We start from the raw sequence: 110,032 nt of genomic DNA, 5'->3' as shown, positions 1-110,032 counted from the left end.
GCGCGCAGGGCGAATTCGCCGCCCTGGCTCCGCTGGATCTGCACGGCGGGAGCGGAGGCGGGCGATTCCGCTGGCCCGCGCAACATATGCGAAACCGTGTGCTTGGCGCGTGCGATCTGGTCGGGATCGCCATAGGCAACCACCGCGCCTGCGGTGGCGGCGAGCATCATCAGAACGAGCAGGAAGCGGATCATTTCGCGCCCCCAACGGCGCGCAAGACAATCAGGCGCGTTTCGGCGATCCCGCGACCGGCACGAGACCGGCGTCCGCCATCCGCGCCGGCAACAGCGCCATCAATGCGAGCCGTTCCGCGCTTTCCATTGCGTGCCAGCGCGCGATCTCCGGCAGGGTCCTTCCGCAGCCGAAGCATAGCTTGGTTTTGGGATCGATCATGCAGACGGCGACGCACGGCGTTTCTCTGTTCATCGGGACATAATGTGGGATGGTCGGGCATCTGTGCAAGCATCGCTAGGAGCCCGTGCCCGCGCTCATGATCGGCTTGTGGCGCGGCCTGCGCTTCTCGTCGGGCACAGAGGATCCCTCCGGCTGCAGCGGCGGCGCATCCTCCGAAAGCGGCGCCAGAGCGCTCATCACGCGCTCCGGCGGGAAGGTGACGATCACCTCGGTGCCGATGCGCAGCTTCGACTTCAGCGTGAACGTGCCGCCATGCAGGTCGATCAGGTTCTTGGCGATGGGCAGGCCGAGGCCTGCACCCTGTTCGGCCGATTTGATCGAGTTGGAGCCCTGGCCGAACGAGGCCAGCACGACCGGGATCTCGTCCTCGGGAATGCCCGAGCCGGAATCCTTCACCGAGAGATACTGCCCGCCCGAGGCGGTCCAGCCGGCCTTGAGCCAGATCTCGCCGCCTTGCGGAGTGAACTTGATCGAGTTGGAGAGCAGGTTGAGCACGACCTGGCGGATCGCGCGCTCGTCGGCCCAGAGCCGCGGCATGGCCTGCTCGAACACTTCGTGGATGGTGATGCCGCGGCTGGAGGCGCGCAGCTTCATTAGATGATGGCAGTCGGCGACGATCCCGACCAGCGACACGGCTTCCTCGTTGAGCTCGTAACGGCCCGCCTCGATCCGCGACAGATCGAGGATCTCGTTGATCAGATTAAGCAGATGTACGCCGGAATTGTGGATGTCGGCGGAATATTCCTTGTAGACCGGCACTGCGTGCGCGCCGAATATCTCGCTCTTCATCACCTCGGAGAAGCCGAGGATGGCATTGAGCGGCGTCCGCAGCTCGTGGCTCATCTGGGCGAGGAAGCGCGATTTGGCGACGTTGGCGGATTCGGCGCGGTGGCGCGCTTCGTCCGAGATCGCCTTGGCCTGTTCGAGCTCGCCGATCAGCGCGTCCTTCTCGGCGCGTGCCTCGAGCGTGGCGAAGGTCGAGGAGTGAAGGCGGTGCGCCAGCAGCGCGAAATAGCCTTCAGCCGCGAGGGCGAGGGCGGCGAGGATGTAGTTGTCGAGCGAACCGCTCATCGCAAAGCTCAAGGCCATGGCGACTGCGACCGGTGCGGTGGCGGCGAGCGCAGCGATCGGCAGGTTGGCAGCGAGCATGCTCGATACTGCGATCACCAGCAGCATCAGGAACATCATCAGCGTTTCCGTGACGGTGTCGAGCACGGGATGGATCAGGATCGCCATCCAGCACAGGCCGTAGAGCAGATCGAGCACGACAAAACGGGTCCGCCAGGCACGCGTCGCGCTGGGCGAGGCGGGTTCGGCGAGGAAGCGGCTGCAACTGCGGATCATCGCCGCATGGATGCAGATCATGCCGGCCGTCCAGGCTGCGGCCGGGATCGGCTGCATCCACAACCCGAACAGCAAGCCGGTCGCGACCACCAGCAGCATCACGACATAGGAGGCCGACAGCCGCGTCTGCGCATATTGGCGCAGCATCTCGGCGTCGAAGGCCGGCCGGGTTCCGCTGGTCGACGTTAACTTATCGCGTGCCTCGCGCACCCGCTGCGAGGCAGCCCGTCGGCTGCTCGCTGATGGAGCGCTGACCGGCGCGGCCGGAAGCTGCACGACCTCAGGCTTTTCAGCGGGGTTACTCATCAAGCAACAACGATTCCTGCCCGCGTCGGACGCGAGCCTTCTGCATTGTCTATCTCTGGCAAGAAATCCTTAAGAGGTGACTTAAGGAGCTAAAGAATTACGTTAACGGTGCGTTAATTTGGATCGGGCAGACGCCCCTTCAGTGCAGCCACGCATGCTGCGCGACATAGACCACGGCCCCGGCCAGATAACCCGCAAGTGCGACACCGGCGATGCGGCGGGCGTACCAGAGGAACTCGATCCGTTCGAGCCCCATGGCGGCAACGCCTGCGGCCGAGCCGATCACCAGGATCGAGCCACCGGTGCCGGCGCAATAGGCGATGAACTCCCAGAGGAAGCTGTCTGCCGGATAGTGGCCGAGGTCGTACATGCCCATGGTCGCTGCGACCAGCGGCACGTTGTCGACGATGGCACTGAGCAGGCCCAGCACGACGACGATGACGTCCTGGCGCCCGATGGTGGCCTCCAGCCATCTGGCCAGCATTGTCAGGAGGCCGGCATGCTCCAGGCAGGCGACCGCCAGCAGAATGCCGAGGAAGAACACGATCGAGCCCATGTCGATCCGGGTCAGCGCGTGCGCGAGCGAGAGGGGCCGGCGCACGTGCTCGTCCTTGTCGCGGTGAACGATCTCGCCGACCAGCCAGACGATGCCGAGGGCGAGCAGCACGCCCATGAAGGGCGGCAGATGCGTGAGCGTCTTGAAAGCCGGCACCGCAATCAGCACGCCGAGGCCGAGATAGAACATCAGGTTACGTTCGAACCCGTTGACGGTGAGCAATTCGTGGTCTCTTTGTGGCGCCGCGATGGTCTTGCCCCTGAGCGACAGGCTGATGAAAGCCAGCGGCACAAGCAAATTGACCAGCGAGGGTAGGAACAGGGCGCGCATGATCCTCAATGGCGTGATCTGGCCTCCGATCCACAGCATGGTGGTGGTGACGTCGCCGATCACGGTCCATGCGCCGCCGGCGTTCGCGGCGATGACGATGAGGGAGGCGAACAGCAAGCGGTCGTCGCGTCGGGCAATCAGCCGCTGGATCAGCGAGACCATGACGATGGTCGTCGTCAGATTGTCCAGGATCGCACTCAGGACGAATGATACGAAACCGACCAGCCACAACAGTGTGACCTGGCTCGTGGTGTTGATGCGCGAGGTAATGACCTCGAAGCCGTCATGGGCGTCGACCACCTCGACGATCGTCATCGCCCCGATCAGGAAGAACACGATTTGCGCGGTGGACGCGACGGATTCGTCGAGCTGATGGCTGATCAGCGCGTGATCGCTGATCGTGACCGCGTAGATCGTCCACAATAGCCCCGCGCCGAGAAGCGCGGTCGCGGTCTTGCTGATCCCAAGCGGGTGCTCGAGCGCGATCGCCGCATAGGTCAGGACGAAGAGTGCGGCAATCGCGGTCAGCAAGGCAGTATCGGGTCAGCGCTGCAGGCGGGCGAGCAGGCTCGACGTATCCCAGCGCTTGCCGCCCATCTTCTCGACCTCGGCGTAGAATTGGTCGACCAGGGCAGTGACCGGCAGGTTGGCGCCGTTGCGGCGGGCCTCAGCCAGCGCGATCGAGAGATCCTTGCGCATCCATTCGACCGCGAAGCCGAAATCGTACTTGCCTTCGTTCATGGTCTTGTAGCGGTTCTCCATCTGCCAGGACTGCGCCGCGCCCTTGGAGATGGTCTCGATCACGGCGGCGACGTCGAGCCCGCTCTTCTTGGCGAAGTGGATCCCTTCGGAGAGGCCCTGCACGAGGCCGGCGATGCAGATTTGGTTGACCATCTTGGTCAGCTGGCCGCTTCCGGCAGGCCCGAGCAGCTTGCACATCCGCGCATAGGAGCCCGTGATAACAGGCTCGGCGCCGGCATAGACATCCTGCGCGCCGCCGCACATCACTGTCAGCACGCCGTTCTCGGCGCCGGCCTGGCCGCCGGAAACCGGTGCGTCGATGAACCTGAAGCCGGCCTTGGTCGCGGCAGCGTCGAGCTCGCGGGCGGCTTCAGCGGAGGCTGTGGTGTGGTCGACGAAGGTCGCGCCCTTCTTCATGCCCGCGAAGGCGCCGTCGGCGCCGATCGTGACCGCGCGCAGATCGTTGTCGTTGCCGACGCAGCACATCACGAAGTCCTGGCCTTCGGCCGCAGCCTTCGGGGTCGCTGCGGTCTTGCCGCCGAACTTGTCCGCCCACTCCTTCGCCTTGGCCGCGGTGCGGTTGTAGACGGTGACCTCATGGCCCCCTTTTTTCACGAGGTGTCCGGCCATGGGGAAGCCCATCACGCCGAGACCGAGGAAAGCGACTTTAGCCATGTGTGTGTCCGTAGCTTGAGTTTTACGGTTGCAGCCGGGCGAGGCGCGCCAGCCGGGAGTCCTTGAGGTTCCGCCTGGGGGCGGGCCGGGCGCACCATAAACCCTTGAGGGCGGAGGGCAACGGCTTCGTTTGGCGGCCTCCTGTGCTAGGATGGCGGGACTCCAGGGACTTCAAAACAAGGGAGCGAAGGCAATGGGCGGCGTGAGCGTTGGCGTCCTCGATCATTTCAACATCCGGACCCGAAAACTGGCCGAGACGGTCCGCTTCTACGAGGACGTGCTGGGCCTCGAAAAAGGCGCCCGGCCGAATTTCGCCTTTCCGGGCGCCTGGATGTACAGCGAAGGCAAGGCGGTGGTGCACCTCGTCGATATTTCCCCGACCCCGGAGCCGCAAAAGCCGGATTCCGGCGTGGTCCACCACGTCGCCTTCGTCAGCCGCGGCTTCGATGGCATGAAGCAGCGCCTCGCCTCCAAGGGCATGACATTCGACTCCCGCCAGGTGCCGGGCGGCGACCTCTGGCAGATCTTCGTCCACGACCCCAACGGGGTCATGATCGAGCTCAACTATGAGGCCGCCCACGAGCAGGGGGCTGCTCCAACCGAGATGGCTGACGATATCGGCAGGCAGTAGCCTTTTGGCCGTTTCCGCTCTAATGGGGCATCCTGAACTTTAGGAGAGATGCGCTTTGAGCGTGACGCAGCAACAGGTCCTCGACAGCCTCGCCAAGATCAAGTCGCCCCGCGGGGTCGCGCTCACCAATGCCAATGTGCTGAGCGCGATCAGCGCGTCCGACGGCAAGGTGTTCTTCTCGATCAATGTCGATGCGGCCGAGGCGCGTGCCTGGGAATCCGTCCGTGCCGAGGCCGAGGCCGCCGTGCGCGGCATTCCCGGCGTCAGCACCGTAATGGTCGCGTTGACCGCCGAGCGAAAGGCCGGCGCAACACCTCCGCCGCCCCCGCAGCCGAGCCGTGGTACGCCGGGCGTGCAGCCGGTCCACGCCCACAAGCCGGCGCCGCAGGGCGGCGCCCAATCGCCGATGGCGCGGCAGTCCGAGATCCCGGGCGTCGCCGCCGTGATCGCGGTCGCCTCCGGCAAAGGGGGCGTCGGCAAATCGACCACCGCGCTCAATCTGGCGCTGGGCCTGCGCGACCTCGGCCTCAAGGTCGGGCTGCTCGATGCCGACATCTACGGCCCTTCGGTGCCGCGGTTGACCGGGCTGCACGCGAAGCCGGAGCTGGACGGCGAGCGCAAGATGATTCCGCTCCGGCGCTTCGGCCTTGCCATCATGTCGATCGGCTTCCTGGTCGAGGAAGAGACCGCGATGATCTGGCGCGGCCCGATGGTGATGTCGGCGGTGACGCAGATGCTGCGCGACGTCGCATGGGGCACGCTCGACGTGCTCGTCGTCGACATGCCGCCGGGCACCGGCGACGCGCAGTTGACGCTGGCGCAGAACGTGCCGCTGAAGGGCGCCGTGATCGTCTCGACCCCGCAGGATCTGTCCCTGATCGACGCGCGCCGGGGCCTTGCGATGTTCAAGAAGGTCAACGTGCCGGTGCTCGGCATCGTCGAGAACATGAGCTACTTCCAGTGCCCGCATTGCGGCACGAAATCCGACATCTTCGGCCATGGCGGCGCGCGCCACGAGGCCGAGAAGCTCCAGGTACCGTTCCTGGGCGAGATCCCGCTGCACATGGCGATTCGCGCGACCTCGGACGCCGGCAATCCCGTCGTGGACAGCGAGCCTGACGGACCCCATGCGGCGATCTACCGCGCCATTGCGGGACAGGTCCGGGATCAGCTCAAGGGCGTCATCGCAGTCACTTAAGCCCGACGTCAGGGGACATGCGACTTTCGTCGCCCCCCGTCATGCCAATGGCGCGTTCCGCGAAAGGTGCTTCCGTGTTAAACGCCACGGCAGCTAAGCCCCTTCGGTTCGACGCGGCGAAGACCGTGTCGCCAGAATGAGCGGCAGCAAAGAGGAAGTTCGGGGACACGCCCCAGCAAGGAGAGACTTGAAGATGAAGCGTCGTGATTTTCTGAAAGTGTCGGCCGCAGGCGCGGCGGCGACCGCCGCGGTAGCCTCGCCGGCGATTGCGCAGTCCTCGCCCGAGATCAAGTGGCGCATGACGTCGAGCTTCCCGAAGTCGCTCGACACCATCTATGGCGGCGGCGAGCAGGTGGCGAAGTACGTCGCCGAGATGACCGACAACAAGTTCCAGATCCAGGTGTTCGCGGCCGGCGAAATCGTCCCCGCTCTCCAGGCGCTCGATGCGACGTCGAACGGCACCGTCGAGATGTGCCACACCGTGTCGTACTACTATGTCGGCAAGGACCCGACCTGGGCGATCTATGCCTCGGTGCCGTTCGGCCTCAACGCGCGCCAGCAGAACTCCTGGTGGTATCAGGGCGGCGGCGAGCAGCTCGGCAACGAGTTCTTCAAGAAGTCGAACGTGATCGGCTTTCCCTGCGGCAACACCGGCACCCAGATGGGCGGCTGGTTCCGCAAGGAGATCAAGACCGTCGCTGATCTCTCCGGCCTGAAATTCCGCATCGGCGGCATCGCCGGCCAGGTCCTGCAGAAGGTCGGCGTGGTGCCGCAGCAGCTCGGCGGCGGCGACATCTACCCGGCGCTGGAAAAGGGCACCATCGACGCGGCCGAATGGGTCGGTCCGTACGATGACGAGAAGCTCGGCTTCGCCAAGGTCGCCAAGTACTACTACTATCCGGGCTTCTGGGAAGGCGGCCCGATGGTGCATTCCTTCGTCCACCTGGACAAATGGAATTCGCTGCCGAAGAACTACCAGGCGATCCTCACCAACGCGATGGCCAACGCCAATACCTGGATGGCCGCGCGTTACGACATGCAGAACCCGTCGGCGCTGAAGCGCCTGGTTGCCGGCGGCACCCAGCTGCGTCCGTTCACCAACGAAATCCTGGAAGCCTGCCTCAAGGCGACCAACGAGCTCTGGGCCGAGATCTCGGCCAAGAACGCCGACTTCAAGAAGTCGATCGACGCCATGCAGGCCTACCGCTCCGACCAGTATCTGTGGTGGCAGGTCGCCGAATACACCTTCGACAGCTTCATGATCAAATCGCGCACCCGCGGCTGATCCTCGCGCAAGTCGCAGGACGACAGAGCCCGGCCTCGTTCGCGAGGCCGGGCTTTTTCTTTGTCGCGATGGAGCGCGCGTTCAGAACCGGGAAAACAACCCCATGCACAGTAGACGCGGGGTGAGGGCAGGTCGCTCGGTGGATGTCGCTAATCGTCTGACACGTTGTGGCAAAATCGGAGGGATCGAGCAATCCATCATTGCGAGCGCAGCGAAGCAATGCAGAGGCCCTCCGCGGAAAGATTCTGGGTTGCTTCGCTGCGCTCGCACTGACGGGCGGATGAAGTTGCGCTTGACCCGTCGGGCAAAACAGTGGCATAAAGCGATAATCGAATAATCCGAAATGTCTGCCTCGCGAGTTCGCTCGAGAACCGTGAAGCTCATCCCGGCGGAGTCTGGAGCGAGCTGTGCCGAGCATGTCTTCGCGCTCTTTCTTCCCTCGCTGATCAGCGCAGGTCGTTCAGTAGCCCGGCGAGGGACACAACCAGCAAGATCAATGTCCAGGCCACCGGGTTATTCAGGAACGGCCACACCCGACCCTCCGAGTTCTGCGGGAAAATCCTTCAGCTTCGGCAGGCCGTCCTTCATCGGCAGCACTGTCTCCGCGTAATTGACATGCACGCCGGGAGCAAAATCGAGGCTGGCGAGCGTGGCGGCATAGACGTCGATCAGTCCGAGCGGAGGGTGCTCGGTCATGAGGTGGCCGCCGCAGGAGGTGCAGTATTGCCGATGGCTGAGATCGGTCTTGGCAAAGCTGCCGATCCGGTCCGCACCCTTCGTCACGCGCACGTTCTGCGGTTTCCAGAGCGTGAACGCGTTCACCGGCGCGGCCGACCAGGAGCGGCATGACCTGCAGTGGCAATAGCCCATGGCCTCCGGTTCGCCCGTCGCCTCGATTTCGACTGCGCCGCAAAAACAAGCGCCTTTGTAGGTGGTCATGATGTTGATCTCCGATGGAATTAGTGGGCAGGCGCATGCCGGACTTGATGCGGCCCGGCATGGCCGAGAGAAAAGCTTCGGCGCCTATTTCGAGAATCGCGTTCGGATCTCCGCAAGGCCGGCCTCGTAGACGCCGTTCAGGGCTTCGTCAGCGGCTTTCTCCTTTCCGTTTTCGGGCCGGTAGGATCCGCTCCAGGTGATCACCGACCATCCGTCGCTCTTCGCCATTACCTTGATTGTCGCCGTGTAGTCCGAGACCGGCAGCGGGCTCGCCAGGAACTTGTAGGAGTAGCTGTGCTCGGCATCGTTCCGCGCAGTCTCGGATTCCACGAAGGCGGCCTTGCCATCCTTGGTCACAAGGATGCGCGTCGGCGGAGCTTTCCCGTCCTCGATGCATTGGCCGACAGGCGGCAGCCAGTTCTTGATGGCGCAGAACGGTCCGATCAAGGACCACACGTCCGCCACCTGCGCCTTCACCTCCAGGCTGCGCGAAATCGTTGCGGCGAACGCTGGTGTCGTATCGAGCAGGACCAGGCCAAGCACCGCGGTGCACGCCGCCATTTGCCTCGGATAGAACGGAATCGTCGTCATTTTGGTTGCCTCGTCGTTTACGGTTGTTGGGACATCTCGCGCGGTCGCCGTCGGCAGGCGCGGTCGAGAGCGGTTCGTGTCCGCATGTCGGCGAGGTAGCCCGATGGTCCGTGGCATCGCCAGTTCAGGAACTGAATCTGCCCGGTACAGAAAATGAACTAGCTGAGGGCGCGGCTTCGGCGGTACGCTGCCAAGATTGACCGATGGAGCGAGGCATGGCCGCTGGCAGCTACAAGCAATTCTGTCCGGTCGCGATGGCCGCGGAGATCCTTTGCACGCGCTGGACGGTGGTTCTACTGCGCGAACTCATTGCCGGGTCGACGCGCTTCAACGATCTCAGGCGCGGCGTGCCGCGCATGTCGCCGGCGTTGCTGTCGCAGCGGCTCAAGGAGCTCGAAGCCGCCGGGATCGTCGCGCGCGAAGCATCGGCCACGGAGCCCGGCGTGTTCGAGTATCGATTGAGTCCGTCCGGTCAGGAGTTGGCTCCGATCGTCGAAGGTTTCGGGAAATGGGGCCAGCGCCGGATCTCGGCGACGTTGTCGCTGGAGCATCTCGATGTGCAGCTCCTGATGTGGGACATGCGCCGAAACCTCAACCCCACGCCGATGCCGCGGCGCCGGAGCATTATCCAGTTCGTCTATCCGGAGCTGACCTCGACGCAGAGACATTGGTGGCTGATCGTCGATCCGGTAGACGGCGTCGACCTTTGCTCGGTTGATCCCGGGTTCGACGTCGACCTCTACGTGTCGGTCGACCTGCGTACCATGACCGCGATCTGGATGGGGCTCGACACGGTACGGGCTGCCGACGGCAGCGGTCGGATGCTGCTGACCGGCGACCGGCAGATCGCGGCTTCGATGCAGATATGGCTCGGGCTCAGTCCGTTCGCCAAGGAGAAGAAGCTTGCCAGCTGAGGCCCTTGTTGACGCGGCTTGCGCGGTCGCTCGGCGGTGACTGCACCGAGTTCACCGGTGCCGCGTGTTCTTGACATTTACGGTCCCATGACCCGCGTGTTTCCGCCGCCGATGAAGAATTGCGATCTACGACTTAAGTCTGATGTCGTCATCTCTTCAGCCCGGCCTCGCGCGCGCGGCCCGTCTTTTTTCATGCCGCAGTGCGATCGCGATGGAATTCGGTCCAGCGCTGCGCCATGCTGCCCTCAAGCCTCGGCAAGAAGGCTCGCAATCATCATCCATCAGGGCAGGAAACCATGAAGAGAAGAGACTTCATCAAGGTCACAGGACTTGGTGCGGCCGGTGCCGCGACGCTTGCGGCTCCCGCGATTGCGCAGTCGATGCCTGAGATCAAATGGCGCATGCCGACGAGCTGGCCGAAATCGCTCGATACGCTCTATGGCGGCGCCGAGATGATGAGCAAGATGGTTGCGGAAGCGACCGACAACAAATTCCAGATTCAGACCTTTGCCGCCGGCGAGATCGTGCCGGGCCTCCAGGTGCTGGACGCCGTGCAGAACGCCACCTGCGAGATCGGCCACACCGCGTCGTACTATTATTTCGGCAAGGACCCGACCTTCACCTTCGGCTCGTCGGTGCCGTTCGGCCCGAACATGCGCGTCAACCAGGCCTGGTACATGCTCGGCGGCGGGCGTGAGATCCTCAACGACTTCTACAAGAGCTATAACGTCATCTCGCTGCTTGCGGGCAATACCGGGTGCCAGATGGGCGGCTGGTTCCGGAAAGAGGTCAACACGCCTGACGATCTCAGGGGCATGAAATTCCGCATCGGCGGCTTTGCCGGCCGCGTGTTGCAGAAGCTCGGCACGGTGCCGCAACAACTCGCCGGCGGCGACATTTATCCGGCGCTGGAGAAGGGCACGATCGACGCCGCCGAATGGGTCGGTCCCTACGACGACGAGAAGCTCGGCTTCTACAAGATTGCGCCGCACTATTACTATCCCGGCTGGTGGGAGGGCGGGCCGATGCTGCTCGTTTTCGTCAATCTCGACAAATGGAATGCGCTGCCGAAATATTATCAGAGCGTGCTCACGCAGGCCGGGCATTACGCCAACAACTACATGATGGCGCGCTATGACCAGGCCAATCCGCTGGCGCTCAAGAAACTGCTCGCCAACGGCACCAAGCTGCACGCCTTCCCGCCGCCGATCATGGACGCCTGCTACAAGGCGGCGAAGGAGCTGCACGACGAGGTCTCGGCGACCAATCCCAATTTCAAGAGGGTTTATGAATCCCTGACCAAATTCTCCAACGACAGCTACTCCTGGTTCCAGGTCGGCGAAGTCGGCTACGACATTTTCATGGCGCGTCACTCCCAGGGCTGAACGACGCTCTGCCTGACGCAAGCCCCGGAGCGCAAGCGCCGGGGCTTTCGCATGCCGTGCTCAGAAATGAAGTCGTCCAACTCTGGATGATCACCCGCGAAGTCGTGAACTTCCTTTGGCAGAGAGTCACGTACATTGCCCGACCCGCGCGCCGTCTTGCGCCTCGCCGGATGCGTTCACGCACCTGGTCATCGACTGCTTTGGTCAGCACCGAGCTGCGGTGCGCGACGAAATCCTAGTGAACCTTGCTCTCATCGAGGGGCAGGCGCAGCGCCGCAGCGCGCTCTTCGCGATCCTTCCTGCAGAATTCGATTTCGCTTCGCTCGAATTTAGCCAGCTCCTGCTGGGCTGCCTCCAGCAGGCGGTTGCGCCGCACGAGATCGCTGCGAACGGCTTCGGTCATGATCCAATCCCCGTCTCGGTCATCCCAAGGAGGGCCTCAGGATTGCGGATTTGTGACGTCACCGCAAGGCGCCGAGCCCGGCGGGGGCGGTTTCCAGCGCGTGCCTGATCTTCAATTTCGGCGGAAATAGAGTGTCGTTCACAATTCTTCCGCGAGTTCTGCGATCTGCTCGCGCAACCAGGCATGAGCGGGGTCGCGATCATAGGAGGCATACCTACACGTTCCGGCGCCGCGCGACGGCATGACCGACATTGATGTCGCCGTCGTGCGTGACGGCAAGAATCTCAAGGGCCGGATCCTCGGGCTCGTGCTTGGGACGATCGGCAGGCGCGTACTGGAAAGAGCATTCGCGAATTCCGCGCGGGGGATCGAGAGCCGGAGCGAGGTGTACGCGTTTCGACAAATTGGCCGTTTAGTCAAAGCGCCCGATCGAATTGCTCCGAGTTCAATGTAATTATTGTACTGAGATTTGCATCGGAGCATATTCCAGGCAATCAGCAAATTGACCCGGGTTCGCCTGGGAGCACGGAGTTACGACCATGCACCCCAGTTATTTCGAGCTGTTTCTCGCCTTCATCGGATTGACGTTCGGCGTTCCGTCGGCGCTGCCCCGCGTGTTCTTCCGAAACGAGGACACCTCGCGCCGGCGGGGGTCGTAGGGAAAAGCCGACGGGTGGTGCGAGCCACGTCGTGCTGGAGATGCCGATATGGAATTGACTGTGAGCACGATCCTCATCGCCTTCGCCGGCGTGTTTCTCATTTGCTTCATGAAGGGCGCATTCGGCGGAGGGTTCTCCATCGTCGGCATTCCGCTGCTGTCCTTTGTGATGGACCCGGTGACGGCAGGAGGCCTGCTCGCGCCGCTGTTCATCGCCATGGACCTGTTCGCGCTGCGCTACTGGAAGCCCTCGACCTGGTCGAAGCCCGACCTCGTGCTGCTGTTGCCCGGGCTCGTGACCGGCATCGGACTTGGCTATCTGCTGTTTCGCGTGCTCGACCATCGCGCCGTCGCGATCGTGATGGCGGTCGTGACCTTGATCTTCGTCGCCCTGTGGCTGTTCCGCGATCCCAAGGTGATCATTGCGCCGCGCTCGACGCCGAAGGCGGTCGCCGCCGGTCTCGCGTCCGGTGTCACGACCATGGTCGCGCATTCCGGCGGACCGCCGCTGGCGATGTATCTCCTGCCGCTCGGCCTCAGCAAGGAAGTCTATGCGGGAACGACCAGCCTGTTCTTCACCGTCGGCAATGCCACCAAGGCGGTGCCGTGGCTGCTGCTGACGCGGTCGTCCGGCAATGAATGGATCGTCATGGCGATCTGCCTGCTTGCGATTCCCACAGGTGTCTGGCTCGGCTGGCGCCTGCATGCGCGGCTCGACCAGCAGCAGGTGTTTCGCGCTTGTTACGGATTGCTGGTCGTGACCGCGCTGAAGCTGTTGTGGGACGGCGTGTCGGGTTATCTCGCGTGACAGGCGATGGCGGTGACAGGAGCGTGATGAAATCAAGTCCGGTCGGCAGTTCACCTCTCCCTACGGTAGAGGTAATCCGAGTCCGGGGCTCGCAGCGATTCAACCAATAGTCATCCCACTCTAGCTGGCGGCTATGCCTCAGCTCGAACCGCGCAGCGGCCGGAAGGCATCGCGAACTTCGCGGCTGAAGATTGCCGGCTGCTCCCATGCGGCGAAGTGACCGCCGGCCTCGGCCTGATGGAAGTAGATGAGCTTGTGATAGGCCCGCTCGGCCCAGCTCTTCGGCGCCACAAAGCTCTCGCCGGGAAACGCCGTCACAGCAGCCGGGATCGTGACATTAGCGGGCAGATAGAGATTGATCTTGTTCTCCCAGTACAGGCGAGCCGAGGAGATTGCCGAGTTGGTCAGCCAGTACAGCGAGATGTTGTCGAGCACGTCGTCGCGCGTGAGGGCGCCGGCGGAATGTCCGTTGACCGTATGCCCGGCGACGGCCGAGGCGATCGCCGAGGCCGGCTGGGCGTAGCCGTCGCCGTGATCGAGCAGCCAGGCGGCAAGACCGGCGGGAGAATCCGCAAGGCCTGACAGCGTCTGCGGCCGCGTGCCCATGATCTGCGCATAGGCGCGCCGCTTCGTGAACTGCAGCTTGAGCTGGGCGAAGACGTGCTTCTCTTCGTCGGTGAGGTCGGCCGGTGCAGGATCGCCCGAGGCCACCGCCTTGAGAATCCCGGGCGGCACCACGCCAGGCAAATTGACGTGAATGCCGATCAATTCCGGCGCGCCGAGCTTGGCCATTTCGTTCGTAACAGGCGAGCCCCAATCGCCGCCCTGTGCGACGAATTTGGTGTAGCCGAGGCGTTTCATCAGCACGACCCAGGCCCGCGCGATGCGCTGCGGATCCCAGCCCGTGGTGGTCGGCTTGCCCGAAAATCCGTAGCCGGGCATCGACGGGATGACGATATGGAAAGCGTCATCGGCGTTGCCAGCATTCGCGGTCGGATTGGTCAGGGGATCGACGATCTTGAGTTGCTCGATGACGGAGCCGGGCCAGCCATGCGTCACGATCATCGGCAGGGCATTCGGATGCTTCGAGCGGACGTGCAGGAAGTGGATATCGAGGCCGTCGATCTCCGTCAAAAACTGCGGCAGCGCGTTGAGCCGTGCCTCGACCTTGCGCCAGTCGTAATCGGTCTGCCAGTAGCGGACGAGCGCCTGTTGCGTCGCCTGCGGCACGCCTTGCGAGTCATCGTCGACGGTCTCCTTGTCCGGCCAGCGCGTCATGGCGAGCCGGTGACGCAGATCAGTGAGCGCCTTGTCGGGAATGTTGATCTTGAAGGGGCGGATCGCATCGCCGGTTGCGGCCGGCGCCGAGCTGGTCGGAAGCAGGGTCGCAACACCGGCGGCCACGATGCCCGTGGCGGCAGTGGTTACGAGCTTGCGCCTGTCATGATCGACGGTGTCGTGGGCCGACGATGCAGCTGCGCGGGCAGCATGCAGCCTGATATGCGATGTCATGGAACGTCTCCTGCGCTGCGCGTGAACCTGCCTCGCGATCTCGTCCCCGATCATCCCCCGGATGCGTGGGATGCGCCTGTTATGATTTGTGAGCCACCGTTAGCCGTTGTTGTATCGGCTTCAGTCAGGCGGCGAAGAAAGACGATATGGCTTGCCAAACACTCAGCTCGGCCGCTAGCGGCGGTTCCGCCGGTGCCGAAGCCTTACACGAAACTGACGGAGAGGCTTGCCGGAGGACAAAAAGGCGAACGAGAAACTGCCTTTTCGCTGGCCGAAACTGTGTGGATGGTGGAAGAGAGCAAAGACGCGGCGCGAGCCGTCTGGTGGACCGGAGTATCCCGGTAGGAATGGAATGCGTCTTCTGATCGTCGAGGACAATGCTGAGCTGTCGCGGCTCGTTGCCAATGGGCTGGCGGCGGCCGGCTATGAGAGCGATACCGTTGCCAGCACCGAGGAGGCGCGCGAGGCGCTGCACAATGTCAGCTATGCCGCGATGATCCTGGACCTCGGCCTGCCCGACGGCGACGGCCTGTCGGTGCTGCGCGAGCTGCGCCGGCAGATGGAGCCTCTGCCGGTGCTGGTGTTGACCGCGCGCGGCGGCCTGCAGGACCGCGTCAACGGCCTGCGCAGCGGCGCCGACGACTATCTCGTCAAGCCGTTCGCGATGGAGGAGCTGGTGGCGCGGCTGGAGGCGATCCTGCGCCGTCCCGGCCAGTTGCTCGGTCGTTCCCTGCGGCTTGCAAATCTCGTCTACGACACCGAGAGCCGCCAGATTTTCGTCGACGACAAGCCGCGGATCATCTCGTCGCGCGAGACCTCGGTGCTGGAGATCCTGCTGCGCCGGCAGGGCCGGGTGGTGCCGAAGAAGAACGTCGAAGATCACATCTTCGGTCTCGAGGGCGAGGTCGCCTCCAATGCGGTCGAGGTCTATGTCTCCCGGCTGCGCAAGCAACTCGCCGAACATGGTGCCAGGGTGGTGATCCACACCATCCGTGGCGTCGGCTACATGATGGCCGAGGAGAAATAGCGTGGCCTGGCGCGGATTCCAGCTCGGGTCCCTGTCTGGACCCTGGGTCCGGGCCCCGTCCTTCAAATCGCTGATCTCGCGCATCGTGTTCCTGCACATCATCGCAGTCGCGGTGGTGACGATCTTCCTGCCGCTGATTCTGTTCTGGCTGTTGAACTCCGAGATCGACCAGCTGCATCGGGCGGCGATGCGCGCCCAGGCCGAGACGCTGGCCGAGCGTATCGCTGTCCAGGGCGACGGCAAGGTGACGTTCAATCTGCCGGAGAGTCTGCGCGGTCTCTATTCGGAGGCCTATGGCCGCTATCAGTACGACATCCGCGATGACAACGGCCGCCTGCTGTTCTCGTCGCACAGAAAGACCGGCGATGCGAGGTCGGACACGATTTCGGGCGCCGATGTGGCGCAGACGATCGACGGCACCACCGTGCACATCAGGGTGGGGGAAGACCTGTCGCATCGCGACGTCATTACCGACGACATCGTCTCCAACTTCTTCCGCAGGGTCGGATGGATCACCATTCCCATTCTTCTGGCCCTGCTGGCCATCGACATCTTCATCTTCCGCCGCGCCATCGCACCGCTGTGGATGGCCTCGGAACAGGCCAGCAATATCGGCCCTGATCGGACCGACATACGCCTGCCGACGGAGCAGATTCCGCGCGAGATCGTGCCGCTCGTCACCGCGGTGAACCAAGCCCTGGATCGCCTCGAGGACGGCTTCCGCTTGCAGCGCCAGTTCACGGCGGACGCCGCCCATCAGCTGCGCACGCCGCTGGCGATCCTGCGCACGCGGATCGAGACACTTGACGACCGTGCGGTCAGGCAGCTCCTGCATGACGACATCGCGGGCATGAGCCGGATCGTCGCCCAGCTGCTGGAGATCGCCGAGCTCGACACGCTGGTGCTCGATCCCGGCGAGACCGCCGATCTGCGCGCCGTCTGCGCCGAGGTGGTCGGCGCGATCGCGCCGTTCGCGATTGCGCAGCACAAGGAGATCGCGCTCAAGGGGGCCGAGGCGCCCGTGCTGATCCACGGCAATTCCGATATGCTCCAGCGCGCGGTCTTCAACCTCGCCGAGAACGCCATCAAGTTCACCGCGAAGGAGACGTCCGTTGACGTCGAGGTCGGCGATGACGGCTCGGTGCGCGTGCGCGATTGCGGCCCCGGCGTTGCCGAAGAGGAGCGTGAGCTGATCTTCCAGCGCTTCTGGCGCAGGGATCGCCAGCGTAGCGACGGTGCGGGCCTCGGTCTTTCGATCGTGCGCGGCGTTGCCGACGATCACGCTGCAACGGTCGCGGTGGACAATCTCCCCGGCGGCGGCGCCGAGTTCACGCTGCGGTTCAGGCTGGCGGAGGAGCGAGGCTCCGCCCCTGGCCGAAGCTAACTGTCGCGGCGATCGCTATTTCACCTTGCCGGTCGACAGGTCCATGATCATGCGCATGGCCAGGTAGAGGCGGGGCACGATGGTGTCGAGCTTGACATATTCGGCGTCGTTGGAATGTGCGCCGAAGCCCGACAGGCCCATGCCTTCCACCACCGCGCCCTTGGTCTTGAGCGCGGCAAAGGCGGCATCGGTGCCGCCGCCGGTCGCTTTCTCGGCAACGTTGATGGACATTCCGAGCTCCTGATAGATCGCCTTGCCGTGGGTCGCCACGCGGCGCGAGATTTCGTTTGCCTCGAGCGGCGGGCGCCGCACCTCGAATTTCAGCTCGACCCTGGAGTCGGGCAGCAGATGGTTCTTGATCTTCTCCTGCAGCGTCTTCTCCAGTTCGTCGAAGTCCGACACCTTGAGCGCGCGCGCATCGGCTTGCGCCGTGGCTTCGGCCGGGATCACGTTGCGATTGGTCCCGGCCTTGGCGACGGTCCAGTTCAGCTTCAGGCCCTGTTCCGGCCTGGACAGGTCCTTCATCTGCAGCACCTGGTGCGCGAGCTCGTAGAATGCATTGATGCCGCCCTCGGGCCTTGAGCCCGCATGCGACGACTTGCCCGTCACCGCGAGATAGGCCGAGCCGACGCCGCTGGTGGCAAGTCGCAGCGTGCCGCTGGTGCCGCCGCCTTCGAACGAGAACACCGCATCCTGATCGGAGGCGAATTTGGTGATGGTGCTGCGCCAGCCGGGCGAGGAGATTTCCTCATCGCTATTGGTGAGCACGGTGAGCGTACCGTATTCACTGAAGTTCAGCTTCTGCAGCATCGCAACGGTATGGAGAATGAGCGCGACGCCCTGCTTGTCGTCGGCAATGCCGAGGCCGTAGGCCTTGTCGCCGTCGATGCGGAACGGCTGGTCCTTCAGCATGCCCTTCAGGTACACCGTGTCCATGTGGGCGATCAGCATGATCCTTGCGGTGCCGGTGCCCTTGAAGGTGGCGTGCACGGCCGGGCCGATCTTCTCGGGCGTGTCGTCGAGACGATAGATGTCGGTGGGCTGCAGAATCTCCACCTCGCCGCCGAGCTGCTTGAGCTGGTCGGCCACGCGGCCTGCGATCACGTTCAGGCCCTCGACATCCCCGCTGCCGGTCTCGATGTTGACGAGATCGCGCAGCGTGTCGAGCAGCGGCTGCTGCTCCTTCTGCGCCAACGCCTGGATTTCGGCGACCGGTTCGGCATGCGCGATTGTCGCGGCGCAGGCCAGCCACAGCGAGGCGATCAACGAGCCGGCGAGCGAAGAAGCAGGGTGCGATCGGAGCATGCGCAACGTTCCGTGAGTTTAGGGAACGTTTGGTATGCCCACGTTTGTTGCGCGTGTCACGTCCATCATGCTCCGCAAGGGCGGATCATGATGGAAACGGTGACGACCGCTACTTCGTCGGCGGGCCGAGATCCAGCGGCGGCAGATCGATCTGCGGCACGTCGATCCTGACCTTGTCGAGGTCGACATTGACAGGCTTGTCCAGCAGGCCCGTCACCGTGATCGGGAAGGCGATCACGATCAGCACCATGATCATCTGCAGGCCGATCCAGGGCATGGCGCCCCAGTAGATGTCCGAGCTCTTCACTTCCTTCGGCGCCACGCCGCGTAAGTAGAACAGCGCGAAACCGAACGGCGGATGCAGGAACGAGGTCTGCATGTTGACGCAGAGCATGACGCCGAACCAGATCAGCGCCGGTCCGTCGCCGACGACGGGGCCCAGGATCTTCTGCGCGATCGGCGCGATCATCGGCAGGATGATGAACGCGATCTCGAAGAAGTCGAGGAAGAACGCCAGGAAGAAAATGAAGAGGTTGATGAAGATCAGGAAGCCCCAGACGCCGCCGGGCAGCGAGGTCAGCATGTGCTCGAGCCAGACGCCGCCGGAGACGCCGAGGAACACCACCGAGAAGCAGGTCGATCCGATCAGGATGAAGGTGACCATGCAGGTGATGCGCATGGTGGTCTCGTAGCCCTGCTTGATCAGGTCGCGCAGGTCGGGGATGCGCGCGGCCTGGATGCAGATCCAGGCGACCGCCAGGTAAGTCACCGCGAAGGCGATCTTGAAGATCAAATTCTCCGTGAACAGCATCGCGATGATGGTGCCGATGCCGGCGGCGATCACGCCTGTTATCAGCACCTTGCGGTCGGTCGAGGTGAAATCCTTGTGGTGGATCGCGGCGAGCACGATGGCGCCGACCGCGCCCATCGCGCCGGCTTCGGTCGGCGTCGCAAGGCCCATCATCATGGTGCCGAGCACGACGAAGATCAGCACGGCGGAGGGGATGATGCCCATCAGGCACTTCTTCCACAGCGCCCAGCCGGTCAGCGTGCGCGCGTCCTTCGGCACCGGCGGCACGTGATCGGGCTTGATCAGGCCGAGGATGAAGGTGTAGCCGGCGAACAGCATGATCTGGAACACCGAGGGGCCCCAGGCGCCGAGATACATGTCACCCACCGACTTGCCGAGCTGGTCGGCGAGCACGATCAGCACCAGCGAGGGCGGCACCAGCTGTGTGATCGTCCCGGAGGCCGCCAGCACGCCGGTAATGTAGCGCATGTTGTAGCCGTAGCGGATCATCACCGGCATCGAGATCAGCGCCATGGCGATGACCTGCGCCGCCACCGTGCCGGTGATGGCGCCGAGGATGAAGCCGACGATGATGACGGAATAGCCGAGGCCGCCGCGGATCGGACCGAACAGCTGGCCCATCGAATCCAGCATGTCCTCTGCGAGGCCGCATCTCTCCAATATCGCGCCCATGAAGGTGAAGAACGGGATCGCGAGCAGCAGCTCGTTGGAGAGCACGCTGCCGAACACCCGGCCCGGGATCGCCTGCAGGAAGTTGAGATCGAAGAATCCGAGATGGATGGCGAGGAAGCCGAAGGAGAGACCGACAGCCGCCAGCGTGAACGCGACGGGGAAGCCGAGCAGCATCACCAGAACCAGGCCGCCGAACATCAGCGGCGGCATCATCTCCAGCGTGATCATTGAGTCGGCCTCTCGTACTTGGCGTCGATCGTCACATAGCCCTGGAGAGCCGCGATACGCTTGATGACTTCGGAAACTCCCTGCAGTGCCAGCATCACGAAGCCGGCGGGGATCACGAACTTGATGGGCCAGCGGAGCAGGCCGCCGGCATTGCCCGACATCTCGCCGACATTATAGGCCTGCATGAAGAACGGCCACGACAGATAGGCGAGCAGGAGGCAGGAGGGGATCAGGAAGAACAGCGTGCCGATCAGGTCGAGCCAGAGCTGGCCGCGCTCGGACAGCATCAGATACATGATCTCGACGCGGACGTGCTCGTTGCGCTTGAAGGTGTAGGACGCGCCGAACATCACCAGGATCGCGAACATGTACCATTGCAGCTCCAGCCACCCGTTCGACGAGTAGCTGAACGCGTAGCGGATCATGGCGTTGGCCGCGCTCACCAGACAGGCGAAGAGCACGAGCAGGTTACAGACGTACCCAATCTTTTCATTGAGGGCGTCGATGGCGTTGCTCACCGCCAGCAGTGGACGCATCTTACTATCTCTCCGTCGCGGTCGTGACTTCACGGGAGGCATCAGCGCACATCGCCTGGCCGGCGTGCAAAAGCACGCGGCCGCACGGATCGTTTTCCGAAAAGCGATTGCGGCGTCAGTCCTCCCCTCGTGCCTTGCCGTCTTGACCGCGACCGCCAGAGGGGCGGGCCGGCTTATGCTGCCGGGCAAGCAAAGGCGGTCGCACCAAACCAGCGGGCTTGTGCGCCGTCAATCGGAAAATGGGCAAATTGACGACCGGTCAAAAGGTTAGGTTGGCCGGCGGGCGGCGAATCCTCAGCCGCCGGTGACGCTCATGTGCCTCGAGACGCTCGGGCGATCGTGGCGGCGGTCGATGATGAAATCGTGGCCCTTGGGCTTGAGCCCGATGGCGTGGTCGATCGCGGCGGCAAGCAGCGTGTCGTCGCTGGATGCGCGCAGGGGTTTGCGCAAATCGGAGGCATCCTCATGGCCGAGGCAGGTGTGTAGCGTGCCGGTGCAGGTGATGCGCACCCGGTTGCAGGATTCGCAGAAATTGTGGGTCATCGGCGTGATGAAGCCGAGTTTGCCGCCGGTCTCCGCGACGCTGACATAGCGTGCCGGTCCGCCGGTGCTCTCGGCAAGATCCGTCAGCGTGAATTGCTGGGCGAGGCGCGCGCGCACCAGCGACAGCGGCAGATACTGGTCGATACGGCCCGAGCCGATCTCGCCCATCGGCATCACCTCGATCAGGGTCAGGCCCATGCCCTTGCCGTGGGCCCAGCGCATCAGATCAGGCAGCTCGTCTTCGTTGAGATTCTTCAGCGCCACCGCGTTGATCTTCACGGCGAGGCCTGCGGCGCGCGCGGCTTCGATGCCTTCCAGCACCTTGTCGATCTCGCCCCAGCGCGTGATCTCGCGAAATTTCCTGGGATCGAGCGTGTCGAGCGAGACGTTGATGCGTCGGACGCCGCAATCGGCAAGCTCCTGCGCATGTTTTGCCAGCTGCGTGCCGTTGGTGGTCAGCGTGAGCTCGCCCAGGGCGCCGCTCGTCAGATGGCGCGACAGCGAGCGCACCAGCGACATGACGTTGCGACGGACCAGCGGCTCGCCACCGGTGAGGCGCAACTTCTTCACGCCCTTGGCGATGAAGGCCGAGCACAGCCGGTCGAGTTCTTCCAGCGTCAGCAGGTCGGCCTTGGGCAGGAAGGTCATGTCTTCCGACATGCAATAGAAGCAGCGCAGATCGCAGCGGTCGGTGACGGAAACGCGCAAGTAAGAGATGGCCCGGCCGAACGGATCGGTCATCGCGCTCGATGGCGCGTCGCTCGGGCTCGCGATAGGTCCGTTCATACCAAATGCCTTGTCACTTACGGCGGGCGCACCTTTGCTGCAGCGGTGCTGTCGAGGCAATCTAAGCATCGGACGCGGCTGAGACAATCGGGTGGTCACCCAGATTGACAGCTGGATCAGCGTTTGCCCGCATTTGGATCGGGGAACGTACCGGCTGCGGGCGGCGCAGCATCGGCTGGCGCCGCTGTGGCAGGTTTAGGTGTCTTCGGCCGGTGCGGCTTCTTCTTCACAGGCTTGGGCGGCACGGCGGGCTGCAACTCCGCAAACACCGGGTTCGGATCGGTGGTCACCGTCGCAGGCGTGGTGAAATCGCCGGGATTCTTGATGATGTTCACCGGCACGGTGGTCGGCTGGTGCTTGGGCAGCGCGAACGTGACCGTGAACGGAGCTTCGGGGGCGGGAACCGAGACCGAGCAGGGGGTCTTGCAGCCCGGTCCGAGCGACGTCGCGGCGTCAGCCCCCGGCGGATTGGATTCGAGCCGGACCTGGGCGGTCGGCGGCGTCGATTTGAACATGTCCCATGACAATGAGGAGCAGCCACCAAGGCTTGTTGCTCCCAGGAGGCTCGCTCCGGCTAAGGCAATCGCGATGACACGACGCATGACCATCCACACTTCTACTGCGACGAACCGCCACATAACCCCGTCACGACCTTAGGAGCGTCATTCCGGGCGAGCAACCGGCAGGCGGCGCATAGTTAATAGATGGTTAACGCAGGGTTCGGCGGGATAGCCGAGCTATTACAGAGCCTTGCCTGACGCATGGATGGTCATGAGGCTATGGGCGGCAGCCGGCAGGTCCCGCATGTGATGGATCAGCCGGTCCGGCTTCAGCTCGGCGATCGGTACGTCCGTATAGCCGAAGCTGACCCCGATCACCGGCACCCCGGCGCGGCGGGCGACCCCGACGTCGGTTCCGGCATCGCCGACCATGATGCTGGCTTTGACCTCGCCGCCCGCCCGCGCCACGGTCTGCCTGAAAATGGTCGGATCGGGCTTCTGAACGCCAAAAGTGTCCGCGCCGCAGATTGCGGCGAACCGGCGGCTGAGGTCGAGCTGGTCCAAAAGCCGCTTTGACAGCCATTCCAGCTTGTTGGTGCAGACCGCAAGCCGATGGCCCTGCGCTGCGAACAGGTCGAGCGCGTCCAGCAGCCCCTCAAAGGGACGAGATTCGACCGCGATATGGTCGGCGTAATAGGCGATGAAATCCGCCGTCATCCGGTCCATGTCAGCAGGCGTGACTGTCCGCCCCTCGGCCTCCAGGCCCCGTTCGATCAGCTTGCGGGCGCCAGCGCCGATCATGTTCCGGGCCGAGGCCATCGGCACCGGCGGCAGGCCTTCGCGATCGAGCACGTAATTGAGCGCGGTGATCAGGTCGGGCGCCGTATCCACAAGCGTGCCGTCGAGATCGAAGACGAGGGTGTAGGGGGATTTCATGCAAAAAGCGCTATCGGTCCGGCCGGGCCAGCGCAAGGGGCGGGGCCATAAGATCGCCTGATAGGAGTGTTCCCGGACCTATTCGCGGGGGGAAAACGAGTCTACATAGGCCGCCGCGAGCTCTACCGGCGGCAATCCTGATTTCGAGAGGCGGGCGCAGACGTGGATATGGACCAGTTGAAGCGGCAGGCAGCGGCACGCGCCCTCGAGGAGGTGCGTGACGGCATGCAGCTGGGTCTCGGCACGGGCTCGACCGCCAAGCATTTCGTCGAGCTGCTGGGCGAGCGCGTCGCAGCCGGGCTCAACGTGATCGGTGTGCCGACCTCGGAGGCGACACGCGCCGACGCGATGCGCTGCGGCGTGCCGCTGACCACACTCGATGAGATCGATCATCTCGACATCACCATCGACGGTGCCGACGAGATCGACCCCCAGCTCAACCTGATCAAGGGCGGCGGCGGCGCATTGCTGCGCGAGAAGATCGTCGCGGCGGCCTCGGATCGCATGATCGTCATTGCCGACGAGACCAAATGGGTGCCGACTCTCGGCCGCTTTCCGCTGCCGGTCGAGGTGATCCCATTCGGGCTCGGGGCGACCCGGCGGGCGATCGAAAAGGCGTTTGCGGAATGCGGCGTTTCCGGGCAAATGGCGGTCCGCAGGGCCAAGGACGGCCACGCTTTCGTCACCGATGGCGGCCACTGGATCGTCGATGCCCAGCTCGGACGGATTGCGGATCCCGCAAGCCTCGCCAGGGCTTTGAGTGCGATCCCCGGCGTCGTCGAACATGGGTTGTTTATCGGCTTGGCCAGCTCGGCCGTTTTGGCGGGTGGCGAGGGAATCCGCGTGATTGAACGGCGATAAGCCGCCAAAAGGAGACCAGGAATGAAGAGCGTTTTGAAGATCGTGCCCGCAGCCTGCCTTGCCATCGCGTTGGCATTGGGGGCGGCGCCTGCGACCGCGCAGCAGCCGCCGGCCCAGCCGGCACCCACGCCCGGGGCGATTGCGGCGGCGAAGGAGATTCTGACGCTGAAGAATGCCAGCGCCATGTATGCCGGCGCCGTGCCCGGCATGGTGGAGAAGGTCAAGGCCACGCTGATCGGCCAGAATCTCAACTACCAGAAGGACCTCAACGAGGTCGCCCCGATCGTTGCCAAACAGCTGGCCGGCCGCGAGTCGGAGATCGGCGACGGCATGGTCGGCGTCTACGCCGGCGAGTTCACCGAGCAGGAACTGAAGGATCTCGTCGTGTTCTACAAGTCGCCGCTCGGCCAGAAGTTGCTCACCAACGAGCCCAAGGCGATCAACCTCAGCATGCAGGTGATGAATGCCTGGGCACAGAATTTCTCCGAGGTCGTCGCGAGCGCCTTCCGCGCCGAGATGAAGAAGCGTGGCAAGGAAATCTGACAGTACCTATCTGTCCGGATAATCCTTGAGCGGGGTCGGAGTGCACCATGGCCGAATTCGACGTCGATCTCTTTGTCATCGGTGGCGGTTCGGGCGGCGTGCGCGCCGCCCGCATCGCGGCCGGATACGGTGCCCGCGTGATGATCGCGGAAGAGTATCGCATGGGCGGCACCTGCGTGATCCGCGGCTGTGTGCCCAAGAAGCTGTTCGTGATCGGCTCGCACTTTCGTCACGAGTTCGAGGATGCCGCCGGTTTCGGCTGGACCGTTCCGCCCGCGACCTTCGACTGGCCGACCCTGATTGCCAACAAGGACAAGGAAATCGCGCGTCTGGAAGCGGCCTACACGACCAATGTCGAGAAGTCGGGCGCGCAAATCGTCAAGAGCCGCGCGGTGATCGAGGACAGGCACACCATTCGCCTGCTCGCCGACGACAGGAAGATCACCGCAAGATACATTTTGATCGCCACCGGCGGCGCGCCCAACCACGGCGCGGCGATTCCCGGCATCGAGCATGTGATCTCCTCCAACGAGGCGTTTCACCTGAAGAAGCTGCCGAAACGGATCGTGATCCAGGGCGGCGGCTACATCGCCCTGGAGTTCGCCGGGATCTTCGCCGGCTTCGGTTCCGACGTGACCGTGATCTATCGCGGCGACAACATCCTTCGCGGTTTTGACGAGGACGTTCGCGCTCACGTTCGCAGCGAGATGGAGAAGCAGGGCATCTCCATTCTCACCGGCTGCACGGTGAACAAGGTCGACCGCCATGGCGAGGAGTTCACCACGCATCTGTCGAACGGGTCGAGCATCGCGTCGGACCAGGTCATGTTTGCGATCGGCCGGCATCCCAACGTCGCCAATCTCGGCCTGGACAAGGCCGGCGTCGCCATCAACCCCAAGAACGGCGGCATCGCGGTCGACCATTTCTCGAAGAGCTCGGTCGACAGCATCTATGCGATCGGCGACGTCACCCATCGCCACAACCTCACGCCCGTCGCGATCCGCGAGGGCCATGCCTTCGCCGACACCGTGTTCGGCAAGCGTACGGTGCAGGTCGATCATTCGACCATTCCGACCGCGGTGTTCTCGCAGCCGGAGGTCGGCACGGTCGGCCTGACGGAAACCGAGGCGCGCGCGCAGTTCAGCCACGTCGACATCTACAAGGCGACGTTCCGCCCGATCAAGGCAACGATGTCCGGCCGCGACACCCGCGTGCTGATGAAACTGGTCGTCGATGGCTCGACCGACCGCGTGCTCGGCTGCCACATCGTCGGTGACGCCGCTGCCGAAATCACGCAGGTCGTCGCGATCGCGGTGAAGATGAAGGCGACCAAGGCCGATTTCGACGCGACCATTGCGCTGCATCCGACCGCGGCCGAAGAGCTGGTGACGATGCGCACGCCGACCGCGCGCCACGTGCGCCAGGCGGCGGAATAGGACGTCAAATCACGGGGAGCCGCGACCGGCTCCCCGATATTTTCCTTTCTGATCAGAAGTCAAACGTCATGCCGGTCGTGACCGCCTCGGTCTTGTTGCCGGCGACGACGTTGTTGTTGGCGTCGCGTCCGCAGACGCCGTAGCCGTGCCCGCTGACGCCGAGGCAGTAATGCGCGCCAGGTCCGTTGCGCAGATAGCTGCCGACCAGGTACCAGCTCACGAACGGGCTGAAGTGATACTTCACGCCGATCGCATACTGATCCGCACTCGAGTCCACCGTGTTGAGCGCGAAGTCGGCGGCACCGGCCGGAGCCGAGACCGCGACCCCCGGGACGGGATAGGCGTTCAGGACGCCCGTGCCCGGCGAACCCGGCGAGGCATTGGCGTGGGCCCATGACGCATTGATGTCCCATTTGTCGATCGTCTGGGTCGCGCTCAGGAAGTAGCCGTCGCGCGAGCGCTCGTTGAAGGCGGCGACCGTGTTCTGGCGGCGCATGATCTCGTAGATGCCGTACAGCTGGAGGCTGCCGATCATGTCGTTGAACTTGTAGCCCGCGCCGACCTTCGCAGCCCATTCATTGGCGATGCCGACCGCACCCGGCGGCACGGTCAGAACCGTGCCGTTGCTCAGCGCTGTCACGGCCTCGTCGCCGGTTCGGTTGGTGCCCTCGTGCAGTTCGTAGGCGGCAACGCCCGTAAACCCACCCTGATTGTAAGTCAGCGACGCGCTGTACAGATTGCCGTAGGAGCCGTCGGTGCAGCCCTCCGGCGCCGATGTGAGCGGGAAGCTCGAGCCGCTGCCGCGCGCCGAGGTGGCGGGGCAGTTGAAATCGCCGAGCGCGTAGTCGCTGTTGTCCTTCGCGGTGTTCTGTCCCGGCGAGATCATGAATGTGGCCTGGAAGCCGTTCCATACCGGAGATTCGTACCAGATCGCATGCGCGGCGCGCCAATCGAACTCGGCGCGGAGATCGCCGCCGGTGTTGCCCATGATCGAGTTGTAGTCGCCGAGCGTGGCCGAGAATGGATCGAACTTCGCCGTCGCCTTCTTGTAGGGCGTATCTGCCTTGCCGGCCTTGATCGTGCCCCAGGGGGTCTCCATGCCGAGGAAGCTGTCGCGCGTGCCGAATGCGGCGCGCTCGGTCGGAACGGCTGCGACCTCGACGAGCGACTCGAACTGCGCGACGGCGGCCCAGCCGGGATAGCCATAGGGATCCAGATTGTGCCGCGCACGAACGCCGAAATAGGTGAGATTGCTGGCGACGCCGAACTTCGTGCCCTGGTCGTAGACGCCGGCATTGAAGATATCGCCGGAGAGATCGACGTGGCCGTAGAGCGTCACCGTGGTGTTGTCGATGAAGGGATTGCTTCCGGGCGCCTTGCTGTAGAGCGGGGCACCGCCGATGCTGACGACGGTGTGCTCCGGTGCCGATGCTGGGGCCGGGGACGGCGCGACCGCCGCGTGCAGAACCGGATTGCCCTTGGGCGAGGCCGGCGCGACCGCGGTCGCCGCGGCTTTCGGCTCGGCCATGTGATTGACGCGTTCGCGGAGCTGGGCGTTCTCCTTTGCGAGCTTGGCATTGCTGCGCTCGAGCGCATCGAGGCGCGCGACCACGTCATCTATGGTTGCCGCTCTTAGCGGGCTGCTAATTATGGTTGTGCAAAGGGCCGCAAAGCCTGTGCTGAGCAGAAAGGCCTTCCTCATCTGGTTTCCCCTCTATCGCCGCGGACTCTCTGATGGGTCCGGGATAAAACGGAAGGTAATGTATGCCAGATGCCATATACAAATAGATTGGGACCGCGCCACTCGCTTTTCAGGCCGAGTGTGTCTGATCAGCAACTATTCCCAGCAAAGCGTGTCGCGCGGCGATCTGCCGCATCGCGGTGTGCCGGTCCGGTTCTTTGTCAAAAAAAGCAAGTTGAGTCTTTGGCTTAGCTTTGGTCCTACGTTGGGTCCGCTTCAATTGCCCCACGGCGGTTCGCTGCGTGCGAGACGGCCCGCAATGTCGGTCTGGAACAGAGGCGGTCCGAAAGCGAACCATTCATCGCCGATCTGGTAGACCAGAAGCCGCCTGTTCTCGGCGCAAAATTGGGTCAGCCAATCCAGCGCCTTCTTCCTTGGCGCCTCGCCGACCGGCACCACGACGTCGACCGGCAGCCCGCGCCAGAAGAAATTGGCGGCCAGCATGATCATGCTCGATTGGTCCGGTCGCATCCAGTCCGGCAGCGGGCTTGACGGGACCAGCCAGCCGCAGACGAATTCGCGGCAGGGATGCTGGGGGCGTTCCGGATAAATCGAGCATTGGTGCGCGACGCTGAACGGACACGGCTGCCCCTTGCGCACCTTGTGTCCGCGCACTTCGATCTGCAGCCAGCCATCGCAGCAGGCGGTGCAGCTTCCGCAGCTTCTGGTGACGTCACGGTTCACGGGCGAAGCTGGTGCTCCGGGCGCATTCGATCGCCCATGAACTACCAGTCCCGTTGGCCGAGGGGCAAGCGCTTCGGTCGACGAGGAGCGCAGGTCGACTTCACCCCTGAAACCGTGAGCTCGAGTCAGTGGTCATTTCGCTCGATGTCCGTGATCTTTCCCTTGCCTTGGCAGGCCTCACATTTGTTTGGATAGATTTTGCGGCCGGGATGCGCGGGCTGCTTCGATTTGGGAAAGCCGGTGCCGTTGCAGAGCGGGCAGGGATGCTCTCTGATCCTCGGGGTCATGCTGATCCGTTCCAACCGCCTTGCGGTTTGTAAAATCGGGAATGTCCTGGCAATCGGCGGCCCCATTCGAGTGGGGCCGCCTTCTCGAGCTTCGGTGCTGACCTAACCGCCAGCGGCGTCATCCTTGGCGAAGCTCTGCTCGATCGGGGCAGGCATTTTCGCAACCGACATCAACGAACGCGCGACCTGATTGAGCAGCTGATCCGCGTTCTCTTCTTCGGCCAGGTTCTTCGACAGCAGTGCGACGACGGCGCTGTGCCGCAGCTGCTGCGCGAGGTTGCGGGCCGTCGTGTAGCCGGCAATCTCGTAATGCTCGACACGCTGCGCCGCGCCGATCAGCGCGAGATCCGCAGCGGCATCGTCCTTCCTGGCGCTCTCCTTGATCACCTCGTCGCCTTCCTCGACAAGTCCCTGCATGCCCTTGCAGGGCTTGGCGCGCGGCTTCTTGCCGAGCAGTTCGAAACACTCGTCCAGACGTTCGATCTGGGCTTCGGTTTCGGCCAGATGAACGGTGAACAGCTCGCAGAGCTGGTCGTAGCGCGCAGCCTCGATCATCTGAGGAAGCGCCTTGGTCAGTTGCTTCTCGGCATGCAGAAGGTCGCGCAGCTGGTCGATCAGCAGATCGTCAAGGCCGATGGCCGGCTCCGACGGCGAACTCTCCGCAGCGATCGAAGACGCCGTGCCGGGCTCGCCGCTCTGGAGCGCCGGCGATTCCATGAACACCCAGTCTTCGCCCTCGTTCCACGGACCCCTGGTGTCGATTTCTCCGTTGTCGCCGACTCCCGTGGAGTCGTTGAAGAACTGGTCCACCAGACCAGGCGTCGGAGCGATGCGGCCGATGCTGAAGGCAGGCTTCTTCATGCTTTCCAGCGCGCGCGAGAACGCCTTCATGTGGGTGATTTCGCGTGTCATCAGGAACTGCAAGGCGTCCTTGGTGCCGGCATCGTCGCAGAAATTGATCAGGCGTTCATAGACGATCTTGGCGCGGGCTTCCGCGGCGATGTTGCTGCGGAGGTCGACGTCGAGCTCGCCGGTGATCTTAAGATAGTCGGCCGTCCAGGCGTTGCCCTGCGAATTGCAAAGGCTGACGCCGCCGCCGCCGGCGATCGCGATCAGCGGATCGGCTTCCGCCGCTTCGCGATCGAACTTCATGGGCTTCAAATGCAGCCGCGCGAGGGCGCCGACGACCTCCAGATGGCTCAGCTCCTCGGTGCCAATGTCCATCAGGAGATCCTTGCGGTCAGGGTCTTCGCAATTGAGCCCCTGAATGGAGTATTGCATGGCGGCCGCCAGCTCGCCGTTGGCGCCGCCGAACTGTTCCAGCAGCATGTTGCCGAACCGCGGATCCGGCTCGTCGACCCTGACCGTGAACATGAGCTTCTTGACGTGATGATACATGGAAAGACCTTCGATTGCAGGAGATACGGAGAGCCAACTGAGCGCTGTACGGGACGTTCCTAATTCGGACCGTACGCGATCGGATTTGCCCGACTTGAGCTTGGGTCTTAGTGCAGCGTTCCTGCCGCAGCCTCGTCAACGGCGGCCATGAGGTCAGCCGTGTCCGACTGCTGGATCATGTGACCGGCATTGGGGACGCGGCGCATCTTGCTGTGCTTGATCTCGTCATGCAGCCGGCCGGACTGTTCGTCGATGTCGATGAGGCGATCGTCTTCGCCGGCCAGGATGGTGACCGGCATGGCCAATTCTCCGTAGGTTTTCGCCGATAGCATCGCGGCCGGGACCATCAACGCTGCCTCGGCCGCGCCGGCACGAAGCTGCGACGGACGTACGGCCAGCGCTTTGGGGAAGCCGTCGAATTTTTGCGGGACGGATTTCGGTCCGAACAGCTGTCTTAGCATCGCCGGCCACATCAGGCGGCTGAGGATCGGTGAAATGGTGTGACTGAGGACATCGCCAAAACCCGGGATGGCCGGCCCGGCCATCGCCATCATTGCGTCGGTGCGCGCGGTCGGGAAATAATAGCCCGAAGCGAGGATCAGGGCCTCGACCATTGCGGGGTGTCTGCCTGCCAGCGCGACAGCGACTGACGCGCCCCAGGAATGGCCGAGCACGATCGCCTTTTCGACGCCGAGATGCGCAAGCGCATTCTTGAAGAGGTCGGCTTGGGCTGCAGGTGTCCACACGACATTGCGGGGCCTCTGGCTGTGGCCGAAGCCGGGACGGTCGAATACGATCACGCGATAGTCCGTGGCGGCGAGATCTATGAGGCCGCTCGACTCGAAATCCTGGATCATGCTGCCGTTGCCGTGGAGCAGGACCAGCGGGCGACCGGATCCGCGCTCGACGTAATGCAGACGAACGCCGTCGATGTCGATGAACCGACCCTGTGGCGGGTGATCGCGCTGTGCCTTGTCCGCAAGCCGCCGATTGACGATCGCAGCCGCGGTCATCAGGCCGACCGTTGCGACGACGGCCGAAGTCAATGGATGCTCCACGAAGGCACGAAGGGTCGAGGCCGTCAGCGAGGGCGAACGTTTTTTGAGGATGCGCATGTGACACTTTCGCTGACTGGAGCCAGCTATTTGAGAGCAGGAAAGGGAAGCTTCCCGTCGATCCGCAGGTCACCTTCGCAGTGCCGACGGAACGCACGCATGGTCAAATCGCCAATTCAGGGGACGGCATGCTCATTCACGGGCCATGTCGTGCAGACGCAACAGAGGGGCCGGACATATGTTCCTAAACCCAGATGCACGCCGGAAAATCAGAGTGGAGGCCGAGGAACGAAAGCTCCGATGAGGGCTTGGCTTACTCCTTACAGTCTGGAGACATTCATGAAACGTCCGTCACTCCTTGTTTGCATTTCCGTACTCGCGGCTGCCACGGCATTGGCGGCTCCGGCTTCGGCGCAAAATCCGCCGGCGCAATCAGGACCGAACAACAACGCCGTTAACAGCTCGGGGCAGAACAACTCCGACGCTCCCGTCGCGGGCCGCAACAGTTTCACCGAAGGACAAGCCAAGTCGAAGATCGAGGATGCCGGCTACGCCAACGTCACCGAGCTGAAGAAGGACGACAAGGGCGTTTGGCGGGGCCAGGCCAGCAAGGGTGGATCCGCCACCGCCGTCAGCGTCGACTTCCAAGGCAACGTCAATTCAACCAAGTAAGAAAGAATCAAAATGACTGTTACGATTTCCCGTCTTTACGACAAATACAGCGACGCCCAGCAGGCGGTTCAGCGGCTCGAGGCTGCCGGCGTGCCGCATTCTGACATCAGCATCGTCGCCAACAACTCCGACAGTTGGTTCAACGATGACAAGAAGGTCGATCGCGACCACAACGGCGTCGACGATCGCGCCGAAGGCGCCGGGAAGGGTGCTGGCATCGGTGCGGGCCTCGGTGGTACCGCCGGTCTTCTGGCCGGCCTTGGCTTGCTGGCGATCCCAGGGCTCGGACCTGTTGTCGCAGCGGGCTGGCTGGCGGCCACCGCGGTCGGTGCAGCCGCGGGAGCCGCGACCGGCGGTGTTGTCGGCGCGCTCACCGAGGCCGGCATTTCGCGGGAGGACGCAGATTCCTATGCCGAGGGTGTTCGTCGCGGAGGTACGCTGGTGTCGGCGCGGGTCGCGGATGCTGACCGTTCTCGGTTCGATTCGATCTTGAACGAGTCCGCCGTCAATCTGCGGGACCGAAGTGCCGTCTGGCAAAAGACCGGATGGAAGGCGTTCGATCCCGCCAGTCGGCCTTATGGTGCCGAAGAAGTCCGTAAGGAGCGGCAGCTGTACGGCGGGCCTTTGCGCTAATCGGGATTTTAACGGTCCGCTTCGGCGGGCCGTTTTTTTGTGCGGCTACGCGTACAGATATCCGACCGGCTTGCCTTCGGTGCGCAGCGGACGGATGTCCTTGTGCGTGATGATCTGGCCGGCGAGGCCATCGATCTCGTCGCGCTGGGTCGGCGTCCAGCTGCGAAGCTCGTTCATGCCCTTGAGCAGGCCGAGGCGCAGCACCTGGGTGTTTTCGCCGACGCCGATGAGGCTGATCGAATCCCTGCCCGCGGTGACCACATCGCCGGCGGAGAGTTCAAAGATCTCGCCCGCCTTTTTCTTGAATTCGGCCGTGCCGCGGATGACGCGATAGATCACGACCTCGCCCTTGGCAAAGCTCGTCGTGTCCGCGGCCGCGGACGTGCTTTTGGGCAACAGCCCATGCCCGCGCGGATCGGTTGCGATGATGTGGCCGGTCACGAGATGCCCGCTGGGAATCTCGATCCCGGTATCGCGCACGTAAACCTGCAGGGCCGATTTGACCGAGCCGTCGGCGAGCGGCTTGTAAAGCGCGTCCAGCGCGAGGGGATCCTGCAGCCAGAAGCCGGCATCGGCGGGACGATCGTGCAGCGGATGGCTCCAGGCGACGCGCGGCGTTTCGTCTTCGTTGATCTGATCCGGTCCGACGATGGTCGGGTTCGGGAAAGTGGTGGGATCGGTGATGAAAGCTTCGAGGAATTTGCCGGAGTAGCCCATCGAGATCGGGTCCGGCACCACGGTCTGCGGCGTCTTCAGGTTTTCTTCGGTCGACAGGCCCGACCAGGTGTAGAACAGCTGGCGGTGCACGATCGCGCTTTGCAGCATCACCGCGCCGGGGCCGACATTGTACCAGCGCCCGTCATAGTCGAAGGTGAACGCGCCCGAGGTGACCAGCACGAGCTGAAAGCCGCCCGGCGGAAGATGCAGATGGAAATCGGTGGGGCCGGTGTCGGGCCGGTAGATCGGCAAATTGGTCGCGACTTCGTGCAGGAGGAAGGTTTCGTTGTTGGCATGAAAGCCTTCGTTGGCGCGGTTGTAGAGCGCTTGCGGACGGTACGTCGCCTCGAACGTCGCATTCCTGTCGCGGTCGATCGCAACGAAGTCCTGGGTGTTGAGGCGGAGCGGCGCACCGTTCGGGTGGGTGAGGCCTGTGGTCTTGAGATCGCCCGCAGCATGCACGTTCATGACGTCTCTCCGCTCTGCGCCATTGCCAGCTTGCAGATTCATTGCGAATTTTGGGCCAGTTGGTTTGCGCAGCGGCTGAGCCGCTTGATGGCTCGGTGCGGTGAACCCGTTCGGCAAGAAATCCGTTGGCTGCACGGGAGGTTAGATCGCCCGCATGGTCCGATTGCGCGACGTTGCAGCAGAGCTTTTCGCGCCCGGGACTGCGAGGTGACTTGTCTAATTTGTCATCAAGTCGCTCGCGGGTGTGCAGCTGTGGCTCTTGCTGATCAGCGATGGCGTCGCAACTGGTCAAGGCGGCGATTGACAATTTGTTCATGTTTTGTTCTTATGCTGCGACCGAGATGGAGGCAGACATGGACAACCGCATCAACGAACTCCGCAGAACGATCAGAGCGCTCCGCGTCAGCATGCGCGAGGCCGAGGCAATCATGCATGAGCAGATCAATCGCGATGAGGACTGCAGTTTCGTGGCGCAGGAAGTCATGAAGATGCGCGCCGTGATGAGCCTGCTGGCGAAGGAGCGAACCGCGCTCGGCGATCAGGAGCCGATCCTCGTCAACAGCTTCTTCATCCCGCGGCGCCGGTCGGCACGAAGGCCGGCCGCTCTGTCTGCCCCGACCGTCGAGTCTGTGTTTCGTCCACGTCTGGTGGCCCGGGCATGAGGCGAAGGCCGCCTCAATCAAAGCGGTGAGGCGTGGCCCGCTTCGGCCTGCCCGCCGGGCTATCCTCCCACTTCGCCATCTCCATGGTGCGCGCGATCAGCGCTTGATCTGACGATACCGCAGGGCAGCGGGTGACAACATCCGCGTTTCATCAGCGTTTTCTGGCGCACCCTTAGACGTTCATTTACCCTTCAGAGCTGGAACCCGTAAATTAATACATCTCTTAATGCGGCACCGTTAGGTTGCGCACTGTCATTGAGTGCACAGCATGCTCCGCTTTATTGTTCTGACCTGCATGGCGTTCGTCACCACGTTCGTCGGCGTATTCTGGGCGATGCGAGGATTTCCCACGACGACCCCTTCGCTGGTTGCCCCATTGAGGCCGACGCTTTCGACCTCGTTTGGCGATGAGAGCTCCAAGGCCTACGAGCGCAAGGCGTGGGAAGCTGAGCATACGCTGCAGAGCGACAAGGACCCGAAGCTTGACGCGCTGCGAATGGATGCGCTGCAGGCAGGCACGGCCTACGCGATGTCGCCCTGCGACAAGACCATGAAGGCGAACCTGATCGCCGCTACGGCGGCTTATGCGCGTGGCTGGGCGAAGATCTACGACTGTCCAAATCCCGCCATGGGGATGTTCTGCAGCGAGCAGAAGCGCGATCAGGCAAACGCGGCGTATTCGACGCCGCTGGACGTTCGCGTAAAGGAGCAGCTGGCCGAAGCGTTCGAGCAAAAGGGCATCGTCAAGGAAGACTTCCCGGAAGATATCCGCGAAACCGTCCTCGCATTCACCGGTCCGGGCCTGTGGTTCGAGCCGTCCGCGGTGTGTCTGCCGCGGCAGCGCGCGAGCGCGAACGCCAGATGAACCGCCTCTGGTTCATCGTCTGGGCCCTGGTCATCTGGCAAGTCGGCGCATGGGCATTCGCTCCGCAGAAGGCGGCTCAGCAGCCGATGGCCCGGGCTATGGCTCCAACGAAGCGATCTTTGTCGAAGGACGCGCAAGCCAGCGTCGTGAGGCTGCCCTGGCGTTCGAGCGCCCCTACGGATCGCGTTGCGCGGGCGAGGGGAGAAAGCAATTCGTCAGCAACATCGACGCCTATTATTACCGTCGCCAGAACGACATGGAACGCTACCCTGAAACGTTCGGGAAGCCTGGCGCAGACTACATCGCCAAGCAGTGGTCGACCGGAGAAGACAAGCGGATCGAGCGCCTGACGCAGGAAGCCTTTGCTCTCGGCTTCCTTGCACCTTCGGATTTCGACGGCCTCGCGCGGAAGCTGGTCGACGCGGTCGTCAGAGGCGAGCGTGTCACCGCGCATTCCTGCGCAGGCTGATTCAGGTCGGCAGCGGGATTAGCGGCGCGACCTCGCGATCAGCGTGGTTCTCGCTCGCCGCAAGCCCAGCCGCGACGCCGAGTCGATCGGCCTCGGGACGGTTCTGGCTCATCTTGCGCTTGCCTTCGAACCGCGCCACGGGAATGCGCACGCCGACGATCCCGCGCAGCTGCGCGGCGATGAAGTCTGCCGGCGCGTCGCTGACGGCCCAGGGCTTTGCGCGCGATCCTTCGTGCTTCCTGGTCAGCCGCGTGACGACGTCGAGCAGGCGCTCCGGCTCCTGGAAGAAATCCACCGGGCCGTAGGCATGCACGGCGACGTAATTCCAGGTCGGGACGACCTTCTCCGTCTCGCGCTTGGTCGCATACCAGGATGGCGTGACATAGGCGTCGGGACCTGAGAAAATCGCGAGCGCATCGCCGATCGGCGGCAGCTGCCATTGCGGGTTGGCCTTCGCCACATGCCCGTACAGCACGCCATGCTCGCCTTCGCTCTCGTCGAGGAAGAGCGGCAATGGGGTTGCGACCGGGCCCTCAGTGGTGGCCGTGACGAGGCTCGCGAGGCCGGCGGCGCGAATGGTTGCGCGGATGCTCTCGATGTCGTCGTCTATGAAGGCCGGCGGGATATACATGGCGTGTCTCCGTTCAGCCACCGGAGTTAGCCGGAATCCGGTTTGATATAAACGACCGGTTTTCAATGATTTTGTCAGGCGGCGAGTTGCTCATAGGCGATTGTGACGGTCGAGCGCGCCACGCATTTCGGTGATCGGTTCGACCCATTGCCGCCGCGCCCATCTCGTGGAACGCTAGGATAGAGCAACACGCCCCGTCATCGCGAGTGCAGCGAAGCCACCCAGAGTCTCGCCGCGGAGGGATTCCGGATTGCTTCGCTGCGCTCGCAATGACGTGTTGATGTCGTGGGGCTCAAGCCCGCAGTGCGGCTTGATCAAACATGGCGACATGGAACTGCTCTGCGGCGGCGGGTCGCAGTCGTCTCGCCTTGATTCCGGCTCGCCCACCTTTATCTCTGGAGAGAACAAGAATCCGGGCCCCTCTGGCGAGGACGCTGAGCATCTCAGCAAACCTCGCGATGTCGGATCACCTGTCCCGCGCGAATGCGATGGATCGGCCGATCGTCGGGCCTTCTCGAGTTCCCTCCGACACCATCGTCCCCATCGCAAGCTCCGTGCGGCCATTTCGCAAAATAAGGGAGTGACGATGTCCGACGCCAGCTATTCCAACCCGATCGAACTCGAGATCACCGAGCCGCGCAGCTTCAACGAGCAGGCCGCGGCAGCACTGGTGATATCAGGCGCGTTGGTCGCCGTGGCCGACCGCCGCGTATCGCCGGTCGAGCGCGACGAGGTGATCCGCTTCCTCAGGGAGCGCGGACTGGCGCCGCACATCAGCGACGACCGATTGTCCTCCATGTTCGACGAACTCGCCGAACGGCTTGAGGAGCCTGACTTCGCCAACGTCGTGATCGAGACGCTGCGCCCGGTTTCGGACCTGCCGCTGTCGTCCCATCTCATCGAGCTGTCGGAGCGCGTCGCGGCCGCCGACGAAGACGTGCATCCTCATGAGCTGCAGGCGATCAAGCTGTTGCGCCTGCTGACGCTGGTGCTGCCGCGCGCGAAGCCGGTGGGGCCTGCCGCGGTGAGCGCGGCCGCCGGGGCGGGAGCATGAGCGCAGCTTCGGACGAGCAAAAGACGCGAGCCGAGGGCGCCAATGGCCAGCCGGCCGGCGGCGACCCGCGACTCGACGCGCTCGTCCATCGGCTGCCGCCGCGCCTCGGCCGTACCGTCGATTATCTCCTGCAACCATCCAGCCGTTGGGTGCGGATTCCCTCGGGTGCTCTGCTCGTGGTCGGTGGCGTGCTGTCCTTCCTGCCGGTGCTCGGCATCTGGATGCTGCCGCTCGGCCTCGCGCTGCTCGCCGAGGACGTGCCGGCGCTGCGTGCGTCGCGCTCAAAGGTCTTCGATTGGATCGAGCACCGCAAGCCGCATTGGCTGGACCCATCCGCGCTGAATAACAACCAGTCATGACCGAATTCATCCCCTCCGACGCGCTGACTGCGCTGCTCCAGGTGATTCTGATCGATCTCGTGCTCGCCGGCGACAATGCCGTCGTCATTGGGCTTGCCGCGGCGGGTTTGCCGGCCGAGCAGCGCCGCCGTGCCATCGTCCTCGGCATCGTTGCCGCCACTGGCCTGCGCATCGTCTTCGCCGGCGTTGCGACCCAGCTGCTCCAGGTGATCGGGCTGCTGCTGGCGGGTGGCGTCTTGCTGCTGTGGGTATGCTGGAAGATGTGGCGGGAGCTGCGCGAGCAGGCCGTGCATTCCGGCCAGCTTGCGTCCAGTCAGCTTGCGTCCCGTCATGGCGGCGGCGCGGCCAGCGCTGGGGTGCAGCGAAAAACCTTCGGGCAGGCGGCGATGCAGATCGTCGCCGCCGACGTCTCGATGTCGCTCGACAACGTGCTCGCTGTTGCGGGCGCCGCACGCGAGCATCCCTACATCCTGGCGTTTGGTCTGTTGCTGTCGGTCGCGTTGATGGGCGCCGCCGCCGATCTGCTTGGACGGGTGCTGCAGAAGCAGCGCTGGATCGCCTATGTCGGTCTCGCCATCATCCTCTACGTCGCCTTCGCGATGATCTATCGCGGCTCGCTCGAGCTCGCGCCGGTCATTGCAAGTCTCTAAGTCCCGCCTTCGTTTTCTGCCTTCGCCTTCCTGGAGTGACCGATGTCGTCTGAGCCCAACGCACCTTCAGCGCGCCTTACCCAGCAGCCGCCGATCGGCCTGTTTCCGCGGCTGATCTTCGGCTCGCGCTGGCTGCAATTGCCGCTCTATGTCGGTCTGATCGTCGCGCAGGCGGTCTACGTGCTGCTGTTTCTCAAGGAGCTCTGGCACCTGGTCGCGCACTCCTTCGACGCCAGCGAGCAGCAGATCATGCTGGTCGTGCTCGGCCTCATCGACGTCGTCATGATCTCCAACCTGCTGGTGATGGTGATCGTCGGCGGCTACGAGACGTTCGTTTCGCGCCTCAATTTGCGCGGTCATCCGGACGAGCCGGAATGGCTCAGCCACGTCAATGCCAGCGTGCTCAAAATCAAGCTTGCGATGGCGATCGTCGGCATCTCGTCGATCTCGTTGCTTCGGACCTTCATCGAGGCCGGCAATCTCGGCACCACGCGCAGCAATTTCACCGAGAGCGGTGTGATGTGGCAGGTGCTGATCCACCTGACCTTCATCCTCTCCGCGATCGGTATCGCCTGGGTCGACCGGCTCAGCGACAATGGTCATCGCAAGGAGAATGGTCACGCCACCTGCGGATAGGCTGCGTTCTCCCGCCGCTCGCGCTCGCCGAGCTCGCGTACCAGTTCCTGGAGGAACGATTCGGTATGGGCGGGCAGGGTGCGCTCGGCGCGGACATAGATGCCGAGATCCGACCACACCGGGCTGCCGGCGTTGTCGAGCGGCAGGAACACGATCTGTCCCTCGCGCGACAGCCTGTTGATGCCGAGCTGGGTCTGGAACGCAACGCCAACACCGCGCGCGGCCAGCTCCCGCATCAAGTCGATCGAATTGGCCTGAATCGCAGGCTCCGGCGTTTCGGACAGCTGCGCGATCAGCGGCTGGAGCAGATGGTAGATCGACAGCTCGGGCAGCGCGTGGATGACGGGAAAGGCGAGGCATTGCTCCAGCGTGACCGTCTTGCGCCGCGCCAGCGGATGCTCGCGCGCGACCAGCGCGCCGAGGCGAAACCGTTTCAATGCGACCTGCCGCAGATCCGGCGGATGCCTGAGCGCGATGGCGATGCCGATGTCGGCCTCGCCCCGACGCAAGGCTTCGAGCACGTCGGACGATCCCATCACTTCGGTGGTGAAGCTGACGCGCCGCGCCCGGCTGCGGTGCGAGGCGATCAAATCCGGCAACACGGACTCGGTGAGGGACTCGATACAGGCGATGCTGACCGTGCCGTGCCATGCGCCGGACAGGGACGCCACGTCCGAGCGGAAGCGGTCGAGGTCCTGCAGCACGTTCATGACGTGGCGGGCAAGCATCTCGCCGACCGTCGTCAGGGTCAGGCCGCGCGCGGTCCGTTCGAACAAAGGTGATCCAACCTCTTGTTCAAGCTTGAGAATTTGGCGGCTGACCGCGGACGAGGCGACGTTCAGGAGGCGCGCTGCGGCCCGGATCGAGCCGGTGCGGCGGACCGCGTGGAAGTACTGGATGGAAGGCGAGTGAAAGCGCATGGGACCCCTGGCGCCACTATAGCTGATGCCGAAACGGCATCAACATGTACGAAATTCTCTGCCTTTTGAGAGCGCTGATTTCACCCTAGTGTCACGTGCTGACGGGCCTGTCGGGCCCGCGCGGCGACGCGCCCGCAACGATGCGGTGGGGGATTTTGGGGTGAACGAGACGATCGCTCGCGAGCTGGAGCACGGGCCGGATGCCCGTCTCGTCGACCGCCGCCGCGCGGCCGCCTATGTCGGCGTGACCGCAGGCCGCTTCGAACAGCTGGTGCGCGACAACGTCGTGCCGCCGCCGGTGATGGTCGACAACAAGCGGCGCTGGCCGATCGCGCTGCTCGACGAAGCCAGGGACGCGGTCGGCAGCAGCATGCAGCCGCGTGCCGTGGCGCGAGACGATGCCGATGCGCGTCCCTGCGAACGCGACGCGGTGCCGTCCTCGCGCGAGCTGCCCGATCATGCCTGGTTCGAGCAGCGCGCGAGCTTCGTGCAGCGCGTCCGTCGTTCGCTGCTCTCGGGCAACGAGATCCGCCTGCTGCGCGAGTTCAAGCTGCTCAAGCAGAACCAGATCAGCATGCACGGCTACTATGGCAGCTTCGAAGCGCTGATGGTGCGCGGCTATATCGTCGAAATCGATCGCAAGCCGCCGTCGAGCCGTCCGCTCGTCACTTATCGCCTGACCGCGCCGGGCGAGCAGGTGATTGCCGCGCTCAAGGATGAGTAGAAGCGGCTGTGATTGCGGCGGTCAGGCGGGCTCTCCTTTTGGAGATCGATAAAATTGTCCGCAATTTGGTCGGCAGCGGCAAACCCTGCGCACAAGAAGGGCATTGCTTTAAACCTCGACTTGGGAACCGGCGTGCATCCTCACCGCAAAAGGTTGGGGCATCAGCATGTCAGTTCTCAAGGAGATCGTCGTCGCGGTCGTCGGAGTCTACGCGCTCCTGTTCGTCGGCGACACATTGTTCGGGGTCGGCGAGGCGCGCTTCGACGATTCCTATTACAGCGCCAGCTTCTACGCGCCGAAGCCGCAGGAATTCCGCTTCGCCGGCGACACACCGCCCGCGGCCCGCGTCAGCGACGCCTTTGCGCAGTTCTCTCCGGCAGAGGCGAAGCCGAACAAGCGCTACTCGTCGCTGACGACGTTCATCCGTTAAGCTCGGCCGCGTGGCTGCCAGGATGCTGTCCCGCGCGCTGCGGGACGAGCAGCAGGCACACCACCATGAACGCCGCGATCACGGCGGAGGCCAATGGTCGGCTGAGCGCAAGCCCGCCGTGATCGAGCGGCTTGTCGAGAAAATCGCCGACGGTTGCGCCCAGCGGACGGGTCAGGATGAACGCAGCCCAGAACAGCGTCACGCGTGAGACGCGGGTCCAGAAATACAGTGCCGCGATCACGGCCAGCCCTGCCGCGAAGATCAGCGCGCCGCCGCGATAGCCCATATCTCCGGTGTCGGCGATCCAGTCGCCGAGCGCCGTGCCCAGCGTCTGCGAGAAGGTGATCGCGCCCCAATAGAACGCCTCGACACGGGGCGTGCTGACGCTGTTGACCGCGATTGTTCCCTCCGCGCGATACCAGAGGCCGAGCACCAGCACGAGGCAGGCGAGCAGCAGCGTCGAGCCGCCCGTGTAGCCGATGCCGAGCGAGCGGTCGGCGAAGTCGGCCATCGTCGTGCCGAACGTCGTCGAGGCCACGATGGTCGCCCAATACAACGCCGGCTGGAATTTGCTTGCACGGATTTGCGCGGCGACCAGGACGATCATCGCCGCCAGGAACAGGCATGTGCCCGCGAGGTAGCCCCAGTTCAGCGTCATCGTGACGGTGTCACCGCCGGTCTCGCCCAGCGTTGTGGCCGCGATCTTGATGATCCAGAAACCGAGCGTGACTTCGGGCACCTTGCTTTCGCCAAAGGGCGCGCTGCGGGCGTGATCTTCCATGATGTCCTCATCGTCCGATGCGAGAAACGCGATCGGCACGTTGCCTGGCGCTTGGCAACGGCCAGGGTGGACATCAGTTTCATTGTGACGGCGAGGCGGCGATCCGCCTCAATGATCTGTGATCGTCACTCCCCCTGGATCCATTCCGCGACGCCACGCCACAGCGTGTCGCGGTGCTCAGGGCGGAAGAAGCCGAAATGGCCGATCGTCTTGGCGCCGACGTCTGACGGCCGCACCGTCAGCACGTCCGGCTTGATCGCGGTGAAGCCTGACGTGAGCAACTCGACCGCAGGCCGCGTCGCCCAGGGATCGTCGGAGAAGCAGAGCGCGCGCATCTCACCCTTGAACCTGGCAAAGTTCTCCAGCGCCGGCAGTTTTGAATCGAACAGATAGCGCGGGCTCGAGACCCACTCGGCCCATTGCAGGAACACGCCCTTGGGCAAATCCTCGCCGATGCCCGCCCAGCCCGGGGCGTAGCCGAGCGCGTGGACCAGCGGCACGCCAATCAGGTTCATGAAGGCGAACACGCGATATTTTTCCGGCGACGTCATCAGCCGCCAGGTCGCGGCCTGCGAGGCCACGAACGCCGCGCGCGAAACTTCGCTGTTGTTCTCGATCAGCCCGAGCGCCTGGCCTCCGAAGGAGTGGCCGACATAAGCGAGAGGAAGTGTGTTGTAGCGCTCGCGCATCCAGCGCACCGCGGCGGTCACATCCTGCGCCGCCCAGTCCGACATCGAGGCCTTGAAGCCGACCAGCGATTTGGGCCGGTTGTAGCCGACCATCGCCGGCAGCCGGGAGTCGCCAATGCCGCGATAATCATAGGTCAGCACTGCGCAGCCGCGATGCGCGAGATAGGAGGCGAAGCCGCGATAGATCTTGCGCGTGACGGCGGTCGCCGAATTGATCAGGACGGCATGGCGCTTGGCGCCGCGCGGCAGGAACAGGGTGCCGGTCAGCGCATACCCGTCGGTCGCCGGGAAGGTGATCTCGTCGATGAAAACGTCGTCCAGTGGCGCGTCCATGGATGGAAGGTGTCTTGGCGGTTTCCCCTGTGCTTCCTAGCAAATGCGAATTCGGCTTTGCCCGCAAGGGTTTGCATTGCAAAACGGATTTACAACTGGCGGTGTCGCGCCAGCCTGTGTATAAGGCGGCCCTCGCAACCCACAGATCAGGTTGCACTTTTTGCTTCACGGAGAGATTGCGATGTCCGAGCGGTGGACGCCCGAGTCCTGGCGCAGCAAGCCGGTGCTACAGGTGCCCGACTATCCCGACGCCAAGGCCCTGGCCGACGTCGAGGCGCAGCTTGCAACCTTTCCGCCGCTGGTGTTTGCCGGCGAGGCGCGCAACCTGAAGAAGGCGCTGGCCCGCGTTGCCGCCGGCGACGCCTTCCTGCTCCAGGGTGGCGATTGCGCCGAGAGCTTTGCCGAGCATGGCGCCAACAATATCCGCGACTTCTTCCGCGTGCTGCTGCAGATGGCGGTGGTGCTGACCTATGCCGGCGCGGTGCCGGTGGTGAAGGTCGGCCGCATCGCCGGCCAGTTTGCCAAGCCGCGGTCTTCGCCGACCGAGAAGGTCAACGGGGTCGAGCTGCCCAGCTATCGCGGCGACATCGTCAACGACATCGCCTTCACCAGGGAAGCGCGCGTGCCGGATCCGCAGCGTCAGCTGATGGCCTATCGCCAGTCGGCCGCGACACTGAACCTGCTCCGCGCCTTCGCCACCGGCGGCTACGCCAATCTCGGCAGCGTGCATGAATGGATGCTCGGCTTCCTGAAGGATTCGCCGCAGTCCCGCCGCTACAAGGAACTGGCCGACCGCATCTCGGATGCGCTCAATTTCATGCGCGCCTGCGGCCTCGATCTGGAGAGCCATCCGGAGCTGCGCGCCACCGATTTCTACACCAGCCACGAGGCGCTGCTGCTCGGCTACGAGCAGGCCATGACCCGGGTCGATTCGACGACCGGCGACTGGTACGCGACCTCGGGCCACATGATCTGGATCGGCGACCGCACCCGCCAGCTCGATCACGGCCATGTCGAATATTTCCGCGGCATCAAGAACCCGATCGGCCTGAAATGCGGCCCGTCGCTGAAGCCGGACGAGTTGCTGAAGTTGATCGACGTGCTCAACCCCGACAACGAGCCGGGCCGGCTGACCCTGATCAACCGCTTCGGCTCCGACAAGGTCGCCGATCATCTGCCGGGCCTGATCCGCGCCGTGAAGCGCGAGGGCAGGGTCGTCGTCTGGTCGTGCGATCCGATGCACGGCAACACCATCACCTCCACGTCAGGCTACAAGACGCGGCCGTTCGACCGCGTGCTGTCGGAAGTGAAGTCGTTCTTCACGATCCACGCTGCTGAAGGCACCCATGCCGGCGGCGTGCATCTCGAGATGACCGGCCAGGACGTCACCGAGTGCATCGGCGGCGCCCGCGCCATCACCGACGAGGATCTCAACGACCGCTACCATACGGTCTGCGATCCCCGCCTCAATGCGGAGCAATCCATCGACATGGCCTTCCTGGTTGCGGAACTGCTGAAGCAGGAACGCGCCGGCAAGGTCCGGCCGATGCCGGCCGCCGCGGGGCTCTAAGACCTTGCTGCGGATCTGGAAGGCGACGATCAACTCCCGCAACGGAATGGCATTTGCGTTCCGCTCGGAGCAGGCCATCCGTGAGGAGGTCTTTGCGCTGATCCTGTCGCTGCCTGTGGCCTGGTTCGTCGCTGCGACCGCGACGCGCGCGGTCGAGCTGGTCTGCTCGGTCGCCTTCGTGCTCGTGGTCGAGCTGCTCAACACCGCGATCGAGAAGCTCGCCGACCGGCTGACCATGGATCACGACAAGCAGATCGGTCGGGTCAAGGACATGGGCTCGGCCGCCGTCGGCGTTGCGTTGCTGATGGCCGGCGCATTCTGGATCATCGCCATTATCGAGCGATTGGGGTTCCTCTGAAGCGCGGCGAGATCGGCGCATGACGGAATACGAATTCAGGCTCACACTGGCGCAGCTCAATCCGGCCGTCGGCGACATCGCTGGCAATGCCGCCAAGGCGCGGGCGGCGCGCGAGAAGGCGCGGGCCGATCTGGCCGACGTCGTCGTATTCCCCGAACTCTTCATCGCCGGTTATCCGCCCGAAGACCTGGTGCTCAAGCCTGCGTTTCAGGGGGCCTGCCGTGCGGCGATCGAGCAACTTGCGCGCGAAACGGCGGATGGCGGACCCGCCATGCTGATCGGCACGCCCTGGGCCGAGGACGGCAAGCTCTACAACGCGTGCGCGCTGCTCGATGAGGGGCGGATCGCGGCGTTGCGCTTCAAAGCGAACTTGCCGAACTACGGGGTGTTCGACGAGAAGCGGCTGTTCGCTCGTGGCGCGCCGTCCGGTCCGGTGACGATCAGCGGGGTGCGGATCGGCGTGCCGATCTGCGAGGATATCTGGCTCGAGGAATCCGAGGATTACGAGAACGTGGTCGAGACGCTGGCCGAGACCGGTGCCGAGATTCTCGTCGTGCCCAACGGATCGCCCTATGCGCGCGACAAGAACGATTTGAGGCTGTCTGTCGCCGTCGCACGTGTGACCGAGAGCGGGCTGCCGTTGGTCTATCTCAACGAGGTCGGCGGCCAGGACGAACTGGTGTTCGACGGCGCCTCCTTCGCGCTGAATGGCGATTTGACCGTCGCGGCGCAGCTGCCGGCGTTCGAGGAGCACGTCACGACGCTGGTTTGGCAGCGGTGGCGCAGCGGCTGGCATTGCGCAGGCGCGATCGCGGCGCAGCCAGAGGGCGATCAGGCCGATTACGCCGCCTGCGTTCTTGGTTTGCGCGACTATGTCGCTAAGAACGGCTTTCCCGGCGTGCTGCTCGGCATCTCCGGCGGCATCGACTCCGCGCTTTGCGCGGCGATTGCCGTCGATGCGCTCGGCGCCGATCAGGTGCACGGCGTGATGCTGCCTTATCGCTACACGGCTGCGCACGCGATTGCCGACGCCGGCGAACTCGCCGGCCATCTCGGCATCCGCTACGAGGTCCTGCCGATCGCGGAAGCCGTGACCGGCTTCGAGGCCATCTTGTCCGGCCTGTTCAAGAACCTGCCGCCCGACATCACCGAGGAGAACCTCCAGGCCCGAACCCGCGGCACGCTTCTGATGGCGATCTCCAACAAGACCGGGCTGATGGTGGTGACGACAGGCAACAAGTCGGAAATGTCGGTCGGCTACGCCACGCTCTATGGCGACATGAACGGCGGCTTCAATCCGATCAAGGACATCTACAAGACGCAGGTGTTCCGCCTGGCAAGCTTGCGGAATTCATGGAAGCCCGATGGCGCGCTCGGACCCGCGGGCGAGGTGATCCCGCCTGACATCATCACGCGGCCGCCAACGGCTGAATTGCGCGAGAACCAGACCGATCAGGATTCGCTGCCGCCTTACGACGTGCTCGATGCGATCCTGGAGCGGCTGGTCGAACGCGAGGAGCCGCTGGAGCAGATCATCGACGCGGGCTTCGACCGCGAGACGGTGACCCGCATCGATCATCTGCTCAATGTCGCCGAATACAAGCGCCGCCAGGCCGCGCCCGGCGTGAAGGTCACGCTGAAGAATTTTGGCCGCGACCGCCGCTATCCCATCACCAACCGCTTTCGCGATCACGGCGAGAAATTGCCCGCACCCGACCAGACGCTGGTCTCGCGCGGCAGCCAGGCGTCGATCGACGCGTTCGAGGGGTGAGTTTCGGCGCCGTGTGGCGAGGCTAACGGTCTTGCCTCACATGGCGCTGTCATCATCCGCGAAAGCGGATGATCCAGTACGCCGCGGCGGACATTGTGAGAACCAATTGCCGCCGCGGAGTACTGGATGCCCCGCCTTCGCGGGGCATGACAGCTGGGTGTGGAGCGAACTACTTCTGCTGCTGCGGCAGGAAGGACGGCCCGACCGAGCGGATCGGCTTGTTCTCCGAGGAAGTCGTTGCGGCGCTCGCATCCGCAGGCGGCGTTGCGGCCGGTGCGGCAGCGGTTGCGGGCGCCGCGCCCTTCTTGGCATTGGCAGGCGTGGCCTTGTTGAGCCGCTGCTGCTGCATCTTCTTGGCACTCTCTTCGGTGACGATGATGTCACCCTGCTGCTCGACCGCCGCCTTGTCGTCGGCTGATTTCAACGCGTCGGCCCAGCTTTGGCCCGCCGCCTTGCACGAGCAGGACGGATTGAACTCGCTGCGGAACTTGAAGGCGGTCGGCAGTGCCGAGTAGGGCTGGCCGCTGATCGAGACCGCCGAGCTCATGTCCTCGCCGGGATTGCGGTGGGCGTAGAGTACGGCTTCGGCCGCCGGGCACAGCGCCTTGCAGGTCTTCTCGTCATCCGGGAAGCGCGCCGGCACGGTCGCAAACGAGATCGGGAAATAGGCGCCGTCGCAGGTGCGCACGCACACGGTGCGATAGGTGCCGGATTGCGGGCCGAGATCGGACGGTGGCGCGCCCGGCGGATTGTTGGGGTTGTTGCCGCCGTTGAACAGATTGCTCAGGAAGTTGCCGCCGCCTTGCGACTGCGCCGCATTGGCATATTGCGGGCCGCAATTGTTCTGCGCGAGCGCCGTCAGCACCGAGCGGCGCTGGTTGTCGCTGCCGCCGCCGGGACCGCCACTGCGCAGGCGTTCGAGATTGGCGGTGATCTGGTCCAGATTGGCGCGCATCTGCTGGATCTGGGTGTTGACCGGACCGCATTGCGCCGACTGGCCATTGAACAGCGAGAAGAAGCCGGAGGAATCGCAGCCCATGCGCTTGGCTTGCATGGTGACGCGGTCGAGCTCGGCCTGCTGCTTGGCCTGGGAGTCCTGGTAGCGGCGGATCTGGTCGTCGCGTGCGGGGTCGCTGCTTCCGCCACGATCGAGCGCGGCGAGCTGTCCTTCCAGCCGCGAACACATCGGGTTCGGGCCGAGGCCGCCCTGGGCGGGCGGCGGCGCGCCGGGCGGGCCGGCCTGTGCAAAGGCGCCAGTGGCGAGCACGACGCTAAGAAGCACGGTGCAGGCGAGCAGGGAGCGGGGACGGGACAGAGACAAAAATTCAGGCATATCCGCCATTCTAGCGAGGTCACGGCCAACAGTGACTTTCCAATAGGATTGGGGGGCCGACGCGCGCCCTCCAATAGCCGCTTACTGCGGCATCGTCACGTCGTTTCAGGGGCCGAGGATGGGTCCTAAGGTCCGCCAGTTCCGAGCAAATTCAGCGCTGGCAGGTGATTGCGACATATTCGTCGCAATGGCCATGGGAGCAGTTTGCGCCGGATTTGGGGACGGAGCCGGTAATTTCGTCGGGATCGACCCGACGGTAGCTTGATGCCTGCGCAAAGTCCCGTGACTGGCAATAGGTGCGGGCGACCTGCGCGCCGCATTTCTCGCCCTTGGCCAGGCACTGGTCCACGCCATAGCCATCCGCTTGGTTGGCGATGATGAACACGCGCGTCTCGGCGAAGGCGCTGGGTGCCACAAGCATCGAGGCGCAGGAAACGAGCGCGAGCAGGGATCGCATGAAAACACCTTGGGGCAAAAAGGAGGACCGCCGGTTCCAGAATGGGCTCAAATGGTTAAGGATGAGGAACCATCGGGGCGGCGCGGCCGCGCTTTGCGGACATAAAGCGGCATTTTCGCGGCTCTCTTGACGAAAGCCGGCCTCATGGCCCATATGACCGGCATGAACGGTCTCCTCGCCATCTGCATTATTTGCCGCGAGATTACGAGCTAGCGATTCGCTGGCTGGAGCCGTCTTTTCTCAACCACATTGAGAGCACTGGACGCCCGGCCAACAGCCGACGGGTGTCCATATGGAATTGCGTCTTTACGATACGCTGAGCCGGGAAAAGCGCGCTTTCGTGCCGCTCGATGCGAAGAATGTCCGCATGTATGTGTGCGGACCGACCGTCTATGACTTCGCCCATATCGGCAATGCCCGTCCGGTCATCGTGTTCGACGTGCTGTTTCGGCTGCTCCGCCACATCTACGGCGAGGCGCACGTCACATATGTCCGCAACATCACCGACGTCGACGACAAGATCAACGACCGTGCCGCGCGGGATTTTCCCGGCCTGCCGCTGAACGAGGCGATCCGCAAGGTCACCGAGCTGACCGGCAAGCAGTTTCACGCCGACGTCGATGCGCTCGGCTGCTTGCGGCCGAGCGTCGAGCCGCGTGCGACCGAGCATATCGGCGAGATGCGTGAGATCATCGAACGGCTGGTCAAGGGCGGCTTCGCCTATGTTGCCGAAGACCACGTGCTGTTCTCGCCGCAGGCGATGAACGCGGCCAATTCATTGCTGCCGGAGTATGGGGCGCTCTCAAATCGCTCGCTGGACGAGATGATCGCCGGCGCCCGTGTGGATGTTGCACCCTATAAGAAAGGGAACACCGACTTCGTACTGTGGAAGCCGTCCAAGTCTGGCGAGCCGTCTTGGCCTTCCCCGGCCGGCATCACCGCGCCGGGACGTCCGGGTTGGCATATCGAGTGCTCCGCCATGGCCTGGAAGCATCTCGGTGAGCACTTTGATATTCATGGTGGCGGTATCGATCTCGTGTTTCCGCACCACGAGAACGAGGTAGCCCAAACTTGCTGCGCCTTCCACCAGCAGCGTATGGCGAACTACTGGATGCACAACGGCTTCCTGCAGGTCGAAGGCGAGAAGATGTCGAAGAGTCTCGGCAACTTCACGACCATCCGTGACCTGCTTTCGGACTGGCCTGGTGAAGTCCTGCGCTTTCAAATGCTAATGACGCATTATCGGTCACCGATCGATTGGACGCGTCATGCGACGGAACAGGCTTCTATCGCACTGGACGGTTTTCAGCAGATCACTGCAACAGCATCACCTGAGCATGGTAACGTCTCTGACGAGGTCTTGGGCGCGCTGCGCGACGATCTCAATACGTCTCAGGCAATAGCCAGTCTTCATCAACTGGCGTCGCGTGCACGCAGTGGCAAGTATCAAGCCGCTGCCGATCTGAGGGCTACCTGCGAGCTTCTGGGATTTGGGCTTAAGGATGTTCGGCTGCAGGACATCTTGCGACGTCAGAGATCGGACATCGACGAAGCTCAAATCAACGCTCTGATTGCCGAGCGTGCGGCTGCACGCGCGCGAAAGGACTTCAAGGAGTCCGATCGCATCCGCGACGAGCTTGCCGCCAAGGGCGTCGTGATCAAGGACGGCAGGGACGCCGACGGCAAGCCGGTAACGACCTGGGAGCTGGCGTGATGGCCCAGGCGCATCCGAAGCCCGCACTTCGGCCGTTCCTGCCGGCCGATGTCCCGATGCTGGCCGCGATCTTCGCAGCCAGCATCGAAGAGCTGACCGGAGACGATTACAGCGAGGCGCAGCAGCAGGCCTGGATGGCGGCGGCGGAAACCGAGGAATTCGGCAAGCGGCTGGCCGCCGACCTGACGCTGATCGCGACGCTCGACGGCTCGCCCGTCGGCTTCGCCTCGCTGCGCGGCGCCGATCACATCCGCATGCTCTATGTGCATCCGGCGGTGAGCCGGCAGGGCATCGCGACCATGCTGGTCGACGCGCTCGAGAAGCTGGCCGGCAGCCGCGGCGCTGCCGCGCTCACCGTCGACGCCAGCGACACCGCCGAGAGCTTTTTCGCCAAGCGCGGCTATGTCGCCATGCAGCGCAACAGCGTCACGGTCAACGACGAGTGGCTCGCCAACACCACCATGAAAAGGACGCTCGGAGCAGCGCAATGAGCAAAGAGCGTGTCCGCCAAGAGCAATCCTCTCTCCGCTCCCTCCCCCCTTGTGGGGGAGGGTTGGGGAGGGGGGTGGCTCCGCACTCCGACCACCCGTGTGGCACCCCCCTCCCGACGATGCTGCGCATCGTCGACCTCCCCCACAAGGGGGGAGGCAACAAGAACGGACGCTCGTGATGAGCTCGGCAAAGTCAAAGAGAGAGCGCCTCTATCTGTTCGACACCACGCTGCGCGACGGCGCCCAGACCAATGGCGTTGATTTCACGCTGACCGACAAGCGGGTCATCGCAGGCATGCTCGACGATCTCGGCATCGACTATGTCGAGGGTGGCTATCCCGGCGCCAATCCGCTCGATACCGAGTTTTTCGGCAGCAAGCCGAAGCTCAATCATGCGCGCTTCACCGCCTTCGGCATGACGCGGCGGGCCGGGCGCTCGGTCTCCAACGATCCCGGCGTTGCCGGGCTTCTGGAAGCCAAGGCGGATGCGATTTGCTTCGTCGCAAAATCCTCCGCCTATCAGGTGCGCGTCGCGCTGGAGACGACCAAAGAGGAAAACCTCGCTTCGATCCGCGACAGCGTCGCGGCGGCAAAGGCCGCCGGCCGCGAGGTCATGCTCGACTGCGAGCATTTTTTCGATGGCTACAAGGAAGACTCCAGCTTCGCGCTCGCCTGCGCCAAGGCGGCCTATGACGCAGGCGCGCGCTGGGTGGTCTTGTGCGACACCAATGGCGGCACCATGCCGAACGAGGTCGAGGCCATCGTTGCCGAGGTGACCAAGCACATCCCCGGCGACCATGTCGGCATCCACGCCCACAACGACACTGAACAGGCAGTGGCGAATTCGCTTGCCGCCGTGCGCGCCGGAGCGCGGCAGATCCAGGGTACGCTGAACGGTCTCGGCGAGCGCTGCGGCAACGCCAATCTCTGCTCGCTGATCCCGACGCTGAAATTGAAGAGGGAGTTTGCGGACGCCTTCGAGGTCTCGGTCACGCCGGAGAAGCTGGCGACGCTCGTCAAAGTCTCGCGCACGCTCGACGACATGCTCAACCGTGTGCCGAACCGGCATGCCGCCTATGTCGGCGAGAGCGCCTTCGTCACCAAAACCGGCATCCACGCCTCCGCGGTGATGAAGGATCCGCAGACCTATGAGCATGTGCTGCCGGAGACGGTCGGCAATCATCGCAAGGTGCTGGTATCGGACCAGGCTGGCCGCTCCAACGTCATGGCCGAGCTCGACCGCGCCGGCATCGCGTACGAGAAGAGCGATCCGAAACTGACGCGCCTTGTCGAGGAGCTGAAGGAGCGCGAGGCGCAAGGCTATGCCTATGAATCCGCCAACGCCTCGTTCGATCTGCTGGCGCGCCGCACGCTCGGCAAGGTGCCGCATTATTTCGAGGTCGAGCAGTTCGACGTCAATGTCGAGCAGCGCTACAATTCGCACGGCGAGCGCGTCACTGTCGCGCTCGCCGTGGTCAAGGTCGATGTGGCCGGCGAACGTCTGATCTCGGCCGCCGAAGGCAACGGTCCCGTGAACGCGCTCGACGTTGCGCTGCGCAAGGATCTCGGCAAGTACCAGAAATACATCGAGGGTTTGACGCTGATCGACTACCGCGTCCGTATCCTCAACGGCGGCACCGGCGCCGTCACGCGCGTCCTGATCGAGAGCGAGGACGAGAACGGCGATCGCTGGACCACGGTCGGCGTGTCCCCGAACATCATCGATGCCTCGTTCCAGGCGCTGATGGATTCGGTGATCTACAAGCTCGTGAAGTCCGGCGCGCCGGCGTAGGTGACGGTGGTGCGGCAAATACCGTCATTGCGAGCGCAGCGATGCAATGACGAGGAGAGAGGGGCGTGACCAATGATCGATCACATCTCCGTCGGCGTCAGCGAACTCGAACGCGCCGTCAGGTTCTACGAGGCCACGCTCGCCGCGCTCGGCCTCACGCGTCTCGTCACGCGGCCGCGCACGGTCGGCTTTGGCAAGAGCTATCCGGAATTCTGGATCAACTTACGCGAGGCCATGCCGCATGTAGCGCCGGAGAGCGGCGTGCACATCTGCCTGCGTGCGAAGACGACAGGCGAGGTCGATGCATTCCACGCTGCAGCGCTCGCAAGCGGTGGCGCATCCGACGGCGCGCCGGGCATCCGCCCGCACGATCGCGTGCGCTACTACGCGGCGTTCGTCACGGATCCTGACGGCAACCGCATCGAGGCGGTGACGTTTCCGCAGGAGTAGCGCATGATCCGGAAAAGTGTGTAGCGGTTTTCCGAAAAGATCATGCGCCAACAAAAGGCTCTTACAGCTTGCGCGCGACGTCCGGCGCCATCTGCGTTTCCGCCTCGGCGATCTGGGCCGCAGCCGACTTCAGCTTGGGCAGGATGTCCTCGACGCGATCGGCCTTGAGTATATCGACCGACAGGCCGGCGCGGATGAACTCGGTGTGGCGCATATGCGACAGCAGTGAGAACAGCGGTTCCCAGAAATTGTCGATATTGGCGAGCAGCACCGGCTTGGCGTGACGGCCAAGCTGTTTCCAGGTCAATTGCTCGACCAGTTCCTCCAGCGTGCCGACGCCGCCCGGCAGCGCCACGAAGGCGTCGGAGCGTTCGAACATCAGCCGCTTGCGCTCATGCATGTCGGGGGTGACGATCATCTCCTGCACCCGGGTCAGCGCGTTCTCGCGCTTGCGCAGGAATTCGGGAATGATGCCGGTGACGGTGCCGCCGTGATCCAGCACCGAGGTGGCGACCGAGCCCATCAGGCCCAGTGAGCCGCCGCCATAGACCAGACGGATGTTGTTCTCGGCGAGCGCCTTGCCGAACGCCTTGGCGCCTTCGGTGAAGTGGGGATTGGTTCCGGGACCGGAGCCGCAATAGACACAGACGGTTTTGATCGTGCTCATTGATGCCATGATGCATTGCAGCGAAGGGCCGTCAAGCCCTTCCGGTGATTCGGACTACCCGGAAATCTACCGGTAAATGACGACAAACAATCGAAGATTCGCCATCTGGCTGGGTGCGCTTGCCCACGGAAGCTTCTATATGACGAACGAAAATCGCAAATCGCGCCGCCCCGCATCCGGCGGGCCTTTCAGGATTCTTGATGAGCCCACCTCATTCGCCCCACGTTCCCGACGTGCCCGAGCCTTCCGGCGGACCGCTGGAGCGAGCCACCCTGATAGGCACGCTGGCCCATCTGTGGCCCTATATCTGGCCCGGCGACCGCGCCGACCTGAAGATGCGGGTGGTCTGGTCGGTCGTGCTGCTGCTCGCGGCCAAGCTGATCACGCTGACGGTGCCGTTCAGCTTCAAATGGGCGACGGACGCACTGACGGGCGCCAACACCGCGCCGCTGCAGGCCAGCAATTGGCACCTCTGGGTGGTTGCATCGCCGCTGCTCCTGACTGCGAGCTACGGCGTCATGCGCATCGTGATGGCGGTGCTGACGCAATGGCGCGACGGCATCTTCGCGCGCGTCGCCATGCACGCCGTGCGCAAGCTTGCCACCATCACTTTCGTCCACATGCACGAGCTGTCGCTGCGCTTTCACCTGGAGCGCAAGACCGGCGGCCTGACCCGCGTTCTCGAGCGCGGCCGCTCGGGCATCGAGGTCATCGTCCGCATGGTGATCCTGCAGCTGATCCCGACCATCGTCGAGGTCAGCTTGCTGGTGGCCGTGCTGCTCTGGCAATTCGACTGGCGCTACGTCGTCGCGACCCTGATCACGGTCGCGGTCTACATGTACTACACCTACATTGCGACCGAGTGGCGGATCGGCATCCGCCGCAAGATGAACGATTCCGACACCGAGGCGAACACCAAGGCGATCGACTCGTTGCTCAATTACGAAACCGTCAAATATTTCGGCGCCGAGGCCCGCGAAGCCCAGCGTTACGACAAGTCGGTCGCGCGCTACGAAGACGCGAGCATCCAGACCTACACGTCGCTGGCGGTGCTCAACACCGGCCAGGCCGTGATCTTCACGCTGGGCTTGACCGCCACCATGCTGATGTGCGCGATCGGCGTGCGCAACGGCACCAATACGGTCGGCGATTTCGTGCTGGTCAACGCCATGATGATCCAGCTCTACCAGCCCTTGAATTTCATGGGCATGGTCTATCGCGAGATCAAGCAGGCGATCATCGACATCGAGAAGATGTTCAGCGTGATCGGCCGCGAGGCCGAGATCAAGGATATGCCCGATGCAAAGCCGCTGGTGGTTTCCGCCGGCAATGTGCGTTTCGAGGACGTTCGCTTTGCCTATGACCCGGCACGGCCGATCCTCAAGGGTATCAGCTTCGAGGTGCCGGCCGGCAAGACGGTTGCGATCGTCGGCCCGTCGGGCGCCGGCAAGTCGACCATCTCGCGGCTCCTGTTTCGTCTGTACGACATATCCGGCGGCAAGATCCTGATCGACGGCCAGGATATTCGCGAAGTCACGCAGGCCTCATTGCGCGCCGCGATCGGCATGGTGCCGCAGGACACGGTGCTGTTCAACGACACCATCCGCTACAACATCCGCTACGGCCGCTGGGACGCCAGCGACGCCGAAGTGGAGGAAGCTGCGAGCCTCGCGCAGATCGACCGTTTCATCCGCATGGCGCCGTTGGGCTACGAGACCCAGGTCGGCGAGCGCGGCCTGAAGCTGTCGGGCGGTGAAAAGCAGCGCGTCGCGATCGCGCGCACGGTCTTGAAAGCGCCGCCGATCCTCGTCCTGGACGAGGCGACGTCGGCGCTCGATACCCACACCGAGCACGAGATCCAGGGCGCGCTCGACCGTGTCGCCAAGAACCGCACCTCGCTGGTGATCGCGCACCGGCTCTCGACCATCGTCGGTGCCGACGAAATCATCGTGCTCGACCAGGGCCGTATCGCCGAGCGCGGCACCCATTCGAGCCTTCTCGCGCAGGGCGGTCTCTACGCCAGCATGTGGAACAGGCAGCGCGAGGCCGAGGCGGCGCGCGAGAAACTGGCCCGGATGGCCGACTCGAGCGAGGCGCCCAACCGGGAGCCTCCGCCGGTCGAGGACGCCCTGACGGTGCCCGCGGCCGCGGAGTGAGCTTGTCTCCGGTCCCAACTCTGGCCTAAACAGGCCCACCGCGCGCGACGACCCGCGCCAGCAACCCCTGAGCGGCAGATAGCGATGTCCATTCTCGATTCGATCCAACGTCAGATTCCGCCGATCCACAAGGAGGGCTACCCCTTTATCGGCATCTTCGCGCTGGTGAGCATCATCCTGATGTGGCTGTGGTCGCCGCTGGGCTGGATCGGCACGATCCTGACCGTCTGGTGCGCGCTGTTCTTCCGCGATCCGGTGCGCGTGACGCCGGTGCGGGACGGCCTCGTGGTGTCGCCCGCCGACGGCCGGGTCTCGATGATCACCATGGCGCTGCCGCCGGCCGAGCTCGGGCTCGGCGACCGGCCGCTGCCGCGCATCTCGGTGTTCATGAGTGTGTTCAATTGCCATGTGAATCGCAGCCCCGTCGCGGGCAGGGTGGACCGCATCGCCTACCGGCCCGGCCTGTTCATCAATGCCGAGCTCGACAAGGCGAGCGAGGACAATGAGCGCAACTCGCTGGTCATCTCGACGCCGCAGGGCCGCATCGGCGTGATCCAGATCGCAGGCCTCGTGGCCAAGCGAATCGTGTGCTTCGTCAAGGAAGGCCAGGCGGTCGGCGCCGGTGAACGGTTCGGCCTGATCCGCTTCGGCTCGCGGCTCGACGTCTATCTGCCGGTCGGCACCAAGGCGCTGGTGTCGGAGGGGCAGACTGCGATCGCCGGCGAAACGATCCTGGCAGACCTGACCGGGGACGACCCGGCCCGTGCCTATCGCGCCAGTTAACCAATAGTCGCGGTTCCACCGCGATGGCGGAGGCGAAAGCGGCTTGCTATATCCCACTGTGAGGTGAGGACGAGCCATGACGCCCTTTGACGTGAGAGACCCCGACATCCGCCGCCGCCGGTTCCGCCCAATCCCGGTGCGGATGCTGGTGCCCAACGTCATCACGCTACTGGCGATCTGCGCTGGCCTGACGGCGATCCGGCTCTCGATCGAAGGGCGGATGACGCTCGCCGTCTACGCCATTGTGTTCGCAGCCGCGCTCGACGGCATCGACGGCCGCATCGCGCGCCTGATCAAGGGCCAGTCCAAATTCGGCGCCGAGCTCGACAGCCTCGCCGACTTCGTCAATTTCGGCGTCGCGCCCGGCCTGATGCTGTATTTCTGGCAGCTGCACGAGCTCGGCAATGCCGGCTGGATCGCGGCCATGGTGTTTGCCATCTCCATGTGCCTGCGGCTTGCGCGCTTCAACGCCACGCTGGACGATCCGAACAAGCCGGCCTTTGCCGCCAATTTCTTCACCGGCATGCCGGCGCCGGCCGGCGCAATTACCGTGATGCTGCCGATCTACGCAGCGTTCCTGGATCTTGGGCGCTGGCCCGCGTCGCTCACGGCGGCCTACACGTTGTTGATTGCCTTCCTGATGGTGTCGCGCCTGCCGGTATTCTCCGGCAAGAGCATGCGTATGCGGGTGCCGCCGGAACTGGTGTTGCCGGCATTCGTCGCGGTCATCTTCTTCATCGCGCTTCTGATCAGCTATCCCTGGTACGTGCTCTCGATCGGCACGGTGTCGTATCTGGCCTCACTGCCGCTCGGTTTCAAATCCTATCGCGACCAGGCCCGCGCGGCGGAGGCCGCGGCGCCGGCAGCGGGCGAGGTCTCGTCGCCCCCCTCGGCGCCGACGATGGCAAGCCTGTCCGAGCCGCCGCTCGACGACGACGATCGGCCCGGGCGGCTGCACTGAGCGATCGCAGGCGGATATCTGCCATGAGAGCGCCTGAGTTGGGTCGAGACCCGATCTCGGCTATATCGCGCTGGACCGGCGGCATCGCGTCAATCAGCCGCCAATCTGGGAGAAAACGCCGTGACCAATACCGCGACCGGGCCGCTGCCCGCTTCCGTCCTTGAAGCGCTGGGCCGCTATGACACGCCGACGATCTGCAATGCCATGGAGATCGTGGCGCCCGAGCGCCGGTTGATCGGCTACACCACCAAGCAGCTGGTCTGCCCGTTCCCGAATCTGCCGCCGATCGTCGGTTATGCCCGCACCGTCGCGATCCGCTCGGTGCTGAAGTCCTCGCTGCCGGCCGACGAGCAGTCGAAGCGCCGGATCGAATATTACGAATATGTCGGCACTGGCCACGGCCCGCGCATCTCGGTGATCCAGGATATCGACGGCCCCGACGTCGGCTACGGCGCGTTCTGGGGCGAAGTTCAGAGCAACGTGCACAAGGCGCTCGGCTGCCTCGGCGTCATTACCGACGGCTCGATCCGCGATATCCCGCAATGGGCCCCGGGCTTCCAGGCACTCGCCGGCTCGATCGGCCCGTCGCATGCGTGGGTGCATGCGGAGAGCTTTGGCGGCGAGGTGCGCGTCGCCGGCATGACCGTGAGGTCGGATGATCTGATCCACGCCGATCAGCATGGCGCGATCATCATCCCGCTCGAGGTTGCCGCAAAACTCCCCGAGGCTGCCGAGCTCTGCGGCCGCCGCGAAACGCCGATCCTCGAGATCGCGCGCAGCCCCGACTTCTCGCTGGAGAAGCTCAAGGCCGCGCTGAAGCGCTCGGCGGAGATCCACTGACCGAACCGCGCATGTCGGGTCACCAATGTCGTCAACGCTGGTGACCCGGATGCTGCATTGAACGCCTTCTCGCTGCCGAAACGACCGCGACGCTGTCAACGGTGTCTCGCGAAAATCTGGCGTCGCTTCCTTCAAATTTCAGTCATGCATCCTTGAGTTGAATGTCTCGGCGCACCTCGCTACAACAAGGCCTCGTCGAGGGTTGTTCCGATCGGCGCGGGGGCAGTGGTGGGCCGGGTACAGCGTTGGACGCAAGGCTTTTTGACGGATTTTCGTCGTTCCGGCGTCGGTCTTGGGTTCTCGATTGCAGGCCATGTGATCATTGCGCTGCTCCTGTTGCTCGAGCTTTTTGCTCGGTTCGAGCCGCTCCCGCCTACTGTAACTCCCGTGGAAGTCGTGATCGAGAAGCCTCCAGAGGCGCCGCCTCAAAAGGACGCTTCGAACGCGCAGAATAGTTTGGATGACCGTCTGCCCACCATTGCGGATGACGACAAGCGGGCCAAGGCGCCGCTCGCAGCTTTGAACGTCAATGGTGTCGATCGCCCAAAGCAGCCCGGGCGCGATGGCAGTGACCCCAGTTCGGTTTTGGCCGGACTTCCACTCCCAACAGGAGACAGTGGGCCGACCGCTGGCGGTACGCCAAGTCAATCACGGGTCGCAATCGCGGCGCCTATCGGCCCTGCCTTGCCGCAGACAACAGCGCGCGTGCCCGGCGAAGACGACTACAACGCGCTCAAAGAGCAAAAGGTTATGTGCGGGATCATGGCCAGGACTGCGATGCGAACTGCTCCAGTTCGGGTGCAAGCGAGGGTGACGGCTCTCCTGACTGAGGCCCAAAGTGTCGCCGGGACTCGATCGACCCAGGCCGATCGGGACAGACGTACGAACCCGAAATATTTGAGAAATCAGTATGTCTCGGTACAGACAACGGAAGGAGACAGGAGGGGCGTTGCGCTTCCTCCCGGATTGGTCGTGAATGTCGGCGACATGATTGAATTCGACCGGGGATACATCGATCCGTCGGACTCCTGCCAATTCATCCCGAACCTTGCTGTCCGCAAGCTTTGAGGACGTGACCGGCGCTCGCTAGAGAGAGCGTGAATCGGACTTTGGAGCAGGGCCGCATCGTTGAGCGCCATAGGTCTCCATCAGCTTTTGCGCGCGCGCCGTGTTGCGCGAGGGCGGATCTATGGCGATCCAGCTCATGATGGTCTCCACCGCGTCGCATGGTCGGTCCAGGGAGGCATAGAGGTTGGCGAGCTCGAGAAAGACCCATTCTCCGACCTGGCGTGGGGATGGGCTGAGTTGGATCGTCGACTTGTATTCGTTCACGGCTTCCGCGCCGCGGCCGGCGGCGACCAGCGCCTTGCCGCGGAAATAGTGGAAATTCGCGATCTCCGGCCTTGCTGACGTCAGTGCGTTCGCGACGGCGAGTGCCTTTTCGGTGTCGCCGACCTTGAGGAAGAGTCCGCCGGCCGTTGCCTGCTCGCCTTCGCTCCCGGGGCAGGACAGGCTGAAGCCCATCAGCGCCGAAGCAGCCAGCCGCTGCTCTCCGTTCGCGGCCAGGACGTTGGCGAGCGAAGCGATGGCTTGGTGGTCGCACTTTTCATGGATAAGCCGCGTCAAGGCACCGGCCACACGATCTTCAGCGAACAGACGCGGGGGCAGGGCGGAAATTCCCAATTGCCGATAGGTCGTTGCGAACTGTTGTTGCGACGGTGCCAGGCCGGACATCTCTTCGAGCGCATAGAACGCACGCTTGGCGCTGTCGCTGAATGTGTAGCCCATGAGGGCGAGGATGACAGCGCCAACGAACAGCAGGAGAATGCGGGTCGACCAATCGCTCGACGCAGGCGCGGGCACGAGCCGCTGGCCGGGCGTCACAAGCGGCGGTTCGGATTCAATTTGCATGACACGCCCAAGCGGCATTGCTGGAACATATTTGAATGCCGAGTATGCACACAAGTAAAGGGCTAGTCAGCCCAGAGCAATCGCCGGATTGGCCCCCGGCAGGAGCAATTCGATTCCAGAGCCTGGAGTGACGACATGGACATGCGCGGCAGGACGGTACTCATCACGGGCTCGACCGATGGGGTCGGGCGCCATGTTGCGACCCATTTGGCCGCCGAAGGCGCGAATGTCCTGATCCATGGGCGGAGTTCCGAGCGCGCCAAGGCGTTGATTGATGAGATCGTGAAGGCCGGTCATGTGGCGCCGACCTTCTATCAGGCTGATTTGTCGTCGATGGCAGGCACGCGCGAGCTCGCCGCGGCGGTGACCCGAGATCACAAACGTCTCGACGTCTTCGTCAGCAATGCCGGCATCGGCTCGCAGAACGACGGGCCGCAACGGCAAGAGAGCCGCGACGGTCACGAACTGCGATTTGCCGTGAACTATCTCTCCGGCTTCCTGCTCGCCCATCTGCTATTGCCGCTGTTGAAGGCTGCCGCGCCCTCGCGCATCGTCAACGTCGCCTCGCTCGGCCAGCATCCGATCGACTTCGACGACGTCATGATCACGCAGGGCTACAGCGGCTCGCGTGCCTATGCGCAGAGCAAGCTGTCGCAGATCATGTTCACGATCGATCTTGCGGAGGAGTTGATGGGCACCGGCATCACCGTGAATGCGCTGCACCCGGCGACCTACATGAACACCACGATGGTCCGCGCCGGCGGCATGACGCCGATGTCGACCGTCGAGCAGGGCGGTGCGGCGATCCTGCATCTGGTCGAGGGCGACGACGTCGCCGGCACGAGCGGCCTGTTCTTCAACGGAATGAACGAGGCCCGGGCCAATCCACAGGCCTACGATGCCGACGCGCGCAGGCGCCTGTGCGCGCTCAGCCTGAAGCTGACGGGGCTGTCGTCCTGACGGCCTCCTTTATGGTTAGCAAAGCGTTGAGATTCATGTCGCGGAACGGCAAAGCCGCCGTCATATCGGCGCGTTGCGCCACTCGGTCGCGCTGGCTGAACTTAACCTTTACGCGGCTTTAAGGGCGGCCCTCTAGGGTTTCCAATGCGGTTCGGGGTTGGACCGTGCCACCGGCCAGGACGGCCGTTGTTGCGTTCGCTTTGGAGACTCCCATGGATATCATGACGGGCGCCGGCCTCGTGGCGGGTATGATCGTCATCGCGACGATGGTGTTTCTGGGCGGCGATATCGGCATGTTCATGAGCGATCATGCTGCGATCATCATCTTCGGCGGCTCGGCCGCCGCGACCATGATCCGTTTTCCGCTCTCGGTGCTGGCCCACGGCCTGCCGCTCGGCATGAAGTTCGCCTTTACGATGAGCCGGCTGTCGGCGCACGACCTGGTCGATGAGCTTGCCCGCATTGCCGAGATCGCCCGCAAGCAGGGCCCGGTCGGCCTGGAAAAGGTCGAGACCGACGAGCCGTTCCTCGCCAAGGGCATCCGCTATGTCGCCGACGGTTACGACCTCGATTTCATCAGGGACAATCTCGAACGCGACCGCGACAATTTTCTGCTGCATCTCAATGAAGGCAGCAAGATCTACCGCGCCGTCGGCGACTGCGCGCCCGCGTTCGGCATGATCGGAACGCTGATCGGCATGGTGCAGATGTTCTCGAACATGTCGGATCCATCGAAGCTCGGCCCATTCATGGCGACCGCGCTGCTGGCGACACTCTACGGTGCGCTCGTCGCGAACCTGCTCTGTCTTCCGATCGCCGACAAGCTGCATGGCAAGCTGATCGACGAGGAAACCAATCGTACGCTGATCATCGACGGCATTCTGATGATCCGCGACTCCAAAAGCCCGACTCTGGTGCGCGAAATGTTGCTGGCTTATCTGCCCGAGAAGCACCGTCACGCCGAAGGTGAGCCGGTTCCGGCGTAACGCTGGACGCCGGGATCTGACCCATGGCAAAGAAGAAACGCGAGGAAGCACACGGCGGCCACGGCTGGTTCGTGACGTTTGCCGATCTGATGGCGTTGCTGCTGGCGTTTTTCGTGATGCTCGTCGCGTTCTCCACCCAGGATGCGAACAAGCTGAAGATCGTCGCAGGCTCGATGCGCGAGGCCTTCGGCGTCCAGAGCGAGGCGCGCTACGCCGGCATCATCGAGTCCGACGGCCTGCCGACCCGCGCGCGGCTGAAGAACGTCGACCATATCCAGCCTGAGGAATCCTCCAACACGCCGACGCCGGACCAGGAGGATCGCGACCGCACGCAGGGCGCGAAGATGAAGATCGATCGCAATTTTGCACTGGCCGCCGCCTCGCTGCGCCAGGCGCTGCAGGACATGCCGGAACTCACCGAGATGTCCAAGCACATCATGTTCGAGGAAACCAAGCAGGGCCTCAATCTCGAGATCGTCGACCAGGACGGCCGCTCGATGTTCGCGGACGGCTCCAAGGTGCCTTATGATCGCACCCGTCGGCTGATCGAGAAGCTGGCGGTTCCGCTCAAGGCGACCCCTCTGCGCGTCTCCATCGCGGGCCATACCGCGGCGGGCTTCGTGCCGACCCGGAGCGACTACGGCGCCTTCGACCTGTCGGCCGATCGCGCCAACGCCGTGCGCCAGATCCTCGAACGCGAGGGCCTGCCGCCGTCGCACATCTTCGCTGTTTCCGGCAAGGCGGATACCCAGCCGCTGTTCCCGGACGATCCGTCGCTCGCCGCGAACCGCCGCGTGACCATCACCTTGATGCGCGAAGATCCGCCGCTGCCGCCGAACTTGAAGCCCTAATCTCTCTGCGCTACCATTTTACCTGGAATGTCCGCCACGACGGCGACCAACGTGGCTGGCGCATGCTATGGTAGCCGCCGATTGACCGGCGCGCCGAAGCGCCGAAAGGCGCCGGATCAATTCCAGGGACGAAGCGTTTTTCACCCTCATGACGGCGAGCATCACATCGACCGAGACCCGGGATGGGCCGGTCACCTCAGGCTTTTGGTCCCTCACGCTCGGGAGCATCGGCGTCGTCTTCGGCGACATCGGCACCTCGCCGCTCTACGCGTTTCATGAGGCGGTGAGAGGTGCGGCCCATGGTGCGCCGGTGACGCCGTCGATGGTGCTCGGCGTGCTGTCGCTGATCCTGTGGGCGCTCTTGATCGTCGTCACCGCCAAATACGTCCTGCTGCTCCTGCGCGCCGACAATAACGGGGAGGGCGGCACGCTCTCCCTGATGGCGCTCGGACAGCGCGCGCTGGGACGGCGGAGCTGGCCGCTGCTTGCGCTTGGCGTGGTTGGCGCCTCGATGTTCATCGGTGATTCCATGATCACGCCGGCGATCTCGGTGCTGTCGGCGGTCGACGGCCTCAAACTCGCGACGCCGGCATTCGAGCATTATGTCGTGCCGCTCACAGTGCTGATCCTGGTGCTGCTGTTTGCGGTGCAGAGCAAGGGCACCGCGCTGGTGGCCTCGGCCTTTGGACCTGTGATGGTGATCTGGTTCACTGTCCTGGCGGTGCTGGGCGTCATCCACATCGCCGACGATCCGTCGGTGCTGGCCGCGATCAATCCCTATTACGCGCTGCAATTCCTGCTGTCCCACGGCACGATCGGCCTCGTGACGTTAGGGGCGGTCTTCCTCTCCGTGACCGGCGGCGAAGCGCTCTACGCCGATCTCGGTCATTTCGGCCGCAAGCCGATCCAGTCGGCATGGATGTTCTTCGTGCTGCCGGCGCTGCTGATCAATTATTTCGGGCAGGGCGCGCTGGTGCTGTCTGACCCGAGCGCGATCGAGCATTCGTTCTACCGCATGGTGCCCGAGCATCTGGTGCTGCCGCTGGTGGGGCTTGCGACTGCGGCCACCGTCATTGCGAGCCAGGCGGTGATAACGGGCGCCTATTCGCTGGTCCATCAGGCGGTGCAGCTTGGCCTCTTGCCGCGCTTCGAGGTGCGCTACACCTCCGAGACACATGCGGGGCAGATCTATCTGCCCCGCGTCAACCGATTGCTGCTGATCGGCGTGATGCTGCTGGTGCTGTTGTTCCATACGCCCAGCAATCTGGCGTCGGCCTACGGCATCGCAGTCTCCACCACCATGGTCGCCGACGGCATCATGGGTTTTGTGGTGATCTGGAAATTGTGGAACTGGAAGGCCGCGGCCGCGGCGGCCGTGATCCTGCCCCTCGTCATGGTCGATATCACCTTCTTCAGCGCCAATTTGCTGAAGCTGCTCGAAGGCGCCTGGGTCCCGCTGCTGTTTGGTGCGGCGATGGCTGGGACGATCTGGACCTGGCGGCGCGGTTCGGGGATCCTGATCCAGAAGACGCGCCGGATCGAGGTGCCGCTGGACGATCTGATCCGCAGCCTGGAGAAGCGGCCGCCGCACATCGTCAAGGGGACCGCGGTGTTCCTTACCAGCGATCCCGCCTTCGTGCCGACCGCACTGTTGCACAATCTCAAGCACAACAAGGTGCTTCACGAGCACAACGTGATCCTGACCATCGAGACAGCGCATACACCGCGTGTCGATCTCTCGGAGCGCTTCAAGATGGAGAAGATCAGCGAGAAGTTCTCCAAGGTCCGCTTGCGCTTCGGCTTCATGGAGCAGCCGAACGTGCCCAAGGCGCTGGCGATTGCGCGCAAGCAGGGCTGGCAGTTCGACATCATGTCGACGTCGTTCTTCGTGTCGCGACGATCGCTGAAGGCGTCAGCGCAGTCCGGTATGCCGCTCTGGCAAGATCATCTGTTCATCGCGCTCAGCCGGTCTGCGAACGATGCGACCGACTATTTCCAGATTCCGACCGGCCGCGTGGTTGAAGTCGGAACCCAAGTCACCATCTAGGGGTCGATTGGGGGCAAAGCCGGACCCATGCTAATTTTGCATGCCAAGGGCCCAGAATCGGGCTAGGCTATGCCGGCAGCGCAGGACTATAAGCCGCGCGCTCTCTTCAGCCGTTGTGCAGTGAAGCATTTTTAGAGGCCACCAGGCTCTCCCATGACAAGTGACGTAGCAGTTCCCGCCCCGGAAACGGCGGCGACCAATGGGCATGGCGACGCCCACACCACCGCCGGGTTCGGCGCGCTGACGCTTGGCAGCATCGGCGTAGTCTATGGCGACATCGGCACCAGCCCGCTCTACGCGTTCCGCGAGGCGGTAACGGCGGCATCCGGTGCAGAAGGCGCGCCGACGCCCATGGCCGTCCTCGGCGTGGTGTCCCTGATCCTGTGGGCGCTGATCATCGTGGTGACGCTCAAATACGTCGTGATCCTCCTGCGCGCCGACAATAACGGCGAGGGCGGCACGCTGGCGCTGATGGCGCTCGCCCAGCGCGCGGTCGGCACCGGCGGGGCGACCATCGTCATGCTCGGCATCATCTCCGGCGCCCTGTTCTACGGCGATGCGGTGATCACGCCGGCAGTTTCGGTGCTGTCGGCGCTCGAAGGCATGAAGGACGTCACGCTGCGGTTCGAGCCTTACATCGTTCCGCTGACCGTGCTGATCCTGGTCTTCCTGTTTGCCGCGCAATCGCGCGGTACGGCCCGCGTCGCGGCGTTCTTTGGACCGGTGATGTGCATCTGGTTCGCCGTCATCGCGGCTTTTTCGATCGGCCCGATCGTTCAGCAGCCGCAAGTGCTGCTCGCGCTGAACCCGTTCTATGCTGTGTCGTTCATGCTCCACCACGGCATCATCGGCTTCGTCACGCTGGGTGCGGTGTTCCTGGCCGTCACTGGCGCCGAGGCCCTTTATGCCGACCTCGGCCATTTCGGCAAGCGGCCGATCCAGACCGCCTGGCTGTTCATCGTGCTGCCGTCGCTGGCGCTGAACTATCTGGGGCAGGGCGCGCTCGTCCTCGGCGATCCCGCCGCGATCGAGAGCCCGTTCTTCCAGCTCTTCCCGCAAGGCCTTGTTCGCGGCAGCATGGTCGTGCTGGCTACGGCCGCGACCGTCATCGCCAGCCAGGCCGTCATCACCGGTGCCTATTCGCTGACGCGCCAGGCGATTCAGCTAGGGCTGCTGCCGCGCTTTGAAATTCGCCATACATCTGAAGCCCATTCCGGCCAGATCTTCATCCCGCGCATCAACCAGCTGCTGCTGGTGGCCGTGATCATGATGGTGCTGCTGTTCCGCTCCTCGAGCGCACTGGCGTCCGCCTACGGCATCGCCGTGACCGGCACCATGGTGGTGACTGGCATGATGGGCTTTGTCGTGATCTGGAAGGCCTGGAAGTGGTCGCCGCTGGGGGCCGCCGCGTTGATCGCGCCATTCCTGTTCCTCGACCTGACCTTCCTCGCTGCGAATCTTCTCAAGGTGTTCGAGGGCGGCTGGGTGCCGCTCGCACTCGGCTCGCTGATGATCATCATGATGTACACGTGGCGGCGCGGCAGCCGGCTGCTGTTCGAGAAGTCGCGCAAGCTGGAATTCCCGCTCGCCGACCTCGTGGCGATGCTGGAAAAGCGGCCGCCGCAGCGGGTGCCGGGAACCGCGGTGTTCCTGACCAGCGATCCCCTGAGCGCGCCGACCGCGCTGATGCATAGTCTGAAACACTACAAGGTGCTTCACGAGAAGAATGTCATTCTCACCATCGAGACCGCGCAGACCCCGCGCATCGATCCGGCCGAGCGGGTGAAGCTGGAGGCGATCAGCCCGACCTTCTCCAAGGTCACGCTCAAATTCGGCTTCATGGAATCGCCCAACGTGCCGAAGGCGCTGGCGATCGCCCGCAAGCTCGGCTGGCAGTTCGACATCATGTCGACCTCGTTCTTCCTGTCGCGCAGGGCTCTCAAGCCCGCTGCCCATTCCGGCATGCCGCGCTGGCAGGACCGGCTGTTCATCTCGCTCAGCCGCTCCGCGAACGATGCCACCGACTATTTCCAGATCCCTTCGGGGCGCGTCGTCGAGGTCGGCACGCAAGTCACGATCTAAGCCGACGATCTAGGGGCGGGATTCAAAGCCGCACTTCAAGTCGCTGCGATTTAGCTTTAACTTGCGCAAGGCAGCTCAAGCCTTTGTAGCGCTTGATTTTCGCATGCCGAGAGGCGAGGTTGCGCGCCGGCCGGGATCGCCCGGCGGGCGACCTGCGGCGTTGGAGGATGAAGTGGCAAATCAAGTACAGGATCTGACCCCCCAGGAGGTTTCCAAGGGTGTCGCGGAGGGCCGCTATCTGCTCGTCGACGTCCGCGAGCCCAACGAGGTCGAGGCCGAGGCCTACCCCTATGGCGTGGTCGTGCCGCTCTCGACCTTCGATCCCAAAGCGATCCCTGATCCGGAAGGCAAGCAGGTCGTGTTCGCCTGCCGCTCGGGCAAGCGCTCGGTGACCGCCTCGCTCGCCGCCCAGGCCGCGGGCCTGCCTTACGACAAGCATCTGGCCGGCGGCATGCTCGGTTGGAAGGCGGCGGGGCTTCCCAGCAAGGTCGGCGGCTAAGCCGGCGATGACGACCAAGAGCTCATCGCTGAACAAGGTCTTCGCCGACCTTCCCGTCACCATCTTCGAGGCGATGTCGCAGGCCGCGCGCGACAATGCCGCGATCAATCTCGGCCAGGGCTTCCCCGACGATCCCGGCCCCGAGGACATCCGCCGCGCCGCGGCCGACGCCTCGCTCAACGGCTACAACCAGTATCCGTCGATGATGGGCATCCCGGAGCTGCGCCAGGCGATTGCAACCCATTACGGCCATTGGCACGGGCTCACGCTCGATCCGATGAGCGAGGTGATGGTGACATCAGGCGGCACCGAGGCGCTGACCTCGGCGATCCTCGCGGTGGTGCAGCCCGGCGACGAGGTCGTCTGCTTCCAGCCGGTCTACGATTCCTATCTGCCGATCATCCGCCAGGCCGGCGGCATTCCGCGCCTTGTGCGGCTCGAGCCGCCGGGCTGGCGACTGAATGAGGACATGCTGAAAAGCGTCTTCAATTCAAAGACCAAGGCGGTGCTGTTCAACAACCCCTTGAATCCCAGTGCGGTGGTCTATCCGCGCGAGGATCTCGAACTCCTGGCGCGCTACTGCCAGCAGTTCGACGTCATCGCGATATGCGACGAGGTCTGGGAGCACGTCACTTTCGACCAGCACAAGCACATCCCGCTGATCACCATCCCCGGCATGCGCGAGCGCACCATCAAGGTCGGCTCGGCCGGCAAGATTTTCTCGCTCACGGGCTGGAAGATCGGCTTCGTCTGCGCCGCGCCGCCCTTGCTGCGCGTCGCGGCCAAGGTGCACCAGTTCCTGACCTTCACCACCGCGCCGAACCTGCAGGCCGCCGTCGCCTACGGCCTCGGCAAGCCCGACGAGTATTTCCTGTCGATGCGCAAGGATCTGACGCGGAGCAGGGACCGCCTGACCAGGGGGCTGGAGAGCCTCGGCTTTCCCGTGCTGAAGTCGCAGGGCACCTACTTCCTCACCGTCGACCTGTCGCCGCTCGGGCTGAACGAGAGCGATGCCGAGTTCTGCTGGCGGATCGTGAAGGACTACAAGGTCGCAGCCATCCCGGTCTCGGCGTTCTACGAGCAGGACCCCGTGACCTCGGTGGTGCGGTTCTGCTTTGCCAAGAAGGACCAGACGCTCGACACCGCGCTGGAGCGGCTGTCGGACGCGATACGGGCTCGAAAGAGGTAGATGAAAATGACGAACGTCAGCCGCAACAGGTTTTGCCTGGGTTTTGCAATCGCCGCCGCGCTGACGTTGCTTTCTGCCCCCGCCGGGGCCGAGGAGCGGGTCGTCAACTTCTACAACTGGTCGAACTACATGGCGCCCGACGTCCTTGAGGCCTTCACGAGGGAGACCGGCATCAAGGTGGTCTACGACACGTTCGATGCCAACGAGACGCTGGAGACGCGCCTGATGGCCGGCAAGTCCGGCTACGACGTCGTGGTGCCCACCGCCTATTTCCTGCAGCGCCAGATCAAGGCGAACATCTTCCAGAAGCTCGACAAGGACAAGCTGCCGAACCTCGCCAATGCCTGGCCGATGGTGACGAAGAATCTCGCGACCTACGATCCCGGCAACGCGTTCGCCGCGAACTACATGTGGGGCACGACGGGCATCGGCTACAACGTCGCCAAGGTCAGGCAGATCCTGGGGGCTGACGCGAAGATCGACAGCTGGGACATCGTCTTCAAGCCGGAGAATTTGGCGAAGTTCAAGGACTGCGGCGTCCACATGCTCGACTCCGCCGACGATATCTTTCCGGCGGCGCTGAGCTGGCTCGGGCTCGATCCGAACTCGACCAAGCAGGCCGACCTGGAGAAGGCCGCCGAAATCGTCGCCAAGGTTCGGCCCTTCGTGCGCAAGTTTCACTCCTCCGAATATCTGAGCGCACTGGCGACCGGCGAGATCTGCTTTGTCGTCGGCTGGTCCGGCGACATCATGCAGGCCCGCGCCCGCGCGGCCGAGGCCAAGAGCGGTGTCGAGATCGGCTATGCCATTCCGAAGGAGGGTGCGCAGATGTTCTTCGACAATCTCGCGATCCCTGCGGATGCGAAGAACGTCAAGGAAGCCTACGAGCTGATCAACTATCTCTACCGCCCCGACGTCGCCGCCAAGAACTCGGACTTCCTGTCCTACGCCAACGGCAACCTCGCCAGCCAGAAGCTGGTCGATCCGAAGATACTCAACGACAAGAACATCTATCCGGACGAGGCGACGCTCGCAAAGCTGTTCGTCATCACGGCGCGTGATCCGGCCACCCAGCGCGTCATCAACCGGCTGTGGACCAAGGTGAAGACGGGGCGGTAGCGGGGCCGCGGTCGGTCGGAAGACTGATCCCGCAACTCAAATCCGCAAAACAACCCCATGCACAGTAGAGCCGCGACGCACGGACTGGCTGCGCTGATCGCGCCTAAGTCGTGACGCGACTTGGTCAAATCGACGCCCGTGCGCAAAGTCTCGAGCCCGGCGCTACCGCCACCTGCGGTGCAGCCACAGCCACTGCTCGGGATGTTCGCGCACCCAGCCTTCCACCACATTGGTGATCGCCTGCGTGGTGCCCTGGACGTCGATCTTGCCGTCGGCGTCGCGCACCGGCGGGATCGCTTCCGTGAGCTCGGTGCGGAAGCGGAAGTTGGGGAGACGGATGACGCGCACGCCGTGGATGGGGCACTCGACCTGGCGGAGCAGGCGGGCCAGCATCGGGTTGGCGCGGGTCTTGCGGCCGAAGAAGGTGACCTCGACGCCGCCGGTCAGATACTGGTCGACCAGCATGGCGACGTGCTTGCCGTCCTGCAGCGCCTGTCCGAGCCGCAAGGGTGCATCGCGCCCCGCGGGGATCAGCGTGCCCATGTTGACCTGACGCATCTGCTGGATGATGCGGTCGGCGGAGGCGATGTTCGGACGGCGGTAGAGGATCGCGGTGTCGAGCCCGTGCGCGACGGCGGCGAGTGCCGGCAATTCCCAATTGGCCAGGTGCGCGGCGAAGATCAGCGCCGGCTTGCCGTCGTCCCTGAGCTGGTCATGCAATTCGACGGTGCGCGCGGGCAATTCGATGCGGCTGCGCTCCGGATGCGCGCGATCGTAGTCCCAGACGTGGTCCATATGGGCGAATTCGGCGCCGACGCGGCCGAGATTGTCCCACACGCCCATCAGGATCTCTTCGATCTCGTCCGGCGATTTCTCCGGAAACGCCGCGGTGAGATTGGCGCGGCCGATGCGATGCTCGCGCAGGCGCGGGCCAATGGCCTTGGTGACGCGGGCGAAAAAGTCCGACGTCTTGACCGGATCGAAATAGCGCGTGGTCTTCAGCATGCCGACGGTGGCCGCGCCAATCAGGCTGCCGCCGATCGATTTCGCTGCATTGCGCGCGCGAATCTTGGTGCCGATAGAAATCAGCGCCATGCGCCCGGTCAGGCCGGTTCGCGGGTCAGGATCAGCGAGGCGTTCTGGCCGCCGAAGCCGAACGAATTCGACATCACGGCCGTGACGCGCGCATCGCGCGCCTTGTTGCCGACCACGTTGAACAGGATCGTCGGATCCGGTGTCTCATAGTTGATGGTCGGCGGAATGCGCTGATGCTCGAGCGTGAGCAGGGAGAAGATCGCCTCGACCGCGCCCGCGGCCGAGATGGTGTGGCCGACCATCGACTTGTTCGAGGTGACCGGGATCTTCTGCGCGAGATCGCCGAACACGGCCGAGGTCGTGTTGAACTCCATCTTGTCGTTCTCGGGCGTCGCAGTGCCGTGCGCGTTGATGTGGTCGATCTGGTCCGGCGTCATGCCGGCATCGGCCAGCGTCTTGTTCATGCAGCCGATGATCGGCTTGCCATCGGGAGACGAGCGGGTGCGATGGAACGAGTCGGTGAGCTCGCCGCAGCCGGCGATCACACCCAGGATCTTTGCGCCGCGCGCGGTGGCCGCCTCATAGCTTTCGAGCACGAGGGCGCCGGCGCCTTCGGCCATGACGAAGCCGTCGCGGTTCTTGGAGAAGGGGCGGGAGGCTGCCTGAGGCGGATCGTTCTGGGTCGACAGCGCCGACAGCAGCGAGAAGCGCACCAGCGCTTCCGGATTCACCGTGCCGTCGGTGGCGACGCAGAGCGCCGCGTCCGTCTCGCCGCGGCGGATCGCCTCGACGCCGAGCTGGATCGAGGTTGCGCCGGATGCGCAGGCCGTCGACAGCGAAATCGGCGAGCCCTTGGTACCAAAGGTCTCGGCGAGGTGGGCTGCGACCGAGCCGAACATGAAGCGGTGATGAAATGCGCTGTACTTGCCGCCGCCGGAGATGCGCAGCAGATCGTCGTAAGTGAAATCCTCGGCGCCGACGGCGCGGCCAAGCTCGCGCCGCTGCGGCCACTCGACCTCGACCGGCGCGACCGCCAGAAAGAGCGGACCCGGGAAATCGGCCTTGGCGCCGATGCCGGCCTGCTCCAGCGCTTCCTGGGTGACGAGTTCAGCCATGCGCTCGGACAGGCCAGTGGAGGAAAACGGATCGACGCTGACGAAATCGACCGTGCCGGCCATCGTGGTCTTCAGGCCGTCGACCGGAAAGCGCGTGATGGTGCGGATGCCGGATTCACCTGCGACCAGTTTCGACCAATTGTCGGCCTTGCCGGCGCCGAGCGAGGTCATGATGCCCATGCCCGTGACGACGACGACGGGACGTCCGAGTTTGTCGCGTGGTGCAGTCATGTGTCCCCCGATAGAGCTCGCTAAACGGCCTCGACCAGCGCCATGCCTTCGCCGCGCCAATGTCCGGCTCCCACCACGACAATCTGGGTGGGAGCACCCTGCATTTCAATCTCGGTTCCGGTCGAATCGTTCGGCGGAAACAGCGCGCCACGCGAGATCGAGAGCGCCGCGAGCGCAATTCCGAGCGGAAACTGCGTCTCCATGGTGTGGCCGAACATCGTACCGGTGGCGCGCACCGGGAAGTCCGCGTGCTTCTTTAGGAAGTCGCGCTCCTCGGACGTCGCCGGCTCGGCACCGGTTGCGCCCGAAATGATCGCGCCCTTGCCGGCGCGCTTCGGCAGCTTGTCCCACAGTTTCTCGAGCGTGGCTTCCATGTCGCCGCCCTGCTTGCGGCGGGCCAGATCAGTCACGACGCTCGACAGCTTTGCGTACGGCTTGGCGCCGCGCGCCTCGGCATGAGCCCTGGATTCCAGCACCAGGAAGGCGCCGGCCGAGCCGAGCGCGAAGCCGGCGTGGTCCTTGCGAGCCCAGACGGGGACGAACTTGTTCTTCAGATTGAAGTCGCCGAACTCGTAGAGCACCAGGAGGTCCTTGCGCTCGCCATTATGCGAGCCGCCGACCAGCGCAATGTCGCTCTCGCCCGAGGCGATGCGCGACAGCGCGATGCGCAGCGCATCGGCGCCCGCAACCTCTTCGCCCATGAAGGTGCGTGAGGTGCCGCCGAGACCGTTGACGATGGCAATGTTGCCGGCGAGCAGATTGGAGAGCTGGGCCAAGAACAACGTCGGCCTGAGGTCGCTCATCAGCCGCTCGTTGAGGAAGCCGGGCGCATTGGCGCCCTTGGCTTCGGCGTTCAGCACGCCCGTGTCGACGTTGAGGTCGCGCTCGCCACCGCCGGCGGCGACCACCATGTCGATCTTCGACAGGATGTCCTTGTTGCCCTTGATGCCGGCCGAGTCGAGCGCGAGGCCCGCGGCATAGACGCCGATGCGCTGCCAGGCTTCCATCTGGCGCTGGTCGCCCTTCTTGGGGATCTGGCTGTCGAAGGTCACAGGCAGCAGCGGGTGCACGATGAAGGGCGCAAAGCCCTTCTCGTCGACATTGATGCGCTTTTCCTGGAGCGCGGCCCAGTTGGCGTCGAGCCCTTCGCCGAGCGAGGTGGCAAGACCAATGCCGGTGATCCAGACTTCCGTCTGGCCGGGCTTCGAAGCAGTGTCAGTCATGGCGAGACGGCCTGTTGCGGAAAGCCGACGCGTTGTGCGACCGCGTCCATGTATCCGCGCATATCCGAATTGGGGAAGGGGATCAGCGTGAAGGTGAGGGCCGAATTCGCACGCAGCTTGCCGCCAACCCGAATCTTCGCCTCGGTCATCGCATAGCCCGAGCCTTCATGGGCGATGCTCGCCTCGAGCGTCATGAGGTCGCCGGGAAACACCGAGCCGCGCACCTTGGCTTCCTTCACGGCAGCAAGAATCGGCATGCGCTCGAACTTGAGGACGCCAAGCAGGAGAAAGCCCGAGGCCTGTGCCATGGATTCGATCAGCAGCACGCCGGGCATCAGGGGATAACCCGGGAAATGCCCCTCGAAGACAGGGCTCTCCTTGGGCACATGGGCCTCGACGACGATCGTCTTCTCGTCGACCTTGAGGTCGACGATGCGATCGATCATTTGGAAGTATTCGAGTTGCATGGTCGCCCGATCAGGCGCTCGCGCCCTTGGCGGCAACCAGCTCGTCGATGCGCGCACACAGGTTCTTCAGCACGAAATACTGCTCGGTGGTCGCCTTGCCGTCATTGACTTCCTGGGTCCACTTTTCCAGCGGCAGCTTGATACCGAACTGCTTGTCGATCGCGAACGCGATGTCCAGGAAATCGAGGCTGTCGATGCCGAGGTCATCGATGGCATGGCTATCCGGCGTGATCGTGTCGCGCGGGATGTCGCAGGTTTCAGCGATGATCGTAGCGACCTGATCGAATGTGGAGGACATCACTAAGCCTTTGATATATTGCGGGTATTTGTCAGATATCCCAGAGTGGCACGGTGGGTGGGCATCGCGCCCCTGATGACGCCCTCAAACCCCCCTCTGGACGGGTCGAGAGCCCGTATATCGGAGCGACGCCCTGAGTTCAATGGAGCCGGACAGGGTGAGGAGAAGGCTGGGGATGCCGCCCCCGGGGCGGGATTCTGCCTGACATCGCGTTCCGCCGGCAAGACGTCTTGGGCAGGGCGCGTCTAGCTAGATGTGCGGGGTCGTGATCTTGACGCAGTCCCGGCGGCCCATCAGCACGCAATCCTGGGTCCGCCGCAAATCGGCGATGTTGACGGCGAGCCAGATCCCGATCGCAGTCAGGGCGATGGTAAAGGCGAGCGCCGCGATATTGGCGAGCATGCGATGGCGGAAGTCGTCCGGCTCCTCGCGCGGCTGTTCGTAACGCGACAGGTCGAGTGGCTCCGGCGCCGCCGCATGCAGCTTCTGCACGACGCCGCTGCCCCGATGAACCACCGGAGAGGTCGTCACGCGCGGCCTGAACTGAAGCACCCGGTGCTCGTCGTCCGAGGTTATGGGCCGCTGGGATTTCATGGGGCGGGGATTACTCCGAAGCAGCGATTTTTAGATAGCATAAGGCGACACTAGGGGTGCAGAAAATCTTCTCTGCGCGCACGTGCATTGCGCGTTCGCATTATCTTTCATGGTCGCCGCAAACGATGTTCGAAGCTGGTTGTGATCGCTCTGTCAGGGACGTCCAGGTTGCGCTGCAACATTCGCTTGGACAAGGGCGCCGTCCGCTTCGAACGCATGTTGCCGCCACGAGGCCCATGGCATAATCGGGAACCCGGGATGAGCCGTGGCAACCAACTGAGAGGCCCTTCGATCATGACCCCCAACGCGCGCGAGCCGAGAGTACACCCGGTGCCGATCCTGTCGCTTCGGCCAACGCAGATGACGGTCGGCATGCGCGAGGTCAAGCAGAAGCGCAAGCGCTGGCGCGAGCACGACAAGAAGAAGCAGGCCGATCTGCTCGGCACTCACATGATCCCCGTCGTGTTCGGGCCTGACGGGCGCTACTACGTCATCGACCATCACCATCTCGGCCGCGCGCTGCACGACGAGGGCATCAAGGAGGTGCTGGTCACTGTCGTCGGGGACTTGCGCATGGTCGACCGCGAGGCGTTCTGGGGCGTGATGGACAACAAGCGCTGGGTCTATCCCTACGACAGCAAGGGTGAGCGTCGCCCGTTCCGCGATTTGCCGAAATCGGTCGTCGACCTCAAGGACGATCCGTTCCGCAGCCTCGCCGGCGAGCTCCGCCGCATGGGCGGCTTCGCCAAGGACACCACGCCGTTCTCCGAATTTCTGTGGGCCGATTTCCTGCGCCGGAAAATCTCGCGCAAGGCGGTCGATGCCAATTTCGACAAGGCGATGGAAAAAGCCTTGTCCGCGGCCAAGAGCAAGGATGCGGTCTATCTGCCCGGCTGGTGTGGCCCGGCGGACGACGATTGAGGGGCGGGCGCTCTCATCAGTCACGCTGGAAGATCTTGGCGCCAGGATAAGCACGCCTGGCGTATGTCACGACCAGCGCGCGGTCCTGTGTCGCCAGGAACGGCGTTCGGATCTGGTACGATCCGATGATGAGGTGCCACAAGCCATTGAGCCTTTGGATGATGACTTTCATTTGAGTCGTCCTCGAAGACGCTGCACTCAAGCAACTCCTGCCTGTTGCGGCTGTCTTGCGATTCACGATCGAGCTTGCGGACGTGAAATTCCCTGAACCGTTCGCGGCACCAGCTGCAAGACAGCTGCGACATCTGTTAGTTGGTGACGGCACGCGCCCCGATAAGCCGGACCTCATCACAGCCGCTTGAACGCAATCATTTTCCGCGCCGACGAAACCGTCCTGAAACAGAGCCAGACCACTTATGTTGTGTAGTCGAGCTCAAACAGGAGGCCGAAATGCGCCGTCTGGTTTTCATCATCGCCTTGCTCGCAGTCGCCACGGCAGGAATCTCGGCGTCGTTTGCCGCGGTTCACCAGGCCAGGACCCTGACATTTGAAGAGCGCTTCGCGCCTGCGCTTCCGCTGATGGTCAAGCACTAGCGGTTTCGGGCGTGCGGGCTATTTCGGCTCGTGCTTGTCACGTGCGGAGAGCAGGCGCTCCATCTCCGCGGCGGTCTCGCCGTCGCGGACCTTCTGCAACAGCGCCTGACGCTCGGCGCCGTCCGGGGCGTTCCTGGCGGCCGCGCGGGCATCCTGCGCGAATTTGTTGAGGCGGTCCTGGAGCGACAGGGCCGGACGCGTACGGTTGCGCTTCTTGGTCATGGCTCTTTGGTGGTGGCTTGTTGGTGGTGGATTATTGGTGCTGACTTGGCCTTTCGGTCGCCGAGCCAATCACGCGCCGGCAAGCCGCGTCCTTAACTTTTGTTGGAACCGGGCGCGGCGATTGCGGGTTTTGATCCCAACGGTGCTGCTGCGCCGCAAGTTCCATCGCCACGGCCGGAGCCCAACCAAGTGCCCAGCGACGCCATCCGCGCGGCGCTCATCGAGCGCCTGCGCGTCTCGTCCGCGATCGCGGACGAGGACATCAGTGAAATCGAGGCCTTGCCGATCTCGGTGCGGCAGTTCTCCGCCGAAACGGCGGTGGTGCGCGACGGCGAGCGCGCGACCGACTGCTGCCTGATCGTGGAGGGATTCTGCGCGCGCTCCAAGACGATCGCGAGCGGCAAGCGGCAGATCCTTTCGCTGCACATCCCCGGCGAGATCCCGGACCTCATGAGCCTGTTCCTGCCCGTGATGGATCATGATCTGTCGACGCTGACGCCGGCGACGCTGGGCTTCATCAGCCACGACACGCTGCGAAAGCTGCATCGGCGCAGGCCTGTCGTCGCCGAGATGTTCTGGCGCGATACGCTGATCGACGCTGCCATGTTCCGCGAATGGATCGTCAATGTCGGCCTGCGTCCCGCGCCCGCGCGGCTCGCCCATGTCATGATCGAATTGCGCGAACGCCTGCGGGTCATCGGGCGTGTCGAGGGGGCCAGCTTCGAGATGCCGCTGACCCAGGAGCAGATCGGCGAGGCGCTGGGCATTACCGCCGTGCACGCCAATCGCGTGATCAGGCAGCTTCGCGAGGAGGGCATCGTCGAGCTGCATCGCGGACGCGTCAACGTGCTGGACGAGCCGAAATTTCTGCAGCTGGCGGATTTCGACCGCCGTTCCCTGCACCAGTCCCCGACGCTGTGATCGGGCTATGGTCCCGATCGACAATCTGCGAACGGGTCATTTCCTCGGCAAACGTCCCATCAGATAGAATTCGTCGTTCGGCCGCATGCCGGTGAAATTCGCAAGGCGATTCGACAGGGCGAAGAAGGCCGAGATCGACGCGATATCCCAGATGTCGTCGTCGCTGAAGCCGTGGGGGCCAAGCGCGGCGAAATCTTCCTCGGCGATGCGCTGCGCGTCGGCCGAGATCTTCATGGCGAAATCGAGCATCGCCTTCTCGCGCGGCGTGATGTCGGCCTTGCGGTAATTGATCGCGACCTGGTCGGCGATCACGGGGTTCTTGGCGCGGATGCGCAGGATCGCACCATGGGCGATCACGCAATATTGGCACTGGTTGGCCGCCGAGGTCGTGACCACGATCATCTCGCGCTCGGCCTTGGAGAGACCGCCGTCCTTCTCCATCAACGCGTCGTGATAGGCGAAGAAGGCGCGAAACTCGTCAGGCCGGTAGGCCAGCGTCAGGAACACGTTCGGCACGAACCCGCTTTTTTCCTGCACCGCGAGCAGGCGCGTGCGGATGTCGTCGGGCAGGCTGTCGATGGCGGGTGCGGGAAAACGTGGCGCGGGCTTTGTCATGGGCATGGATGTCCGACTTTTGGGCCGGGAAATCATAGTCGATGCGGGAGGTAGGCTCAATGTGCCGCATACTCGCCGTCATCGCCCGACCCTGACCGGGCGATCCAGTATTCCAGAGACGTCGTGGTTCAACCGAGAAGGCGCTGCGTACTGGATGCACCGGTCAAGCCGGGGCATGACAGCGGAATTTGCGGAAGTGGTGTCTGCTCTTACCGCAGCGGCTTCTTCAAGAGCGAGAAGCGGTCGGGATCGAGGCCCATCGAGGGCTGCAGCATCGGTGTTTCGGCAGGCGCGAGCGTCTTGGCGGGCGGCGCCTGGAACACCGGGTCGTTCGGCACGTCGCGCTGCGAGGTCGCACCACGCCAGCGCTCGAGCACGGCGCCGACGAAATGCAAATCGTGACCGGCAGTGACGGACGGCACGCTCGAAATGGTGGCTTCGCCGCGCGGCAATTGATGCGGCGGCACTTCCTTGAAGCGCAGGCGCGTCGGCAGCGCGACGCCTTCGCCGAACGCCAGCACCTCGCGGGTGCCGAGCGACGGCACGAAAGACAGCAAGTTCGCGGCCGCATCCGACACCGCGGCGCGCAGCAGCGCCTGGTCGCGGTCGTTGGCAAGGCGCATGGTGAACAGCGTGTTGCACTGGGAAATGATCGTGGCGTCGAGCTCGGCCGGGCGCTGCGTGATCAGGCCGAGATAGACACCGTATTTGCGGCCTTCCTTGGCGATGCGCGACACCGCCTTGCGGGTCGGGCCGAAGCCGATATTGCGGTCGGCGGAGGCGTAACGGTGCGCCTCTTCGCAAACGAACAGCATCGGCGAGACGCCGTCGCTCCACAGGCCGAAATCGAAGGCCATGCGGCACAGCACCGATACGACGGAATCGATGACTTCTGCCGGGAAGCCGGCGAGCTGCATCACCGTCATCGGCTTGCCGTTGGCGGGCAGGCGGAACAGATGGCTGATCACCTCGGCCATGGTATCGCCGCCGACATTGGCATTGTCGAACATGAAGGCGTAGCGCGGATCGTTCTTCACCGCTTCGATGCGCGAGATCAGCTTGTGATAGATGATGCGCGAGGAGCGGTTTTCCAGCTTGCCCATGCGCTCGTCGATCAGCGAGACCAGATCGACGAGGCGATACGGCACCGGCGTGTCGACGGTGAAGCCGATCTGCTTGGGGTCGATGCGCTTCAGGCCGAGGCGGTCAGTGTTCTGGTACTGCGTGTAGATGCCCTTGGCGATCGGGATCACTTCCGCAAGAACGTCGAGCTCTTCGGGCACGCCGGCGCGGCCGCCGAACAGCACGTCGACGATTTCCTCGAAATTGAACAGCCAGAACGGCAGCTTCAGGTTTCGCGGGTTGAGCACCAGCGCGCGGTCACCGAAGCAGCGGCCATACTCGTTGTGCACGTCGAGCAGGAAGATGCGCAGATTCGGGCGCGCCTTGAGGATTTCGTTCAGGAGCAGCGACACGCCGGTCGACTTGCCGACGCCGGTCGATCCCAGCACCGCGAAATGCTTGGACAGCATCTCCTCGATATCGACATAGGCAACGACCGAGCGGTCCTGCTGGAGGAAGCCGACATTGATCTGGTCCGACCCGGTCGGCGCATAGATCGTGCGCAGCTCCTGGCTGGTGATCAGGTCGACGGCATCGCCGATGGTCGGATAATTGGTGACGCCGCGCTGGAATTTGGCCTTGTCGGCGGCATTGTGGATTTCGCCGAGCAGGTCGACCGACGCGATCGCGACCAGATTGTCGGTGCTCGAGAGGTTCTCGCAGGATACCTCGGTGATCATTGCAACAATGACCGAACTGGCGCAGCGGATGCTGACGAAGCGGCCGACCGTGGCCCGAACTTCCGAGATCGGCATTTGGCTTGCAGCCAAAAGCCCGACCCGGGCGAGCGATCCGCGTACCGAAATCACGCGTCCAAAGGATGTCACGATGGATGTACCTGAAAAGTCAGACTGTTTCTCCAACTATGCGGGTGGTGGCTGCACAAACTGTTAAATGCCAGGCGCGCGCGCTTCGTTAAATCCGGTACAATTCGGTCAAAGGAATTGGTCCCAATGCATACTTGAGGGCGAAATCGGCGGGAAAACGCCGCTTCGTTGGGCTTTCGAGCCCAAATTCAGTTAGGGAAAATTATACCATCCTGGCAGTCGGTCGGCCATTCCGGAGACGGCGGTCCCTGGCGGGCGTCGGCCTCACTGAAGAGGGCACGCGTTGGTTTGTTGACGGGACCTAATCATTTGTACATTAGTACAAATGAACCTGTGGCCATCAGGATCGCCCCGGAGGCACCCGTTACCATTTGCGCCCCGCGCCCGATCGCGCGATCCGGTGAAGCGGATCGCGACCACGCTTTGGAGGAACCCATGCAGCCCGAACCGATCCTCGATCTTGCCCATCTCGGCCATATGGAACTGCTGACGCCGAAGCCCGACGAGAGCCTGAAATTCTTCGTCGACGTCATGGGGATGACCATCAGCGGGCGGAAGGGCGAGTCGGTCTATCTACGCGGCTGGGACGATTACGAGCGCTATTCGCTCAAGCTGACGGCGTCGAAGACCTCGGGCATGGAGCACATGGCGCTGCGCGCGCGCAGCCAGCAGGCGCTTGAGCGCCGCGTCGCCGCGCTGAAAGGCTCGGGCTTCGATATCGGCTGGATCGATGGCGACATGGGGCAGGGGCCGACGTTCCGCTGCCGCGACCCTGATGGCCACATCGTGGAACTGTACTATGAGACCGAGTGGTATCAGGCGCCGCCGGAGCTGAAGCCCGCGTTGAAGAACCAGGCGCAGCGCTTTCCTGCGCGCGGCGTCAATGTCCGCCGGCTCGACCATCTCAACTGCCTCGCCGTCGATATCAAGGCTAACAGGGAGTTCTTCGAGAACTACCTCGGCTGCCGGCTCACCGAGCAGATCGTGCTGAACGACGGACGCGAGGCCGCGATGTGGCTGACCATGTCGAACAAGAGCTATGACTTTGCCTATTCGCTCGATCATTCCGGCACGCCCGGCCGCTTCCACCACGTCACCTACGCGCTCGACAGCCGCGAGGAGATTCTGCGCGCTGCGGACATCTTCCTGGAGAACGGGGTGCACATCGAGACCGGGCCGCACAAGCATGCGATCCAGCAGACCTTCTTCCTCTATGTCTACGAGCCCGGCGGCAACCGCGTCGAGGTCGCCAACGCCGGCGCGCGCCTCATCCTCGCGCCGGACTGGAAGCCGATCGTGTGGACTGAGGAAGAGCGCAAGAAGGGCCAGGCCTGGGGCCTCAAGACGATCGAGTCGTTCCACACCCACGGTACGCCGCCGGTGGAGATGAAGAAGCACGCGTGATTGCGCGCTTCCTCTAATGCGCTGACGCCCGCACCCTTGCAATCGTCTCCTTTACGCCGGTCCAGGCCGGCTTGTCCGGCGCGAACTGGCTGCGCAGGAAGCCGACGAGCTCCTCGAGCTGCGCGTCGCTCATGCTGCTCCTGAAGGCGGGCATGTAGCCGAGGTCGCTCGATGCGGGCTCGGTGATGCCGTGCAGGATCACCTGCACGAGATTGTCGGATGTCGCGCTGTGCAGATTGCTGTTGAGCGCGAGCGAGGGGCGGCTGCCATACAGCGGCAGGCCGCCGACCTCGTGACAGACGGCGCAGGCGCCCTGATAGAGCCGCGCGCCGGTGGACGAGGCGAGGGTGACCTGCGTTGCGCTTTCGAGCTTCGCCGCGAGCTCCGGCGCGTCGACGGAAGTGTCGTTGAACGAGCCGAGATAGACTGCCATCGCGCGGATGTCCTGATCCGGCAGGGCCTTGAGATCCCGGACGATCGGAGCCATCGGGCCGGCAGCGACGCCGTGATAACGGGAATGGCCGGTGCGCAAATATGCGAACAGCTCGTCCTCGTTCCACGGAATCGGCGCGTGCGAGAGCGAGGTCAGCGGCGGCGCTTCCCAGCCTTCCGCAAAACCGCCGGCGAGATAGGCCTGGCGCCGTTCGGCGCCGAACGCATTGCGCGGCGAATGGCAGGCGCTGCAATGGCCGAGACTCTCGACCAGATACGCGCCGCGATTCCATGCCTCGAATTTGGTGGGATCGGGCTTGAACTCCCGGGTCTGGTGGAACAGCGCATTCCAGCCCGCGAGCAGCGGGCGGATGTTGAACGGGAAGGCGAGCTTATTCGCAGGCGCCGTGGCCCGCACCGCCGGCTGCGCCATCAGGTAAGCGTAGAGCGCCTGCATGTCGGCGTCGCTGGTCTTTGAGAAGTGCGTGTAGGGGAAGGCGGGATAGAGCTGCCGTCCGTCGCGGTGCAAGCCGTCGCGCATGGCGCGCTCGAAGGCGGGATAGGACCAGGCGCCGATGCCGGTCTCAACGTCAGGTGTGATGTTGGTGGAGTAGATCGTGCCGAACGGCGTCTCCAGTGCGCGGCCGCCGGCGTTGCGCGCGCCATTGAGGCTGGTGTGGCATTCCGCGCAATTGCCGAGCACGGCAAGCTGCTCGCCGCGCGCGATGGTCGCGGCCGAATAGACCGATGCGTCGGGCCGCGCGATCGGTGCGATCGCGCGGCCGGGAAGGAACGCTGCGCCGACGCCGATCGCGGCAGTGCAAACGGCTGCAATCGTCGCAAAGATGCCGGCGCGCTTGGCAAACGGATTGTCCCAGATGCGCGATGGCGGCGGCGTTGCGGGCGCGGGGAGGCCTTGCGGTACGGGCGATGTTTCACCGTGCAGCCCCTTCAAGATGCGCTCGGGCGTGAACGGCGGCTCGCGAAAGCGGACGCCGGTGGCGTCGAAGATCGCATTCGCAATCGCCGCTGCGCTGGGGACTGACGCGGACTCACCGACGCCGAGCGGCGGCTGATCCTGACGCGGCAGCATCAAGACGTCGATCTTCGGCACGTCGGGGAACGGAATGATCGGATAGGCGCCCCATTCCCGCGCGGCGACGGCGCCGCGCTCGAATGAGACTTCCTCCATCAGAGCACGGCTGGTCGACTGGATGACGTTGCCGTGGATCTGGTGGCGCACGCCGTCCGGGTTGATCATCAGTCCGGAATCCTGTCCGGCAACCACGCGCGTGACGCTGACATCGCCGGTGGTCTTGTTGACGGCGACGTCGGCGACCCAGGCCGACCATGCCGCGCCATAGCCGGGGAACTTGCTGTGGACATAGAGCGCGTAGGCAAAGCCGCGCCCGTGCACGATTTCGCCGTCCTTCTCGGCGCGGACCGGCCGCGGCGTCCAGCCCGCGCGCTCGGCGACGGCATTGACGAGATCGACGGCGCGCTGGTCCTTGAGATAGCGCAAGCGGTATTCGATGGGATCGATGCCGGCCTCGGTCGCTGCCTCGTCGATGTAGGATTCATGCGCAAAGGTGTTCGGCAGCGCCGAGACGCCACGGAACCAGGATGCGCGCACGATCGGCGCCATGTCATGGGCGACGACGCGCAGGTTGTCGTAATCGTAAGGCGGGATCGCCGTGCGGTCGCCCATCTGCAGCACGGCAGGCTCGGGCGAGATGCGCCCCGTGAGCAGCAGGGCCAGCGTCGGCGCGGCGTTCGAGGGGTAACGCGTGGCGAGATCGTAGCCAACGATTCCGCCATGGGCATCGAGGCCGCCATTGACGTCGATGAGCTGCGCCGTGCCCTTGGGCTCCCACGCGTGCTCCTGCTCGCGCGTGAGCTGCACCCGGACGGGCCGACCGACCGCGCGCGACAGCAGCAGTGCGTCCGCGCTGACGTCGTCCGCGCAGTTGCGGCCATAGCATCCGGCGGCCTCGAGCCTGATAACCTCGACCTCGCTCTCGGGTCGATCGACCAGCAGCGCAAGATCGCTGCGAAGCACGTGCGGATTCTGCGTGCCGGACCAGACGCGGATATTGCCGTCCTGGAAGTCGGCGACCGAGCAGGACGGGCCGATGGATGCGTGCATCTGGTACGGCCACACATAAGTGCGTTGCATGGACTTGGCCGCGCCGGAAATCGCTGCATTCACGTCGCCCTTGTCGATCAGCGTCCGCGGCGTCGAGGGATGGGCGCGCAGCGCGTTCTCGATATCGGCGAGGTCGGTCAGCTTTGGCGTCGGCTTCCAGCTCACCTTGAGCTGCTCGGCCGCGGAAATCGCATTCTCCTCGCGCTCGGCGACCACGCCGATGAAATCACCAATGCGGACGACGGCAACGAGGCCGGGAATATCGCGCACAGAGGCTTCGTCGACCGCGATCAGGCTGGTGCCGACGAACGGGCCGGCATCGACGCCGGAATAGGGCGGGCGCACGACGCGGCCGTGGAGCATGCCGGGCACGCGGATGTCGTGCACGAAAGTCAACTCGCCGGTGGCCTTTGCGGGAAGATCCACGCGCGGCATCGACTGGCCTACGATGGCGTAGTCGCCGACGGCCTTGACCTGCACGTCGTCGTCCAGCTCGAGGCGAATGGTCTCGCCGCCGATCAACTCGCCATAGCTGATGCTGCGATTATGGCCACGCACGAGGCCGTCTTCGATCTTGAGCTCTTCGGCCGTCAGCTCCAGCCGCTCGGCCGCACGCGCGATCAAAAAGTGTCGCGCTTGCGCCGCGGCCCTGCGCAGGGGCACCGCGGTGATCTGGATGGTCTCGCTCGCGATCGTCGCGCCCTGGTTCGGCACCACGGCGGTGTCGCCGAGCACCACAACGACGCGGGCAAAAGAGACATCCAACTCCTCCGCGACGATCTGGCCGAGGGCGGTGCGGATGCCGGTTCCGAGATCCACATGACCGTTATAGGCGGTTACGGACCCGTCCGCCGTGATTCGGATAAAGGTTTCGGATGTGACCTCGTCCACCGTGCGGGCGACGACGAGCGAACCGCGCTCAACTCCGTTCGAAACAGGGGAGGCCATCAGTCACGCGCCTCGGCGAGCTGGCCAGATGCGCGCATCACGGCGCGAATGATCTCCACATGCGTGCCGCAGCGGCAGAGATTGTAGCGGAGCGCCGCCAGCGCTTCCTGTTCAGTCGGTCGCGGATTGATCGCGAGCAGCGCCTTGGTGGTCATGATCATGCCGTTGAGGCAGTAGCCGCATTGCGCGGCCTCCTCCGCGATGAAAGCCTGCTGCACGACGTCAGGCTTTTCGCGCGTGCCGAGCCCTTCGAGCGTCACGATGTCGTGGCCCACGCAGCCGCTCACGGGGATCACGCAAGAGCGTGCGGCCTTGCCATCGATCAGGACAGTGCAGGTGCCGCATTCACCCAAGCCGCAACCATATTTCGGGCCGTTGAGCCCGAGATCGTTGCGTAGCACATAGAGCAGCGGCGTCTGGCGTTCTGCCGTGACGTCCTGGATCCTGCCGTTCACGGTGAGGCGGACCGTTGCTTGCGTCATCCTCGTTTCCAAGCCCAAGATTCTGAGATCGCAAAAATTCCAGATCGCTCGAAATCTACGTCGCGACGATACCGTTTGTACACAAACGTGCAAGCGCCCATGCCGCAGTGCAGCGCAACTGCCCGCTTTGTGGACAAGGCCGGGAGGCAAATGAGGTTTTATTCGGCAGGCACATGTTTTCGCGGGCGCGGCCGCTTGACAGTGTTCGGGACCGCGCGCAACATCGTTCGTATACGAATGATAACCGCAGTGTCCGCCGGCTTTGACATGGTGATGGAAACAACGAGCGCTGCCGCCACCGACAAGATCCGCTGCGATGCCTGTCCGGTGATGTGTTACATCAAGCCGGGCGCGGCCGGCGCCTGCGACCGCTACGCCAACGACGACGGCAAGCTCGTCCGGGTCGATCCGCACATCATTCTCGAGCGCACGGTGTCGCAGGGCGGCAGGCTGGTGCCGTTTGGCAGCAGCGAAGACTGGGACGGCAAGATCGTCCACGAGCCCTCGACCTTCGTCACCGCAATCGGCGCGGGCACGACCTATCCCGACTACAAGCCGGCGCCGTTCATTGTCTCTTCCGAAGTCGACGGCGTCGACATGGTGACCGTCGTCACCGAGGGCATCTTCTCCTATTGCGGCATCAAGGTGAAGATCGACACCGATCGTTATCTCGGACCCGAAACCGCGACCGTGCGCGCGCAGGGCGAGGCGGTCGGTCACGTCACCACCAGCGAATACGGCTCGCAGATGCTGTCGCTCGGCGGCGTGCATCACCTCACCGGCGGTTCGAAGAAAGAGGGCCGCGTCACCTGCGATACGCTGATGGACCTCGCCAACTGCAAGGCGGTGGAGCTGACCATCGACGGCGGCGCGCGCGTCGTGGTGCAGGCGGGCCAGCCGCCGATTGTCAACGGTGCGAAAGAGGAACGCATGCGCGTCGGCTGCGGCTCGGCGACGATCGGCATGTTCGCCAAGCAATGGCACGGCAAGGTCGACGAGGTCGTCGTGGTCGACGATCATATCACCGGCGTCCTCTCGGAGCACCAGGCCGGCAAGCTGCTCGACATCGCCGACACCGGCATCAAGATGAAGGGCCGGCGCTCGACGCCCGGCCGGTATTTCCAGGTTGCCGATCCCGGTACGGGCTGGGGCGGCACCAATATCTCCGATCCGCTGGCCATTCTCGGGCCGTTCGACCCCAAGGAAGCGAGGCCCGGCCTCTCGATGCTGATGGTGTCCACCACTGGCGAGCATTCCTCTTACTATGTGCTCGACGAGGCCTTGAAGCCGGTCGAGACCGAGATGCCTGATGACCTGAAATTCTCGGTTGAGCGCATCCAGGAAAACTGCGAACCGGCGCTGTGCACGGTGCTGTTCATGGCCGGTGCCGGCGGTTCCTTGCGCGCCGGCGTCACCGACAATCCGGTGCGGCTGACGCGCTCGGTGAAGGATGCGCTGACGCGAGTCACCAGCGGCGGTGCGCCGGTCTATGTCTGGCCGGGCGGCGGCATCACCTACATGGTGGACGTGACGCAGATGCCGGCGGGGGCGTTCGGCTATGTGCCGACGCCGGCGCTGGTTGCGCCAATCGAGTTCACGATGAAATTGACCGACTATGCTGCGCTCGGCGGCCACATGGACTACGTGAAGCCGCTCGCCGAGGTGAGGGGCGGCAACGATGTCCGTCAGCTGCCCTGGCAGAACCCGATCCCGGGACCGCGGGCATGACACGGCTTCCGCAAATCGCGTTGCTGTCTGATGGCCGGCGGCTGCATTTGCAGGATGGACCGATTGATTTGATCGTCGAGGCAAGGGGGCGCGCGGACGAGGTGCATGCGGCCTACCAGGCTGCGGCGCGCCGTTTCACGGGTCTGCTTGATGAGCTCTGCGCGGAACTGCCGGAGTTGCGGAGGGCGGCGCTGCCGGCGGCGTGTTCGCTGACGGGCACGGTGGCCCGGCGCATGTATGCGGCCGTTACTCCCTACGCCTGGGATCGCTTCATCACGCCGATGGCCGCGGTGGCGGGCAGCGTGGCCGAGGAAATTCTCGGCGCCATACTTCGTGTCGCGACGCTCGATCAGGCCTACGTCAACAATGGTGGCGACATTGCCCTGCACCTCAGCGCAGGTGAGTATTTCTCGGTGGGGCTGATGGATCGGCCTGATCGCGACGGTGTGATGCGGGCCATGAGGGTCGATGCTGATGATCCCGTGCGCGGCATCGCGACCAGCGGCCGCCACGGCCGCAGCTTTTCGCTCGGCATCGCCGATGCGGTGACCGTGCTGGCGGCGACGGCATCGCAGGCCGATGCCGCGGCGACCGTCATTGCCAACGCCGTCGATCTGCCGGGGCATCCATCGATCGTTCGAAAGCCTGCAAACGAGCTTCAGCCCGACAGCGATCTCGGCGCGCGTCTTGTCACCGGCGACGTAGGTGAATTGTCGCAAGAAGAGATCGCGACCGCGCTCGAATCTGGCGCGGAATGTGCACGGCAATTGCTCGATCGCGGATTGATCGAAGGTGCCGTGCTGCGGCTTTGTGGTGATATGATTGTCATCGGAACCAAGGATATAAGAGAGCAACGATCGCGCCCGCCTGTGCTGGAGAACGCGGTCCATGCCTGAACAGGGAAGCGAGACATGAGCGCGATCATCCGCAAGATCGTCACCGTCGTCGAAGAGACGCAGATGGAGATGGGCCGCCAGGTGTCGCCGCCGACCCGGCGCGCGGCGGCGATTGCCGTGATCGAAAATCCCTTTGCCGGGAAATATGTCGAGGACCTCTCGCCGCTGATCGCGATCGGTGAGGAGCTCGGCGAGCTGCTGTCGAAGCGCGCGGTGGCTGCGCTCGGCATCGACGGCGCCAAGGCGCAGAGCTACGGCAAGGCCGCGGCCGTCGGCGAGAACGGCGAGCTCGAACATGCCGCCGCCATTCTTCACCCCAAGATGGGCGCGCCGGTGCGGAAAGTCCTGACCAAGGGCGCGGCACTGATCCCGTCATCGAAGAAGCGCAGCGGTCCCGGCACGACGCTGGACATTCCGCTCGGCCACAAGGACGCGGCCTTCGTGCGCAGCCACTTTGACGGCATGGAAGTTCAGATCAACGACGCGCCGCGTGCCAATGAGATCATGGTTGCGGTCGCCGTCACCGACAGCGGACGCCCGCTGCCTCGCGTCGGCGGGCTCACGGTTGCCGAGATCAAGGGCGAAGACGGTTTGAGATAAAAGACGCTAGAGAGTTCAAAACTGGAGGTTGGGATGCGAGCAAGAAACAGTTTCGTCGGCGCGGCCTTTGCGCTTCTGGCTGCCGGTATGGGCCATTCGGCCCTGGCCGAGGACATCAAGATCGGCGAGATCAACAGCTACTCGCTGCTGCCGTCCTTCACCGAGCCCTATCGCAAGGGCTGGCAGCTCGCCGTTGAAGAGATCAACGCGTCAGGTGGCATCAACGGCAAGAAGCTCGTGGTCGTCTCCAAGGATGACGGCGGCAAGCCGGCGGATGCCCAGACGGCGGCCAACGAGCTCGTGTCGAGCGAGGGCGTGGCGATGCTGACGGGCACGTTCCTGTCCAACATTGGTCTCGCGGTCTCCGACTTCGCCAACCAGAAGAAGGTGTTCTTCCTCGCGGCCGAGCCGCTGACGGACGCCGTGACCTGGGCGAAGGGCAACAAGTACACCTTCCGCCTGCGTCCTTCCAACTACATGCAGGCCGCGATGCTGGTCGAAGCCGCCAGCAAGCTGCCGGCCAAACGCTGGGCGACGATCGCGCCGAACTACGAATACGGCCAGTCGGCGGTTGCGGTGTTCAAGAAGCTGATGTCGGAGAAGCGTCCTGACATCCAGTGGGTCGATGAGCAGTGGCCGCCCCAGGGCAAGATCGATGCGGGCCCGGTGGTGCAGGCGGTGGCGCAGGCCAACCCGGAAGCGATCCTGAACGTCACCTTCGGTCCCGACCTCGTCAAGCTCGTGCGTGAAGGCAATACCCGCGGCCTGTTCAAGGGCCGCGAGGTCGTGTCGTTCCTGACCGGCGAGCCTGAATATCTCGATCCACTCAAGGAGGAGACGCCCGAGGGCTGGATCGTCACCGGCTATCCCTGGTACTCGATCAAAACGCCCGAGCACGACGCGTTCCTGAAGGCCTACCAGGCCAAGTACAACGACTATCCGCGCCTCGGCTCGATCGTCGGCTACCAGACCATCAAGGCGGCTGCGGCGATCCTGGCCAAGGCCGGCTCGACCGACACCGACAAGATGATCGCGGCGGCTGAAGGCCTCTCGATGCCGTCGCCGTTCGGCGAGATCACCTTCCGCAAGATCGACCACCAGTCCACCCTCGGCGCCTTCGTCGGCAAGACCGCGCAGAAGGACGGCAAGGGTGTGATGGTGGACACGTCCTACAAGAAGGGCTCGGACTACCTGCCTAGCGATGCCGAAGTCGAGAAGCTGCGGCCGAAGGAGTAATCGCGGTGTCGTAGGGTGGGTTGGCCAAGCAGATGCGCAAAGCGCATCTGCTTGGCGTAACCCACCACGGTCTGCACCCGCTGAACCAGAAGAGGTGGGTTACGCCCGGCGAACTTCGCTTCGCGAAGTCGCAAGGCTAACCCACCCTACGAAGCTATCTCTCCCCGCAAGAGAGGGGATAGGTGAAATTCAGATCCAACCCGGACCGCCGATGGCCTTTTATGTCGTACAGTTTCTGACCGGTCTTGCCAGCGCAGCGTCGCTGTTCCTGGTGGCCTCGGGCCTGTCGATCATCTTTGGCGTGACGCGGATCGTCAATTTCGCGCATGGCGCCTTCTACATGATCGGCGCCTATATCGCCTTCACGCTGACCGAGCGCTTCTCCGGCGCGTTCGGCTTCTGGGGCGGGGTGCTCGCGGCGGCGCTGGCCGTGGCGCTGATCGGCGTCCTCGTCGAGATGGTGCTGCTGCGGCGCATCTATCACGCGCCCGAACTGTTCCAGCTGCTCGGCACGTTTGGCCTCACGCTGATGGTCGAGGATCTCGTCGTGCTGATCTGGGGCCCCGACGATCTCGTCGGCCGCCGCGCGCCCGGCTTCAAGGGGGCGGTCGATTTCTTCGGCCAGAACATTCCGAGCTACGATTTGTTCCTGATCGCGCTCGGGCCAGTCGTGCTCGGCATTCTCTGGCTGCTGTTCCAGCGGACACGCTGGGGCGTGCTGGTGCGCGCAGCCACGCAGGACCGCGACATGGTCGCAGCGCTCGGGGTGAACCAGAAATGGCTGTTCACGTCAGTGTTCGCGGTCGGTGTCTTCCTCGCCGCCCTCGGCGGCGCGCTCCAGATCCCCCGGGATGCCGTCCATCACGCCATGGATCTGCGTATCATCGTCGAGGTCTTCGTTGTCGTCGTGATCGGCGGGCTCGGCAGCATCGTCGGCGCGTTCGTCGCGGCGGTGCTGGTTTCCGAGCTCAACGCTTTCGGCATCCTCATTTTCCCGAAGATTTCCATCATCCTGGTCTTCCTGGTGATGGCTGTGGTGCTGATCGTTCGCCCGTGGGGCCTGTTCGGCAAGCCGGAGGCGGCGGCGCGCAAGACGCCCGGCCTCACGGTCAATCCCTGGCGGCCGCTCACGTCCAACGAGCGGCTCGCGTCGCTGGCAGCGTTTGTCGTCGCGGCAATGCTGCCGTTGTTCGCCGGCAATTACGCGCTGACGGTCGGTTCAGAGATCGCGATCTTCGTGATCTTCGCGGTGAGCCTGCACTTCCTGATGTCGGTCGGCGGGCTCGCGTCCTTCGGCCACGCCGCCTATTTCGGCCTCGGCGCCTATGGCGTCGCGTTCCTCGCCAAGATGGCGGGGCTGCCGATGATCGTCTGCCTGCTGCTCGGGCCGCTGCTGGGCTGCATGGGCGCCGCGATATTCGGCTTCTTTGCCGTGCAGCTCTCGGGCGTCTACTTCGCGATGCTGACGCTTGCATTCGCGCAGATCGTCTGGTCGATCGCGTTCCAGTGGGTGAGCGTGACAGGCGGCGACAATGGCATTTTGGGTGTCTGGCCCGCGAGCTGGGCGGCGAGCCCGTCGCATTTCTACTGGCTCGCGCTCGGCGTTGCGGCGCTCGTCACCATTGCGCTGCGCATCGCGGTGTTCTCGCCGTTCGGCTACGCGCTGCGCGCCACACGCGACTCGCTGTTGCGCAGCGAGGCCGTGGGTATCGACGCCAAGCGCGTCCAGTGGACGGCCTTCGTCATCGCGGGGACCACCGCCGGTATCGGCGGCGCGCTGTTCGCCTATCTCAAGGGCAGCGTCTTCCCTGACAATCTCGGCATATCGCTGTCGGTCGATGCGCTGGTCATGGTGCTGCTCGGCGGCGTCGAGACCGTGTCGGGCGCCGTGATCGGCGCCATCGTCTACAAGGCTTTGAACATCTGGCTGGTGAGCCAGACCGATTTGTCGAAACTCGTGCTCGGCGGCTTCATCGTGCTGATCGTCGTCGTCTTCCCCAAGGGCATCGTCGGCATGCTGGAGATGCTCGCACAACGTCGCAGGAAGTCCTCGCCACCGGGATCATCCCTGCTCGCCAAGCCGATCGAGTCTGCCGAATGAGCCTCGCACCCCCACTTCTCGCGGTCGAAGGCCTGACCAAATCCTACGGTGGCATCCACGCCGTGCGCGGCGTCTCGTTCTCGCTTCGCGCTGGCGAGATCCTGGCGTTGATCGGTCCGAACGGCGCGGGAAAAAGCACCTGCTTCGACATGCTCAACGGCCAGAACCGGCCTGACTCTGGCCATGTCCGCCTGCTCGGCGAGGAGACCACCGGCAAGAAGCCGCGCGACATCTGGCGCATGGGCGTCGGGCGTACGTTCCAGATCACGGCGACGTTCGCCACCATGACCGTGCGCGAGAACGTGCAGGTCGCGCTGATCTCGCATGGCAAGCAGCTGTTCAATCTCTGGGGCTCGGCGCCCGACGTCGACCGTGGCGAGGCCGGGCGGCTGCTCGAGCTGGTCGGCATGGGCGGCTACGCGGACCGTCCCTGCGGCGAGCTTGCCTATGGCGATCTCAAGCGGCTCGAGCTTGCGGTCGCGCTCGCCAATGATCCCAAGCTGCTCCTGATGGATGAGCCGACCGCCGGCATGGCGCCGCGCGAGCGCGTCGAACTGATGCGGCTCACGGCGCAGATCGCCAAGGAAAAGTCGATCGGCGTGCTCTTCACCGAGCACGACATGGACGTCGTGTTCGAGCACGCCGACCGCATCATCGTGCTGAACCGGGGGACGTTGATCGCCGAGGGCTCGCCGGCAGAGGTGCGCGGCAATCCGCAAGTGCAGGCGGTCTATCTCGGCGAGGGGCTGCTTTACGAGGGCGGGCATCGCGAAGGAGCCTCGGCATGAAGCTCACGGTGCAGGACCTCAACAGTCATTACGGCCCCGCGCACATCCTGTTCGATATCGGCTTCGAGGTCGGCGAGGGCGAAGTGGTGGCGCTGCTCGGCCGCAACGGCGCCGGCAAGTCGACCACGTTCCGCTCGATCGTCGGCCTCGTCGCGCAGCGCACCGGCCGGATCACGTTCGAGGGCAAGGACGTCTCGGCCAGGCCGACGCACGAGATCGTGCGCGAGGGGCTCGGCTACGTGCCGGAGGAGCGACGCATTTTCACGGACCTGACAGTCGAAGAAAATCTCGAAGTCGGCCGCCAGCCGAAGCGGCCGAATGCGCCTCACTGGAATTGCGACAAGCTGTTCACGCTGTTTCCAAACCTGGGTGAGATGAAGAACCGTCCCGGCGGCCGCATGAGCGGCGGCGAGCAGCAGATGCTCACCATCGCGCGTACGCTGATGGGCAATCCATCGCTGGTGCTGCTCGACGAGCCCTCGGAAGGCCTGTCGCCGAAGATCGTGGAGCAGATGGTCGAGGCCATCCTGACTATGAAGAAGGAAGGCGTCAGCATCGTCGTCTCCGAGCAGAATTTGCATTTTGCGCGGCTGATCTCCGATCGCGCCTATATCATCGAGCGCGGCCGCATCTGCTTCGGCGGGACGATGGCCGAGCTCGACGCGCGTCCGGATATCCGCGACGCGCATCTGTCGTTGTGAGGGCAAAAGGGAAGGCGGCGAGCGGAATGGCGAGAAGCGTCACGGCGAAGAAGGGCGTCAAACCGACGAAGCCGCCTTACGTGCTCGACGAGCAGGTCGGATTCATCCTGCGCCAGGTCTGGCAGCGCCACAGCTCGATCTTCTCCCGCGACATCGGCACCAACCTCACGCCGACGCAGTGGGCGGCGCTGTCGAAGCTCGCCGAGACCGGGCCGTGCTCGCAGAACCAGCTTGGACGGCTGACGGCGATGGACGTCGCCACCATCAAGGGCGTGATCGACCGGCTCACGGCGCGCGGCCTGACCGAGACGAGCCAGGATCCCGAGGACGGACGGCGCCTGTTGGTGAGCCTGACGCGCGCCGGTCAGCAGCTTGCGGAGAAGCTCGCGCCGAACGCGATCGCGATCACGCGGGAAACCCTCGCGCCGCTCGATGCCAAGGAGCGCGAGCTGCTGATGGCGCTGCTCAATAAGCTGAGGTGAATCCCAATCTTTCACCGTCACCCTGAGGTGCGAGTGGCGCGATGCAAAGCATCGCGCCGGGAGCCTCGAAGGGCGGACGGCCCGGCTGCATCATCTCGGCCGTTCATCCTTCGAGGCTCGCACACGGCGCGCTTGCGCCGTGCACTCGCACCTCGGGATGACGGGTCGGGTGCTTACGTCGCCATCACTTTGCCACCACCTCAGGCACTCTCCCAGCCGGCGGCGTATTCCGGCTGCGCTGGGTGCGCACGATGCCGTCGATGATGGTCATGCCGATGCCGGGGAGGTCGCCGAGCTGGACGCTCTCCAAAATGGTCTTGCCGGGCGAGTGCTGCGCCTTGTCCATGATGACGAAGTCGGCGGAGCGGCCCACTTCAATGAGGCCGCAATCGAGCGCGCGCATCCGCGCGGTGTTGCCGGTGGCGAGACAGAATGCGATCTCGGCCGGCAAATCGCCGAGCGAGGACAGCATCGAAACCATGCGCAAGATGCCGAGCGGCTGCACGCCGGAGCCGGCGGGCGCGTCGGTGCCGAGGATGACGCGATGCAGATCGCCCATCTCGCGCGCAGTGCGCAGCGTGAACAGCGCCGAGCGCTCATTGCCGTTGTGCACGAGCTCCAGGCCACGCTTGCAGCCCTCGCAGATGCAGCGGATCTGATCGTCGGGCAGGGCGGTGTGGCCGCCGTTGATGTGGCCGACCACGTCAGTGTCGGCTTCCAGCACGACGTCCTTGTCGATCAGGCCCGAACCGGGAATCGAGGGACCACCGGTGTGGATCGTGCTCTGGATGCCGTATTTGCGGGCCCAGCCGACCATCCTGCGTGCGGTAGGACCATCCTTGACGCCGCCGAGGCCGACTTCGCCGAGCAGCTTGACGCCGGCCGCGGCCAGCTCCTTGAAATCCTCCTCGACCATCTCGCATTCGATCACGGGCGCACCGGCATGAACTTTCACGCCGCCGGGCCGCAGATTCCAGAAGGCGCGCTGGGCGAAGATCGCCATGGCCTTCAGGCCGACGACGTCGCGCGGACGTCCGGGCATGTGAACTTCGCCGGCGGAAATCATCGTGGTGACGCCGCCATGCAGGTTGCTGTCGATCCAGCCGATCTGGTTCTGCCGCGGCGTCCAGTCGCCCGCGACGGGGTGGACGTGGCTGTCGATCAGGCCTGGCGCGACGGTGGTGCCGTTGGCCTCGACGATGGTGGTCGCATCGTCCGTATTGAGGTCCTTGAAGCGGCCGATCGCGGCGATCTTGCCGTTCTCGGCGACGATGGTGTCGCCGTCCAGGATCGGCTTTTCCAGGGCGCCGGACAGGATCAGGCCGATGTTCCGGATCACGAGCTTCGAGGGTCCGGCGGCCTGGGGGGCGTCATGCGCCATGGAAGGGGCTCCTTATTCCTAACTGCAACGCTTCCGATCTTGGGCAGCCTTGACCGCGGGATCAAGCGGGATTATTCATTAGTATACGAATGATCGTGTACAAACGACGCATGGCTGCCGGCCTCGGAACGCTGATGACGCGACAGGGAAGCTGAGATGAGCAATTTCAATCAGGAAAGCGTCTTGAGCGTCCACCACTGGACCGACACGCTGTTCTCCTTCAAGACCACCCGCAGCCCGACCTTCCGTTTCCGTAACGGCGAGTTCACCATGATCGGCCTCAAGGTCGGCGAGAAGCCGCTGCTGCGGGCCTACAGCGTCGCCAGCGCCAATTACGAGGACACCCTCGAATTCTTCTCGATCAAGGTGCCGGACGGTCCGCTGACGTCGCGGCTCCAGCATTTGAAGGAAGGCGACGAGATCATCGTCAGCCGCAAGGCCACCGGCACGCTGGTGATCGATAATCTCGAAGCGGGGCGCAACCTCTATCTGATCGGCACCGGCACGGGCCTCGCGCCGTTCCTGAGCGTGATCAAGGACCCCGAGACCTACGAGCGCTTCGAGAAGGTGGTGCTGCTTCACGGCTGCCGTCACGTCAAGGAGCTCGCCTATGGCGAGATGATCACCGAGCACTTGCCGAAGGACGAGATGCTCGGCGCGTACATCCAGAACCAGCTGATCTACTACCCGACCGTGACCCGCGATCCGTTCCGCAATCGCGGCCGCATCACCGACCTCATCACCTCAGGCAAGCTGTTCGCCGATATCGGTCTGCCGGGAATCGAAGCCGCTCACGACCGCGTCATGATCTGCGGCAGCCCGGCATTGGTCACTGACACCCGCGTCCTCCTCGGCGAGCGCGGTTTTGTCGAAGGCAATCACGGCGAGCCGGCCCAGTTCGTGGTCGAAAAGGCGTTTGCCGAGCGGTAAGCGCGGAATTGATCGCGATTTGGCCGAGGGGCGGGCGTTGCCCCGCCGATTCGGCGCGCGATACACTGTGGGAGCGAATCAGCGGAGTTCCCACATGGTTGCGGACAGCGACAGCAACATCGCCTGGCACCGGGTCCAGTTGAAGAAGAACCGCGCCGCGTTGAAGGCGCTCGAAACCGCCCGCTTCACGATGGGTGAGATCGCGACCTCGAAGCGCAACGGCCAGACCCAGAAGGCTCTCGCGGACCTCAAGCGCAAGATCGCGCAGTCCGAGCGCGTGATTGGCGATCACGATAAGCGCACGCGCCGTCCGCTCGGCACCGACCTGCAAAGCCTGAGCAATGGCAGCTGGAGCCACTGGGACGCCTACACGCAGCAGCGCAAGGCGGGCCCGCGCTCGCCGGGGCGCGGGTGAGGGATCAGGATCCCGTCAGCTTCTTCGACGCAATGAGATCGCGTTCCCAGCCGAACACCGAACGGCCGTCGAGGTCCGGAGATGCGGCACGTTCGGTCTCAATGAACGATTCCACTGAAGGCCCTTGCGCGGTGCGCTCGAGCCGCCGCGCCTGGTCGTCGAGGCGCTTGATCGCCTGCATCTCTTCGTCGCGTCCGAGTCTGGCGTTCTGGATCGCGCCCTTCAGGACGCGAATGGTCTCGTCATAGACCTTGATCGGAACGGGATAGGGATGCCGATCCTTGCCGCCATGGGCGAGCGAGAAGCGCGCCGGATCCTTGAAGCGGTACGGCGCCCCGTGTACGACCTCCGCGACCATCGCGAGCGAGCGCACGGTGCGTGCCCCGACGCCGGGCGTCAGCAGCAGCTCCGGAAAATCGACCGGGCCGCGTTCGGCGGCGGCGGCCAGTGTGCCGTGCAGGCGGCGCGCGAACACGTCTTTCGGCCGGACGTCATGATGCGCGGGCATGATCAGATGCGGCAGCATGGCTTGCGCGGGTTCGCCCGCAGTCCCGTTGAGCCGCTCGAACTCGGCGAGGATGCGGTCGGGGCCGAGGTCCGAGAGCAACTCGAGTTGCGCCGTGCGCGAGACGTCGGCGCGCTGGTCGGTGAGATTGACGATCTCGCCCTGCTGCGGGCCGTCGATCGCGCTGTGCGGCGCCTCGACAAAACTCTTCAGCGACTCGGAATGCCAGTGATAGCGGCGGGCCTGACGCTTGTCGCCGTTCATGCCCTGCTGCACCACTGTCCACTTGCCGTCCGCGGTGACGAAGAAGCCGTGGAGGTAGAGATCAAAGCCGTCCTGCACGGCGGCGCTGTCGACCTTTGCAACAAGGCGGCTGGCGCGCGTCAACTTCGCGCCGTCAAAACCGACGCGATTCCCGAGCTGCATCAGCTCGTCCGGTGTCTTGCGCGAATGCTGGCCGCGGCCGCCGCAGACATAGATGCCGAGCTCGTCCTGCAGCGGACCGAGCCCGCGCTTCAGCGCGCCGATCACGGACGTGGTAATGCCCGACGAGTGCCAGTCCATCCCCATCACGGCGCCGAACGACTGGAACCAGAACGGATGCGACAGCCGCTGCATGAAGGCATCGCGTCCATAGTGAAGCACGATCGCCTGCGTCACGATCGCGCCGAGCGACGCCATACGGCTCGCGAGCCACGGCGGAACCCGCCCGGTGTGGAGAGGAAGATCGGCGCTGCCCGTTCGTCTGGTCATGAGTGCCTCAAACTAGCGCAATCCGCCGACGGTTGCACCAGCGGAATGCTGCGTTGCACCAGACGAGGGGAGCGAAGCGCGCGGGAATGAGTTGGCAGGGTGCGAATGCAATGCCGGGGACATGAATGAACAAACAGGCTCTCATGGCCGACATCGAGACGATGTTCGGGTGGATACCGTCGTGGATCGTTGGTCTGGGCCTCGTCGCCGGGGCGATCCTGCTTGCGCTGGCCTTCTATCGGCTCGCCGTCTGGCTGCTCAATCGCACATTCGGAACCCGGCTTCCCCTGCTGAGCGTGTTCATCGAGCGAACGTCCGGACCGGCGCAGCTGGCGCTGTGTCTGGCCGGCGTTGCATTGGTGTTACCGCTCGCGCCGCTGGATGATGCCTTTCGAACGCCGCTGACGAGCCTGTTCGTCGTCGCCTTCATCGCGCTGATCGGCTGGATCTCGATCCGGATCGTCGACATGAGCGCGGCGCGTTATTTGCTGAACTTTCGCGATGTCACCGAGAATTTCGTCGCGCGCAAGCATGTCACCCAGGTCCGCGTCTTCAAGCGTGTGATCGACATCATCATCGCCATCATCACGGTGTCGACCGCGTTGATGACATTCGACTCGGTCAGGCAATATGGCGTCAGCCTGTTTGCCTCCGCCGGTGCCGCCGGTATCATCGTCGGTCTTGCCGCCCGGCCGCTGCTCAGCAATCTGATTGCGGGCCTGCAGATCGCCATCACCCAGCCGATCCGGATCGAGGATGCCGTCATCATCGAGAACGAATGGGGCTGGGTCGAGGACATCGCCGCGACCTATGTCGTGATCCGGCTGTGGGACTGGCGCCGCATGGTGGTGCCGCTGTCCTACTTCATCGAAAAGCCGTTCCAGAACTGGACCCGCGACACAGCGTCCCTGATCGGTGTGATCGCGCTCCATGTCGATTATCGCGCCGACGTGCCGCGCATCCGACGCTGGCTGGAGGGCGCGGTGAAGGAGTCGAAACTGTGGGACGGCGCGGTCGTCAATCTCCAGGTGATCGACGCGGATGCGCGCACCATCGAGCTGCGTGCGCTGGTCAGCGCGCGCAATGCGCCGCAGTCCTGGGACCTGCGCTGCGAGATGCGGGAGAGACTGATTGCCTTCATCCGCGACGAGATGCCGGAAGCCCTGCCGCGCGAACGCGCGATCCTGATCCCGCAGGCAGGAGCCGACGAGACCGAGTTTACGCAGCGAGCCGCACCGGAAAAGATGCGCGCACGCGCCCGCAACTGAGTTCGCGTGTAAAAAGCCCTCCTCACTGCGCGCGGATGTCGGCAGCCTTCAGCACCGGCTCCCATTTGGTTGCCTCGGCGTGCATGTAGGCATCAAAATCCTTGGCGGAGGAGCCGACCGCTGCTGCGCCGACCTTGTTGAGCGTTGACAGCACGTTCGCATCTTGGAGCGCCGCTTTCAGATCGGTCTCAAGCTTTGCGACGATCTCCGGCGGCATTTTCGCAGGTCCCAGCACGCCCCACCAGACCGAAACGTCGTAGCCGGGGACACCTGATTCAGCGACCGTCGGCACATCGGGCAACGCCTTGGAGCGCTCGGCCGATGTCACCGCGAGCGCGCGCACCGGGCCGCCTTCGAGCTGGCCGATCGCTTCCGCGAGCGGATTGATGCTGAGCGGGATCTCGCCCGATATCACCGCGGTCAGTGCCGGCGCGCCACCCTTGTAGGGGATCGCGACGATCTTGGTGCCCGACATGTATTTCAGAAGCTCGCCGGCGAGATGCGCCGAGGTGCCATTGCCGGACATGCCGTAGGAGAGCTTGTCCGGCTCCTTCTTGGCAGCGGTGAAGAGATCACTCAGCGTCTTGTAAGGGCTGTCCTTCGCCACCACGATCGCCAGCGGCGAGGACGCAACTTCGCTGATCGCGGTGAAATCCCTGAAGGTATCGTAGGGCATGCTCGGATAGATGAATTGATTGAGCGGATGGCCGCTCGCGACCAGGATCAGGGTGTAGCCATCGGGCGCGGCTTGTGTCAGGGCCTGCGAGGCAACGATGCCGCCGGCGCCGGGGCGGTTGTCGATCACGGGCTGCTGGCCCCAGGTTTTTGCGAGGGCCTGGCCGAGCGTGCGGGCGAGTACGTCGACCGCGCCGCCGGCCGCGTAAGGCACAAGGATGTGGACCGGCTTGCTCGGATAGGCGTCGGCGGCCTGCGCGACATGGCCCGCCAGCAGCAGACCGGCGCTCAGCATCAAAGCGCCGATCTTCTTGTTGAGACCCGGCATATTTCAGCACTCCCTGGGGGCATTCGCATCCGCGCGGATGGCTGCTTCCGGACGCTGCCCATGGTTTTTGTTGACGAGACCTGATCTTTTGTACGATAGTACAAATCACATGGTACGCAAGCCCACCAGCAAGGAAACGGCCCGCAAGCCGAACATGCGCGAGGCGATCCTCGCCGCGGCGGAGGAACTGTTCGCCACCAACGGCTTCAATGCCGTCTCGGTGCGCGATATCGCGCAGGCTGCCGGGGCCAATCCCGGCAGCGTGACCTATCATTTCAAGACCAAGGACGGCCTGCTGCTGGAGATCTACCGGCGCCATTGCGGCCCGATGAATCTTCGCCGTTCCGAGCTGCTCGCCGCCGCCAGGCGGGTGCGCGATCTCCATGACCGGCTGGAAGCCATCGTGCGCGCCTATGTGGTGCCGGCCTTCACCTCGGGCAGCGATCTCGCCGGGGGCGGGGCGCGCTTCACGCGGCTGCGTGCCGTGATGTCGGCCGAGGGTAACGAGGTCGCGCGAAAAATCATCGCGCAGACGTTTGACGATACCAGCCACGCCTTCATCGATGCGATCCACGACAGTCTGCCGCACATTCCGCGCACCGACATCGTCTGGCGCAGCCACTTCCTGCTCGGCGCACTCTATTATTCGCTGGTGACGCCGGATCGGGTCTCGCGCCTCTCGCGCGGTGAGGCCGACGGTGGCGATCCCGCCAATGCGATCGAGCAATTGGTGCAGGCAACCGTGGCCGCGTTCCAGGCGCCGGCTCTGGATCAGGCCGCGCCCGCACGACGGCGCGCGGTTGCCAGCAGCAAGACTTGAAAGAAATCGCCCGAGAGGAGGCGCGTCACAGCGCTTTCGCTCGCAAGCGGACATGTAACGGGGTGTTTGAGGACATGAACAGGCGGGAGTGCTTGCGTCTCTTCACCGGACTGACCGGCGCTGCGCTCGCGGGCGAGGCGCGCGGGCAGGCAGCGGAATCGAAGTCGATCCCGACGATCGACCCGCCGGATCCCAATCCCAGGACGCCGTCGCTCAAGCTGCCGCCGAGATCCTGCGACAGTCACACCCACATCTTTGGACCCGCGTCGCGCTATCCGTTCTCCGAAAGGCGGCCATACAACACGGCCGATGCGCCGCTGGAGACCTTCCGCAGCGTGCACGAGAAGATCGGCGTCGAGCGCTGCGTGATCGTCAATGCCACGGTGCATGGCACCGACAATCGCGTCGTGACCGATGCCATCGCCCAGAGCGAGGGCGCCTATAAGGGCATCGCCAATGTCAACGACGAGATGACCGAGAAGGAGCTTTCGGCGCTCGACAAGGGCGGCATTTGCGGTTGCCGTTTTGCGTTCCTCAAGCGCCTCGGCGGCGTCGGCGACATGGCCAAGTTCCAGCGCATCGTCCACCGCGTCGCTGAGCTCGGCTGGCATATCGACGTCTATTTCGAGCCGGGCACCATCGCCGAGTTCGCGCCAATTCTCACGGCGCTGCCGACACCCTATGTAATCGATCACATGGGCACGGTGCAGGCGGGGAAGGGTCTCGACGATTCCGGCTTTACTGCGCTGCTCGACCTCCAGAAGAAGGACGAGAAGTGCTGGGTGAAGATCACCGGCCTTGAACGTGCCTCGGCCGCAGGCAAGCCGTTCCACGATGCGGTGCCGTTTGCGAGGGCGCTGATCGACAATGCGCCCGATCGCGTCATCTGGGGCACCGACTGGCCACATCCCAACGTCAAGATCATGCCCAATGATGGCGAGATCGTCGATCTGATCCCGCTTTATGCGCCGGACGAGGCGATCCGGCAGAAGCTGCTGGTCGACAATCCCGCGCGCCTTTTCAGGTTCGGTTGATGACCATGATGTACACGCCGACCATTCCGCCGCCGGACCCGAACACGCGCACGCCGAAGTTCAAGCTGCCCAGGCGGTCCTGCGACGCGCATTGCCACATCTTCGGCCCCGGCGCGAAATATCCTTACGCGCCCGACCGCTCCTACACGCCGCCGGACGCGCCGCTGGAAGACTTTAAGGCGCTGCACGCCAAGCTGGGCGTCGAGCGCGCGGTCATCGTCAATGCTAGCGTGCACGGCGTTGACAACACGGTGGCGCTCGACGCCATCGCGCAGAACAATGGGGCCTATCGCGCGGTCGCCAATATCGACGACACCATCACCGAGCAGGGGCTTGGCGTGCTGCACGAGGGTGGCTTCCGCGGTTGCCGCTTCAATTTCGTCCGCCATCTCGGCGGCGTGCCCGACAAGCGCGTGTTCAACCGCATCGTCGCGATGGTCGCACCGCTTGGCTGGCACGTCGATCTGCATTTCGATGCGATCGACCTGCCTGAATATGCCGACATGCTGACGAGGCTGCCGGTCAGCTACACCATCGACCATATGGGACGGGTCAAGGCCTCGGAGGGGCTTGACCAGCTTCCATTCAGGATCCTGATCGAGCTGATGCAGCGCGATGAGAAGTGCTGGGTCAAGATCTGCGGTTCGGAGCGCGTCTCCTCGGCCGGACCGCCCTTCACCGACGCGGTGCCGTTCGCGCGCAAAATCGTCGAGACCGCGCCTGATCGCGTCATCTGGGGCACCGACTGGCCGCATCCCAACGTCAAGGTGATGCCGAATGACGGCGACCTCGTCGATCTGATCCCGCTGTTCGCGCCGGAGGCGGAGTATCAGCAGAAAATCCTGGTCGACAATCCCGCGCGCCTGTTCGGGTTCGATAGATGACCGCAATGGCGATCGACAAGCCGCGCGGACGCGCCTGGTGGAAGGAGCTCTGGATCCAGGTGCTGATCGCCATGGCGGCCGGCATCGCGCTTGGGATCGTCAGTCCCGAGGCGGGCGCCAGGATGCAACCGCTGGGAGATGCCTTCATCAAAGCGATCCGGATGCTGATCGCGCCGATCATCTTCTGCACCGTCGTGCACGGCATCGCCCATATGGCCGACATGGCGCGGGTCGGGCGCGTCGCGGTCAAGGCGATCGTCTATTTCGAGATCATGACGACGATCGCGCTGATCATCGGTCTCATCGCGGTGAATCTGCTCAAGCCCGGCGCCGGCATGAATATCGACCCCGCCAGCATCAATGCCAGCGCGGTCGAGCCCTATGTCAAGCAGACCGCCGTGATCGGCTTCGTGCCGTTCCTGATGAACATCGTGCCGGCGACGTTCATCGGCGCGTTTGCCGAGGGTAATATTCTCCAGGTGCTGTTCATCTCGGTGCTCTGCGGCTTCGCGCTGGTGCAGCTCGGCGAGCGCGCCGCGCCGCTGGTCAGCCTGATCGACATCGCGGCCAGGATGGTGTTCGCCGTGGTCGGCTTCGTGATGTGGGCGGCACCGATCGGCGCGTTCGGCGCGATTGCGTTCACGGTCGGCAAATTCGGCGTCGGATCGCTGGCCTCGCTGGGCAAGCTTCTGGGCGGATTCTATCTGACCTGCCTGATCTTCATCGTCGTGGCGCTCGGCCCGGTGGCGCGGTTCTGCGGCTTCTCGCTGCTCAAGCTGATCCGCTACATCTGGGAAGAGCTCCTGATCTGCATCGCCACGACATCGTCCGAGACGGTGCTGCCGCGAATGCTGACCAAGCTGGAGAAGGCCGGATGCGAGAAGAGCGTGGTCGGGCTGGTGATTCCGACCGGCTATTCCTTCAATCTCGACGGCACTTGTCTCTATCTCGCCGCCGCCTCGGTATTCCTGGCGCAGGCGACCAACACGCCGTTTGGCCTCGCCGAGCAGATCGAGCTGCTGCTGATCCTGCTCGTGACCTCCAAGGGCGCGGCGGGCATCGCGGGTGCGGCCTTCGTCGTGCTGGCGGCAACGCTGTCGGCCACCGGCACAATTCCGGTGACCAGCGTGGCGCTGGTGCTCGGCATCCATCGTTTGATGTCGCAGGGACTGACGCCGACCAATCTGATCGGGAACGCGGTTGCGACCATCGCGATTGCCAAATGGGAAGGCGCGCTCGATGGCGAGCGGTTGAAGCGCGTGCTCGACGGTGAGGAACCAGCGGCTGCCGTCGCTTGACGAATTGGCTTCCGGCATGTGGCGGGGAGCTTATGATGTTTACGAACGAAAGAGGGGAGCACTCCCATGAAAACAGGTCTCGTGGTCACCGCCCATCCCGGCGATTTCGTCTGGCGCGCCGGCGGCGCCATCGCGCTGCATGCGAAGAAAGGCTATCGCATGAAGATCGTCTGCATGTCCTTTGGCGAGCGCGGCGAAAGCCAGTTCGCCTGGAAGGAAAAGGGCGCGACGCTGGAATCGGTCAAGGCCGGCCGCAAGGACGAGGCCGAGCGGGCGGCCAAGCTGCTAGGTGCCGAGATCGAGTTCTTCGACTGCGGCGACTATCCGCTGAAGCTCACCGAGGCGCATTTCGACCGCATGGTCGACATCTACCGCGAGCTCAATCCGAGCTTCGTGCTGACGCATGCGCTGGAAGACCCCTATAATTTCGATCACCCGAATGCGGCGCATTTCGCGCAGGAGACGCGCGTGGTCGCGCAGGCGATGGGCCACAAGCCCGGTGCGCAGTACAAATATTCGGCGCCGCCGGTGTTTCTATTCGAGCCGCACCAGCCCGAGCAGTGCAATTACAAGCCGGACTTGCTGCTCAAGATCGACGAGGTCTGGAAGGAGAAGTATGAGGCGTTCCAGATTCTCGCCGCGCAAAAGCATCTCTGGGGCTATTACGAGCGCGTCGCGCTCAACCGCGGCATTCAGGGCAGCCGCAACACCGGCGTGCCCATGACCTATGGCGAGGCTTATCAGCGCCTGTTCCCGACGGTTGCGGAGGAATTGGCATGAAGCCGGTCGTCGTTCGCAACATCAAGCGTGCCAATCCGGCCGGGATGGCGGACTGCGGCGTCTCGACCGTGCATGAGGCTTATGGCCGGCTCGGCCTGATGAAGCCTTATCTGCGGCCTGTCTGGGCCGGTGCGTCGATTGCGGGACCCGCCGTCACCGTGCTGGCGCAACCCGGCGACAACTGGATGATCCATGTCGCCGTCGAGCAGTGCCGGAAGGGCGACATCCTCGTCGTCGGCTGCACCACGGACAACACCGATGGCATGTTCGGCGAACTGCTCGCGACGTCGCTTCAGGCGCGCGGCGTGCAGGGGCTGATCATCGATGCCGGCTGCCGCGACGTCAAAGCGCTGCACGAGATGAACTTTCCGGTGTGGTCGCGCGCGGTCTCGGCCAAGGGGACGGTCAAGGCCACGCTCGGCTCTGTCAACGTCCCCGTGGTCTGTGCCGGCGTCAACGTCGATCCCGGCGACATCATCGTCGCCGATGACGACGGCGTCGTCGTGGTCCCGAAGCGCTACGCCGCTGAGGTCGCCGAGAAGGCCAAGAAGCGCAGCGCCGATGAGGGCGGCAAGCGCGCGCGTCTGGCGTCGGGCGAGCTTGGCCTCGACATGTACGGCATGCGCGAGGCGCTGGCGAAGGCCGGGCTTGTCTACGTGGACAATCCCGAGGACGTCTAAAGGGAAGAGAAGCGGAGCGCAGCGATGGATCGTCTCAAGCTGAGGGCCGTGCTCGGCAGTCACCCCCATGTCAAGGCGGTGAAGAGCGGCGAGCTCCGCTCCGCGCTGTTTGATCTCGACTTCATCGAGTACACGCCGACCAATACGGCGTTCAAGCCGATGGTGCGCGAGCAGGCGTTTGACGTCTGCGAGATGGCCATCGTCACCTATCTGATGGCGAAGGCGCACGGCAAGCCGCTCGTGCTCCTGCCGGCGACCATGCTAGGCCGCTTCCAGCACGCCTATGCGCTGTACAATCCAGCGCACGGGACGCTTGGCCCTGGTGATCTCGAGGGCAAGCGCGTCGGCATCCGCTCGTTTACGACGACGACCGGCGCCTGGATCAGGGGCATCCTCGCCAACGATTACGGCGTCGATCTCGACAAGATCAAGTGGGTCACGTTCGAGGATCCGCATGTCGCTGAGTATGTCGACACCACCGAGCGTGCGCCAAAGGACAAGAAGGTCTTGCAGATGCTGCTCGACGGCGAGGTCGACGCAGTCCTTGGCGAGACGTCGAACGATCCCAGGCTGACATCATTGTTTCCCGATCCGGCCGCGGAAGCCGCCAAATGGTACGCCCGCCGCGGCGTGGTGCCGGTCAATCATCTCGTGGTCGTGACCGGGCGGCTGGCAAAATCGCGCCCCGACGTGGTCGCGGGCGTCTATGATCTGCTCAAGCGGAACAAGGAACAGGCGGGGCCAGCGGCGACGCCGGACCTCCTTCCGTTTGGGATCGAGGCCAACAGAAAACCGTTGGAGCTGATCGTGGACTACGCATTCCAGCAGGCGCTGATCCCGCGCCGCTATGCGGTCGAGGAGCTGTTCGACGAGACGACACGAGGACTGAACTGATGGCGGATCCGAGGCGGTGGCAGGTCGGGCTGGTGGGCTATGGTGAGGTCGGCCGGATTCTCGCCGAGGATTTGCGCCAGCAGGACATCAAGGTCGCGGCTTACGACATCAAGCTCGGAGGCGAGCAGGGCGCTGCGCTGCAAGAGCATGCGGCCAGGTTCGGCGTGTTGCTCGCAGCTTCTCATGCCGAACTGACCGCGAAATCCGATCTCATCATTTCAGCGGTGACGGCAAGCCAGGCCGTACCCGTCGCAAAAGCCTGCGCTGATACGATCAACCAGGGCACCTGGTTTCTCGATTTCAACTCTGCATCCCCCGGCGCCAAGCAGCGCGCGGCGGCGCTGATCGACGGTGCGGCGGGTCGCTATGTCGAGGGCGCGGTGATGACCTCGGTGCCGCCCTATCGGATCAAGGTACCTCTGCTGCTCGGGGGACCCGGTGCGAAGGAGCTCGAGCCGCTGCTGAATGCGATCGGCTTTGCGGCCAGGGTTGCGAGCGACAAGCTCGGCGTGTCCTCAGCGGTGAAAATGTGCCGCAGCATCATGATCAAGGGCCTGGAGGCCATGGTCATCGAGAGTTTTACCACCGCACGCGCCTATGGCGTCGAGGACGCGGTGCTTGCTTCACTCACCGAGACATTCCCGAGCATCGATTGGGAGAAGCAGGGCGCTTATTTCTTCCAGCGCGTGATCGAGCAAGGCCGCCGCCGCGCCGAAGAAGTGCGCGAGGTTGCCGAAACCGTACGCGAGGCGGGGCTGACGCCGTGGTCTGCGCAAGGAACGGCCGAGCGGCAGGCCTGGGTTGCCGATCTCGCCGATGAAGGCCTGTTCGGCACGAAGGGAACGACGGAGTTCGCCCGGAGCGCCGATTGGCGTATCGAGGCGGATCGCATTCTGGCGAGGATCAAGCGCTAAACGCGCCGGCCTAAAGCGCGATGAGATTTGGATGAATCGTCATCGCGCTTTAGATTGTTGTTTGCGCATGATCTTTCCGGAAAACCGCTTCGCACTTTTCCGGATCATGCTTTAGCTCAGGATCCGGCCATCGTCGCGCAAGCCCGAGATCTCGTCGCGCGCGGCTTCGATCAAGCCGATCAGACTCTTGGCCTCACGGACGACGTCCGTGGTTCGCGCGCTGCGGAACTCGGTCAGGATCATGCGAACGCACTTGTCGGCGGTATCGAGCGTCCAGAGCGCCCGGGACATGTCGGCCTGCGAGTGAATTTCCGAGATATCGAGGCCCGACAGAACCTCGCCGATGCCATTCAAGCGCTTGATGGCCGTCTCGGCGGGCGTGCTGGCCCGGATGGACTGATAATCGATGCTGCTGAATGCGCCGAACATACCCATACTCTCCGCCCAACTCAGATGATCAGTGCGCAAGTCCCAGTATGGTTAGCCTGACCTTACTGGCAACGCGGGGAGCTACTGTCCGGGATTCTACTGGACTCGGTTTTGCAGGAGAACTGGGGGTAAATCGGGCTGAAAGGTCCGATAATCAGCCGCTTTTCCCGACGATCACCCCGTTAGACGCGACGAGCATACCTGCCTTGTAAACCGCGCGGCCCTGCGGCGCCGCGACCACGGCTTCCGGAACGTGCTCCGCGTTCAGCGTGACAAAATCGGCCTTTGCGCCGACACGTAGACCGTAGCCCTCCAGCCGCAGCGCCCTGGCGCCCGCCTCAGTGACGACATCGAACGCGACGCGCAGTTCCTCATCGACGTTGAAGCCGGAGCGATAGCCGAGCGTCATGGCCCGGCGCAGCATGTCGCCATCACCATAGGGCCACCAGGAATCGCGGATGTTGTCGTTGCCGCTGAACACGGTGACCCCGGCATTGCGCAGGATCAGGATCGGCGGAAAGGCGCGCGCCCCCGGCGCATTGGTCATGATGGCGACGCCGGAGCGGGCGAGGATTTCGGCGACGCTCTTGAGATGATCGGTGGAGATGTCGCCGAGCCCGTAGGCGTGGCTGATGGCGACATGGCCCTCCATGCCGAGCGCGCGCGTCCTCGCGGCGATCTGCTCGATCTCGAACGCGCCCAGCGAGCCCATGTCGTGCAGGTGAATGTCGACGTCGACGCCGCGCTTTTCGGCGACGCCGAACACGACGTCGAGATGCTTCTCGACATCGCGATCGAAGCTCGCAGGATCGAGCCCGCCGACGAGGTTCGCGCCGAGGCCGATCGCCGCGTCGAGCAATTCCGGTGTGCCCGGGCATGTCAGGATGCCGCTCTGCGGAAAGGCGACGAGCTGGATGTCGATCAAGCCCTTGTATTCCTCCCGTACGCGCAAGATCGTCTCGAGCGATTTCAGCCCGACGGAGCCGTCGACCATGACGTGGCTGCGCATCTGCGTCGAGCCGTGGCCGATGCAGAGATCGAGCTGGTTGCGCGCCCGCACCTCCATCGGCGCGGCCGCGGCCATGTTCTGGGCCTGGAAGGCGACGCGTTCGTGCACGTTGAATCCGTCAGTGCACGGCTTGTGCGGACGCCAGGCATCGCCATAGAAGCTGGTGTCGAGATGGATATGACCCTCGACGAAGCCGGGAACGACGAGGGCATTGCCGAGGTCAACCGTCTCGGCGCCGCTTGCGGGCGCGTCGGCCGGCAGGAGCGCGGCGATGCGACCGTCCTCGACCGCGATGTGATGCTGCGCTCCACCGTCGAAGCGTGCGTTCAGGAAGATCTTGTCGAAGGTCACCCGTTTGCTCCGTTGGTCGGTTTGGTGCTGCGCGATTTAGTGACGTGGGGACAGCAGCTTGGCGGGTGATCGCTCAAATGTCTGCCGGCCGTTCTTGAAGCCCATCAGGATATCCGGCAGCGCGGCGATGGCAAATCGGCTGTCCTTGATGTCAAGCACGACGAGGTCGGCGGGGTTTCCAACCGAAATTCCGTAGTCCTTGAGGTTCATCAGCCGTGCCGGCAGCTCGGTGACGAGATCGAGGCAGGTGTCGAAATCGCCGACGGACGCGTGGGCGACGTTGGCGTAGAAGTTCGCCATTCGCAGCAGCGAGGCATCGCCAAACGGCGTGAAGGGATTGAGCACATTGTTGGTCGCGACCGAGCAGACGATGCCGTCGGCCGCGAGCTTGTGTGCCAGTGTCAGTCCGCGCGGTGCGTTGTGGGTGGCCTCGCGCCCCATCAGATAGAGAT

112 protein-coding genes and 1 pseudogene (2 of these 113 running past the window's edge) are annotated in these 110,032 nt (G+C 64.0%); 67 read left to right on the top strand and 46 right to left on the bottom strand.

The features are described from left to right. The 5 genes from JQ621_RS06105 to JQ621_RS06085 form a co-directional block, all read right to left on the bottom strand. Positions 1-194 carry the 5' portion of a TIGR02281 family clan AA aspartic protease gene (locus JQ621_RS06105; RefSeq protein WP_212233475.1) on the bottom strand. 367 nt of this gene lie to the left of the window's left edge, so only the first 194 of its 561 coding nucleotides appear in the window; the start codon lies at positions 192-194; its stop codon lies off the left edge, out of view. Positions 195-222: 28 nt separating this feature from the next. Then, positions 223-426: a DUF1289 domain-containing protein gene (locus JQ621_RS06100; protein WP_212233474.1), complete on the bottom strand. Its 204-nt coding sequence runs from the start codon at positions 424-426 to the stop codon at positions 223-225. A gap of 42 nt (positions 427-468) precedes the next feature. Next, the gene (locus JQ621_RS06095) at positions 469-2,064 is read right to left on the bottom strand and encodes a sensor histidine kinase (protein WP_212233473.1); all 1,596 of its coding nucleotides are present in this window, start codon (positions 2,062-2,064) and stop codon (positions 469-471) included. A gap of 139 nt (positions 2,065-2,203) precedes the next feature. Next, positions 2,204-3,481 (bottom strand): sodium:proton antiporter NhaD, encoded by a 1,278-nt coding sequence (gene nhaD, locus JQ621_RS06090; RefSeq protein WP_212233472.1) that lies wholly within the window; start codon positions 3,479-3,481, stop codon positions 2,204-2,206. Positions 3,482-3,493: 12 nt separating this feature from the next. Continuing rightward, on the bottom strand, positions 3,494-4,366 hold the full coding sequence (locus tag JQ621_RS06085) for an NAD(P)-dependent oxidoreductase (RefSeq protein ID WP_212233471.1): 873 nt from the start codon (positions 4,364-4,366) through the stop codon (positions 3,494-3,496). Between the two features lie 193 nt (positions 4,367-4,559). Between JQ621_RS06085 and JQ621_RS06080 the strand changes: the two genes are divergently transcribed. The 3 genes from JQ621_RS06080 (at position 4,560) to JQ621_RS06070 (ending at position 7,480) form a co-directional block, all read left to right on the top strand. Next, positions 4,560-4,997 carry a VOC family protein gene (locus JQ621_RS06080; RefSeq protein ID WP_212233470.1) on the top strand — a complete coding sequence of 146 codons (438 nt, stop codon included), beginning with the start codon at positions 4,560-4,562 and terminating at the stop codon, positions 4,995-4,997. Positions 4,998-5,052: 55 nt separating this feature from the next. Further along, complete coding sequence (locus tag JQ621_RS06075) at positions 5,053-6,195, top strand: Mrp/NBP35 family ATP-binding protein (RefSeq protein WP_212233469.1); 1,143 nt, start codon at positions 5,053-5,055, stop codon at positions 6,193-6,195. A gap of 193 nt (positions 6,196-6,388) precedes the next feature. Beyond that, positions 6,389-7,480 (top strand): TRAP transporter substrate-binding protein, encoded by a 1,092-nt coding sequence (locus JQ621_RS06070; protein WP_212233468.1) that lies wholly within the window; start codon positions 6,389-6,391, stop codon positions 7,478-7,480. Positions 7,481-7,993: 513 nt separating this feature from the next. On the opposite strand, the gene JQ621_RS06065 is transcribed toward JQ621_RS06070, so the two are convergent. Further along, positions 7,994-8,419 carry a GFA family protein gene (locus tag JQ621_RS06065; protein WP_212233467.1) on the bottom strand — a complete coding sequence of 142 codons (426 nt, stop codon included), beginning with the start codon at positions 8,417-8,419 and terminating at the stop codon, positions 7,994-7,996. An 84-nt stretch (positions 8,420-8,503) separates the two neighbouring features. Beyond that, positions 8,504-9,010: an SRPBCC family protein gene (locus JQ621_RS06060; RefSeq protein ID WP_212233466.1), complete on the bottom strand. Its 507-nt coding sequence runs from the start codon at positions 9,008-9,010 to the stop codon at positions 8,504-8,506. 215 nt (positions 9,011-9,225) lie between these two features. Here JQ621_RS06060 and JQ621_RS06055 point away from each other — a divergent pair, with 215 nt between their 5' ends. Both JQ621_RS06055 and JQ621_RS06050 read left to right on the top strand, forming a co-directional pair. Beyond that, complete coding sequence (locus tag JQ621_RS06055) at positions 9,226-9,924, top strand: winged helix-turn-helix transcriptional regulator (protein WP_212233465.1); 699 nt, start codon at positions 9,226-9,228, stop codon at positions 9,922-9,924. A gap of 296 nt (positions 9,925-10,220) precedes the next feature. After that, positions 10,221-11,309 (top strand): TRAP transporter substrate-binding protein, encoded by a 1,089-nt coding sequence (locus tag JQ621_RS06050; protein ID WP_212233464.1) that lies wholly within the window; start codon positions 10,221-10,223, stop codon positions 11,307-11,309. A gap of 235 nt (positions 11,310-11,544) precedes the next feature. Here the strand turns inward: JQ621_RS06050 and JQ621_RS06045 are convergent, their stop codons facing one another. Further along, on the bottom strand, positions 11,545-11,712 hold the full coding sequence (locus JQ621_RS06045; protein ID WP_212233463.1) for a hypothetical protein: 168 nt from the start codon (positions 11,710-11,712) through the stop codon (positions 11,545-11,547). Between the two features lie 241 nt (positions 11,713-11,953). Here JQ621_RS06045 and JQ621_RS06040 point away from each other — a divergent pair, with 241 nt between their 5' ends. Beyond that, positions 11,954-12,166, top strand: coding sequence for a hypothetical protein (locus JQ621_RS06040; RefSeq protein ID WP_212233462.1), 213 nt, complete (start codon positions 11,954-11,956; stop codon positions 12,164-12,166). Positions 12,167-12,419: 253 nt separating this feature from the next. Next, entirely contained in the window at positions 12,420-13,178 is a 759-nt protein-coding gene (locus JQ621_RS06035) for a sulfite exporter TauE/SafE family protein (protein ID WP_212233461.1), read from the top strand. A gap of 138 nt (positions 13,179-13,316) precedes the next feature. Here the strand turns inward: JQ621_RS06035 and JQ621_RS06030 are convergent, their stop codons facing one another. Continuing rightward, positions 13,317-14,690, bottom strand: a complete 1,374-nt coding sequence (locus tag JQ621_RS06030) for an epoxide hydrolase family protein (protein WP_212233460.1) — start codon at positions 14,688-14,690, stop codon at positions 13,317-13,319. Between the two features lie 352 nt (positions 14,691-15,042). Between JQ621_RS06030 and JQ621_RS06025 the strand changes: the two genes are divergently transcribed. Together JQ621_RS06025 and JQ621_RS06020 are read left to right on the top strand one after the other, a co-directional pair. Continuing rightward, positions 15,043-15,717, top strand: coding sequence for a response regulator transcription factor (locus JQ621_RS06025; protein WP_212233459.1), 675 nt, complete (start codon positions 15,043-15,045; stop codon positions 15,715-15,717). A gap of 1 nt (position 15,718) precedes the next feature. Further along, the gene (locus JQ621_RS06020; protein WP_312015387.1) at positions 15,719-17,101 is read left to right on the top strand and encodes a sensor histidine kinase; all 1,383 of its coding nucleotides are present in this window, start codon (positions 15,719-15,721) and stop codon (positions 17,099-17,101) included. Positions 17,102-17,116: 15 nt separating this feature from the next. Here JQ621_RS06020 and JQ621_RS06015 read toward each other — a convergent pair whose 3' ends face one another. The 6 genes from JQ621_RS06015 to JQ621_RS05990 form a co-directional block, all read right to left on the bottom strand. Next, complete coding sequence (locus JQ621_RS06015) at positions 17,117-18,406, bottom strand: M20/M25/M40 family metallo-hydrolase (protein WP_212233458.1); 1,290 nt, start codon at positions 18,404-18,406, stop codon at positions 17,117-17,119. Between the two features lie 109 nt (positions 18,407-18,515). Continuing rightward, entirely contained in the window at positions 18,516-20,117 is a 1,602-nt protein-coding gene (locus JQ621_RS06010; RefSeq protein WP_212233457.1) for a TRAP transporter large permease, read from the bottom strand. Next, the gene (locus JQ621_RS06005) at positions 20,114-20,653 is read right to left on the bottom strand and encodes a TRAP transporter small permease subunit (RefSeq protein ID WP_212233456.1); all 540 of its coding nucleotides are present in this window, start codon (positions 20,651-20,653) and stop codon (positions 20,114-20,116) included. The genes JQ621_RS06010 and JQ621_RS06005 overlap by 4 nt, the downstream gene beginning before the upstream one ends. 294 nt (positions 20,654-20,947) lie before the next feature. Continuing rightward, complete coding sequence (moaA, locus tag JQ621_RS06000; RefSeq protein WP_212233455.1) at positions 20,948-21,982, bottom strand: GTP 3',8-cyclase MoaA; 1,035 nt, start codon at positions 21,980-21,982, stop codon at positions 20,948-20,950. 116 nt (positions 21,983-22,098) lie between these two features. Then, on the bottom strand, positions 22,099-22,584 hold the full coding sequence (locus tag JQ621_RS05995; RefSeq protein ID WP_212233815.1) for a hypothetical protein: 486 nt from the start codon (positions 22,582-22,584) through the stop codon (positions 22,099-22,101). A gap of 138 nt (positions 22,585-22,722) precedes the next feature. Further along, complete coding sequence (locus JQ621_RS05990; protein WP_212233454.1) at positions 22,723-23,418, bottom strand: HAD-IA family hydrolase; 696 nt, start codon at positions 23,416-23,418, stop codon at positions 22,723-22,725. Between the two features lie 162 nt (positions 23,419-23,580). Between JQ621_RS05990 and rpiA the strand changes: the two genes are divergently transcribed. The 3 genes from rpiA to gor are packed head-to-tail and all read left to right on the top strand — an operon-like array spanning position 23,581 to position 26,258. After that, positions 23,581-24,279, top strand: a complete 699-nt coding sequence (gene rpiA, locus JQ621_RS05985; protein ID WP_212233453.1) for a ribose-5-phosphate isomerase RpiA — start codon at positions 23,581-23,583, stop codon at positions 24,277-24,279. Positions 24,280-24,300: 21 nt separating this feature from the next. Then, entirely contained in the window at positions 24,301-24,822 is a 522-nt protein-coding gene (locus JQ621_RS05980) for a DUF2059 domain-containing protein (protein ID WP_212233452.1), read from the top strand. A gap of 47 nt (positions 24,823-24,869) precedes the next feature. Beyond that, complete coding sequence (gene gor, locus JQ621_RS05975; RefSeq protein ID WP_212233451.1) at positions 24,870-26,258, top strand: glutathione-disulfide reductase; 1,389 nt, start codon at positions 24,870-24,872, stop codon at positions 26,256-26,258. Between the two features lie 52 nt (positions 26,259-26,310). Here the strand turns inward: gor and JQ621_RS05970 are convergent, their stop codons facing one another. From JQ621_RS05970 to JQ621_RS05955, 4 genes are all read right to left on the bottom strand, one after another. After that, positions 26,311-27,870, bottom strand: coding sequence for a porin (locus tag JQ621_RS05970; protein ID WP_212233450.1), 1,560 nt, complete (start codon positions 27,868-27,870; stop codon positions 26,311-26,313). 345 nt (positions 27,871-28,215) lie between these two features. After that, positions 28,216-28,683, bottom strand: a complete 468-nt coding sequence (locus tag JQ621_RS05965) for a hypothetical protein (RefSeq protein ID WP_212233449.1) — start codon at positions 28,681-28,683, stop codon at positions 28,216-28,218. 389 nt (positions 28,684-29,072) lie between these two features. Continuing rightward, on the bottom strand, positions 29,073-30,368 hold the full coding sequence (locus tag JQ621_RS05960; RefSeq protein ID WP_212233448.1) for a DUF892 family protein: 1,296 nt from the start codon (positions 30,366-30,368) through the stop codon (positions 29,073-29,075). Positions 30,369-30,475: 107 nt separating this feature from the next. After that, positions 30,476-31,483, bottom strand: a complete 1,008-nt coding sequence (locus JQ621_RS05955) for an alpha/beta fold hydrolase (protein WP_212233447.1) — start codon at positions 31,481-31,483, stop codon at positions 30,476-30,478. Between the two features lie 279 nt (positions 31,484-31,762). Between JQ621_RS05955 and JQ621_RS05950 the strand changes: the two genes are divergently transcribed. Together JQ621_RS05950 and JQ621_RS05945 are read left to right on the top strand one after the other, a co-directional pair. Next, positions 31,763-32,095, top strand: a complete 333-nt coding sequence (locus JQ621_RS05950) for a hypothetical protein (protein WP_212233446.1) — start codon at positions 31,763-31,765, stop codon at positions 32,093-32,095. Between the two features lie 12 nt (positions 32,096-32,107). Continuing rightward, on the top strand, positions 32,108-32,728 hold the full coding sequence (locus JQ621_RS05945; protein ID WP_212233445.1) for a general stress protein: 621 nt from the start codon (positions 32,108-32,110) through the stop codon (positions 32,726-32,728). A 45-nt stretch (positions 32,729-32,773) separates the two neighbouring features. Here JQ621_RS05945 and JQ621_RS05940 read toward each other — a convergent pair whose 3' ends face one another. After that, positions 32,774-33,913: a hypothetical protein gene (locus JQ621_RS05940; RefSeq protein WP_212233444.1), complete on the bottom strand. Its 1,140-nt coding sequence runs from the start codon at positions 33,911-33,913 to the stop codon at positions 32,774-32,776. Between the two features lie 353 nt (positions 33,914-34,266). On the opposite strand from JQ621_RS05940, the gene JQ621_RS05935 reads away from it, so the two are divergent. The 3 genes from JQ621_RS05935 (at position 34,267) to JQ621_RS05925 (ending at position 35,909) form a co-directional block, all read left to right on the top strand. Further along, positions 34,267-34,575, top strand: coding sequence for a hypothetical protein (locus JQ621_RS05935; RefSeq protein WP_249124686.1), 309 nt, complete (start codon positions 34,267-34,269; stop codon positions 34,573-34,575). 268 nt (positions 34,576-34,843) lie between these two features. After that, positions 34,844-35,440: a hypothetical protein gene (locus JQ621_RS05930; RefSeq protein ID WP_249124684.1), complete on the top strand. Its 597-nt coding sequence runs from the start codon at positions 34,844-34,846 to the stop codon at positions 35,438-35,440. Between the two features lie 49 nt (positions 35,441-35,489). Next, positions 35,490-35,909: a hypothetical protein gene (locus tag JQ621_RS05925; RefSeq protein WP_249124680.1), complete on the top strand. Its 420-nt coding sequence runs from the start codon at positions 35,490-35,492 to the stop codon at positions 35,907-35,909. Position 35,910: 1 nt separating this feature from the next. On the opposite strand, the gene JQ621_RS05920 is transcribed toward JQ621_RS05925, so the two are convergent. Then, the gene (locus tag JQ621_RS05920) at positions 35,911-36,540 is read right to left on the bottom strand and encodes an FMN-binding negative transcriptional regulator (RefSeq protein ID WP_212233443.1); all 630 of its coding nucleotides are present in this window, start codon (positions 36,538-36,540) and stop codon (positions 35,911-35,913) included. Positions 36,541-37,126: 586 nt separating this feature from the next. On the opposite strand from JQ621_RS05920, the gene JQ621_RS05915 reads away from it, so the two are divergent. From JQ621_RS05915 to JQ621_RS05900, 4 genes are read left to right on the top strand one after another with little or no spacing between them, the layout of a single operon-like run. Then, positions 37,127-37,594, top strand: coding sequence for a TerB family tellurite resistance protein (locus JQ621_RS05915; protein WP_212233442.1), 468 nt, complete (start codon positions 37,127-37,129; stop codon positions 37,592-37,594). Continuing rightward, positions 37,591-37,953: a hypothetical protein gene (locus JQ621_RS05910; protein ID WP_212233441.1), complete on the top strand. Its 363-nt coding sequence runs from the start codon at positions 37,591-37,593 to the stop codon at positions 37,951-37,953. The genes JQ621_RS05915 and JQ621_RS05910 overlap by 4 nt, the downstream gene beginning before the upstream one ends. Next, a complete protein-coding gene (locus tag JQ621_RS05905; RefSeq protein ID WP_212233440.1) occupies positions 37,950-38,603 on the top strand; it encodes a TerC family protein in 654 nt (217 codons plus the stop codon). The genes JQ621_RS05910 and JQ621_RS05905 overlap by 4 nt, the downstream gene beginning before the upstream one ends. Before the next feature lie 42 nt (positions 38,604-38,645). Continuing rightward, positions 38,646-39,239 carry a TIGR00645 family protein gene (locus tag JQ621_RS05900; protein WP_212233439.1) on the top strand — a complete coding sequence of 198 codons (594 nt, stop codon included), beginning with the start codon at positions 38,646-38,648 and terminating at the stop codon, positions 39,237-39,239. Here JQ621_RS05900 and JQ621_RS05895 read toward each other — a convergent pair. Next, on the bottom strand, positions 39,221-40,159 hold the full coding sequence (locus tag JQ621_RS05895) for a LysR family transcriptional regulator (protein WP_212233438.1): 939 nt from the start codon (positions 40,157-40,159) through the stop codon (positions 39,221-39,223). The genes JQ621_RS05900 and JQ621_RS05895 overlap by 19 nt on opposite strands. 160 nt (positions 40,160-40,319) lie before the next feature. Here JQ621_RS05895 and JQ621_RS05890 point away from each other — a divergent pair, with 160 nt between their 5' ends. Together JQ621_RS05890 and JQ621_RS05885 are read left to right on the top strand one after the other, a co-directional pair. Continuing rightward, positions 40,320-40,883 (top strand): hypothetical protein, encoded by a 564-nt coding sequence (locus tag JQ621_RS05890; RefSeq protein ID WP_212233437.1) that lies wholly within the window; start codon positions 40,320-40,322, stop codon positions 40,881-40,883. Positions 40,884-41,049: 166 nt separating this feature from the next. Further along, positions 41,050-41,313 carry a hypothetical protein gene (locus tag JQ621_RS05885; protein ID WP_212233436.1) on the top strand — a complete coding sequence of 88 codons (264 nt, stop codon included), beginning with the start codon at positions 41,050-41,052 and terminating at the stop codon, positions 41,311-41,313. Here the strand turns inward: JQ621_RS05885 and JQ621_RS05880 are convergent. After that, positions 41,303-42,094: a COG4705 family protein gene (locus JQ621_RS05880; protein ID WP_212233435.1), complete on the bottom strand. Its 792-nt coding sequence runs from the start codon at positions 42,092-42,094 to the stop codon at positions 41,303-41,305. The genes JQ621_RS05885 and JQ621_RS05880 overlap by 11 nt on opposite strands. A gap of 125 nt (positions 42,095-42,219) precedes the next feature. Next, entirely contained in the window at positions 42,220-43,116 is an 897-nt protein-coding gene (locus JQ621_RS05875) for an alpha/beta hydrolase family protein (RefSeq protein WP_212233434.1), read from the bottom strand. A 181-nt stretch (positions 43,117-43,297) separates the two neighbouring features. Here JQ621_RS05875 and JQ621_RS05870 point away from each other — a divergent pair, with 181 nt between their 5' ends. From JQ621_RS05870 to JQ621_RS05860, 3 genes are read left to right on the top strand one after another with little or no spacing between them, the layout of a single operon-like run. After that, positions 43,298-44,686 carry a class II 3-deoxy-7-phosphoheptulonate synthase gene (locus JQ621_RS05870; protein ID WP_212233433.1) on the top strand — a complete coding sequence of 463 codons (1,389 nt, stop codon included), beginning with the start codon at positions 43,298-43,300 and terminating at the stop codon, positions 44,684-44,686. A 4-nt stretch (positions 44,687-44,690) separates the two neighbouring features. Continuing rightward, positions 44,691-45,044, top strand: coding sequence for a diacylglycerol kinase (locus JQ621_RS05865; protein WP_212233432.1), 354 nt, complete (start codon positions 44,691-44,693; stop codon positions 45,042-45,044). A gap of 19 nt (positions 45,045-45,063) precedes the next feature. Then, complete coding sequence (locus JQ621_RS05860; RefSeq protein ID WP_212233431.1) at positions 45,064-46,815, top strand: NAD+ synthase; 1,752 nt, start codon at positions 45,064-45,066, stop codon at positions 46,813-46,815. A gap of 169 nt (positions 46,816-46,984) precedes the next feature. Here JQ621_RS05860 and JQ621_RS05855 read toward each other — a convergent pair whose 3' ends face one another. Continuing rightward, positions 46,985-48,157, bottom strand: coding sequence for a DUF2865 domain-containing protein (locus JQ621_RS05855; RefSeq protein WP_212233430.1), 1,173 nt, complete (start codon positions 48,155-48,157; stop codon positions 46,985-46,987). A 142-nt stretch (positions 48,158-48,299) separates the two neighbouring features. Further along, positions 48,300-48,605, bottom strand: coding sequence for a hypothetical protein (locus JQ621_RS05850; RefSeq protein WP_212233813.1), 306 nt, complete (start codon positions 48,603-48,605; stop codon positions 48,300-48,302). 292 nt (positions 48,606-48,897) lie between these two features. Here JQ621_RS05850 and cysS point away from each other — a divergent pair, with 292 nt between their 5' ends. The 4 genes from cysS to JQ621_RS05830 all read left to right on the top strand — a co-directional run bounded on the left by cysS (position 48,898) and on the right by JQ621_RS05830 (position 53,052). Then, positions 48,898-50,319 carry a cysteine--tRNA ligase gene (gene cysS, locus JQ621_RS05845; RefSeq protein WP_212233429.1) on the top strand — a complete coding sequence of 474 codons (1,422 nt, stop codon included), beginning with the start codon at positions 48,898-48,900 and terminating at the stop codon, positions 50,317-50,319. Beyond that, positions 50,319-50,810, top strand: a complete 492-nt coding sequence (locus tag JQ621_RS05840; protein WP_212233428.1) for a GNAT family N-acetyltransferase — start codon at positions 50,319-50,321, stop codon at positions 50,808-50,810. Before cysS ends, JQ621_RS05840 begins: the two co-directional genes overlap by 1 nt. Before the next feature lie 178 nt (positions 50,811-50,988). Continuing rightward, positions 50,989-52,602 carry a citramalate synthase gene (cimA, locus tag JQ621_RS05835; protein ID WP_212233427.1) on the top strand — a complete coding sequence of 538 codons (1,614 nt, stop codon included), beginning with the start codon at positions 50,989-50,991 and terminating at the stop codon, positions 52,600-52,602. A 72-nt stretch (positions 52,603-52,674) separates the two neighbouring features. Beyond that, positions 52,675-53,052: a VOC family protein gene (locus tag JQ621_RS05830; RefSeq protein WP_212233426.1), complete on the top strand. Its 378-nt coding sequence runs from the start codon at positions 52,675-52,677 to the stop codon at positions 53,050-53,052. A gap of 61 nt (positions 53,053-53,113) precedes the next feature. On the opposite strand, the gene JQ621_RS05825 is transcribed toward JQ621_RS05830, so the two are convergent. After that, complete coding sequence (locus JQ621_RS05825) at positions 53,114-53,719, bottom strand: LOG family protein (RefSeq protein ID WP_212233425.1); 606 nt, start codon at positions 53,717-53,719, stop codon at positions 53,114-53,116. A 200-nt stretch (positions 53,720-53,919) separates the two neighbouring features. Between JQ621_RS05825 and JQ621_RS05820 the strand changes: the two genes are divergently transcribed. The 5 genes and pseudogenes from JQ621_RS05820 (at position 53,920) to JQ621_RS05800 (ending at position 59,527) form a co-directional block, all read left to right on the top strand. Then, positions 53,920-55,875 (top strand): ABCB family ABC transporter ATP-binding protein/permease, encoded by a 1,956-nt coding sequence (locus JQ621_RS05820; RefSeq protein ID WP_212233424.1) that lies wholly within the window; start codon positions 53,920-53,922, stop codon positions 55,873-55,875. A 57-nt stretch (positions 55,876-55,932) separates the two neighbouring features. Further along, positions 55,933-56,658 (top strand): annotated as a pseudogene (locus JQ621_RS05815) (phosphatidylserine decarboxylase); the annotation flags it as partial. A 76-nt stretch (positions 56,659-56,734) separates the two neighbouring features. Next, entirely contained in the window at positions 56,735-57,619 is an 885-nt protein-coding gene (locus tag JQ621_RS05810) for a CDP-alcohol phosphatidyltransferase family protein (RefSeq protein WP_212233422.1), read from the top strand. Between the two features lie 120 nt (positions 57,620-57,739). Beyond that, positions 57,740-58,459, top strand: a complete 720-nt coding sequence (locus JQ621_RS05805) for an RraA family protein (RefSeq protein ID WP_212233421.1) — start codon at positions 57,740-57,742, stop codon at positions 58,457-58,459. 261 nt (positions 58,460-58,720) lie between these two features. Further along, positions 58,721-59,527, top strand: coding sequence for a hypothetical protein (locus JQ621_RS05800; RefSeq protein WP_212233420.1), 807 nt, complete (start codon positions 58,721-58,723; stop codon positions 59,525-59,527). Positions 59,528-59,545: 18 nt separating this feature from the next. Here the strand turns inward: JQ621_RS05800 and JQ621_RS05795 are convergent, their stop codons facing one another. After that, positions 59,546-60,370, bottom strand: coding sequence for a tetratricopeptide repeat protein (locus tag JQ621_RS05795; protein ID WP_212233419.1), 825 nt, complete (start codon positions 60,368-60,370; stop codon positions 59,546-59,548). Positions 60,371-60,505: 135 nt separating this feature from the next. On the opposite strand from JQ621_RS05795, the gene JQ621_RS05790 reads away from it, so the two are divergent. From JQ621_RS05790 to JQ621_RS05755, 8 genes are all read left to right on the top strand, one after another. After that, positions 60,506-61,330, top strand: coding sequence for an SDR family NAD(P)-dependent oxidoreductase (locus tag JQ621_RS05790; protein WP_212233418.1), 825 nt, complete (start codon positions 60,506-60,508; stop codon positions 61,328-61,330). Positions 61,331-61,542: 212 nt separating this feature from the next. Next, positions 61,543-62,316 carry a motility protein A gene (locus JQ621_RS05785; RefSeq protein ID WP_212233417.1) on the top strand — a complete coding sequence of 258 codons (774 nt, stop codon included), beginning with the start codon at positions 61,543-61,545 and terminating at the stop codon, positions 62,314-62,316. A gap of 23 nt (positions 62,317-62,339) precedes the next feature. Next, the gene (locus JQ621_RS05780; protein WP_212233416.1) at positions 62,340-63,167 is read left to right on the top strand and encodes an OmpA/MotB family protein; all 828 of its coding nucleotides are present in this window, start codon (positions 62,340-62,342) and stop codon (positions 63,165-63,167) included. A 148-nt stretch (positions 63,168-63,315) separates the two neighbouring features. Continuing rightward, entirely contained in the window at positions 63,316-65,214 is a 1,899-nt protein-coding gene (locus JQ621_RS05775) for a potassium transporter Kup (protein WP_212233415.1), read from the top strand. A 153-nt stretch (positions 65,215-65,367) separates the two neighbouring features. After that, positions 65,368-67,296, top strand: coding sequence for a potassium transporter Kup (locus tag JQ621_RS05770; protein WP_212233414.1), 1,929 nt, complete (start codon positions 65,368-65,370; stop codon positions 67,294-67,296). A gap of 172 nt (positions 67,297-67,468) precedes the next feature. Continuing rightward, positions 67,469-67,795: a rhodanese-like domain-containing protein gene (locus tag JQ621_RS05765; protein WP_212233413.1), complete on the top strand. Its 327-nt coding sequence runs from the start codon at positions 67,469-67,471 to the stop codon at positions 67,793-67,795. Positions 67,796-67,802: 7 nt separating this feature from the next. After that, positions 67,803-68,984, top strand: a complete 1,182-nt coding sequence (locus JQ621_RS05760) for an aminotransferase (protein ID WP_212233412.1) — start codon at positions 67,803-67,805, stop codon at positions 68,982-68,984. Positions 68,985-68,990: 6 nt separating this feature from the next. Continuing rightward, positions 68,991-70,103 (top strand): polyamine ABC transporter substrate-binding protein, encoded by a 1,113-nt coding sequence (locus JQ621_RS05755; protein ID WP_212233411.1) that lies wholly within the window; start codon positions 68,991-68,993, stop codon positions 70,101-70,103. 162 nt (positions 70,104-70,265) lie between these two features. Here JQ621_RS05755 and JQ621_RS05750 read toward each other — a convergent pair whose 3' ends face one another. The 6 genes from JQ621_RS05750 to JQ621_RS05725 all read right to left on the bottom strand — a co-directional run bounded on the left by JQ621_RS05750 (position 70,266) and on the right by JQ621_RS05725 (position 75,066). Beyond that, positions 70,266-71,198, bottom strand: coding sequence for a lipid A biosynthesis lauroyl acyltransferase (locus JQ621_RS05750; protein WP_212233410.1), 933 nt, complete (start codon positions 71,196-71,198; stop codon positions 70,266-70,268). An 8-nt stretch (positions 71,199-71,206) separates the two neighbouring features. After that, entirely contained in the window at positions 71,207-72,484 is a 1,278-nt protein-coding gene (locus tag JQ621_RS05745; protein ID WP_212233409.1) for a beta-ketoacyl-ACP synthase, read from the bottom strand. 20 nt (positions 72,485-72,504) lie between these two features. Continuing rightward, entirely contained in the window at positions 72,505-73,707 is a 1,203-nt protein-coding gene (locus JQ621_RS05740) for a beta-ketoacyl-ACP synthase (RefSeq protein WP_212233408.1), read from the bottom strand. Then, positions 73,704-74,174, bottom strand: coding sequence for a 3-hydroxyacyl-ACP dehydratase FabZ family protein (locus tag JQ621_RS05735; RefSeq protein WP_212233407.1), 471 nt, complete (start codon positions 74,172-74,174; stop codon positions 73,704-73,706). Before JQ621_RS05735 ends, JQ621_RS05740 begins: the two co-directional genes overlap by 4 nt. Positions 74,175-74,184: 10 nt before the next feature. Next, the gene (locus JQ621_RS05730) at positions 74,185-74,472 is read right to left on the bottom strand and encodes an acyl carrier protein (RefSeq protein WP_007592476.1); all 288 of its coding nucleotides are present in this window, start codon (positions 74,470-74,472) and stop codon (positions 74,185-74,187) included. A 249-nt stretch (positions 74,473-74,721) separates the two neighbouring features. Further along, positions 74,722-75,066 carry a hypothetical protein gene (locus JQ621_RS05725; RefSeq protein ID WP_212233406.1) on the bottom strand — a complete coding sequence of 115 codons (345 nt, stop codon included), beginning with the start codon at positions 75,064-75,066 and terminating at the stop codon, positions 74,722-74,724. Between the two features lie 294 nt (positions 75,067-75,360). Here JQ621_RS05725 and JQ621_RS05720 point away from each other — a divergent pair, with 294 nt between their 5' ends. Further along, the gene (locus JQ621_RS05720) at positions 75,361-75,987 is read left to right on the top strand and encodes a ParB-like protein (RefSeq protein ID WP_212233405.1); all 627 of its coding nucleotides are present in this window, start codon (positions 75,361-75,363) and stop codon (positions 75,985-75,987) included. A gap of 16 nt (positions 75,988-76,003) precedes the next feature. Here the strand turns inward: JQ621_RS05720 and JQ621_RS05715 are convergent, their stop codons facing one another. Further along, entirely contained in the window at positions 76,004-76,159 is a 156-nt protein-coding gene (locus JQ621_RS05715) for a hypothetical protein (RefSeq protein ID WP_212233404.1), read from the bottom strand. A 278-nt stretch (positions 76,160-76,437) separates the two neighbouring features. Between JQ621_RS05715 and JQ621_RS05710 the strand changes: the two genes are divergently transcribed. After that, positions 76,438-76,581 (top strand): hypothetical protein, encoded by a 144-nt coding sequence (locus JQ621_RS05710; protein ID WP_212233403.1) that lies wholly within the window; start codon positions 76,438-76,440, stop codon positions 76,579-76,581. Positions 76,582-76,599: 18 nt separating this feature from the next. Here the strand turns inward: JQ621_RS05710 and JQ621_RS05705 are convergent, their stop codons facing one another. After that, on the bottom strand, positions 76,600-76,803 hold the full coding sequence (locus JQ621_RS05705) for a hypothetical protein (protein WP_212233402.1): 204 nt from the start codon (positions 76,801-76,803) through the stop codon (positions 76,600-76,602). Positions 76,804-76,992: 189 nt separating this feature from the next. Here JQ621_RS05705 and JQ621_RS05700 point away from each other — a divergent pair, with 189 nt between their 5' ends. Beyond that, a complete protein-coding gene (locus tag JQ621_RS05700) occupies positions 76,993-77,724 on the top strand; it encodes a Crp/Fnr family transcriptional regulator (RefSeq protein WP_212233401.1) in 732 nt (243 codons plus the stop codon). Between the two features lie 36 nt (positions 77,725-77,760). Here the strand turns inward: JQ621_RS05700 and JQ621_RS05695 are convergent, their stop codons facing one another. Then, the gene (locus JQ621_RS05695; RefSeq protein WP_212233400.1) at positions 77,761-78,339 is read right to left on the bottom strand and encodes a peroxidase-related enzyme; all 579 of its coding nucleotides are present in this window, start codon (positions 78,337-78,339) and stop codon (positions 77,761-77,763) included. Positions 78,340-78,548: 209 nt separating this feature from the next. Continuing rightward, positions 78,549-80,141, bottom strand: coding sequence for an ATP-binding protein (locus JQ621_RS05690; RefSeq protein ID WP_249124679.1), 1,593 nt, complete (start codon positions 80,139-80,141; stop codon positions 78,549-78,551). On the opposite strand from JQ621_RS05690, the gene JQ621_RS35330 reads away from it, so the two are divergent. Continuing rightward, entirely contained in the window at positions 80,134-80,355 is a 222-nt protein-coding gene (locus tag JQ621_RS35330) for a hypothetical protein (protein WP_249124677.1), read from the top strand. The genes JQ621_RS05690 and JQ621_RS35330 overlap by 8 nt on opposite strands. A gap of 368 nt (positions 80,356-80,723) precedes the next feature. Next, positions 80,724-81,692 (top strand): catechol 2,3-dioxygenase, encoded by a 969-nt coding sequence (locus tag JQ621_RS05685; protein ID WP_212233398.1) that lies wholly within the window; start codon positions 80,724-80,726, stop codon positions 81,690-81,692. 13 nt (positions 81,693-81,705) lie between these two features. On the opposite strand, the gene JQ621_RS05680 is transcribed toward JQ621_RS05685, so the two are convergent. Together JQ621_RS05680 and JQ621_RS05675 are read right to left on the bottom strand one after the other, a co-directional pair. After that, on the bottom strand, positions 81,706-85,218 hold the full coding sequence (locus JQ621_RS05680) for a molybdopterin cofactor-binding domain-containing protein (protein WP_212233397.1): 3,513 nt from the start codon (positions 85,216-85,218) through the stop codon (positions 81,706-81,708). Next, on the bottom strand, positions 85,218-85,700 hold the full coding sequence (locus tag JQ621_RS05675; protein ID WP_212233396.1) for a (2Fe-2S)-binding protein: 483 nt from the start codon (positions 85,698-85,700) through the stop codon (positions 85,218-85,220). The genes JQ621_RS05680 and JQ621_RS05675 overlap by 1 nt, the downstream gene beginning before the upstream one ends. A gap of 267 nt (positions 85,701-85,967) precedes the next feature. On the opposite strand from JQ621_RS05675, the gene JQ621_RS05670 reads away from it, so the two are divergent. From JQ621_RS05670 to JQ621_RS05635, 8 genes are all read left to right on the top strand, one after another. Then, a complete protein-coding gene (locus tag JQ621_RS05670) occupies positions 85,968-87,428 on the top strand; it encodes a 6-hydroxynicotinate reductase (protein WP_212233812.1) in 1,461 nt (486 codons plus the stop codon). Then, complete coding sequence (locus tag JQ621_RS05665) at positions 87,425-88,324, top strand: UPF0280 family protein (RefSeq protein WP_212233395.1); 900 nt, start codon at positions 87,425-87,427, stop codon at positions 88,322-88,324. Before JQ621_RS05670 ends, JQ621_RS05665 begins: the two co-directional genes overlap by 4 nt. 15 nt (positions 88,325-88,339) lie before the next feature. Continuing rightward, on the top strand, positions 88,340-88,924 hold the full coding sequence (locus JQ621_RS05660) for an amino acid synthesis family protein (protein WP_197965868.1): 585 nt from the start codon (positions 88,340-88,342) through the stop codon (positions 88,922-88,924). Between the two features lie 33 nt (positions 88,925-88,957). After that, the gene (locus JQ621_RS05655; RefSeq protein ID WP_212233394.1) at positions 88,958-90,160 is read left to right on the top strand and encodes an ABC transporter substrate-binding protein; all 1,203 of its coding nucleotides are present in this window, start codon (positions 88,958-88,960) and stop codon (positions 90,158-90,160) included. A gap of 211 nt (positions 90,161-90,371) precedes the next feature. Then, positions 90,372-92,261, top strand: a complete 1,890-nt coding sequence (locus tag JQ621_RS05650; RefSeq protein ID WP_212233393.1) for an ABC transporter permease — start codon at positions 90,372-90,374, stop codon at positions 92,259-92,261. Continuing rightward, positions 92,258-93,049, top strand: a complete 792-nt coding sequence (locus JQ621_RS05645) for an ABC transporter ATP-binding protein (RefSeq protein ID WP_212233392.1) — start codon at positions 92,258-92,260, stop codon at positions 93,047-93,049. The genes JQ621_RS05650 and JQ621_RS05645 overlap by 4 nt, the downstream gene beginning before the upstream one ends. Beyond that, the gene (locus tag JQ621_RS05640) at positions 93,046-93,750 is read left to right on the top strand and encodes an ABC transporter ATP-binding protein (RefSeq protein WP_212233391.1); all 705 of its coding nucleotides are present in this window, start codon (positions 93,046-93,048) and stop codon (positions 93,748-93,750) included. Before JQ621_RS05645 ends, JQ621_RS05640 begins: the two co-directional genes overlap by 4 nt. Before the next feature lie 26 nt (positions 93,751-93,776). Then, the gene (locus tag JQ621_RS05635; protein ID WP_212233390.1) at positions 93,777-94,232 is read left to right on the top strand and encodes a MarR family winged helix-turn-helix transcriptional regulator; all 456 of its coding nucleotides are present in this window, start codon (positions 93,777-93,779) and stop codon (positions 94,230-94,232) included. Positions 94,233-94,416: 184 nt separating this feature from the next. Here the strand turns inward: JQ621_RS05635 and JQ621_RS05630 are convergent, their stop codons facing one another. Continuing rightward, complete coding sequence (locus JQ621_RS05630) at positions 94,417-95,613, bottom strand: amidohydrolase family protein (protein ID WP_212233389.1); 1,197 nt, start codon at positions 95,611-95,613, stop codon at positions 94,417-94,419. Positions 95,614-95,769: 156 nt separating this feature from the next. Here JQ621_RS05630 and JQ621_RS05625 point away from each other — a divergent pair, with 156 nt between their 5' ends. Next, on the top strand, positions 95,770-96,543 hold the full coding sequence (locus JQ621_RS05625) for a ferredoxin--NADP reductase (protein ID WP_212233388.1): 774 nt from the start codon (positions 95,770-95,772) through the stop codon (positions 96,541-96,543). Positions 96,544-96,637: 94 nt separating this feature from the next. Next, positions 96,638-96,958, top strand: coding sequence for a hypothetical protein (locus JQ621_RS05620; RefSeq protein ID WP_212233387.1), 321 nt, complete (start codon positions 96,638-96,640; stop codon positions 96,956-96,958). 4 nt (positions 96,959-96,962) lie between these two features. Here the strand turns inward: JQ621_RS05620 and JQ621_RS05615 are convergent, their stop codons facing one another. Further along, positions 96,963-98,216, bottom strand: a complete 1,254-nt coding sequence (locus tag JQ621_RS05615; RefSeq protein ID WP_212233386.1) for a DUF763 domain-containing protein — start codon at positions 98,214-98,216, stop codon at positions 96,963-96,965. A gap of 125 nt (positions 98,217-98,341) precedes the next feature. On the opposite strand from JQ621_RS05615, the gene JQ621_RS05610 reads away from it, so the two are divergent. Then, entirely contained in the window at positions 98,342-99,484 is a 1,143-nt protein-coding gene (locus JQ621_RS05610; RefSeq protein WP_212233385.1) for a mechanosensitive ion channel family protein, read from the top strand. A gap of 22 nt (positions 99,485-99,506) precedes the next feature. Here the strand turns inward: JQ621_RS05610 and JQ621_RS05605 are convergent, their stop codons facing one another. Beyond that, positions 99,507-100,487 carry a tripartite tricarboxylate transporter substrate binding protein gene (locus JQ621_RS05605; RefSeq protein ID WP_212233384.1) on the bottom strand — a complete coding sequence of 327 codons (981 nt, stop codon included), beginning with the start codon at positions 100,485-100,487 and terminating at the stop codon, positions 99,507-99,509. Between the two features lie 109 nt (positions 100,488-100,596). On the opposite strand from JQ621_RS05605, the gene JQ621_RS05600 reads away from it, so the two are divergent. From JQ621_RS05600 to JQ621_RS05565, 8 genes are all read left to right on the top strand, one after another. Then, positions 100,597-101,307 carry a TetR/AcrR family transcriptional regulator gene (locus JQ621_RS05600; protein ID WP_212233383.1) on the top strand — a complete coding sequence of 237 codons (711 nt, stop codon included), beginning with the start codon at positions 100,597-100,599 and terminating at the stop codon, positions 101,305-101,307. 74 nt (positions 101,308-101,381) lie between these two features. Then, entirely contained in the window at positions 101,382-102,341 is a 960-nt protein-coding gene (locus JQ621_RS05595) for an amidohydrolase family protein (protein ID WP_212233382.1), read from the top strand. Continuing rightward, positions 102,341-103,225 (top strand): amidohydrolase family protein, encoded by an 885-nt coding sequence (locus tag JQ621_RS05590; protein WP_212233381.1) that lies wholly within the window; start codon positions 102,341-102,343, stop codon positions 103,223-103,225. The genes JQ621_RS05595 and JQ621_RS05590 overlap by 1 nt, the downstream gene beginning before the upstream one ends. Next, positions 103,222-104,523, top strand: a complete 1,302-nt coding sequence (dctA, locus tag JQ621_RS05585) for a C4-dicarboxylate transporter DctA (RefSeq protein WP_212233380.1) — start codon at positions 103,222-103,224, stop codon at positions 104,521-104,523. Before JQ621_RS05590 ends, dctA begins: the two co-directional genes overlap by 4 nt. Positions 104,524-104,589: 66 nt before the next feature. Next, positions 104,590-105,303: a PIG-L deacetylase family protein gene (locus tag JQ621_RS05580; RefSeq protein WP_011086622.1), complete on the top strand. Its 714-nt coding sequence runs from the start codon at positions 104,590-104,592 to the stop codon at positions 105,301-105,303. Beyond that, positions 105,300-105,983 carry a 4-carboxy-4-hydroxy-2-oxoadipate aldolase/oxaloacetate decarboxylase gene (locus JQ621_RS05575; RefSeq protein ID WP_212233379.1) on the top strand — a complete coding sequence of 228 codons (684 nt, stop codon included), beginning with the start codon at positions 105,300-105,302 and terminating at the stop codon, positions 105,981-105,983. Before JQ621_RS05580 ends, JQ621_RS05575 begins: the two co-directional genes overlap by 4 nt. A gap of 24 nt (positions 105,984-106,007) precedes the next feature. Further along, entirely contained in the window at positions 106,008-106,877 is an 870-nt protein-coding gene (locus JQ621_RS05570) for an ABC transporter substrate-binding protein (RefSeq protein ID WP_212233378.1), read from the top strand. Then, positions 106,877-107,791 carry a DUF1932 domain-containing protein gene (locus tag JQ621_RS05565; RefSeq protein WP_409334181.1) on the top strand — a complete coding sequence of 305 codons (915 nt, stop codon included), beginning with the start codon at positions 106,877-106,879 and terminating at the stop codon, positions 107,789-107,791. The genes JQ621_RS05570 and JQ621_RS05565 overlap by 1 nt, the downstream gene beginning before the upstream one ends. 111 nt (positions 107,792-107,902) lie before the next feature. On the opposite strand, the gene JQ621_RS05560 is transcribed toward JQ621_RS05565, so the two are convergent. The 3 genes from JQ621_RS05560 to JQ621_RS05550 all read right to left on the bottom strand — a co-directional run. Further along, a complete protein-coding gene (locus JQ621_RS05560; RefSeq protein WP_212233377.1) occupies positions 107,903-108,220 on the bottom strand; it encodes a hypothetical protein in 318 nt (105 codons plus the stop codon). Between the two features lie 154 nt (positions 108,221-108,374). After that, on the bottom strand, positions 108,375-109,580 hold the full coding sequence (locus tag JQ621_RS05555; protein WP_212233376.1) for an amidohydrolase family protein: 1,206 nt from the start codon (positions 109,578-109,580) through the stop codon (positions 108,375-108,377). Between the two features lie 36 nt (positions 109,581-109,616). Beyond that, a protein-coding gene (locus JQ621_RS05550; protein WP_212233375.1) for an amidohydrolase family protein crosses the window boundary here: on the bottom strand, positions 109,617-110,032 show its end. 862 nt of this gene lie beyond the right edge of the window; only the last 416 of its 1,278 coding nucleotides appear in the window; its start codon lies beyond the right edge, outside the window — the gene reads right to left on this strand; it ends in the stop codon at positions 109,617-109,619.

The organism is Bradyrhizobium manausense (assembly GCF_018129685.1).
Taxonomy (GTDB): Bacteria; Pseudomonadota; Alphaproteobacteria; order Rhizobiales; family Xanthobacteraceae; genus Bradyrhizobium; species Bradyrhizobium manausense_D.
The sequence above is the reverse complement of the archived record's forward strand: the minus strand, read 5'-3'. Positions and strand labels throughout refer to the sequence as shown.

Excerpts from the sequence above, each read along its gene's own strand:
- JQ621_RS06100 (WP_212233474.1), bottom strand. The coding sequence starts at position 426 with ATGAACAGAGAAACGCCGTGCGTCGCCGTCTGCATGATCGATCCCAAA.
- JQ621_RS06095 (WP_212233473.1), bottom strand. The coding sequence starts at position 2,064 with ATGAGTAACCCCGCTGAAAAGCCTGAGGTCGTGCAGCTTCCGGCCGCG.
- JQ621_RS06085 (WP_212233471.1), bottom strand. The coding sequence starts at position 4,366 with ATGGCTAAAGTCGCTTTCCTCGGTCTCGGCGTGATGGGCTTCCCCATG.
- JQ621_RS06080 (WP_212233470.1), top strand. The coding sequence starts at position 4,560 with ATGGGCGGCGTGAGCGTTGGCGTCCTCGATCATTTCAACATCCGGACC.
- JQ621_RS06070 (WP_212233468.1), top strand. The coding sequence starts at position 6,389 with ATGAAGCGTCGTGATTTTCTGAAAGTGTCGGCCGCAGGCGCGGCGGCG.
- JQ621_RS06065 (WP_212233467.1), bottom strand. The coding sequence starts at position 8,419 with ATGACCACCTACAAAGGCGCTTGTTTTTGCGGCGCAGTCGAAATCGAG.
- JQ621_RS06060 (WP_212233466.1), bottom strand. The coding sequence starts at position 9,010 with ATGACGACGATTCCGTTCTATCCGAGGCAAATGGCGGCGTGCACCGCG.
- JQ621_RS06055 (WP_212233465.1), top strand. The coding sequence starts at position 9,226 with ATGGCCGCTGGCAGCTACAAGCAATTCTGTCCGGTCGCGATGGCCGCG.
- JQ621_RS06050 (WP_212233464.1), top strand. The coding sequence starts at position 10,221 with ATGAAGAGAAGAGACTTCATCAAGGTCACAGGACTTGGTGCGGCCGGT.
- JQ621_RS06045 (WP_212233463.1), bottom strand. The coding sequence starts at position 11,712 with ATGACCGAAGCCGTTCGCAGCGATCTCGTGCGGCGCAACCGCCTGCTG.
- JQ621_RS06040 (WP_212233462.1), top strand. The coding sequence starts at position 11,954 with ATGACCGACATTGATGTCGCCGTCGTGCGTGACGGCAAGAATCTCAAG.
- JQ621_RS06035 (WP_212233461.1), top strand. The coding sequence starts at position 12,420 with ATGGAATTGACTGTGAGCACGATCCTCATCGCCTTCGCCGGCGTGTTT.
- JQ621_RS06030 (WP_212233460.1), bottom strand. The coding sequence starts at position 14,690 with ATGACATCGCATATCAGGCTGCATGCTGCCCGCGCAGCTGCATCGTCG.
- JQ621_RS06025 (WP_212233459.1), top strand. The coding sequence starts at position 15,043 with ATGCGTCTTCTGATCGTCGAGGACAATGCTGAGCTGTCGCGGCTCGTT.
- JQ621_RS06015 (WP_212233458.1), bottom strand. The coding sequence starts at position 18,406 with ATGCTCCGATCGCACCCTGCTTCTTCGCTCGCCGGCTCGTTGATCGCC.
- JQ621_RS06010 (WP_212233457.1), bottom strand. The coding sequence starts at position 20,117 with ATGATCACGCTGGAGATGATGCCGCCGCTGATGTTCGGCGGCCTGGTT.
- JQ621_RS06005 (WP_212233456.1), bottom strand. The coding sequence starts at position 20,653 with ATGCGTCCACTGCTGGCGGTGAGCAACGCCATCGACGCCCTCAATGAA.
- moaA (WP_212233455.1), bottom strand. The coding sequence starts at position 21,982 with ATGAACGGACCTATCGCGAGCCCGAGCGACGCGCCATCGAGCGCGATG.
- JQ621_RS05995 (WP_212233815.1), bottom strand. The coding sequence starts at position 22,584 with ATGCGTCGTGTCATCGCGATTGCCTTAGCCGGAGCGAGCCTCCTGGGA.
- JQ621_RS05990 (WP_212233454.1), bottom strand. The coding sequence starts at position 23,418 with ATGAAATCCCCCTACACCCTCGTCTTCGATCTCGACGGCACGCTTGTG.
- JQ621_RS05980 (WP_212233452.1), top strand. The coding sequence starts at position 24,301 with ATGAAGAGCGTTTTGAAGATCGTGCCCGCAGCCTGCCTTGCCATCGCG.
- gor (WP_212233451.1), top strand. The coding sequence starts at position 24,870 with ATGGCCGAATTCGACGTCGATCTCTTTGTCATCGGTGGCGGTTCGGGC.
- JQ621_RS05960 (WP_212233448.1), bottom strand. The coding sequence starts at position 30,368 with ATGTATCATCACGTCAAGAAGCTCATGTTCACGGTCAGGGTCGACGAG.
- JQ621_RS05955 (WP_212233447.1), bottom strand. The coding sequence starts at position 31,483 with ATGCGCATCCTCAAAAAACGTTCGCCCTCGCTGACGGCCTCGACCCTT.
- JQ621_RS05950 (WP_212233446.1), top strand. The coding sequence starts at position 31,763 with ATGAAACGTCCGTCACTCCTTGTTTGCATTTCCGTACTCGCGGCTGCC.
- JQ621_RS05945 (WP_212233445.1), top strand. The coding sequence starts at position 32,108 with ATGACTGTTACGATTTCCCGTCTTTACGACAAATACAGCGACGCCCAG.
- JQ621_RS05940 (WP_212233444.1), bottom strand. The coding sequence starts at position 33,913 with ATGAACGTGCATGCTGCGGGCGATCTCAAGACCACAGGCCTCACCCAC.
- JQ621_RS05935 (WP_249124686.1), top strand. The coding sequence starts at position 34,267 with ATGGACAACCGCATCAACGAACTCCGCAGAACGATCAGAGCGCTCCGC.
- JQ621_RS05930 (WP_249124684.1), top strand. The coding sequence starts at position 34,844 with ATGCTCCGCTTTATTGTTCTGACCTGCATGGCGTTCGTCACCACGTTC.
- JQ621_RS05925 (WP_249124680.1), top strand. The coding sequence starts at position 35,490 with ATGGGCATTCGCTCCGCAGAAGGCGGCTCAGCAGCCGATGGCCCGGGC.
- JQ621_RS05920 (WP_212233443.1), bottom strand. The coding sequence starts at position 36,540 with ATGTATATCCCGCCGGCCTTCATAGACGACGACATCGAGAGCATCCGC.
- JQ621_RS05915 (WP_212233442.1), top strand. The coding sequence starts at position 37,127 with ATGTCCGACGCCAGCTATTCCAACCCGATCGAACTCGAGATCACCGAG.
- JQ621_RS05910 (WP_212233441.1), top strand. The coding sequence starts at position 37,591 with ATGAGCGCAGCTTCGGACGAGCAAAAGACGCGAGCCGAGGGCGCCAAT.
- JQ621_RS05905 (WP_212233440.1), top strand. The coding sequence starts at position 37,950 with ATGACCGAATTCATCCCCTCCGACGCGCTGACTGCGCTGCTCCAGGTG.
- JQ621_RS05900 (WP_212233439.1), top strand. The coding sequence starts at position 38,646 with ATGTCGTCTGAGCCCAACGCACCTTCAGCGCGCCTTACCCAGCAGCCG.
- JQ621_RS05895 (WP_212233438.1), bottom strand. The coding sequence starts at position 40,159 with ATGCGCTTTCACTCGCCTTCCATCCAGTACTTCCACGCGGTCCGCCGC.
- JQ621_RS05885 (WP_212233436.1), top strand. The coding sequence starts at position 41,050 with ATGTCAGTTCTCAAGGAGATCGTCGTCGCGGTCGTCGGAGTCTACGCG.
- JQ621_RS05880 (WP_212233435.1), bottom strand. The coding sequence starts at position 42,094 with ATGGAAGATCACGCCCGCAGCGCGCCCTTTGGCGAAAGCAAGGTGCCC.
- JQ621_RS05875 (WP_212233434.1), bottom strand. The coding sequence starts at position 43,116 with ATGGACGCGCCACTGGACGACGTTTTCATCGACGAGATCACCTTCCCG.
- JQ621_RS05870 (WP_212233433.1), top strand. The coding sequence starts at position 43,298 with ATGTCCGAGCGGTGGACGCCCGAGTCCTGGCGCAGCAAGCCGGTGCTA.
- JQ621_RS05860 (WP_212233431.1), top strand. The coding sequence starts at position 45,064 with ATGACGGAATACGAATTCAGGCTCACACTGGCGCAGCTCAATCCGGCC.
- JQ621_RS05855 (WP_212233430.1), bottom strand. The coding sequence starts at position 48,157 with ATGGCGGATATGCCTGAATTTTTGTCTCTGTCCCGTCCCCGCTCCCTG.
- JQ621_RS05850 (WP_212233813.1), bottom strand. The coding sequence starts at position 48,605 with ATGCGATCCCTGCTCGCGCTCGTTTCCTGCGCCTCGATGCTTGTGGCA.
- cysS (WP_212233429.1), top strand. The coding sequence starts at position 48,898 with ATGGAATTGCGTCTTTACGATACGCTGAGCCGGGAAAAGCGCGCTTTC.
- JQ621_RS05840 (WP_212233428.1), top strand. The coding sequence starts at position 50,319 with ATGGCCCAGGCGCATCCGAAGCCCGCACTTCGGCCGTTCCTGCCGGCC.
- cimA (WP_212233427.1), top strand. The coding sequence starts at position 50,989 with ATGAGCTCGGCAAAGTCAAAGAGAGAGCGCCTCTATCTGTTCGACACC.
- JQ621_RS05830 (WP_212233426.1), top strand. The coding sequence starts at position 52,675 with ATGATCGATCACATCTCCGTCGGCGTCAGCGAACTCGAACGCGCCGTC.
- JQ621_RS05825 (WP_212233425.1), bottom strand. The coding sequence starts at position 53,719 with ATGAGCACGATCAAAACCGTCTGTGTCTATTGCGGCTCCGGTCCCGGA.
- JQ621_RS05820 (WP_212233424.1), top strand. The coding sequence starts at position 53,920 with ATGAGCCCACCTCATTCGCCCCACGTTCCCGACGTGCCCGAGCCTTCC.
- JQ621_RS05810 (WP_212233422.1), top strand. The coding sequence starts at position 56,735 with ATGACGCCCTTTGACGTGAGAGACCCCGACATCCGCCGCCGCCGGTTC.
- JQ621_RS05795 (WP_212233419.1), bottom strand. The coding sequence starts at position 60,370 with ATGCAAATTGAATCCGAACCGCCGCTTGTGACGCCCGGCCAGCGGCTC.
- JQ621_RS05790 (WP_212233418.1), top strand. The coding sequence starts at position 60,506 with ATGGACATGCGCGGCAGGACGGTACTCATCACGGGCTCGACCGATGGG.
- JQ621_RS05785 (WP_212233417.1), top strand. The coding sequence starts at position 61,543 with ATGGATATCATGACGGGCGCCGGCCTCGTGGCGGGTATGATCGTCATC.
- JQ621_RS05780 (WP_212233416.1), top strand. The coding sequence starts at position 62,340 with ATGGCAAAGAAGAAACGCGAGGAAGCACACGGCGGCCACGGCTGGTTC.
- JQ621_RS05775 (WP_212233415.1), top strand. The coding sequence starts at position 63,316 with ATGACGGCGAGCATCACATCGACCGAGACCCGGGATGGGCCGGTCACC.
- JQ621_RS05770 (WP_212233414.1), top strand. The coding sequence starts at position 65,368 with ATGACAAGTGACGTAGCAGTTCCCGCCCCGGAAACGGCGGCGACCAAT.
- JQ621_RS05760 (WP_212233412.1), top strand. The coding sequence starts at position 67,803 with ATGACGACCAAGAGCTCATCGCTGAACAAGGTCTTCGCCGACCTTCCC.
- JQ621_RS05755 (WP_212233411.1), top strand. The coding sequence starts at position 68,991 with ATGACGAACGTCAGCCGCAACAGGTTTTGCCTGGGTTTTGCAATCGCC.
- JQ621_RS05750 (WP_212233410.1), bottom strand. The coding sequence starts at position 71,198 with ATGGCGCTGATTTCTATCGGCACCAAGATTCGCGCGCGCAATGCAGCG.
- JQ621_RS05745 (WP_212233409.1), bottom strand. The coding sequence starts at position 72,484 with ATGACTGCACCACGCGACAAACTCGGACGTCCCGTCGTCGTCGTCACG.
- JQ621_RS05740 (WP_212233408.1), bottom strand. The coding sequence starts at position 73,707 with ATGACTGACACTGCTTCGAAGCCCGGCCAGACGGAAGTCTGGATCACC.
- JQ621_RS05735 (WP_212233407.1), bottom strand. The coding sequence starts at position 74,174 with ATGCAACTCGAATACTTCCAAATGATCGATCGCATCGTCGACCTCAAG.
- JQ621_RS05730 (WP_007592476.1), bottom strand. The coding sequence starts at position 74,472 with ATGTCCTCCACATTCGATCAGGTCGCTACGATCATCGCTGAAACCTGC.
- JQ621_RS05725 (WP_212233406.1), bottom strand. The coding sequence starts at position 75,066 with ATGAAATCCCAGCGGCCCATAACCTCGGACGACGAGCACCGGGTGCTT.
- JQ621_RS05720 (WP_212233405.1), top strand. The coding sequence starts at position 75,361 with ATGACCCCCAACGCGCGCGAGCCGAGAGTACACCCGGTGCCGATCCTG.
- JQ621_RS05715 (WP_212233404.1), bottom strand. The coding sequence starts at position 76,159 with ATGAAAGTCATCATCCAAAGGCTCAATGGCTTGTGGCACCTCATCATC.
- JQ621_RS05710 (WP_212233403.1), top strand. The coding sequence starts at position 76,438 with ATGCGCCGTCTGGTTTTCATCATCGCCTTGCTCGCAGTCGCCACGGCA.
- JQ621_RS05705 (WP_212233402.1), bottom strand. The coding sequence starts at position 76,803 with ATGACCAAGAAGCGCAACCGTACGCGTCCGGCCCTGTCGCTCCAGGAC.
- JQ621_RS05695 (WP_212233400.1), bottom strand. The coding sequence starts at position 78,339 with ATGACAAAGCCCGCGCCACGTTTTCCCGCACCCGCCATCGACAGCCTG.
- JQ621_RS05690 (WP_249124679.1), bottom strand. The coding sequence starts at position 80,141 with ATGATCACCGAGGTATCCTGCGAGAACCTCTCGAGCACCGACAATCTG.
- JQ621_RS05685 (WP_212233398.1), top strand. The coding sequence starts at position 80,724 with ATGCAGCCCGAACCGATCCTCGATCTTGCCCATCTCGGCCATATGGAA.
- JQ621_RS05680 (WP_212233397.1), bottom strand. The coding sequence starts at position 85,218 with ATGGCCTCCCCTGTTTCGAACGGAGTTGAGCGCGGTTCGCTCGTCGTC.
- JQ621_RS05675 (WP_212233396.1), bottom strand. The coding sequence starts at position 85,700 with ATGACGCAAGCAACGGTCCGCCTCACCGTGAACGGCAGGATCCAGGAC.
- JQ621_RS05670 (WP_212233812.1), top strand. The coding sequence starts at position 85,968 with ATGGTGATGGAAACAACGAGCGCTGCCGCCACCGACAAGATCCGCTGC.
- JQ621_RS05665 (WP_212233395.1), top strand. The coding sequence starts at position 87,425 with ATGACACGGCTTCCGCAAATCGCGTTGCTGTCTGATGGCCGGCGGCTG.
- JQ621_RS05660 (WP_197965868.1), top strand. The coding sequence starts at position 88,340 with ATGAGCGCGATCATCCGCAAGATCGTCACCGTCGTCGAAGAGACGCAG.
- JQ621_RS05655 (WP_212233394.1), top strand. The coding sequence starts at position 88,958 with ATGCGAGCAAGAAACAGTTTCGTCGGCGCGGCCTTTGCGCTTCTGGCT.
- JQ621_RS05650 (WP_212233393.1), top strand. The coding sequence starts at position 90,372 with ATGGCCTTTTATGTCGTACAGTTTCTGACCGGTCTTGCCAGCGCAGCG.
- JQ621_RS05645 (WP_212233392.1), top strand. The coding sequence starts at position 92,258 with ATGAGCCTCGCACCCCCACTTCTCGCGGTCGAAGGCCTGACCAAATCC.
- JQ621_RS05640 (WP_212233391.1), top strand. The coding sequence starts at position 93,046 with ATGAAGCTCACGGTGCAGGACCTCAACAGTCATTACGGCCCCGCGCAC.
- JQ621_RS05635 (WP_212233390.1), top strand. The coding sequence starts at position 93,777 with ATGGCGAGAAGCGTCACGGCGAAGAAGGGCGTCAAACCGACGAAGCCG.
- JQ621_RS05630 (WP_212233389.1), bottom strand. The coding sequence starts at position 95,613 with ATGGCGCATGACGCCCCCCAGGCCGCCGGACCCTCGAAGCTCGTGATC.
- JQ621_RS05625 (WP_212233388.1), top strand. The coding sequence starts at position 95,770 with ATGAGCAATTTCAATCAGGAAAGCGTCTTGAGCGTCCACCACTGGACC.
- JQ621_RS05620 (WP_212233387.1), top strand. The coding sequence starts at position 96,638 with ATGGTTGCGGACAGCGACAGCAACATCGCCTGGCACCGGGTCCAGTTG.
- JQ621_RS05615 (WP_212233386.1), bottom strand. The coding sequence starts at position 98,216 with ATGACCAGACGAACGGGCAGCGCCGATCTTCCTCTCCACACCGGGCGG.
- JQ621_RS05610 (WP_212233385.1), top strand. The coding sequence starts at position 98,342 with ATGAACAAACAGGCTCTCATGGCCGACATCGAGACGATGTTCGGGTGG.
- JQ621_RS05605 (WP_212233384.1), bottom strand. The coding sequence starts at position 100,487 with ATGCCGGGTCTCAACAAGAAGATCGGCGCTTTGATGCTGAGCGCCGGT.
- JQ621_RS05600 (WP_212233383.1), top strand. The coding sequence starts at position 100,597 with ATGGTACGCAAGCCCACCAGCAAGGAAACGGCCCGCAAGCCGAACATG.
- JQ621_RS05595 (WP_212233382.1), top strand. The coding sequence starts at position 101,382 with ATGAACAGGCGGGAGTGCTTGCGTCTCTTCACCGGACTGACCGGCGCT.
- JQ621_RS05590 (WP_212233381.1), top strand. The coding sequence starts at position 102,341 with ATGACCATGATGTACACGCCGACCATTCCGCCGCCGGACCCGAACACG.
- dctA (WP_212233380.1), top strand. The coding sequence starts at position 103,222 with ATGACCGCAATGGCGATCGACAAGCCGCGCGGACGCGCCTGGTGGAAG.
- JQ621_RS05580 (WP_011086622.1), top strand. The coding sequence starts at position 104,590 with ATGAAAACAGGTCTCGTGGTCACCGCCCATCCCGGCGATTTCGTCTGG.
- JQ621_RS05575 (WP_212233379.1), top strand. The coding sequence starts at position 105,300 with ATGAAGCCGGTCGTCGTTCGCAACATCAAGCGTGCCAATCCGGCCGGG.
- JQ621_RS05570 (WP_212233378.1), top strand. The coding sequence starts at position 106,008 with ATGGATCGTCTCAAGCTGAGGGCCGTGCTCGGCAGTCACCCCCATGTC.
- JQ621_RS05565 (WP_409334181.1), top strand. The coding sequence starts at position 106,877 with ATGGCGGATCCGAGGCGGTGGCAGGTCGGGCTGGTGGGCTATGGTGAG.
- JQ621_RS05560 (WP_212233377.1), bottom strand. The coding sequence starts at position 108,220 with ATGTTCGGCGCATTCAGCAGCATCGATTATCAGTCCATCCGGGCCAGC.